The sequence below is a fragment of the Microbacterium sp. GXF7504 genome (assembly GCF_054798235.1).
In genome coordinates this window covers 337,614-452,169 of record NZ_JBSJZI010000002.1, presented here as the reverse complement: position 1 = coordinate 452,169, position 114,556 = coordinate 337,614, and the positions used below count along the sequence as shown (strand labels likewise).

At 71.3% G+C, this 114,556-nt stretch carries 103 protein-coding genes, 2 tRNA genes and 2 pseudogenes (2 of these 107 only partly in view); 28 read left to right on the top strand and 79 right to left on the bottom strand.

The annotated features are described in order from the left end of the window. The 3 genes in view from ACWAUO_RS06245 to ACWAUO_RS06235 are tightly spaced (at most 15 nt apart) and all read right to left on the bottom strand, a layout consistent with a single transcriptional unit that may run on beyond the window. A protein-coding gene (locus tag ACWAUO_RS06245) for an alkaline phosphatase family protein (protein WP_460773962.1) crosses the window boundary here: on the bottom strand, window positions 1-744 show its beginning. The gene continues 987 nt to the left of window position 1, outside the view; 744 of the gene's 1,731 nt are visible here — the first part of the coding sequence; the start codon lies at window positions 742-744; its stop codon lies beyond the left edge, outside the window. After that, a complete protein-coding gene (locus ACWAUO_RS06240; RefSeq protein ID WP_460773961.1) occupies window positions 741-1,334 on the bottom strand; it encodes a histidine phosphatase family protein in 594 nt (197 codons plus the stop codon). The genes ACWAUO_RS06245 and ACWAUO_RS06240 overlap by 4 nt, the downstream gene beginning before the upstream one ends. A gap of 15 nt (window positions 1,335-1,349) precedes the next feature. Then, a complete protein-coding gene (locus ACWAUO_RS06235) occupies window positions 1,350-2,201 on the bottom strand; it encodes a Sir2 family NAD-dependent protein deacetylase (RefSeq protein ID WP_460773959.1) in 852 nt (283 codons plus the stop codon). 86 nt (window positions 2,202-2,287) lie between these two features. On the opposite strand from ACWAUO_RS06235, the gene ACWAUO_RS06230 reads away from it, so the two are divergent. Further along, entirely contained in the window at window positions 2,288-3,094 is an 807-nt protein-coding gene (locus ACWAUO_RS06230) for a TrmH family RNA methyltransferase (protein ID WP_460773958.1), read from the top strand. 7 nt (window positions 3,095-3,101) lie between these two features. On the opposite strand, the gene ACWAUO_RS06225 is transcribed toward ACWAUO_RS06230, so the two are convergent. Further along, window positions 3,102-3,944: an SGNH/GDSL hydrolase family protein gene (locus ACWAUO_RS06225; RefSeq protein WP_460773956.1), complete on the bottom strand. Its 843-nt coding sequence runs from the start codon at window positions 3,942-3,944 to the stop codon at window positions 3,102-3,104. Window positions 3,945-4,091: 147 nt separating this feature from the next. On the opposite strand from ACWAUO_RS06225, the gene ACWAUO_RS06220 reads away from it, so the two are divergent. From ACWAUO_RS06220 to ACWAUO_RS06205, 4 genes are all read left to right on the top strand, one after another. Beyond that, complete coding sequence (locus ACWAUO_RS06220) at window positions 4,092-5,933, top strand: DEAD/DEAH box helicase (protein ID WP_460774368.1); 1,842 nt, start codon at window positions 4,092-4,094, stop codon at window positions 5,931-5,933. A 66-nt stretch (window positions 5,934-5,999) separates the two neighbouring features. Further along, on the top strand, window positions 6,000-7,097 hold the full coding sequence (locus tag ACWAUO_RS06215) for a VIT1/CCC1 transporter family protein (protein ID WP_460773954.1): 1,098 nt from the start codon (window positions 6,000-6,002) through the stop codon (window positions 7,095-7,097). Window positions 7,098-7,152: 55 nt separating this feature from the next. After that, complete coding sequence (locus tag ACWAUO_RS06210; protein WP_460773953.1) at window positions 7,153-7,680, top strand: hypothetical protein; 528 nt, start codon at window positions 7,153-7,155, stop codon at window positions 7,678-7,680. A gap of 125 nt (window positions 7,681-7,805) precedes the next feature. Continuing rightward, window positions 7,806-8,435, top strand: a complete 630-nt coding sequence (locus ACWAUO_RS06205; protein ID WP_460773951.1) for a hypothetical protein — start codon at window positions 7,806-7,808, stop codon at window positions 8,433-8,435. 187 nt (window positions 8,436-8,622) lie between these two features. Here ACWAUO_RS06205 and ACWAUO_RS06200 read toward each other — a convergent pair. Next, window positions 8,623-8,707: transfer RNA gene (locus tag ACWAUO_RS06200), tRNA-Leu, on the bottom strand. Between the two features lie 142 nt (window positions 8,708-8,849). On the opposite strand from ACWAUO_RS06200, the gene ACWAUO_RS06195 reads away from it, so the two are divergent. Continuing rightward, a complete protein-coding gene (locus ACWAUO_RS06195) occupies window positions 8,850-10,163 on the top strand; it encodes a M20/M25/M40 family metallo-hydrolase (RefSeq protein ID WP_460773949.1) in 1,314 nt (437 codons plus the stop codon). Window positions 10,164-10,211: 48 nt separating this feature from the next. Further along, complete coding sequence (locus tag ACWAUO_RS06190) at window positions 10,212-11,036, top strand: undecaprenyl-diphosphate phosphatase (protein ID WP_460773947.1); 825 nt, start codon at window positions 10,212-10,214, stop codon at window positions 11,034-11,036. A 13-nt stretch (window positions 11,037-11,049) separates the two neighbouring features. On the opposite strand, the gene ACWAUO_RS06185 is transcribed toward ACWAUO_RS06190, so the two are convergent. Continuing rightward, window positions 11,050-11,919: a PAC2 family protein gene (locus ACWAUO_RS06185; RefSeq protein WP_460773945.1), complete on the bottom strand. Its 870-nt coding sequence runs from the start codon at window positions 11,917-11,919 to the stop codon at window positions 11,050-11,052. A gap of 87 nt (window positions 11,920-12,006) precedes the next feature. Here ACWAUO_RS06185 and ACWAUO_RS06180 point away from each other — a divergent pair, with 87 nt between their 5' ends. The 9 genes from ACWAUO_RS06180 to lnt all read left to right on the top strand — a co-directional run bounded on the left by ACWAUO_RS06180 (window position 12,007) and on the right by lnt (window position 21,812). Then, window positions 12,007-12,696 (top strand): HAD family hydrolase, encoded by a 690-nt coding sequence (locus ACWAUO_RS06180; protein WP_460773943.1) that lies wholly within the window; start codon window positions 12,007-12,009, stop codon window positions 12,694-12,696. Next, entirely contained in the window at window positions 12,693-13,703 is a 1,011-nt protein-coding gene (locus ACWAUO_RS06175; RefSeq protein ID WP_460773942.1) for a tRNA (adenine-N1)-methyltransferase, read from the top strand. The genes ACWAUO_RS06180 and ACWAUO_RS06175 overlap by 4 nt, the downstream gene beginning before the upstream one ends. 9 nt (window positions 13,704-13,712) lie before the next feature. Further along, entirely contained in the window at window positions 13,713-14,633 is a 921-nt protein-coding gene (locus ACWAUO_RS06170) for an FKBP-type peptidyl-prolyl cis-trans isomerase (protein ID WP_460773940.1), read from the top strand. A gap of 84 nt (window positions 14,634-14,717) precedes the next feature. Further along, window positions 14,718-15,647, top strand: coding sequence for a helix-turn-helix transcriptional regulator (locus tag ACWAUO_RS06165; RefSeq protein ID WP_460774366.1), 930 nt, complete (start codon window positions 14,718-14,720; stop codon window positions 15,645-15,647). Beyond that, window positions 15,644-16,612 (top strand): helix-turn-helix transcriptional regulator, encoded by a 969-nt coding sequence (locus ACWAUO_RS06160; RefSeq protein WP_460773939.1) that lies wholly within the window; start codon window positions 15,644-15,646, stop codon window positions 16,610-16,612. The genes ACWAUO_RS06165 and ACWAUO_RS06160 overlap by 4 nt, the downstream gene beginning before the upstream one ends. Before the next feature lie 64 nt (window positions 16,613-16,676). Continuing rightward, window positions 16,677-16,931 carry a Sec-independent protein translocase subunit TatA gene (gene tatA, locus ACWAUO_RS06155; protein WP_460773938.1) on the top strand — a complete coding sequence of 85 codons (255 nt, stop codon included), beginning with the start codon at window positions 16,677-16,679 and terminating at the stop codon, window positions 16,929-16,931. A 65-nt stretch (window positions 16,932-16,996) separates the two neighbouring features. After that, complete coding sequence (gene tatC / locus ACWAUO_RS06150) at window positions 16,997-17,755, top strand: twin-arginine translocase subunit TatC (RefSeq protein ID WP_460774364.1); 759 nt, start codon at window positions 16,997-16,999, stop codon at window positions 17,753-17,755. Then, on the top strand, window positions 17,752-20,187 hold the full coding sequence (locus tag ACWAUO_RS06145) for a DEAD/DEAH box helicase (RefSeq protein ID WP_460773937.1): 2,436 nt from the start codon (window positions 17,752-17,754) through the stop codon (window positions 20,185-20,187). Before tatC ends, ACWAUO_RS06145 begins: the two co-directional genes overlap by 4 nt. A gap of 23 nt (window positions 20,188-20,210) precedes the next feature. Then, a complete protein-coding gene (gene lnt, locus ACWAUO_RS06140) occupies window positions 20,211-21,812 on the top strand; it encodes an apolipoprotein N-acyltransferase (RefSeq protein WP_460773935.1) in 1,602 nt (533 codons plus the stop codon). A 1-nt stretch (window position 21,813) separates the two neighbouring features. Here lnt and ACWAUO_RS06135 read toward each other — a convergent pair whose 3' ends face one another. Both ACWAUO_RS06135 and ACWAUO_RS06130 read right to left on the bottom strand, forming a co-directional pair. Next, window positions 21,814-22,185, bottom strand: a complete 372-nt coding sequence (locus ACWAUO_RS06135) for an RNA polymerase-binding protein RbpA (RefSeq protein ID WP_460773933.1) — start codon at window positions 22,183-22,185, stop codon at window positions 21,814-21,816. A gap of 95 nt (window positions 22,186-22,280) precedes the next feature. Further along, complete coding sequence (locus ACWAUO_RS06130) at window positions 22,281-23,060, bottom strand: glycerophosphodiester phosphodiesterase family protein (protein ID WP_460773931.1); 780 nt, start codon at window positions 23,058-23,060, stop codon at window positions 22,281-22,283. A 90-nt stretch (window positions 23,061-23,150) separates the two neighbouring features. Between ACWAUO_RS06130 and ACWAUO_RS06125 the strand changes: the two genes are divergently transcribed. Continuing rightward, window positions 23,151-23,924: an SDR family oxidoreductase gene (locus tag ACWAUO_RS06125; RefSeq protein WP_460773929.1), complete on the top strand. Its 774-nt coding sequence runs from the start codon at window positions 23,151-23,153 to the stop codon at window positions 23,922-23,924. A 64-nt stretch (window positions 23,925-23,988) separates the two neighbouring features. Here ACWAUO_RS06125 and ACWAUO_RS06120 read toward each other — a convergent pair whose 3' ends face one another. The 3 genes from ACWAUO_RS06120 to ACWAUO_RS06110 form a co-directional block, all read right to left on the bottom strand. Beyond that, a complete protein-coding gene (locus tag ACWAUO_RS06120) occupies window positions 23,989-24,540 on the bottom strand; it encodes an HdeD family acid-resistance protein (RefSeq protein WP_460773928.1) in 552 nt (183 codons plus the stop codon). 86 nt (window positions 24,541-24,626) lie between these two features. Next, complete coding sequence (locus tag ACWAUO_RS06115; RefSeq protein WP_460773926.1) at window positions 24,627-25,547, bottom strand: AEC family transporter; 921 nt, start codon at window positions 25,545-25,547, stop codon at window positions 24,627-24,629. 55 nt (window positions 25,548-25,602) lie between these two features. Continuing rightward, entirely contained in the window at window positions 25,603-26,160 is a 558-nt protein-coding gene (locus ACWAUO_RS06110) for a Dps family protein (protein ID WP_460773925.1), read from the bottom strand. A 144-nt stretch (window positions 26,161-26,304) separates the two neighbouring features. On the opposite strand from ACWAUO_RS06110, the pseudogene ACWAUO_RS06105 reads away from it, so the two are divergent. After that, window positions 26,305-28,672, top strand: a pseudogene (locus tag ACWAUO_RS06105) (ATP-binding cassette domain-containing protein). A gap of 20 nt (window positions 28,673-28,692) precedes the next feature. Here ACWAUO_RS06105 and ACWAUO_RS06100 read toward each other — a convergent pair. The 6 genes from ACWAUO_RS06100 to polA form a co-directional block, all read right to left on the bottom strand. After that, window positions 28,693-30,045, bottom strand: a complete 1,353-nt coding sequence (locus ACWAUO_RS06100; RefSeq protein ID WP_460773924.1) for an oxygenase MpaB family protein — start codon at window positions 30,043-30,045, stop codon at window positions 28,693-28,695. A 202-nt stretch (window positions 30,046-30,247) separates the two neighbouring features. After that, window positions 30,248-31,015 carry an SGNH/GDSL hydrolase family protein gene (locus ACWAUO_RS06095; RefSeq protein WP_460773922.1) on the bottom strand — a complete coding sequence of 256 codons (768 nt, stop codon included), beginning with the start codon at window positions 31,013-31,015 and terminating at the stop codon, window positions 30,248-30,250. A 9-nt stretch (window positions 31,016-31,024) separates the two neighbouring features. Continuing rightward, the gene (locus tag ACWAUO_RS06090) at window positions 31,025-32,065 is read right to left on the bottom strand and encodes an LLM class flavin-dependent oxidoreductase (RefSeq protein ID WP_460773921.1); all 1,041 of its coding nucleotides are present in this window, start codon (window positions 32,063-32,065) and stop codon (window positions 31,025-31,027) included. A gap of 63 nt (window positions 32,066-32,128) precedes the next feature. Then, entirely contained in the window at window positions 32,129-33,133 is a 1,005-nt protein-coding gene (gene corA, locus ACWAUO_RS06085; RefSeq protein WP_460773920.1) for a magnesium/cobalt transporter CorA, read from the bottom strand. Window positions 33,134-33,381: 248 nt separating this feature from the next. Next, entirely contained in the window at window positions 33,382-35,058 is a 1,677-nt protein-coding gene (locus ACWAUO_RS06080; RefSeq protein ID WP_460773918.1) for a DUF885 domain-containing protein, read from the bottom strand. 44 nt (window positions 35,059-35,102) lie between these two features. Continuing rightward, window positions 35,103-37,736: a DNA polymerase I gene (gene polA, locus ACWAUO_RS06075; RefSeq protein WP_460773916.1), complete on the bottom strand. Its 2,634-nt coding sequence runs from the start codon at window positions 37,734-37,736 to the stop codon at window positions 35,103-35,105. Between the two features lie 56 nt (window positions 37,737-37,792). Here polA and ACWAUO_RS06070 point away from each other — a divergent pair, with 56 nt between their 5' ends. After that, a complete protein-coding gene (locus tag ACWAUO_RS06070; protein WP_460773914.1) occupies window positions 37,793-38,227 on the top strand; it encodes a PaaI family thioesterase in 435 nt (144 codons plus the stop codon). A 69-nt stretch (window positions 38,228-38,296) separates the two neighbouring features. On the opposite strand, the gene ACWAUO_RS06065 is transcribed toward ACWAUO_RS06070, so the two are convergent. After that, window positions 38,297-38,914, bottom strand: a complete 618-nt coding sequence (locus tag ACWAUO_RS06065; protein ID WP_460773913.1) for an ANTAR domain-containing response regulator — start codon at window positions 38,912-38,914, stop codon at window positions 38,297-38,299. A gap of 61 nt (window positions 38,915-38,975) precedes the next feature. Beyond that, window positions 38,976-40,019 (bottom strand): NAD(P)H-dependent flavin oxidoreductase, encoded by a 1,044-nt coding sequence (locus ACWAUO_RS06060; RefSeq protein WP_460773911.1) that lies wholly within the window; start codon window positions 40,017-40,019, stop codon window positions 38,976-38,978. 329 nt (window positions 40,020-40,348) lie between these two features. Here ACWAUO_RS06060 and ACWAUO_RS06055 point away from each other — a divergent pair. Next, window positions 40,349-40,432, top strand: a tRNA-Leu gene (locus ACWAUO_RS06055). A 58-nt stretch (window positions 40,433-40,490) separates the two neighbouring features. On the opposite strand, the gene ACWAUO_RS06050 is transcribed toward ACWAUO_RS06055, so the two are convergent. The 6 genes from ACWAUO_RS06050 to ACWAUO_RS06025 form a co-directional block, all read right to left on the bottom strand. Beyond that, a complete protein-coding gene (locus ACWAUO_RS06050; protein ID WP_460773910.1) occupies window positions 40,491-40,643 on the bottom strand; it encodes a hypothetical protein in 153 nt (50 codons plus the stop codon). Window positions 40,644-40,800: 157 nt separating this feature from the next. Next, complete coding sequence (locus ACWAUO_RS06045) at window positions 40,801-42,372, bottom strand: hypothetical protein (protein WP_460773908.1); 1,572 nt, start codon at window positions 42,370-42,372, stop codon at window positions 40,801-40,803. A 17-nt stretch (window positions 42,373-42,389) separates the two neighbouring features. Next, window positions 42,390-44,285 (bottom strand): choice-of-anchor G family protein, encoded by a 1,896-nt coding sequence (locus ACWAUO_RS06040; RefSeq protein ID WP_460773907.1) that lies wholly within the window; start codon window positions 44,283-44,285, stop codon window positions 42,390-42,392. Continuing rightward, the gene (locus ACWAUO_RS06035; protein ID WP_460773906.1) at window positions 44,282-45,055 is read right to left on the bottom strand and encodes a hypothetical protein; all 774 of its coding nucleotides are present in this window, start codon (window positions 45,053-45,055) and stop codon (window positions 44,282-44,284) included. The genes ACWAUO_RS06040 and ACWAUO_RS06035 overlap by 4 nt, the downstream gene beginning before the upstream one ends. Beyond that, window positions 45,052-45,603 (bottom strand): signal peptidase I, encoded by a 552-nt coding sequence (locus tag ACWAUO_RS06030; protein WP_460773904.1) that lies wholly within the window; start codon window positions 45,601-45,603, stop codon window positions 45,052-45,054. Before ACWAUO_RS06030 ends, ACWAUO_RS06035 begins: the two co-directional genes overlap by 4 nt. 10 nt (window positions 45,604-45,613) lie before the next feature. Continuing rightward, a complete protein-coding gene (locus ACWAUO_RS06025) occupies window positions 45,614-46,336 on the bottom strand; it encodes a SipW-dependent-type signal peptide-containing protein (protein ID WP_460773903.1) in 723 nt (240 codons plus the stop codon). Window positions 46,337-46,589: 253 nt separating this feature from the next. Between ACWAUO_RS06025 and ACWAUO_RS06020 the strand changes: the two genes are divergently transcribed. Further along, window positions 46,590-47,294, top strand: coding sequence for an alpha/beta fold hydrolase (locus ACWAUO_RS06020; RefSeq protein WP_460773901.1), 705 nt, complete (start codon window positions 46,590-46,592; stop codon window positions 47,292-47,294). A gap of 173 nt (window positions 47,295-47,467) precedes the next feature. Here the strand turns inward: ACWAUO_RS06020 and pyk are convergent, their stop codons facing one another. From pyk to pyrR, 27 genes and pseudogenes are all read right to left on the bottom strand, one after another. After that, window positions 47,468-48,916: a pyruvate kinase gene (pyk, locus tag ACWAUO_RS06015; protein ID WP_460773899.1), complete on the bottom strand. Its 1,449-nt coding sequence runs from the start codon at window positions 48,914-48,916 to the stop codon at window positions 47,468-47,470. A 61-nt stretch (window positions 48,917-48,977) separates the two neighbouring features. Further along, window positions 48,978-50,444, bottom strand: a complete 1,467-nt coding sequence (locus tag ACWAUO_RS06010; RefSeq protein WP_460773897.1) for a glutamate synthase subunit beta — start codon at window positions 50,442-50,444, stop codon at window positions 48,978-48,980. Continuing rightward, window positions 50,437-55,020, bottom strand: coding sequence for a glutamate synthase large subunit (gene gltB / locus ACWAUO_RS06005; protein WP_460773895.1), 4,584 nt, complete (start codon window positions 55,018-55,020; stop codon window positions 50,437-50,439). The genes ACWAUO_RS06010 and gltB overlap by 8 nt, the downstream gene beginning before the upstream one ends. Window positions 55,021-55,084: 64 nt before the next feature. Continuing rightward, the gene (gene lgt, locus ACWAUO_RS06000; RefSeq protein ID WP_460773893.1) at window positions 55,085-56,062 is read right to left on the bottom strand and encodes a prolipoprotein diacylglyceryl transferase; all 978 of its coding nucleotides are present in this window, start codon (window positions 56,060-56,062) and stop codon (window positions 55,085-55,087) included. A gap of 42 nt (window positions 56,063-56,104) precedes the next feature. Beyond that, a complete protein-coding gene (gene trpA / locus ACWAUO_RS05995) occupies window positions 56,105-56,890 on the bottom strand; it encodes a tryptophan synthase subunit alpha (RefSeq protein ID WP_460773892.1) in 786 nt (261 codons plus the stop codon). After that, complete coding sequence (gene trpB / locus ACWAUO_RS05990) at window positions 56,887-58,158, bottom strand: tryptophan synthase subunit beta (RefSeq protein ID WP_460773890.1); 1,272 nt, start codon at window positions 58,156-58,158, stop codon at window positions 56,887-56,889. Before trpB ends, trpA begins: the two co-directional genes overlap by 4 nt. 2 nt (window positions 58,159-58,160) lie before the next feature. After that, window positions 58,161-58,931 (bottom strand): indole-3-glycerol phosphate synthase TrpC, encoded by a 771-nt coding sequence (trpC, locus tag ACWAUO_RS05985; RefSeq protein ID WP_460773889.1) that lies wholly within the window; start codon window positions 58,929-58,931, stop codon window positions 58,161-58,163. 2 nt (window positions 58,932-58,933) lie between these two features. After that, a complete protein-coding gene (locus ACWAUO_RS05980; RefSeq protein ID WP_460773887.1) occupies window positions 58,934-59,164 on the bottom strand; it encodes a DUF6704 family protein in 231 nt (76 codons plus the stop codon). A 47-nt stretch (window positions 59,165-59,211) separates the two neighbouring features. Then, complete coding sequence (locus tag ACWAUO_RS05975) at window positions 59,212-59,823, bottom strand: Trp biosynthesis-associated membrane protein (RefSeq protein ID WP_460773886.1); 612 nt, start codon at window positions 59,821-59,823, stop codon at window positions 59,212-59,214. After that, on the bottom strand, window positions 59,820-60,170 hold the full coding sequence (gene hisI, locus ACWAUO_RS05970) for a phosphoribosyl-AMP cyclohydrolase (protein ID WP_460773884.1): 351 nt from the start codon (window positions 60,168-60,170) through the stop codon (window positions 59,820-59,822). The genes ACWAUO_RS05975 and hisI overlap by 4 nt, the downstream gene beginning before the upstream one ends. Continuing rightward, window positions 60,167-60,931: an imidazole glycerol phosphate synthase subunit HisF gene (gene hisF / locus ACWAUO_RS05965; protein ID WP_460773883.1), complete on the bottom strand. Its 765-nt coding sequence runs from the start codon at window positions 60,929-60,931 to the stop codon at window positions 60,167-60,169. The genes hisI and hisF overlap by 4 nt, the downstream gene beginning before the upstream one ends. Before the next feature lies 1 nt (window position 60,932). Further along, window positions 60,933-61,775, bottom strand: a complete 843-nt coding sequence (gene hisG, locus ACWAUO_RS05960) for an ATP phosphoribosyltransferase (protein WP_460773881.1) — start codon at window positions 61,773-61,775, stop codon at window positions 60,933-60,935. Window positions 61,776-61,816: 41 nt separating this feature from the next. Beyond that, window positions 61,817-62,080: a phosphoribosyl-ATP diphosphatase gene (locus ACWAUO_RS05955; protein WP_460773880.1), complete on the bottom strand. Its 264-nt coding sequence runs from the start codon at window positions 62,078-62,080 to the stop codon at window positions 61,817-61,819. Between the two features lie 49 nt (window positions 62,081-62,129). Beyond that, the gene (gene rpe / locus ACWAUO_RS05950; protein WP_460773877.1) at window positions 62,130-62,798 is read right to left on the bottom strand and encodes a ribulose-phosphate 3-epimerase; all 669 of its coding nucleotides are present in this window, start codon (window positions 62,796-62,798) and stop codon (window positions 62,130-62,132) included. 115 nt (window positions 62,799-62,913) lie between these two features. After that, complete coding sequence (locus tag ACWAUO_RS05945; protein WP_460773876.1) at window positions 62,914-64,260, bottom strand: RsmB/NOP family class I SAM-dependent RNA methyltransferase; 1,347 nt, start codon at window positions 64,258-64,260, stop codon at window positions 62,914-62,916. After that, entirely contained in the window at window positions 64,257-65,174 is a 918-nt protein-coding gene (fmt, locus tag ACWAUO_RS05940; protein WP_460773875.1) for a methionyl-tRNA formyltransferase, read from the bottom strand. The genes ACWAUO_RS05945 and fmt overlap by 4 nt, the downstream gene beginning before the upstream one ends. A gap of 18 nt (window positions 65,175-65,192) precedes the next feature. Further along, complete coding sequence (locus ACWAUO_RS05935; RefSeq protein WP_460773873.1) at window positions 65,193-67,172, bottom strand: primosomal protein N' family DNA-binding protein; 1,980 nt, start codon at window positions 67,170-67,172, stop codon at window positions 65,193-65,195. Window positions 67,173-67,180: 8 nt separating this feature from the next. Next, on the bottom strand, window positions 67,181-68,374 hold the full coding sequence (gene metK, locus ACWAUO_RS05930; RefSeq protein ID WP_460773872.1) for a methionine adenosyltransferase: 1,194 nt from the start codon (window positions 68,372-68,374) through the stop codon (window positions 67,181-67,183). 88 nt (window positions 68,375-68,462) lie between these two features. Next, window positions 68,463-68,717, bottom strand: coding sequence for a DNA-directed RNA polymerase subunit omega (gene rpoZ / locus ACWAUO_RS05925; protein WP_460773870.1), 255 nt, complete (start codon window positions 68,715-68,717; stop codon window positions 68,463-68,465). Window positions 68,718-68,831: 114 nt separating this feature from the next. Continuing rightward, on the bottom strand, window positions 68,832-69,728 hold the full coding sequence (gmk, locus tag ACWAUO_RS05920; RefSeq protein ID WP_460773869.1) for a guanylate kinase: 897 nt from the start codon (window positions 69,726-69,728) through the stop codon (window positions 68,832-68,834). Beyond that, window positions 69,721-70,581, bottom strand: coding sequence for an orotidine-5'-phosphate decarboxylase (gene pyrF, locus ACWAUO_RS05915; RefSeq protein ID WP_460773867.1), 861 nt, complete (start codon window positions 70,579-70,581; stop codon window positions 69,721-69,723). Before pyrF ends, gmk begins: the two co-directional genes overlap by 8 nt. Beyond that, window positions 70,578-73,865 (bottom strand): carbamoyl-phosphate synthase large subunit, encoded by a 3,288-nt coding sequence (gene carB, locus ACWAUO_RS05910; protein WP_460773865.1) that lies wholly within the window; start codon window positions 73,863-73,865, stop codon window positions 70,578-70,580. Before carB ends, pyrF begins: the two co-directional genes overlap by 4 nt. Beyond that, window positions 73,865-75,019, bottom strand: a complete 1,155-nt coding sequence (gene carA, locus ACWAUO_RS05905) for a glutamine-hydrolyzing carbamoyl-phosphate synthase small subunit (RefSeq protein WP_460773863.1) — start codon at window positions 75,017-75,019, stop codon at window positions 73,865-73,867. Before carA ends, carB begins: the two co-directional genes overlap by 1 nt. Then, a complete protein-coding gene (locus ACWAUO_RS05900) occupies window positions 75,016-75,528 on the bottom strand; it encodes a PH-like domain-containing protein (protein ID WP_460773862.1) in 513 nt (170 codons plus the stop codon). The genes carA and ACWAUO_RS05900 overlap by 4 nt, the downstream gene beginning before the upstream one ends. Beyond that, window positions 75,525-76,835, bottom strand: coding sequence for a dihydroorotase (locus tag ACWAUO_RS05895; RefSeq protein ID WP_460774363.1), 1,311 nt, complete (start codon window positions 76,833-76,835; stop codon window positions 75,525-75,527). Before ACWAUO_RS05895 ends, ACWAUO_RS05900 begins: the two co-directional genes overlap by 4 nt. Then, a complete protein-coding gene (locus ACWAUO_RS05890; protein ID WP_460773860.1) occupies window positions 76,835-77,797 on the bottom strand; it encodes an aspartate carbamoyltransferase catalytic subunit in 963 nt (320 codons plus the stop codon). Before ACWAUO_RS05890 ends, ACWAUO_RS05895 begins: the two co-directional genes overlap by 1 nt. Window position 77,798: 1 nt before the next feature. Further along, window positions 77,799-78,335, bottom strand: a pseudogene (gene pyrR, locus ACWAUO_RS05885) (bifunctional pyr operon transcriptional regulator/uracil phosphoribosyltransferase PyrR); the annotation flags it as partial. Between the two features lie 233 nt (window positions 78,336-78,568). Between pyrR and ACWAUO_RS05880 the strand changes: the two are divergent. Beyond that, entirely contained in the window at window positions 78,569-79,252 is a 684-nt protein-coding gene (locus ACWAUO_RS05880; RefSeq protein ID WP_460773859.1) for a TMEM175 family protein, read from the top strand. An 83-nt stretch (window positions 79,253-79,335) separates the two neighbouring features. On the opposite strand, the gene ACWAUO_RS05875 is transcribed toward ACWAUO_RS05880, so the two are convergent. The 15 genes from ACWAUO_RS05875 to ACWAUO_RS05805 form a co-directional block, all read right to left on the bottom strand. Further along, on the bottom strand, window positions 79,336-80,910 hold the full coding sequence (locus ACWAUO_RS05875; RefSeq protein ID WP_460773857.1) for a Rieske 2Fe-2S domain-containing protein: 1,575 nt from the start codon (window positions 80,908-80,910) through the stop codon (window positions 79,336-79,338). Between the two features lie 81 nt (window positions 80,911-80,991). After that, window positions 80,992-83,943 carry a DEAD/DEAH box helicase gene (locus tag ACWAUO_RS05870; RefSeq protein ID WP_460773856.1) on the bottom strand — a complete coding sequence of 984 codons (2,952 nt, stop codon included), beginning with the start codon at window positions 83,941-83,943 and terminating at the stop codon, window positions 80,992-80,994. A gap of 5 nt (window positions 83,944-83,948) precedes the next feature. Further along, window positions 83,949-84,359 (bottom strand): transcription antitermination factor NusB, encoded by a 411-nt coding sequence (gene nusB, locus ACWAUO_RS05865; RefSeq protein WP_460773854.1) that lies wholly within the window; start codon window positions 84,357-84,359, stop codon window positions 83,949-83,951. Window positions 84,360-84,362: 3 nt separating this feature from the next. Beyond that, window positions 84,363-84,923 (bottom strand): elongation factor P, encoded by a 561-nt coding sequence (gene efp / locus ACWAUO_RS05860; protein WP_460773853.1) that lies wholly within the window; start codon window positions 84,921-84,923, stop codon window positions 84,363-84,365. Between the two features lie 72 nt (window positions 84,924-84,995). Next, on the bottom strand, window positions 84,996-85,448 hold the full coding sequence (locus tag ACWAUO_RS05855; RefSeq protein WP_460773851.1) for a type II 3-dehydroquinate dehydratase: 453 nt from the start codon (window positions 85,446-85,448) through the stop codon (window positions 84,996-84,998). After that, entirely contained in the window at window positions 85,445-86,524 is a 1,080-nt protein-coding gene (gene aroB, locus ACWAUO_RS05850; RefSeq protein WP_460773850.1) for a 3-dehydroquinate synthase, read from the bottom strand. The genes ACWAUO_RS05855 and aroB overlap by 4 nt, the downstream gene beginning before the upstream one ends. After that, the gene (locus ACWAUO_RS05845; protein ID WP_460773847.1) at window positions 86,521-87,045 is read right to left on the bottom strand and encodes a shikimate kinase; all 525 of its coding nucleotides are present in this window, start codon (window positions 87,043-87,045) and stop codon (window positions 86,521-86,523) included. Before ACWAUO_RS05845 ends, aroB begins: the two co-directional genes overlap by 4 nt. Beyond that, the gene (gene aroC / locus ACWAUO_RS05840; protein ID WP_460773846.1) at window positions 87,042-88,256 is read right to left on the bottom strand and encodes a chorismate synthase; all 1,215 of its coding nucleotides are present in this window, start codon (window positions 88,254-88,256) and stop codon (window positions 87,042-87,044) included. Before aroC ends, ACWAUO_RS05845 begins: the two co-directional genes overlap by 4 nt. Before the next feature lie 4 nt (window positions 88,257-88,260). Beyond that, window positions 88,261-89,121, bottom strand: a complete 861-nt coding sequence (locus tag ACWAUO_RS05835; protein ID WP_460773844.1) for a shikimate dehydrogenase family protein — start codon at window positions 89,119-89,121, stop codon at window positions 88,261-88,263. Then, window positions 89,115-90,353 carry an endolytic transglycosylase MltG gene (gene mltG, locus ACWAUO_RS05830; protein ID WP_460773843.1) on the bottom strand — a complete coding sequence of 413 codons (1,239 nt, stop codon included), beginning with the start codon at window positions 90,351-90,353 and terminating at the stop codon, window positions 89,115-89,117. Before mltG ends, ACWAUO_RS05835 begins: the two co-directional genes overlap by 7 nt. Beyond that, the gene (ruvX, locus tag ACWAUO_RS05825; RefSeq protein ID WP_460773842.1) at window positions 90,353-90,826 is read right to left on the bottom strand and encodes a Holliday junction resolvase RuvX; all 474 of its coding nucleotides are present in this window, start codon (window positions 90,824-90,826) and stop codon (window positions 90,353-90,355) included. The genes mltG and ruvX overlap by 1 nt, the downstream gene beginning before the upstream one ends. Continuing rightward, on the bottom strand, window positions 90,823-93,483 hold the full coding sequence (gene alaS, locus ACWAUO_RS05820) for an alanine--tRNA ligase (protein ID WP_460773840.1): 2,661 nt from the start codon (window positions 93,481-93,483) through the stop codon (window positions 90,823-90,825). Before alaS ends, ruvX begins: the two co-directional genes overlap by 4 nt. A 61-nt stretch (window positions 93,484-93,544) precedes the next feature. Then, a complete protein-coding gene (locus tag ACWAUO_RS05815; RefSeq protein ID WP_460773839.1) occupies window positions 93,545-93,772 on the bottom strand; it encodes an ATPase in 228 nt (75 codons plus the stop codon). Between the two features lie 136 nt (window positions 93,773-93,908). Then, a complete protein-coding gene (gene rpsD / locus ACWAUO_RS05810) occupies window positions 93,909-94,538 on the bottom strand; it encodes a 30S ribosomal protein S4 (RefSeq protein ID WP_460773838.1) in 630 nt (209 codons plus the stop codon). A 489-nt stretch (window positions 94,539-95,027) separates the two neighbouring features. Further along, window positions 95,028-96,368 carry a replication-associated recombination protein A gene (locus ACWAUO_RS05805; RefSeq protein WP_460773836.1) on the bottom strand — a complete coding sequence of 447 codons (1,341 nt, stop codon included), beginning with the start codon at window positions 96,366-96,368 and terminating at the stop codon, window positions 95,028-95,030. A gap of 109 nt (window positions 96,369-96,477) precedes the next feature. On the opposite strand from ACWAUO_RS05805, the gene ACWAUO_RS05800 reads away from it, so the two are divergent. From ACWAUO_RS05800 to ACWAUO_RS05790, 3 genes are all read left to right on the top strand, one after another. Further along, window positions 96,478-96,813 (top strand): dioxygenase, encoded by a 336-nt coding sequence (locus ACWAUO_RS05800; protein ID WP_460773835.1) that lies wholly within the window; start codon window positions 96,478-96,480, stop codon window positions 96,811-96,813. Between the two features lie 74 nt (window positions 96,814-96,887). Further along, a complete protein-coding gene (locus ACWAUO_RS05795) occupies window positions 96,888-98,147 on the top strand; it encodes a DUF349 domain-containing protein (RefSeq protein WP_460773833.1) in 1,260 nt (419 codons plus the stop codon). A gap of 91 nt (window positions 98,148-98,238) precedes the next feature. Continuing rightward, window positions 98,239-98,787 (top strand): hypothetical protein, encoded by a 549-nt coding sequence (locus ACWAUO_RS05790; RefSeq protein ID WP_460773831.1) that lies wholly within the window; start codon window positions 98,239-98,241, stop codon window positions 98,785-98,787. Here ACWAUO_RS05790 and ACWAUO_RS05785 read toward each other — a convergent pair. The 10 genes from ACWAUO_RS05785 to pdxS all read right to left on the bottom strand — a co-directional run bounded on the left by ACWAUO_RS05785 (window position 98,766) and on the right by pdxS (window position 108,960). Next, window positions 98,766-101,018, bottom strand: a complete 2,253-nt coding sequence (locus ACWAUO_RS05785) for a RelA/SpoT family protein (RefSeq protein ID WP_460773830.1) — start codon at window positions 101,016-101,018, stop codon at window positions 98,766-98,768. The genes ACWAUO_RS05790 and ACWAUO_RS05785 overlap by 22 nt on opposite strands. A gap of 71 nt (window positions 101,019-101,089) precedes the next feature. Then, entirely contained in the window at window positions 101,090-102,079 is a 990-nt protein-coding gene (secF, locus tag ACWAUO_RS05780) for a protein translocase subunit SecF (RefSeq protein WP_460773828.1), read from the bottom strand. Beyond that, on the bottom strand, window positions 102,079-103,788 hold the full coding sequence (gene secD, locus ACWAUO_RS05775; protein ID WP_460773827.1) for a protein translocase subunit SecD: 1,710 nt from the start codon (window positions 103,786-103,788) through the stop codon (window positions 102,079-102,081). Before secD ends, secF begins: the two co-directional genes overlap by 1 nt. A 36-nt stretch (window positions 103,789-103,824) precedes the next feature. Then, window positions 103,825-104,274 (bottom strand): preprotein translocase subunit YajC, encoded by a 450-nt coding sequence (locus tag ACWAUO_RS05770; RefSeq protein ID WP_460773825.1) that lies wholly within the window; start codon window positions 104,272-104,274, stop codon window positions 103,825-103,827. Between the two features lie 78 nt (window positions 104,275-104,352). Further along, the gene (gene ruvB, locus ACWAUO_RS05765) at window positions 104,353-105,372 is read right to left on the bottom strand and encodes a Holliday junction branch migration DNA helicase RuvB (protein WP_460773823.1); all 1,020 of its coding nucleotides are present in this window, start codon (window positions 105,370-105,372) and stop codon (window positions 104,353-104,355) included. Next, window positions 105,365-105,985, bottom strand: a complete 621-nt coding sequence (ruvA, locus tag ACWAUO_RS05760) for a Holliday junction branch migration protein RuvA (RefSeq protein WP_460773822.1) — start codon at window positions 105,983-105,985, stop codon at window positions 105,365-105,367. The genes ruvB and ruvA overlap by 8 nt, the downstream gene beginning before the upstream one ends. A 44-nt stretch (window positions 105,986-106,029) precedes the next feature. Then, the gene (gene ruvC, locus ACWAUO_RS05755; protein ID WP_460773820.1) at window positions 106,030-106,596 is read right to left on the bottom strand and encodes a crossover junction endodeoxyribonuclease RuvC; all 567 of its coding nucleotides are present in this window, start codon (window positions 106,594-106,596) and stop codon (window positions 106,030-106,032) included. Between the two features lie 55 nt (window positions 106,597-106,651). Beyond that, a complete protein-coding gene (locus ACWAUO_RS05750; RefSeq protein ID WP_460773818.1) occupies window positions 106,652-107,410 on the bottom strand; it encodes a YebC/PmpR family DNA-binding transcriptional regulator in 759 nt (252 codons plus the stop codon). Window positions 107,411-107,495: 85 nt separating this feature from the next. Further along, complete coding sequence (pdxT, locus tag ACWAUO_RS05745; protein ID WP_460773817.1) at window positions 107,496-108,086, bottom strand: pyridoxal 5'-phosphate synthase glutaminase subunit PdxT; 591 nt, start codon at window positions 108,084-108,086, stop codon at window positions 107,496-107,498. Beyond that, entirely contained in the window at window positions 108,076-108,960 is an 885-nt protein-coding gene (gene pdxS / locus ACWAUO_RS05740; protein ID WP_460773816.1) for a pyridoxal 5'-phosphate synthase lyase subunit PdxS, read from the bottom strand. Before pdxS ends, pdxT begins: the two co-directional genes overlap by 11 nt. Before the next feature lie 96 nt (window positions 108,961-109,056). On the opposite strand from pdxS, the gene ACWAUO_RS05735 reads away from it, so the two are divergent. After that, complete coding sequence (locus ACWAUO_RS05735; RefSeq protein WP_460773814.1) at window positions 109,057-110,400, top strand: aminotransferase class I/II-fold pyridoxal phosphate-dependent enzyme; 1,344 nt, start codon at window positions 109,057-109,059, stop codon at window positions 110,398-110,400. Between the two features lie 30 nt (window positions 110,401-110,430). Beyond that, entirely contained in the window at window positions 110,431-111,282 is an 852-nt protein-coding gene (gene pdxY, locus ACWAUO_RS05730) for a pyridoxal kinase PdxY (protein ID WP_460773813.1), read from the top strand. 155 nt (window positions 111,283-111,437) lie between these two features. On the opposite strand, the gene ACWAUO_RS05725 is transcribed toward pdxY, so the two are convergent. Together ACWAUO_RS05725 and thrS are read right to left on the bottom strand one after the other, a co-directional pair. Then, the gene (locus ACWAUO_RS05725) at window positions 111,438-112,007 is read right to left on the bottom strand and encodes an HIT family protein (RefSeq protein ID WP_460773811.1); all 570 of its coding nucleotides are present in this window, start codon (window positions 112,005-112,007) and stop codon (window positions 111,438-111,440) included. Further along, window positions 112,004-114,007, bottom strand: a complete 2,004-nt coding sequence (gene thrS / locus ACWAUO_RS05720) for a threonine--tRNA ligase (RefSeq protein ID WP_460773809.1) — start codon at window positions 114,005-114,007, stop codon at window positions 112,004-112,006. The genes ACWAUO_RS05725 and thrS overlap by 4 nt, the downstream gene beginning before the upstream one ends. A gap of 79 nt (window positions 114,008-114,086) precedes the next feature. Between thrS and ACWAUO_RS05715 the strand changes: the two genes are divergently transcribed. Continuing rightward, window positions 114,087-114,556, top strand: partial view of an SLC13 family permease gene (locus ACWAUO_RS05715; RefSeq protein WP_460773808.1) — the beginning only. The gene runs 679 nt beyond the window's last position; 470 of the gene's 1,149 nt are visible here — the first part of the coding sequence; it begins with the start codon at window positions 114,087-114,089; the stop codon falls past the right edge of the window.

Below are 114,556 nucleotides of genomic sequence, written 5' to 3'. Positions count from 1 at the left end.
GTCGCCGCCGTTCGTGACGAACCCGTGCGAGGTGGAGGCGTTGAAGAACGATCGGTTGCAGTAGGTCTGGCTCGGCACCGCCGCGTACCAGTGGTCGAAGACAGCGAACTGGGTGGCGAGCGTCGAGAGCACCGGCAGCATCCCGGGGGAGAAGCCGCCCATGATGACCGCGAGCTCCTCGGGGGTCGGCTCCGCGCCGCGCTTCACGATCCGGTGGTTGACGAGATAGTCCTGCACGAAGCCGGCCATGGTGGGCTTCGCGCCCGGCGCCGGGGTGTTGTACGGCGGCTTGATCCCGTGCTTCCAGGCGTGCGCGTTCTCGGGCGGGTCGACCGTGCCGAACAGCTGCGTGTTCACATGCGGGTACGTCTCACCGGGATCGGGGTCGGGCGAGCACATGATGCGATCGGTCGGACCGCGGTAGACGTGCGCGGGGATGACCGTGCCGTCGGGCGCGGTGTTCGCGTAGTCGCCGAACGCGAGTCCGTCGAACGACTGCCCCGACGGCAGCCTGTCCGGGGTGTAGAGGTGCCCGAGCATGTTGTCGAAGGAGCGGTTCTCGCCCATGAGCACCACGATGTGCTCGAAGCCGGGCTCCCGCTCCGGGGTGCGCTCGGCCCGCAACGCGGCGGCCGTGGCCACCGCGCCGCCGCCGACGGCGAGGCCGCCCAGCGTGAGCCCGCCGACGCGGAGGAAGTCCCGGCGGCTCGTGCGGCCGGACTCGGCGGGGCGGCGGTCGTTCATACGGTCGCGTGGGACCGGAGCAGGAGGTCGTCGTCGGTGACCAGCAGCTCGTGCACGGACGCGTTGGGGATGCGCTTCCCAGGCTCCGGCACGGTGCCGCCGCTCGCGTGGCCGAGCACCTCCCGGATGAGACCGCCGTGCGCGACGGCGATGAGCGTGGTGTCCTCGTCGGCGCGCCGCACCGTCTCGGCGGCGGCGTCGCGCAGCGCGCGCACGGCGCGGTCGCGGACCGCGCTCCGGTCCTCGGCGCCGGTCGGCTCCGCCTCGCCGAACGCGCCGAAGCGGGCGTGGAACTCCTCGAACACCATGCCTTCGGCGTCGCCGTAGCTCCGCTCGCGCAGCATCGGGGTGGTCCAGGGCTCCGGCAGTGCGAGGCTCGCCGCGATGATGCGGGCGGTCTCGAGCGCGCGCTGCAGGTCGCTCGAGACGATGAGGGCCGGCTCGCCGGCGAGCATGTCCGCGACGGTGGCCGCCGCATCCCGTGCCTGCGCGCGGCCGGTGTCGTTGAGCGGGATGTCGGTCACGCCCTGGACGCGTCGGGCGCGGTTCCAGTCGGTCTCGCCGTGGCGGATGAGGAGCAGTCGGGTCACAGGGGTCCGGTCGGGTCAGCGGGCGGCGGGGAGCATCTGCGCGAACGCGCGGAGCACCTCGGTCGTGCCGGCGTCGATCTTGACGGTCGCGCGGGCATCGGCCCGGGTCTCGCCGCGGTTCACGATGATGACCGGAAGCCTACGGCGACGGGCCCGTTCCACCAACCGGATGCCGGAGTTGACCACGAGCGACGATCCGGCGACGAGCAGCGCGTCGCTGCCGCGGAGGAGCTGCTCGGCCTCGCGAAACTTCTCCGCCGGGATGAACTCGCCGAAGAACACCACGTCGGGTTTCAGCACACCGCCGCAGACCGAGCAGTCCGGGATCGTCATGTCCGCCACCGACTCGGGCGCCACGTCGCCGTCGGGACCGAGCGGGAGGTCCTCGCCGCCGCCGAGCCAGGGGTTGTCGGCCTCGACGCGCGCCGCGAGGTCGCGCCGGTCGAACACCTGGCCGCACCGCAGGCACGCGACGCGGCGCATCGTGCCGTGCAGCTCGACCACCCGGTGACTGCCGGCGCGGAGGTGGAGGCCGTCCACGTTCTGCGTGATGACGCCGGTGGTGCAGCCGGTGCGCTCCAGATCCGCCAGCGCGCGGTGCCCGTCGTTGGGCTCCGCCGCCGCGAAGCGCCGCCAGCCAAGGTGGCTGCCGGCCCAGTAGCGTTTGCGCGCGAGGTCGCTGGAGAGGAACTGCTGCACGGTCATCGGGGTCCGCACGGGTGCGCCCTTGCCGCGGTAGTCCGGGATGCCCGAGTCGGTCGAGACGCCCGCGCCGGTGAGCACCGCGACCTTCCGACCGGCGAGCGCGTCGACGGCACGGCCGAGCTGCGCCGTCGCGGGCGCATCGAACTGGGTCGTCGTGGGCACGGTACCTCCTGCCCCGAGCCTACGCCCGGCGGTTTACCGTCATGTTTCGGGACGGCCGCCGCCGCGTCGCGTGGTTGCATGGAGGGATGCGGATCGAACGGATCGACGACGCGGACGACCCGCGGCTGGCCGACTATCGCGACCTCACGGATGTGGCGCTGCGGCGCGTGAGCGAGCCGGCGGGCGGCCTGTACATCGCGGAATCGGCGAAGGTGATCGAGCGGGCGGTCCGGGCCGGGCACCGCCCCCGCTCGCTGCTCGTGCAGGAGAAGTGGCTGCCGGATGCGGAGCGGCTCGCCGGCTCGGCGCCGGTGTACCTCGTGGACGCGGCCCTCGCCGAACGCGTGACCGGGTACGCCGTGCACCGCGGGGCGCTCGCCTCCATGCACCGGCCCGCGCTGCCGCCGCTCGACGCGGTGCTCGCCGAGGCCCGCACGGTCGTGGTGCTCGAAGACCTCGTCGATCACACGAACGTCGGCGCGATCTTCCGTGCGGCGGCGGGACTCGGCGCCGACGCGGTGCTGGTGGGGGAGCGGTGCGCCGACCCGCTCTACCGTCGGAGCGTCCGGGTGAGCATGGGCACCGTGTTCCAGGTGCCGTGGACACGGCTGCCCGCCTGGCCCGACGCCGGACCGGCCCTCCGGGACGCCGGATTCCATCTCGCGGCGCTCGCCCTCGCCGACGACGCGGTCACCCTCGACGCGTTCGCGGCGACCCGGCCCGAGCGCGTGGCGTTCGCGCTCGGCGCGGAAGGGGACGGACTGAGCCGTGCGGCACTGGCCGCGGCCGACACCGTCGTCACGATCCCGATGGCGGGCGGGGTCGACTCGCTGAACGTCGCCGCGGCCGCATCCGTCGCCCTGTGGGCGCTGCGGCATCCGCCCACGGCCTGAGGCGCGGTCAGTCCGCGTCGTGCGGCGGTGCTGGGCGCAGCGGCGCCGGCTCGGGGCGCTTCGGGAGCACGTGGTCGCCCGACGACTGGTGACGCAGGCGCCGCAGCACCCACGGCACGAGGTGCGTCCTCGCCCAGACGAGGTCGTTCGCCCGCGCCGCGCGCCAGTTCAGCTGCGGCACCGGCTCGGGTTGCATCGGGGTGAGCTCGTTCGGCACGTTCAGCGCGCGCAGCACGGCACGGGCCACCTCGTGGTGTCCGAGCGCGTTCAGATGCAGTCGGTCGTCGGCGAAGAACCGTGCGTCCTGGATCTCCTTCAGCGCCCACTGGTCGACGACGATGCAGTCGTACCGCTCCGCGACCGCCCGGATGTTCTCGTTGTAGATCGCGATCTTGCCGCGGAACGGGCGGAACACCGGCGAGAACCCGACGTCGATGCCGGTGAAGACGACGACGGTCGCGCCGTCCGAGCCCAACCGGATCACGGCGTCCTCGAACTGCTCCGCGATCTCGTCCGGATCGGTACCGGGACGGATCACGTCGTTGCCGCCGGCGCAGAACGTCACGAGGTCGGGCTTCAGCGCCAGCGCCGGCTCGACCTGTTCGGCCACGATCTGCCCGATGAGTTTGCCGCGCACCGCGAGGTTCGCGTACGCGAAGTCGTCGACCTGATCGGCGAGTACCTCCGCGACACGGTCCGCCCAGCCGCGGTTGCCCCCGGGCGTGTCGGGCGACGGGTCGCCGATGCCCTCGGTGAACGAGTCGCCGACGGACACCAGACGACGCCACGGATGCGGGCCGGTGTTGCCGACGAACGGGGTGCGGGACTGCTCGTGCGGGTGCTGCGACATGAGGCCTCCTGACCGGACAGCGTAGTCGGCCGATGTCCGTGCGGTGGCTTATCGTTGATGCTCGCGCCCCGCTCCGAACGGGGCGATGCAGTGAACAGGAGGTGACGCGTGGACGAGGTTCCGTCCGCAGTCGCCGGTACCTCCCCGGTGCCCGTCGATCCGCGTGAGATCCCCGCGCACATCGGCAGCTTCGCGGCCGAGCACCTCTCGCCGTCGTTCCCGCAGCGTGCCCCGTGGGGCACCGCGCAGCGGCTGCGTGCGTGGCAGGCGGAGGCGCTCGACCTCTACTTCGCGCTCGACGGTCCCGACGGCGAGGGCAAGGGCCCGCGCGACTTCCTCGCAGCCGCGACCCCGGGCGCCGGAAAGACGACCTTCGCGCTCCGGCTCGCCAGCGAGCTGCTGCGCCGCAAGGTCGTCGACCGCGTGGTCGTGGTGGCGCCGACCGAGCACCTGAAGACGCAGTGGGCGGATGCGGCGGCGCGCGTCGGCATCCGGCTCGACCCGGCCTTCAGCAACCGCCACACGCTCCCGTCCCGCCAGTACCACGGGGTGGCCGTCACGTACGCCCAGGTCGCGGTCAAGCCGAGCGTGCACCAGAACCTCATCCTCAGCGCACGCGTGCTGGTGATCCTCGACGAGGTGCACCACGGCGGCGACGCGCTCAGCTGGGGCGACGCGCTGCGCGAGGCCTACGGCCGGGCGACCCGGCGACTGCTGCTGTCGGGGACGCCGTTCCGCTCCGACACCGCGCCCATCCCGTTCGTCGAGTACCACCCCGACGCGAAGGGCATCCGGGTCTCCCGCACCGACTACGCGTACGGCTACCAGCGTGCGCTCGAGGACGGCGTCGTCCGCCCCGTGCTGTTCATGGTCTACGCGGGGCACATGCGCTGGCGGACGAAGACCGGCGACGAGATGGAGGCGCATCTCGGGCAGGACAACACCAAGGACATCACCTCGCAGGCCTGGCGCACCGCGCTCGATCCGAACGGCGAGTGGATCCCCGCGGTGCTTCGTTCCGCCGACCGGCGCCTCACCGAGGTGCGCCAGACGGTGCCGGATGCGGGCGGCCTCGTGATCGCGACGGACCAGACCGCCGCGCGCGCGTACGCCGAGATCCTGAAGCAGATCACCGGGCAGGCACCCACCGTCGTGCTCTCGGACGAGGCGGAGGCGTCCTCGCGCATCGAGGAGTTCTCGAAGAACGAGGACCGGTGGATGGTCGCGGTGCGCATGGTGTCCGAGGGTGTCGACGTGCCCCGTCTCGCCGTCGGCGTGTACGCCACCAGCGCCTCCACGCCGCTGTTCTTCGCCCAGGCGATCGGCCGCTTCGTGCGTGCCCGCCGGCGCGGTGAGACCGCGACCGTGTTCCTCCCGAACGTGCCGCAGCTGCTCGCCCTCGCGAACACGATGGAGCAGCAGCGCGACCACGCCCTCGACCGCGAGAGCGACGCCGAGGACATGTGGGACGCCGAAGAGGACGCCATGAACGCGGCCGAGCGCGAGGACAAGGCCTCCGACGCGCTCACCGAGGAGTTCACATACCAGGCGCTCGGCTCGCACGCGCACTTCGACCGTGTGCTCTTCGACGGCAAGGAGTTCGGCCAGCTCGCGACGCCGGGGACGCCCGAGGAGGAGGAGTTCCTCGGCATCCCGGGCCTGCTCGAGCCCGAGTCCGTGCACGAGCTGCTGATGGCCCGTCAGGCGCGCCAGGGGCGGCACCGCAGCATCCGCGAGGCGCGGGAGCAGGAGTCGGGGGAGCAGGTGCCCGACGAGGCCGCGCTGCCCGCGCCGCTCCACCGCACGCTCAAAGAACAGCGGCAGCTCCTCAACAGCCTCGTCGGCCTGTACGCCCGTCAGACGGGCGAGCCGCACGGCCTCGTCCACGCGGAGCTGCGGCGCCAGTGCGGCGGTCCCGCCGTGTCGCACGCGACCGTGGCCCAGCTGCAGGCGCGCATCGACCTCATCCGCCGCCGGGTGCGGGCCTGAGTTCGGTCGACCGAACAGCGGCGACGGGCGGATCGGGCTAGCGTCGGAAGCGACCCCGGAGGAACCGTGACCGACCCAACCCGCCCAGCGCCGACGAACCGCGACCGACGTCGCTGGGCGCAGTACCTCGCGGACGAGCGAGCCGAAGCCCGGGTCTACCGCCAGCTCGCGGCGCGACGGGAGGGCGAGGAACGCGACATCCTGCTCGCCCTCGCGGACGCGGAGGGCCGCCACGAGCGGCACTGGCTCGAGCTGCTCGGCGGGGAACCCGCATCCCTGCCCCGCGCCTCGACCCGCACCCGGATGCTGGCGTGGATGGCGAAGCGGTTCGGCACGATCTTCGTGCTCGCACTCGCGCAGAACGCGGAGGGACGCTCGCCGTACGACGAGGACCCGAACGCGACGCCGGCGATGCGCGCGGACGAGAAGGTCCACCACGAGGTCGTGCGCACGCTCGCCGCCCGCGGACGCCGGCGGCTCTCGGGCACGTTCCGGGCGGCCGTGTTCGGTGCGAACGACGGACTCGTCTCGAACCTCGCGCTCGTGCTCGGGATCGGTGCGACCGGCGTCGCATCCCAGTTCGTGCTGTTCAGCGGCATCGCGGGCCTCCTCGCCGGCGCTCTGTCCATGGCGGCGGGGGAGTTCGTCTCGGTGCGGTCGCAGCGGGAACTGCTGTCGGCGACGGAGCCCAGCAACTACGCCGACGCCGCACTGCCCGACCTCGACCTCGACGCGAACGAGGTGGCGCTCGTGTACCGGGCGCGGGGGATGGACGCGGGAGAGGCCGAGGCGCGTGCGCGGCGCGTCGTCGAGGCCGCCCACGCCGCCGACCGCAGTCGTCCGTACCGGCGCCCGGCGCAGGGCTCGGGCGACGGGCACGAGGTTGTCGGCGGGGCGTTCCAGGCCGCCGCGTCGAGCTTCCTCTTCTTCGCCTCCGGCGCCCTCATCCCGGTGCTGCCGTGGATCTTCGGGCTTTCCGGCGCGGTCGCCATCCTGGTCGCGCTCGCCCTCGTCGGGGTGGCGCTGCTCGCCACGGGCGCGATGGTGGGGCTCCTCTCCGGCGGGCCGCCGCTGCGCCGCGCCCTGCGCCAACTCGCGATCGGGTTCGGCGCCGCCGCCGTCACCTACGTGCTCGGCCTGCTGTTCGGGGTCACCGTCGGCTGAGCGCCGTTGTGGATAACCGCGGTGCGGCCCGGGTGCGCGTGCGTACCGTGAGCGCATGGTTCGGGTGACGGTTCGATGCGCGGCGGTCGTGCTGCTGTGCCTGGGGCTGACCGGATGCGGCACGAGTCCATCGCCGGAGCCTTCACCGACCGCATCCGGATTCGCGGACGAGGCCGAGGCCTTCGCCGCCGCGGAGGAGACCTACCGCGCGTACGTCGACGCGCTGAACCGCGTGGACCTCAGCGACCCCGAGACCTTCGAGGACGTCTACGCCTGGACGACCGGTGAACTCAATGCAAGCGACCGAAAGAGCTTTAGTGCGTGGCACGCCGAGGGATACAGCCTCCGAGGAGAGGCGATAGTGCAACAGATCGAGCCGCTGAAGTATGAGTTCCCAGAGGTGCTTCTCCACGCCTGCTATGACGTGAGCGGAATCGATGTGGTTGATGCTGGCGGGGAGTCACTGGTCTCGCCCGACCGTCCGGGAGTCCAGTCGCTTCTCGTCTCCCTTGAGCAGAGTCCAGAAAGCAGTAACGAGCTGCTCGTGTCAGCGATCAACCCTTCAGAGGACGCATCGTGCTGAGTCGATTCGCACTGATTGCCGCTCTGCTCGTCGCAGCGCCAGTTGCGCCAACTGCGTCTGCGTGCGACACGGCGTCCACCCTGATCGACCATTGCAGAGTAGCCAATACGGGCAGCGAGGTGCAGGTGGGTGCCAGCCGCGGCGACGACGGCAGCGGGCGTGGCGGCGGGACCCAGTCGCCGCGCGGCGCGCAGGAGGCGGCTCCGCGCACGCCTCCGTGTGTACCGTCGGCGGAGGACCTGTGCCGCGGCAACTACGAGGTCGCCGGGTTGCCCGACGTCACGATGGAGGACCTCGCGTCGTTCCGACCGGCGGCGCCGTCGGCCGCGTCGGAGCCGGCGAACGTCGGGATCGTCGGCATGCCCGTGAACCTGGTGGCCGCGGCATCCACCCACACGGCGACGGGGGAGCTGTTCGGCTACGCGGTGACGGTCCGGTTCACGCCGGTCGGGTACGCGTTCGACCACGGCGACGGGACCGTCGCACGCACGACGACACCGGGCACCTCGTGGGCGGCGCTCGGGCAGGCGCAGTTCACGCCGACCGCGACGAGCCACGCGTACGCGGCGCGCGGGGACTACAGCGTGGCGGTGGCCACCACCTACGTCGCGCATGTGGACTTCGGCGGCGGCTGGCGCGACGTCCCCGGCACGCTCACGCTCTCCTCCGACGGCTACCCGCTGCGGATCGTGGAGGCGCGCACGGCACTCGTCGAGCACACGTGCCTCGAGACACCGTCCGCAGTCGGCTGCTGACGCGCTGCGCTCAGCGGCTCCGAGCCGCGCCCCCATCGCCGGCGCACCCGACCATCACCTCACCCGTCGCAAATGCCGCATCCTGCGCCCGCGCACCCGCCATTTGCGACGGATGAACCCCGCATCCGCTACGCGACACCCGGGGGAACAGCGAAGGCCCCCTCCGAAGAGGGGGCCTTGCAATCTGTGCGCGAGGGGGGACTTGAACCCCCACGCCCTATACGGGCACTAGCACCTCAAGCTAGCGCGTCTACCTATTCCGCCACCCGCGCATTGGGTGTGTTTCCGTCGAGCTTTCCGGTCGAAACCGTCCTGCGCAACGATGAATGAGCCTAGCACGGTCCGGCCGCCACCATGAACGCGGCCGCGCCGCCCGGGCGTGCCGCGTCGGCCGCACCGGGTAGCCTGATGCGCATGACCGGACCCGAACGCGAGACGGACGCCGACCTTCCCGAGGTCGCACGCATCGCGCGGGACCTCATCCGCATCGACACGACGAACTTCGGCGGCGGCCGGGCGAAGGGCGAGCGCGAGGCGGCCGAGTACGTCGGCGCCTACCTCGGGTCGCTGGGGCTGAAGCCCGAGTACTACGAGCCGGTCGAACGGCGCACGAACGTGTGCGTCCGCGTGCCGGGTCGCGACCGCGACCGGCCGGCGCTCGTGCTCCACGGGCACCTGGACGTCGTCCCCGCGGTCTCCGACGACTGGAGCGTCGACCCGTTCGCCGGGGTGGTCCGCGACGGGATGCTGTGGGGTCGCGGCGCCGTGGACATGAAGGACATGGACGCCATGATCCTCACCTCCGTCGCCGAGCTGCTGCGGAACGGCGAGCAGCCGGCGCGCGACGTCGTCGTCACGTTCTTCGCCGACGAGGAGAACGGCGGCGTCGAGGGCTCGACCCTCGTCGTGCGCGACCGTCCCGAGTGGTTCGCAGGCGCGAGCGAGGCGATCAGCGAGGTCGGCGGGTTCTCCGTCGACGTCGGTGACCGCCGCGCGTACCTGCTGCAGGTGGGGGAGAAGGCGCTCCTGTGGCTGCGGCTCGTGGCCCGCGGCGCCGCGGGCCACGGCTCGCGGGTGCACCCCGACAACGCGGTGACCCGGCTCGCACAGGCGGTCGCGGCGATCGGCGCGACCGAGTGGCCGATCCGTCTCACCGACACCACGACGCAGTTCCTGGACGTGCTCGCGGAGCTCTCGGGCACCGACCGTGACGACCCGGATGCGGTCGCCTCGAGCGTGGGGCCGGCCGCGGCGTTCCTGAAGGCCACGCTGCGCACGACGGCGAACCCGACCGCGCTCACCGCCGGGTACAAGCACAACGTGATCCCGGACCGCGCCGAGGCGCTCATCGACGTGCGCGTCCTGCCCGGTACGGAGGACGAGGCCCTCGCCGACCTGCGGCGGATCGTGGGTCCTGACATCGAGATCGAGACCGTCATGCGCGACGTGGGCCTCGAGACGCCGTTCGCGGGCGACCTCGTCGACACCATGGTCGCGGCCCTCGGCCGGCACGACCCGGGCGTGCCCGTCATCCCGTACCTGATGGGCGCCGGCACCGACAACAAGGCGCTGTCGCGCCTCGGGATCGCCGGGTACGGCTTCGCCCCGCTGCGGCTGCCCGCGGGACTCGACTTCACCGGCATGTTCCACGGCGTCGACGAGCGCGTCCCCATCGACTCGCTCGTCTTCGGACAGCGCGTGCTCACCGACCTGCTCCGCTCCCTCTGACCGACCCCCTTCCCGACCCCTCCCGCACCGCACACACGAAAGGCGCGCATGCAGCTCCTCGAGGCGTTGTTCCTCGGCCTGATCCAGGGCCTCACCGAGTTCCTCCCCGTCTCCTCCAGCGCGCACCTGCGCATCGTGGGCGCGTTCCTGCCCAACGCGGAGGACCCGGGCGCCGCGTTCACCGCCATCACGCAGATCGGCACCGAGGCGGCGGTCGTGATCTTCTTCTGGCGCGACATCGTGCGCATCATCGGCAACTGGTGCAAGGCGCTCGTCGGCCGCATCCCGCGCAACGACCCCGACGCCCGCATGGGCTGGCTGATCATCATCGGCTCGGTGCCGATCGTCGTGCTCGGGCTGCTGTTCCAGGACCAGATCGAGACGGTCTTCCGGTCGATGTGGCTCGTGGCCGGGATGCTGATCTTCTTCGGCGTGCTCCTGGGCATCGCGGATGCGGTGGGGGCGCGCAAGCGCAAGCTCGCCGAGTTGAACGTGGGGCAGGGCGTCGTGTTCGGGTTCGCGCAGTCGCTGGCGCTCATCCCGGGCGTGTCCCGCTCGGGCGGCACGATCACCGCGGGGCTCTTCATGGGCTTCGAGCGCGCTGCCGCGGCCCGCTACGCGTTCCTGCTGGCGATCCCCGCGGTGTTCGGCAGCGGCTTCTACCAGCTCGCGAAGAGCTGGGACGAGCCGGGCGTGTACTCGCTCGGGGAGACGTTCGCCGCGACCGCCGTCGCATTCGTCGTCGCGCTCGTGGTGATCAAGTACTTCATGGCGTGGATCTCGAAGCACAGCTTCCTGCCGTTCGTGATCTACCGCGTCGCGCTCGGCGCGCTGATCCTCGTCCTGCTCTCGCTCGGCGTCATCCCCGCCTGAGCGGCAGGCGCGCTCAGCGGCGCGGGTCGTCGCGGCCGGGCTTGCCCGGGCCGTCGCCGCGGCGGCGCAGATACTGCTCGAACTCCCGGGCGATCGCGTCGCCGGACGCCTCGGGGGAGTCCCAGGCGTCGCGGGTGCGCTCGAGGCCGCGGATGTACTCGGTCATCTCCTCGTCGTCCGCGGCGGCGGCGTCGATGGACGCCTCCCAGGCCGCGGACTCCGCCGGAAGCCCGCCGCGCGGGACCTTCGCGCCGGTGAGCTCCTCGAGCCGGTCGAGGAGGGCGAGGGTCGCCTTGGGCGACGGGGTGTGCCCGGCGACGTAGTGCGGCACGCTCGCCCACAGCGCCGCGCTCGGGATGCCCGCCTCCTCGGCGGTCTGCCCGATGACCGACAGGATGCCGACGGGCCCCTCGTAGGTGGAACGCTCCAGGTCGAGCTCCCCGCGGAGGCGCTCGTTGTCGCTTCCGGCGAAGACGGAGATGGGGCGGGTGTGGGGGACGTCGGACATCATCGACCCCAGTGCGACGAAGCCGGTGACGTCCTCGCGGAGTGCGACGTCGACGAGTTCCGCCGCGAACGCCTGCCAGGCGCGGGCGGGTTCGACCCCGGTGAGCAGCCAGACCTCCGGCGCATCGGCGTCGCCAGGAACGGCAGGTCGGAGGATCGTCGCCTCCGGCCAGGTCAGCAGGCGACGGCCCTCGCCGTCGAACGAGACCTGGGGGCGCGTGTACTGGTAATCGAAGTACAGTTCCGGGTCCACCGAGTACACCGACTCGTACGCGCCCTCCGCCTTGAGCAGGGACACGGCGGCGGACGCGGCCTCGCCGGCGTCGTTCCACCCGTCGAATGCCGCGACGAGAATGCGGCGACCGAGTGCGTCCACGCGTTTCCTCCCTCGGCCCGGACGGCCTTCGTTCCAGGATAGGCCGTCGCGCACGGGCGGGCCGCGGGCGCTGCGTACGATGGACGGATGACCTCCGTGCCTCCCGCCGCCGTGCTCTGGGACATGGACGGCACGCTCGTCGACACCGAGCCGTACTGGATGGCCGCCGAGACGCCGCTGGTCGAGAGCTTCGGCGGCACGTGGACACACGAGCAGGCGCTGCGCCTGGTCGGCCTCGGCCTCGAGGACTCCGCACGCATCCTGCAGGACGCGGGCGTCCGGCTGCCGGTGCACGAGATCGTCGACACGCTCACCGAGCGCGTCATGGCGCAGCTGCGCGAACGGGGACTGCCGTTCCGCCCCGGCGCCCGGGAGCTCCTCGCCGACCTCCGCGCGGCGGGCATCCGCACCGCACTCGTGACGATGTCGATGCGGCGGATGGCCCAGACCGTCGTCGACCTCCTCGGCTTCGAGGGGTTCGACCTCATCGTGGCCGGCGACGACGCCACCCGCCCGAAGCCCTTCCCCGACGCGTACCTGCAGGCGTGCACGGTCCTCGGGGTGGACCCGGCGGCGTGCGTCGCGATCGAGGACTCGCCCGGCGGGGTCCGGGCCGCGGTCGCCGCCGGCACCGTCACCCTCGGCGTCCCGCTCATGGTCTCGCTCGAAGGCGCCGGCGCCCACGAACTCTGGGAGAGCCTCGACGGCCGCACCGCCCAGGACATCGCCCATCTGTACACGGCGCACACCCGGCGCCGCCGAGAGGATGCCTCATGACCTCGCCCACCACCCCGCCCCGCGGCCCGTTCCGCTCCGGCGAGCGGGTGCAGCTGACCGACCCCAAGGGACGGATGCACACCACGACGCTCCGAGAGGGCGGTGAGCTGCACACGCACCACGGCGTGCTGCGGCACGACGAGCTCATCGGCCTGCCCGACGGATCGGTCGTCGCCAACAGCGCGGGGCACGAGTACCTCGCGCTGCGCCCGCTCCTGCGCGACTTCGTCATGTCGATGCCCCGCGGTGCCGCGATCGTCTACCCGAAGGATGCGGCCCAGATCGTCACCCAGGCCGACATCTTCCCGGGCGCCGTCGTGGTCGAGGCGGGCGTCGGCTCGGGCGCCCTCGCCCTGCACCTGCTCCGCGCGATCGGTCCCGCGGGCCGTCTCGTCTCGTTCGAGCGCCGCCCGGAGTTCGCCGAGGTCGCCACCGCCAACGTCGAGACCTTCCTCGGCGAGGCGCCGGCGAACTGGGACCTCGTCCTCGGCGACCTGGCGGAGGAGCTCCCGCAGGCGGTGGCCCCCGCATCCGTCGATCGGATCGTGCTCGACATGCTCGCGCCGTGGGAGTGCATCGACGCCGCGGCGGACGCGCTCATCGCCGGCGGTGTCGTGATCTGCTACGTCGCGACCGCCACGCAGCTGAGCCGCGTCGCGGAGTACATCCGCAACACCGAGGCGTTCACCGAGCCGGAGGCGAGCGAGACGCTCGTGCGCGGCTGGCACGTCGAGGGGCTCGCGGTGCGTCCCGACCACCGCATGGTGGCGCACACCGGCTTCCTGCTCACCGCACGCCGGCTCGCGCCCGGCGCGATCCCGCCCGAGCGCAAGCGTCGCGCGTCGAAGGCCTCCGGCACGGATGCGGACGTCGAGGCGTGGACCCCCGGCGCGGTCGGGGACCGCGAGATCACGGACAAGAACCTCCGCAAGCGCGCCCGCGAGGCGCAGAAGGCGGCCGAAGGCGCCAAGCGGGCACGTTCGGAGGGCGAGAACCCGACGGCCTAGACTGTCACGGTGCGTAAACTGCCCGCCGTCCTCACTGCCGCCGGCCTCGTGGCCGTGACCCTCACCGGCTGCTCGGCCGGGTCGCCCACGTGCGACCGCGACGTGTCCGACGACCGCCTCGGGGACATCGTCGACGTCTCCGGCGCAGTTGGGGAGCTGCCCGAGCTGTCGGTGCCCACGCCCTTCCACGCCTCCGGCGTCGAGATCACCGATCTCGCGGTCGGCGACGGCACCGCCATCGTCTCGGACTGGCAGGATGTCGTGCTCGGCATCAGCGTCGTCGACGGCGACACCGGCGAGGTGCTCATCCAGCAGGGGTACCAGGGCCTCGACTCGGTGACCAGCGTGTCGACCTGGACCGGTGCGATCCCCGGTCTCGAGGACGCCCTGATGTGCGCGACCTCCGGCACGCGGATGCTGGTGGGACTCGACGCGGAGGAGCTCGGTCAGGCTGGGCAGGCGCTCGGTGTCTCCGACGGCGCGTCGGCGCTCATCGCCATCGACGTGCGGAAGGTCTACCTGTCCGCCGCGGACGGAGCCGACCAGTTCAACTCCGGCTTCGGTCTGCCGGCCGTGGTGCGGGCGCCGGGCGGCCAGCCCGGTGTCGTCATCCCGGACGCCCCCGCACCGACCGAACCGGTCGTGCAGGTCCTGAAGAAGGGTGACGGCCAGGTCACCGCCGCCGAGGACAGCATCCGCATCAACTACACGAGCGTCGCGTGGGAGACGCGCGAGGTCGGCGGCACCTCGTGGGGCGCCGAGCCGTACGTGTACGACCTCTCCGGCTACACCGACCCGCTCACGACGGCGCTCATCGGGCAGCCTGTCGGCTCGCAGCTGATGGTGGTGCTGCCCCCGGCCGAGGGCGCCTCGGGCGACACGCAGGTGTTCGTCGTGGACATCCTCGGGATCGACGGCCAGGCGGACTGACCCGGGCCCGCGCCGTCCTAGGATGGCCGGGTGCCCACCCACCCCGCTCCCGAGGAACGCCTCGTCAACCTCGTCGTGGCGCTCATGGCCACGCAGCAGGGGCTGACGAAGGACGCGATCCTCGCCTCCGTCTCCGGGTACCGCGAGCAGGTCGACGCCGGCGCGTCCAAGGACGCGCTGGAGAAGATGTTCGAGCGCGACAAGGAGAGCCTGCGACAGCTCGGCGTGCCGATCGAGACGATCGGCGACCACGCCGACCCCGACGACCTCCGCGAGGCCCGCTACCGCATCCCGACGAGTGAGTACGCCCTCCCCGAGGACATCGCCTTCACCCCGGCGGAGATCGCGCTGCTGCACCTCGCCGGCGGCGTGTGGGAGTCGAGCTCCATGTCGGCGGAGGCCCGCAGCGGCCTCCGCAAGATCCGCGCGCTCGGTGACACCGTCGATGAGCAGATCATCGGCTACGCACCGCGCCTGAACGTGCACGACGCCGCCTTCGCGCCGTTGCAGCGCGCGATCGAGCAGACCCGCGTCGTCGTCTTCCACTACCTCAAGCCCGGGGAGCAGGCGCCGAAGCGTCGTCGGGTCCGGCCGCTCGCGCTCGTCGACTACGAGGCCCGCTGGCACGTGCTCGCTGACGACCTCGACGCGGGCGCCGAGCGCACCTTCCTCCTCTCCCGCATCACCGGACCGGTCGAGACCACTCGCGAGCGGTTCGACCCGTCGCTCCGGGAGGGCGCCGGCGACCGTGCCCTCGCCGGCCTCGCCGCCGTCGCGGCACGCCAGGTGGCGCACCTCGAGGTGCACCCGGGCACCGAAGCGGCCCTGCGCCTGCGGCGCCGCGCACGCCCGGCGGAGCAGGGACTGGACGTCCCGTACGTCGACGCGCACGTCTTCGCGGACGAGCTCGCGTCGTACGGGCCGGAGGTGCGGGTCGTCGCGCCCCAGGACCTCCGCGACCTCGTCGTCGCGCGACTGCGCGGTGCGCGGGTCCGGAACGGAGGCGTCGCATGAGCGCGGAACGCAAGCTCCCCGCCGCCGACCGCGCCGCCCTGATGCTGCAGCTCGTGCCGTACCTCGTCGAGCGCGGCGAGGTCTCGGTCGCCGAGGCCGCCGCGGACTTCGACGTCACCCCGGCGCAGATGCGACGGATGGTGGAGACGCTCACCGTCATCGGCCGTCCCGGAGAGGGCGGGTTCTGGCAGATGCCGCACGACCTCTTCGACATCGACTGGGATCTGCTGGACGCCCAGGACCGCATCTCGCTCACCCACACGGTGGGCCTCGAGCGTGCACCGCGCCTGACCGCCCGCGAGGCGGCAGCGCTCCTCGCCGGACTCCAGCTCGCCGGCTCCCTGCCGGGGCTGTCCGACTCGGCCGTGCTGACCGGGCTCCTCGCCAAGCTCGCACGCGGCGCCTCCGCGGCCCCGCCGGAGGTCATCGTCGCCCCCGCGCCCGTCGACGAGGTGCGCGAACGCGTGGGGGAGGCTCTCCGCCACGGCGTCGCACTGTCCTTCACCTATCGCACCCCCGACGGCGAGCCGATGACCCGCACCGTCGACCCGGTCAAGGTCCACATCGCCGACGGCCAGTGGTACCTCCAGGGATGGTGCCATCTGCGTGAGGCGGTCCGCACGTTCCACCTCGACCGGGTCTCCGATCCGATCGTCACCGACATCCCCGTCTCGCATGGGGATGCGGAGGCCCCGGCGCTGTTCGACGCCGATCGCGGTGAGGTCATCGCCCGCATCCGGTTCCCCGCGGCGCTCGCGCCGCTCCTTCAGGCGCATCTCTCCGGTGCGGAGACGACCGAGGACGGCGACGGGTGCACGGCGACCATGCGGCTCGCCGACGAGCGGAGCCTGCGCCGGCTCGCCACCCGGTTCGGCGGCGACATCGAGGTGCTGTCGCCGGACGCCGTCCGGCGGGCCGTCGACGACTGGGCACGCGCCGGACTCGAACAGTACGGCCTCGGCTGAGCGCTACGAGGCCCGCGACGGGAACCGGGGTAGACTGGGTCGACCCACGGTGGAAGGACACCTCATGCTTCAAGGACTCACCGGCTGGCACTTCCTGATCATCCTCCTGGTGATCCTGCTCCTGTTCGGTGCCGCAAAGCTGCCGGCCCTCGCCAAGAGCCTCGGCCAGTCCGCCCGCGTCTTCAAGGGTGAGATGAAGGAGATGAAGAAGGACGACGCGGCCGAGGCCACCTCGACCGAGACGCCCTCCGACCCGGGCACCACGATCTCGAGCGACGCGACGCGCCGCCCGAACGGATCCGGCGACTCCGTCTCCTGAGCCCGGTGGTCACCACCGGTCCCGCACGCGTGGAGGACGCGAACGCCCCCCGGCGCGACAAACGCATGTCGCTCGGGCAGCACCTGGTCGAGCTGCGGAAGCGTCTGATGATCGCCGCCGTCGCGCTCGTCTTCGGCATGGTCGCGGCGTTCTTCCTCACCGACCCGATCATCCACCTCATCACCGAGCCGATCCGCACCGTCGCGGCGACGCGGGGCGAGGCGGGTAAGGTCGAGCTGATGTTCAGCACGGTCAGCAGCGCCTTCGACCTGCGACTGCGGATGTCGTTCGCGATCGGCCTGCTGCTGTCCGCGCCCATCTGGCTCTGGCAGGTCTGGGCGTTCATCATGCCCGGACTCACCCGTAAGGAGATCCGGTACACCGTCGGCTTCATGGCGGCCGCCATCCCGCTGTTCTTCGCCGGATGCTTCGTGGGGCTGCTGATCATGCCGCATGTGGTCGAGCTCATGTCGTCGTTCGTGCCGGAGTCCGGCGCCTCGTTCTACGACGCGTCGTACTACTACGACTTCGTCTTCAAACTGCTCATCGTCGTCGGCATCGCCTTCGTGCTGCCGGTGTTCCTCGTGGCGCTGAACCTCGCTGGTGTCATGTCTGGCAAGGCCATCCTGAAGGGCTGGCGGGTCGCGATCCTCATCGCGGTCGTCTTCTCCGCGCTCGCCACCCCCGCCGCGGACGTCACCTCGATGCTGCTGCTGGCGGGCATCATGACCGTGCTGTACTTCGCCGCAGCGCTCCTGTCGCTGGTCTTCGACCGGCGTCGGCGCAAGCGTGAACAGGATCTCCTGGGCGGCGCCGCCGGATGACCGAGCCGACCCCCGCCGAACGGTACGCGCAGGCACAGGAACGCAGCCGGCATCCGTTGACGCGGGCGTTCGCGGCCGCGCAGCGCTTCGAGCTCGACCCGTTCCAGTGGGAGGGGTGCGCCGCGCTCGAGGACGGCCACGGCGTGCTCGTGGCCGCACCGACGGGAGCGGGAAAGACGATCGTGGGGGAGTTCGCGATCCACCTCGCGATGCTCGAGCCGCGGGCGAAGGCCTTCTACACGACGCCCATGAAGGCGCTGTCGAACCAGAAGTTCCGCGAACTCGTCGACGTGTACGGGCCGGACGAGGTCGGCCTGCTCACCGGCGACACGAACATCAACGGTTCGGCCCGCATCCTGGTGATGACCACCGAGGTGCTCCGGAACATGCTCTACGCGGACTCGCCCGCGCTGCGCGATCTGCGCTTCGTCGTCATGGACGAGGTGCACTACCTCGCCGACCGTTTCCGCGGCGCGGTCTGGGAGGAGGTCATCATCCACCTCCCGCGCCGCGTGCGTGTCGTGGCGCTGTCGGCGACGGTGTCGAACGCGGAGGAGTTCGGCGACTGGCTCGACACGGTCCGCGGCGACACGGACGTCGTGGTCTCGGAGATCCGGCCGGTGCCGCTCGAACAGCACATGCTCGTGCGCGGCGACCTGCTGCCCCTCTTCGACGATCGGGCGGGCGCCGCGGTCGCCCAGGTCAACCGGGAACTGCTGCGACTGCGCTCAGGAGGCCCCGTCGGCTACGACGCACCGCGCCGGGGCCGGGGACGCGGCCCCGGCGGACGCGCCGGCGGTGGCGCCCCGCCCCGCCGCGCGGAGCGCATCGACCGCCCGCAGGTGGTCGAGCTCCTGGGGCGGGCGAACCTCCTGCCCGCGATCTTCTTCATCTTCTCCCGCGCCGGCTGCGACGGGGCGGTCGCCCAGACACGCCGGGCCCGCCTCCGGCTCACCACCCCGGAGGAGCGCCGTGAGATCCGCGCGGTCGTCGAGGAGCGCACCCGGATGCTGCCGGAGGAGGACCTCGCGGTGCTCGGGTTCTGGGAGTGGCGCGACGACCTGGAGCGCGGTGTCGCCGCGCACCACGCGGGGCTGCTGCCGGCGTTCAAGGAGATCGTGGAGGAGCTCTTCCAGCGCAAGCTCGTGAAGGTGGTCTTCGCGACCGAGACCCTCGCGCTCGGCATCAACATGCCCGCGCGCACCGTCGTGCTGGAGCAGCTGGAGAAGTTCAACGGCGAGGCGCGGGTGGCGATCACCTCGGGGGAGTACACCCAGCTCACCGGCCGCGCCGGCCGACGCGGCATCGACGTGGAGGGGCATGCGGTCATCCAGTGGACCCCGGCCGTCGACCCGCAGGCCGTCGCGGCGCTGGCGTCGCGTCGGACGTACCCGCTGAACTCGAGTTTCCGGCCCACGTACAACATGGCCGTGAACCTCATCGACCAGTTCGGTCGGGCCCGCGCACGGGAGATCCTCGAATCGTCCTTCGCCCAGTTCCAGGCCGACCGCTCGGTCGTCGGGCTCGCCCGTGAGGTGAAGGAGGGGGAGTCCTCGCTCGAGGGCTACGCGAACGCGATGACGTGCGATCGCGGCGACTTCGCCGAGTACTCGGGCATCCGCCGTGAGCTGAGCGACCTCGAGAAGCTGAACCGTCGTGACGTGACCGCAGGCCGCGCCACCCGGGATGCGCGCCAGCGGCAGATCCAGACGCTGCGCAAGCGGATGCAGCGGCATCCGTGTCACTCGTGCCCCGACCGCGAGCAGCACGCCCGGTGGGCGGAGCGGTACTGGAAGCTGAAGCGGCAGATCGACAAGAAGCGGCGGCAGATCCAGACCCGCACCGGCACCGTGGCTCGCGTCTTCGACCGGGTCGTCGACGTGCTCACCGAACTCGAGTACGTGGCGGAGGCCGCGGACGGGGTCGCCCTGACGGCGGCGGGGCGCACGATGCGTCGGATCTACGGGGAGCGTGACCTGCTGGTGGCCGAGTCGCTGCGTCGCGGCATCTGGTCGAAGCTGGATGCACCGTCGCTCGCCGCGCTGGTCTGCGCGCTCGTCTACGAACCCCGCCGCGACGACGGCGGCGCCGCCGACCGCGGACTGCCGCGCGGACCGTTCCGGGAGGCGATGGCCGAGACCGAAGCGCTGTGGGCCCGGCTGGACGACCTCGAGCAGGCGCATCACCTCCCGGGGTCGCAGCCGCCCGCGCTCGGCCTCTCCGCAGCCATGTACCAGTGGGCCCGCGGCGCGGTGCTCGACCGGGTGCTCCTCGAAGCCGACATGGCGGCAGGGGACTTCGTGCGCTGGGCGAAGCAGACCATCGACCTGCTGGATCAGCTCTCGCTGGTCGCGGACGGCCCGGTCGGTGCGACGGCCCGTGCGGCGCTCGACGCCGTCCGACGCGGCATCGTCGCCTACAGCTCGGTCTGAGCGGCGCGCCGTAGGCTCGAACGGTGCCTGGAGACCGCCCCGCCGAATCGACGCCGCGACCGGCGCCGCCCCTCCGTCTGGCGTTCGCGCTGCCGGCCGCCGTCGCCGCCGGCGTCGTGCTCTCGACGGCGTACCCCGCACTCGGGTGGTGGCCCGCCGTGTTCGTCGGGGTGCCGCTCGCGCTGCTCACGCTGATCGGTCGCCGCGTCGGCGGCGCACTGCTGGTCGGGTTCGTGTTCGGCGCGGCGTTCTACAGCGTGAACGTCGCGTTCACGGCCCGCTACCTCGGGCCGGTGCCGTGGCTCGCGCTCTCCCTCTTCGAGGCGCTCCTGACCGGTGTGGCCGCGATCGCCGTCACGCTCGCGTACCGCTGGTTCCCCCGCGTGCTCCCCGGGCGCTGGGCCCGTCTCGTGGGACTCCCCGCGCTCGTCGCAGGGCTGTGGACCATGCGGGAGCAGTTCCTCGGCAGCTGGCCGTACGGCGGGTTCCCCTGGGGGCGCGTCGGCGTGGCGTTCGCGTCGAGTCCGCTGGCCGAGACCGCCTCGTGGGTGGGGATCTCCGGGTTGGGCTTCCTCGTGGTGTTCGCGTGCGCGGCCGCGATCGAGGTCGGTCGTCTCGGCCTGCTGCGCCGGCCGCTCGCGTTCCTCCCGACCGTCGTCACCGTGCTGGTGCTGGTGCTCGTCCCCGCGTTCCCGACGACGGATGCCGGCGGCATCCGCATCGGGGCGGTGCAGGGCAACGGACCCACCGGCTACTTCGACCAGCGCGACCGGGGCGAGGTGTTCGACGCGCAGCTGGCGGCCACGCAGCCGGTGCTCGGGGAGGACCTCGACCTGCTCGTCTGGCCCGAGGGCGGGGTGGACTCCGACCCGCTCAGCACGCCCGTGACCCGGGCGCGGCTCAACCGGCTCGCAGCCGAGGCGGACGCCCCGCTGCTCGTCAACGCCGCCACCGCGCGCGGCACCGAGTACTTCAACACGTCGATCCTCTGGGAGCCGGGGGAGGGGCCGACCGCCCTGTACGACAAGCGGCATCCGGTGCCGTTCGGCGAGTACGTCCCGGACCGCTGGCTCTACGAACCGCTCGCGCCCGACCTCATCGGTCTGCTGCAGCTGGACTACACGCCCGGCGTCGAACCGCCGGTCATGACGGTCGGGGACACCCGCGTCGGGCTCGCGATCTGCTTCGACGTCATCTACGACGACGTGGTGTGGGACGCGGCCGCGGGCGGCGCCGAGGTGTTCGTGTTCCAGACGAACAACGCCGACTTCCGCGGCACCGACGAGAACCTGCAGCAGCTCGCGTTCGCCCGGATGCGCGCCGTCGAGACCGGACGCGCGGTCGTGAACCTGTCGACCGTCGGCACGAGCCAGGTGATCGCGCCGGACGGCTCCGTCATCGACGGGCTCGAGGTCGACGTCGCCGGCGCCATGGTGACGGACGTGCCGCTGCGGACCGGTCTCACCCCGGCGGTCGTCCTGGGGCCGTGGCTGACGGTGCTCTTCGGCTGGGGATCGCTGGTCGCGCTGGTCGCCCTCGGCGTCGCCGCCGGCGTCCGCACGCGGCGCAGCCGCACGCACACGACGACGCCGGCCCCCGAGGGGACCGGCGTCGTCGAGAGGTGAGTTACGCGGACTTCTTCGAGGAGGCCGCGCCGCGCCGTGCGCGGATGTAGTTGAGGCGCTCCTCGAGCAGTTCCTCGAGCTCGGGGATCGTGCGCCGCTCGAGCAGCATGTCCCAGTGCGTGCGAGGCGCCTTGTCGTCGCTGTGGTCGACCGTGACGGTCTTGTCGCCCACGCGCAGGACCGCCTCGGCGCCGCAGGCGCGGCACTCCCAAGTGTCCGGTGCCTCGGCATCGGCGGCGAACGTCAGCGTGGTGTCGTGCGAACACACCGTGCAGACGTACGTGCGCTGTGTGCGCTCATGAAGAACGACGCCCTCTTCGCTCTGTAAGCTCTGGGCGCCGAGTCGAATGCCGCGGAGACTGCGGTCAGCCATTGTGTGGTCCTCTCGTCGCGTACCTCCGGTATAACGCGGCGACCTGGGCGGATCATCCGAAGGACGGCGATCGGTGGATAACTCACAGAGGATGTTCAGTCACCGGGCGCGAGGCGTGCGATGGCCGCGTCCGCCCGGTCCGTCACGACGCCGTCGACCCCCATCGCGACGAGGCTCGCCATCTCGTCCGGGTCGTTGACGGTCCACACGTGCACCTCCGCGCCGGCGGCGTGCACGACGTCGATCAGCCGCCGGGTGAGCACCCGCACGGGGCCCTGGCGCCTGGGGATCTGGACGGCGTCGACGTCGCGCAGGAGCCGTGCCGCCGCCCGGGGCGCGTACACGGCGCCGAGGAGTCTGGCGACCGTGGTGCTGCCGGGGGATGTGGCGGGCCGGAGTCCGGGACGGACCGCCACCGCCGCGTCGAGGGCCGCGCGTCGACGGCGGTCGGAGAAGCTGGTGAGCAGCACGCGCTCCGCGTGCGGGGCGACGATGCGGCCGGCCGGCTCCGCCGCCGCATCCGACTTCACGTCGATGTTGAACCTCGTCGACGGGAACGACAGGAGCGCCTGCTCGAGGGTCACCGCGCCGCCGCGCGATGACATGATCTGCTCGAGCTCGCGATGGTCGACGTCCGCGACCGCGCGCGGATCGCCGGTGACGCGGCGGAGGTCCTCGTCGTGGAACAGCACGACGACGCCGTCGCGGGTCAGATGGCAGTCGGATTCGATGTACTCCGCACCTGCGGCGTGCGCGGCGGCGAGGGCCGCGAACGAGTTCTCGGCGACACCGGTCGCATGCGCGGCGGGGAGGACGAGCCCCCGGTGGGCGAGGATGCGGGGGGATGCCGTGTGCTGCAGGTACGGATGCGTCACGGCGAGAACCTAACACGGCGTGCGGCGGCGGATTGGTAGGGTCAGGGGGGTCGCGAACGCCGTGACCGCCATGTACGACCAGGAGACCGCGTGTCCGACACCCTGACCCCTCTCACCCCCGGCTCACTCGCCGGCAAGACGGCCCTCGTCACCGGATCGTCCCGCGGCATCGGCGCCGACACCGCCCGGTACCTCGCCCAGGCCGGCGCCGACGTCGTCATCAACTACCGCAACAAGGCCCCGCGTGCGGAGAAGCTCGCGACCGAGCTGCGCGCACTCGGCGTGCGTGTGCTCGTCGTGGGTGCCGACCTCACCGACGCCGCGTCCGTGAACGCCATGTTCGACGCGGTGAAGGAGGAGTTCGGCGGGCTCGACGTGCTCGTGCTCAACGCGTCCGGCGGCATGGAGAGCGGCATGGCGGAGGACTACGCGCTGCAGCTCAACCGCGACGCGCAGGTGCGCGTCCTGGAGACCGCGACCCCGCTCCTGCGTGACGGCGCCCGTGTCGTGTTCGTCACCAGCCACCAGGCGCACTTCATCCGCACCACCCCGACCATGCCCGAGTACGAGCCGGTCGCGCTGTCCAAGCGCGCCGGTGAGGATGCGCTGCGCGAGCGGATCCCGGGCCTCGCCGACGCGGGTGTCGGCTTCGTCGTCGTCTCCGGCGACATGATCGAGGGCACCATCACCGCGACCCTGCTGGAGCGCGCGAACCCCGGCGCGATCAGCAGCCGCCGCGAGTCCGCCGGCCGCCTCTACAACGTGTCCGAGTTCGCCGCCGAGGTCGCACGTGCCGCCGTCGACCCGGTGCCGGCGGACAACACCCGCCTGGTGGGGGACATCAGCTCGTTCACCGCGGAGTGAGATCGCCCCCGCTGACGAGGAAGGGCCCCGGGGATCCCCGGGGCCCTTCCTCGTGTGCGATGGGTCAGCCGCGACCGATGGTGAACGCGCGGACGATCTGGACGACGCCGAGGATCACCAGCGACCATGCGACGAACAGCCAGAGGAACGCGGCGGCGAACACCGGGGCGATGAACAGCATGATGCCCGCGATGATGCTGACGATCGCGAAGAAGATCGTCCAGCCCTTGCCGCCCGAGGGAAGGGTGGTCAGCGACACGATGCCGTCCACGACCCAGCTGATGCCGATGAACACGGCGACGAACACGGCGAGCAGCAGCGTCGTCTCGGTGAGGTTGAAGAACGCGACGATGCCGGCGATCACGAACAGCACGCCGAGCACGGCGTGGCCGACGCGCGACCATCCGCTGAGCGACTTGGAGAAGATCGCCATCCCGATGTAGACGATGCCGGTGATGATCGCGTAGACCGCGATCATCGCGGTGACCACGACGGCCGTCTTCAGCGGCCAGACGAGGATCAGGATCCCGACGATGAGGGCGACGAGACCGCCGATGCCGAGAAGCAGACGCAAGGTCTTCGTAGCGCCGGAGGGGCCGGCGACGGTTGCGGACATGTGTCCTCCTGTGAAAATGCTGGGAACGGGTCAGGCCTGAGCATACTGTGACAAGGCCTTCGGGTGGGGGAGTGACCCGAGGCGCGTCAGTGCAGCAGCGCGAAGGCGCCCAGCAGCACCGGCACGCATCCGACCGTGGTGAGGAGGATCACGTCGCGGGCGACGACCTCGCCGACCCCGTAGTGCTGTGCCAGATTGAACACGTTCTGTGCGGAGGGCAGCGCCGCGAGCACCACCACGACGAGCACCTCCTGGGGCGTCATGCCGAAGAGGAACGTGCCGGTGGCCCAGGCGATGAGCGGCATCGCGACGAGTTTCAGCGCGCTGGCGACGACGACCTCGGCGCGGTGGCCGGCGGCGCCGAGCACGCGCTGGCCGTACAGGGACATGCCGTAGCCGATGAGGAGCACCGGGACGCAGGCGTTCGCGATGAGCTCCGCGGGCGCGAGGACCACTTCGGGCAGTTCCCACCCGGCGAAGGAGACGGCGGCGCCGGCGAGCGATGCGAGCACGGCCGGGTTGCGCGCGGTGCGGCCTGCGATGCGCGCGAACGACCGGTGCTCGGAGGTGACGGCATCCAGGATCGCCAGGCTCACCGGCGTGAAGACCACCAGCTGCATGAGGATCACCGGCGCGGGGTATGCGGCGCTCCCGAGGAGGTAGAGCGAGAGCGGGATGCCGATGTTGTTGGAGTTGACCTGACCCGCCGTGAGGCCGGACACGAGGGCCTCACCGACGGGACGGCGCCAGACGAACCGGGAGAGCAGCCACTGCGCGGCGATCACGACGACCGCGGCGATCGCCGAGACCGGCAGCAGCGAGGAGAAGAGGGTCTGCACGTCGGCCTGCGACAGCACGACGAACAGCAGGAAGGGGGAGAGGACGAAGAACGTCAGACGGCTGAGGACGAAGCGTCCGTGCTCACCGAGGAGCCCCGTGCGCCCGATGACGTATCCGACGAGGATCGCGACCCCCACGACCACGAAACCGGTGAGGGCGTTCAGCACGGTGCAAGCCTAGACGCCGCGGCAGGCCCGCCCGGACCGGCCGCGGCGTCCGTGGTCAGCGGGTACGCGGTGTGCGGTTCTCGGCGCTCACCATCCAGGACAGCTGCTCCACGCGTTCGAGCACGGCGTGCAGGATGTCGGCGCTCGTCGGATCCTCGTCGTCGACGTCGTCGTGCACCTCGCGGCACGTCGCGGCGACGGCGTCCAGACGCTCGGTCATGAGGTCGATGACCTCGGTCGTCAGCACCTCGCCCTGCGGGAACTCCGGGAGGGTCGTCGTCTCGGCGACGATGTCGCTCCGGCCGTCGGGCAGCGCGTGCAGCGACCGCATCCGTTCGGCGATCGTGTCGGCGAACTCGCGGGCTGCGTCGATGATCTCGTCGAGCTGGAGGTGGGTGTCGCGGAAGTTCGTGCCGACGACGTTCCAGTGCGCCTGCTTGCCCTGCAGCGACAGCTCGATGAGGTCGACGAGCACCTTCTGCATGTTCTCGCTGAGCTGCTGGGAGGCGGTGAACCCGTGCTCGGCGTTCTGCTCCTTCGTCAGCTCCGCGCCCGAGCGGGCGGGTCGGCGGCGGTTCTTGGTCGTGCTGCCCTTGGCGGTCTGCGTTGCCATGTCGTCTCCTTCGGTGATCGGACACCTCAACGGTAGGAAGCCGCGGCGGCGGACGGATGCGGCTTGCCGACCGCGTTCGCCGGATGCTAGGCCGCGCGGCGGGGGTGCTTGACGGCGGCCGCGGCACGGTGGTCTGGTGATGCCATGGCCCCGGATGCAGCCCTCCATCCCGCAGACCGGCACGATGTGATCCGCGTGCGCGGCGCCCGCGAGCACAACCTCCGCGACATCGACGTGGAGCTGCCCAAACGTCGCCTGACCGTCTTCACCGGCGTCTCCGGCTCCGGCAAGAGCTCGCTCGTGTTCGGCACGATCGCCGCCGAATCCCAGCGGATGATCAACGAGACCTACAGCGCCTTCGTCCAGGGGTTCATGCCGTCGCTCGGGCGGCCCGACGTCGACGTGTTGGAAGGGCTCACCACCGCGATCATCGTCGACCAGGAACGGATGGGCGCGAACGCCCGGTCGACCGTCGGCACCGCCACCGACGCGAACGCGATGCTCCGCATCCTGTTCAGCCGCATCGGCGAACCGCGCATCGGCGGCCCGCAGGCGTTCTCGTTCAACGTCGCCTCGGCGCGGGGGAGCGGCACGCTCACCGTCGAGAAGGGCGGCTCGAGCACACCGGTGACGGCCGGATTCGAGGTGCTCGGCGGGATGTGCCCGCGGTGCGAGGGGATGGGCTCGGTCACCGATCTCGACCTCACCCAGCTCTACGACGCGTCGAAATCGCTGAACGGCGGCGCCTTGACCGTCCCGGGCTACACCGCCGACGGCTGGATGGTGCGGATCTTCTCCGAGTCGGGGTTCTTCGACCCGGACAAGCCCATCGGTGAGTACTCCGCGGCCGAACTGCACGACCTGCTGCACCACGAGCCGACGAAACGGAAGATCGCCGGGATCAACATGACCTACGAGGGGCTCATCCCGAAGCTCCAGAAGTCGATCCTCAGCAAGGACCGCGAGGCCATGCAGCCGCACATCCGGGCGTTCGTCGACCGCGCTGTCACCTACACGCCGTGCCCCGAATGCGGCGGGACGCGCTTGAACGACACCGCGGTCGTCCCGCATCCGGGGCCGGAACATCGCGGACCTCTGCGCCATGCAGATCAGCGATCTCGCCGGTTGGGTCCGCACGCTCGACGAGCCCCGGATCGGGCCGCTGCGCGCCCGACTCGCCCGGATCCTCGACTCCTTCGTGGAGATCGGACTCGGGTACCTCAGCCTCGACCGGCCCGCCGGCACCCTGTCCGGGGGAGAGGCGCAGCGCACGAAGATGATCCGGCATCTCGGCTCGGCCCTCACCGACGTCACCTACGTCTTCGACGAGCCGACCGCGGGGCTCCACCCGCACGACATCGAACGCATGAACGTGCTGCTGCAGCGCCTGCGCGACAACGGCAACACCGTGCTGGTCGTCGAACACAAGCCGGAGACCATGGCGATCGCCGACCACATCGTCGACCTCGGACCCGGTGCAGGGACGGCCGGCGGCACGGTCTGCTTCACCGGGACGATCGACGAACTGCGGGGGAGCGGCACCCTGACGGGACGGCATCTGCAGGACCGGACCCCCCTGAAGCCGGCCGTCCGCGCACGCACCGGCGTCATCGCGATCCGGGGCGCCACCAGGAACAACCTGCAGTCGGTCGACGTCGATATCCCGCTCGGTGTGCTCACGGTCGTCACCGGCGTCGCGGGCTCCGGGAAGAGCTCGCTCGTCCACGGCTCGATCCCGGCGGATGCCGGCGTGGTGACGGTCGACCAGACGCCCATCCGGGGGTCGCGCCGGAGCAACCCGGCGACCTACACCGGCCTGCTGGAACCGATCCGGAAGGCCTTCGCGAAGGCGAACGGCGTGAAACCGGCGCTCTTCAGCGCGAACTCGGAGGGCGCGTGCCCTGCGTGCAACGGCGCCGGCGTCGTCTACAGCGATCTCGGCATCATGAGCACCGTCGCCACGACGTGCGAGGTCTGCGAAGGCCGCCGGTTCGCGGCATCCGTGCTCGAGTACCGGTTCGGGGGGAAGGACATCAGCGAGGTGCTCGGGATGTCGGTGGCGGACGCGCACGCCTTCCTCGCGGCGGGGGAGGGGCGGCTGCCCGCGGCGGCGACGATCCTCGGCCGGCTCGAGGACGTCGGCCTCGGCTATCTCTCCATCGGCCAGCAGCTCACGACCCTCTCCGGAGGGGAGCGTCAGCGACTCAAACTCGCGACCCACATGGGTTCACCCGGCGGCGTCTACGTGCTCGACGAGCCGACCACCGGTCTGCACCTGGCCGATGTGGCGCATCTGCTGGGGTTGCTCGACCGCCTCGTCGACGACGGCCGCACGGTGATCGTCATCGAGCACCATCAGGCCGTCATGGCCCACGCGGACTGGATCATCGACGTGGGACCGGGCGCCGGGCACGACGGCGGCAGGATCGTCTTCGAGGGGACGCCCGCCGAGCTCGTCGCCGCACGCAGCACGCTCACCGGCGAGCACCTCGCCCGCTACGTCTCCGGCTGACGACCGGCAGGGGAGCGGTGCTACCCCGGGCTTTCCGCGAGCGCCCGGTCGTGGCCTGCGAAGGTCGGACCGCGCCCGCCGTCCTGCTCGGCGGCGAGCTTCGTGAAGGCCCGGTGGATGACGGCCCAGTACGTGTCGCCGTCGCGCCGACGACGGTCCGCGCGGCGCGCGTAACCGGGGAGGCGGGCGTCCAGGTTCGCCGTGCGCGCGAGCATCCTGATCAGTCCGGGTGCGAGACGTCCGGCCGGCGTCGCATGGTCCGTGCCGGTGATCCGGCCGCCCAGGAAGTCGCCGCCGATGAAGAAGTACAGCCCGTGCAGGGCGTGTTCCAGCGTCCGCTTCACCTGCCGGTCGAACACCGGGACCCGGAACGTGTCGAGGAGTGTCCGCACGAGCAGATCGGAGACGCCGTTCAGCGCTTCCGCGTACTCGGAGGGCGGCTCCATGACGCTGTACGTGTAGTCGAGCACCTCGAGGCCTTCGGTGATGTTGCGGGGGATGATCGCTTCGCGGATGCCGAGGAGGTGCCCGATGTACGACCAGAAGACGTTGAGGTCCTCCATGTCGCGGTACCGGTAGTGGCGGCCGAAGTTGATGTCGTACATGAGGTTGGCGATCCCGAAGGACGGGATGCCGCCCGCCAGCTCGGCGTTGGCGATCGGCACGCCGTGCGTCGCCACCCATTCCTCACCCCACTTGCGGCGCAGCATCGCCCGGACCTGGGCGTGCATGAGCCGTACCCTGACGGCGTTCTTGTACGCGATGCCGAACCGGTCGAGCGCCCCGGGTGCAGGCAGGTGGACCCAGAACTCCGCGGACTCCAGCGAGCGGTTGATCATGTCGCGCTGCATCCGGCCCATCGTGCCGACGGCGCTGCCGACCGAGCCGCCCTGCACCGTCGCGATCGTGTTGAGGAAGATCAGGGACGCCTTGCCGGCCGGCGTCACCGCGTTCGCGACGATCGCCCCGCGGTCGACGCGGTCCATGGTGATCCACGGGGGCGGGTTGTCCAGGTGTTCGAACAGCGCGACGAGCGCGGCGGGCGGATCCGGGACGCTGTCCAGCCCGTTGGACAGCGCCTGTTCGAACATCGCGCGGCCGTGCGTGGCGGGCAATTCGCGGAACGACGCGACGAGCGCGTCCATCTCCGGGTCGCCGACCCACAGATGGTCCTGCATCCGTGCCACGATCCCGTCGGTGTCGGGCATGCGGTCCTGCACGTCGATCCAGCCGTCGAGCAGCCGGTGGCGGACGGGCGTCCAGCGCGGATTGAACCGAGGACGTTCAGCGGGTGCCGGACGCAGCGGCCGTCGCAGCACGGGGTCGATGGGCGCACCGGGTGCAGCCGCTGGTGCGAGCGGGTCGAGCATCATCGCTCCCGTCGTCGGTGACGTGGTCCTCGACGTCATCGTGCGCGGATCACGTCGCGTCAACGCTTTCGAGCGAATCGGTGGACTGCGCGCTGATCTGGGATTTGCTGCGGCAGTTATTGCCGATAATGCACATTATGTCATTACAAGTTCACCGACGTTCACATACGCGCCCGCCCAGGACGCGTTGCTGCTCCCCGCTCGGTCAGGACGCGGGCTGCGGCGCGAGTTCGACCCACTCGCCGAACTTCGCGACCCGTCCGTCGCCGGACGAGCGTCCGGTCAGCCGCCGCTTCACCCACGGACCGACGTGCGTGCGGTAATACGCGAGCCCTCCGAGATGCGCGTTCGTGGTGTCCGCCGGCAGCGACCACCACTCGGCGGGCGGCTCGAGCCCGAGCGCGGTCAGCACCCGCGCGGCGACGCGGTGATGGCCGCGCGCGTTCATGTGCAAGCGGTCCGCCGCCCAGTAGCCCGGCGTCGCCAGTTCGCGGTCGGGCCAGTTCAACGCCCGCACGACATCTGGCCGGTCCCCCAGCCGCGCCACCACCGCATCCGACAGCTCGTCACCGCGCCGTTGGATGAGCCGCGACAACGGCAGCTGGCCGGCCGGGTTCGCCCCGGAGAGCAGGATCAACGTCACGCCCTCCTCGTCGCAGCGGCGCAGCACGTGCGAGAACGCGTCGACGACGTGCTCGATCGTCGTCCGCGGCCGCAGGATGTCGTTGCCGCCCCCGTTGAACGACAGGTGCGTCGGCTTCATCGCGAGCGCCGGCTCCAGCTGCTCCTCGACGATGGGCCAGACGAGCTTGCCGCGGATGGCGAGGTTCGCGTAGGCGACCGGCTCCCCCGAGGCATCCGCCCATCCCTGCGCGGTGATGTCGGCCCAGCCCCGGGCCGTCCCGTCGGCGAGCTCGTCGCCGACCCCTTCGGTGAACGAGTCGCCGATGGCGACGTAGCGGACGGATGCCATGCGTCGAGCCTAGGCGGCTTCGGCGAGCAGCTCGCGCACACGTGGCACCACGGCCGTCGCGTACAGCTCGATCGAGCGCAGCATCCGCTCGTGCGAGAGCGGCCCGTTCGAGAACTTCAGGTCGAACCGGTCGAGGCCCAGCATCCGCACCGTGTCGGCGATCTTGCGGGCAACGGTCTCCGGCGACCCGGCGTACACCGCACCCTGCGGGCCGACGTCGCGCTGGAACTGCAGCCGGCTGTACGGCGGCCATCCCCGCTCGGCGCCGATCGCGTTCCGGTTCACCTCGATGGCCGGATACAGCTCTTCCCAGGCCTGCTGGTCGGTCTCGGCGATGTGCCCCGGCGAGTGGACGCCGACCGGCAGCCGGCCGTGGCCGAACTCCCCCGACGCGCGGTGGAAGAGGTCGACGAACGGCTTGAACCCCGCCGCCGGTCCCCCGATGATCGCCAGCAGCAGGCCGTAGCCGTACCGCGCCGTCCGCACCACGGACTCCGGTGACCCGCCGACCCCGATCCAGGTGCGGATGCCGTGCTCGGTCTTCGGGAACACGTCCGCTCGTTCGAGCGACGCCCGGGTCCGGCCCTGCCAGGTGACCGGCTGCTCCTCGAGCAACCGACTGAACAGCTCGAGCTTCTCCTCGAAGAGCACCTCGTAGTCGGACAGGTCGTAGCCGAACAGCGGGAACGACTCGATGAACGAGCCACGGCCGAGGATCACCTCCGCCCGCCCGCGCGAGATCGCGTCGAGCGTCGCGAACCGCTCGTACAGCCGCACCGGATCATCCGAGGACAGCACGGTCACCGCGGTCCCGAGGTGGATGTGCTCGGTACGAGCGGCGGCGGCCGCGAGCACGATCTCGGGGCTCGAGACCGCGAACTCCCGACGGTGGTGCTCCCCCACGCCGAAGAAGTCGAGCCCCAACTCATCGGCCAGCTCCGCCTGCTCGACGATGTCGCGGATCGTCTGGGCGTCGCTCTTGGGCGCGCCGTCCTCCCCCACCGTCACGTCACCGAACGTGTCCAGCCCGAACTCCACCGCCTGTGCCATGGCAGCCACCTTTCATTCAGAAGAATGGAACGGCGCGGCGGCGCCACGCATTCCCGCGATCGCTCAGAGCCAGCGCTTCTTCCGGAAGATCACGAACAGCGTGCCCGCGAACCCGAGCATCAGCGCGACCGCGAGCGGATAGGCGAACGGCCATTCCAATTCCGGCATGTACTCGAAGTTCATCCCGTACACCGTGCCGATGAGCGTCGGCGCGAAGATGATCGCCGCCCACGACGAGATCTTCTTGATCTCGTCGTTCTGCGCGAGCGCGGCCTCGGTCTGCCGACGGGCGACGAGCGCCGAGTGCACGGTCAGCGCGTTCTCCAGGATCTCCCGGAACGACGCGATGCGCTCGGCGATGCGGATGACGTGGTCCTCCACGTCGCGGAGGGCCCGCTGCAACTCGACGTCGACCCGGTAGCGCGTCGACCCCTTCTGCAGGAACTCGAGGATGCGTGTGAGCGGCTTCACCGCCCGCTGGAAGTCGATCACCTCGCGCGACAGCTCGTAGATGCGCCGGGACAGTGCGTCGTCGTCGGACTGTCCGAACAACTGGTCCTCGATCTCGTCGATGTCGTTCTCGAGGCCCGCCACGACCGGCGCGTATTCGTCCACGACCTTGTCGAGCACGGCGTAGAGGACCGCCTCCGGCCCCATCGCGAGCAGCTCCGGGCTCCCCTCCATCCGTCGCCGCACCGCCGCGAGGTCGGGCGCCTCCGCGTGGCGGATCGTGACGACGAACCCGGGGCCGACGAAGACGTGGAGCTCACCGAATTCGACCGTCTCCTCCGCATCCCGGTACCGGGCCGGGCGGAGCACGACGAAGAGGGTCTCTCCGTACCGTTCCACCTTCGAGCGCTGGTGTCCGGAGAGGGCGTCCTCGACCGCGAGCGGATGCAGCCCGAACTCCGCCGCGACGGATGCGACCTCCGCGGGGTCGGGGCGGTAGAGCCCGATCCATGCCATGCCGCCCACGGCATGGAGCGTTCGGTAGGTCTCGTCGAGGGTCGTCGGCGTCGCCACGCGTCGCCCGTCCACGTACACGCCGTTGTCGATCAGAGGTGCCATCTCACAGGTCCGTTCTCGCTGCGCGCGACGAGGTCGCGCGATCCGCATTGGGTCGCAGCACGCCGCCCGGACGCCGTCGCCGTCGACGTGCGATGCTCAGCGGGAGCGGTGCACGGAAGGTCGCGGCGTCCGGGCGGCGTCGATACTCTCACCGGCCATCGCCAGCACCTCCTCCCGTGTCGAACGGACCGTACGTCCCGGTCCAGCGGACAGCGTACCGCGCCGTCCCTCTCGGGGCGCTGGACGGATCAGGGGGTGAGGGCCTGACGCAGGGTGTCGAGACCGACCCCGCCGAGGTCGAGCGCGCGCTTGTGGAACGCCTTCATGCTGAAGGCCTCCCCCTGCGCCACCCGTACGTCGTCGCGGATCTGCTCCCAGATCCGCTGCCCCACCTTGTACGCCGGCGCCTGGCCCGGCCAGCCGAGGTACCGGTTCACCTCGAAGCGGATGAACTCGTCCGACATATTCACGTTCCGGCGCATGAACGCGAGCGCGTAGTCGGCGTCCCATTCCCCCTCGCCGTCCGGACGCGGCTTGCCGAGGTGCACGCCGATGTCGAGCACGACGCGGGCCGCCCGCATCCGTTGGCCGTCGAGCATGCCGAGGCGGTCGGCCGGGCGGTCGAGGTAGCCGAGCTGCTCCATCAGTCGCTCCGCGTACAGCGCCCACCCCTCGGCGTGTCCGGAGGTGCCGGCGAGGAGTCGGCGCCACGAGTTGAGTTCCGCCCGGTTGTACACGGCCTGCCCGATCTGGAGGTGATGCCCGGGAACACCCTCGTGGTAGACGGTCGTGAGCTCCCGCCAGGTGTCGAACTCGGTGACGCCCTCGGGGACCGACCACCACATCCGGCCGGGACGCGAGAAGTCGTCGGTCGGGCCGGTGTAGTAGATGCCGCCCTCGGTCGTCGGCGCGATCATGCACTCGAGCCGACGCACCGGCTCCGGGATGTCGAAGTGGGTGCGGCCGAGTTCGGCGACCGCACGGTCGCTCGTCTCCTGCATCCACCGCTGCAGCGCCTCGGTGCCGTGGAGCTTCATCGACGGGTCGGCCTCGAGGTGCGCGACCGCCTCCTCGACGCTCGCGCCGGGGAGGATCGCGTCGGCGATCTGCTCCTGTTCGGCCACCATGCGTGCGAGTTCCTCGATGCCCCACTCGTAGGTCTCGTCGAGGTCGATCGTGGCGCCGAGGAAGTTGCGCGAGTGCAGGGCGTAGAGGTCGCGTCCTACACCGTCGCGGTCGGTCGCCGCCGGTGAGAGCTCTTCCCGGAGGAATCCCGCGAGGCGGTCGTACGCCACGCGGGCGGCCCCCGCGTGGTCGGTGAGGTCTCGGGCGAGGGATGCGGGAAGCGCCCCTTCGGCGGGCGCGGCCTCACCGGCGAACCGCGCGAAGAACCCGTCGACGGCGGTGTACCGCTCGATCTGACCGACGACCTCGGTGACCTGGCGGCGGGCCGGGACGACCCCGCGGTCGATGCCGGCGCGGAGCGTCTCGACGTACCCGGCGATCGCGTCGGGCAGCGCGGCGAGCCGGGTGCTGATGACCGACCAGTCGTCGGCGGTGTCGGTCGGCATGAGGTCGAAGACCGAGCGGATGTCCTGGGCGGGCGAGGCGATGACGTTGAGGTCGCGCAGGTGGTTGCCGGCCTCGTGCAGCTCGAGCTGCAGCCGGAGCTCGCGGGCGAGGTCGGTCTGGGTGACGACGTCGACGTCGTCCACGGGGGTAGCCGCTTCGAGGTCGCGCAGGATGCCGCGCACCGCGTCAGCCGTCGCCTGCACGCCGTCCGGCGAGTAGTCGGCGAACCTGCCGTTGTGCTCGCTGCGGCCGATGTAGGTCGCGAGCGTCGGCTGCAGCTCGCTGATCGTGTCGACGTAGGTCTCGGCGATCGCGTCGATGGCGGTCGGGGTGCGTCCGTTCGCGTCGGTCATCCTTCGAGCCTACGCGGCGGCGTGGCGGCGTCCAGCGTGCGGCGTCAGTGCGCCGCTTCGTCCCAGTTCAGCCCGCGGCCGATCTGCACGTCGAGCGGCACGGAGAGCTGCGCCGCATCCGCCATCCGCGCTCGGACGACGGCCTCCACCGCATCCCACTCCCCCGGTGCCACCTCGACCACGAGCTCGTCGTGGATCTGCAGCAGCACCCGGGAGGCGAGGCCCGCGGAGGTGAGCTCGTCGTGGATGTGCACCAGTGCGAGCTTCATGATGTCGGCGGCGCTGCCCTGGATCGGGGCGTTCAGCGCCGCGCGCTCCGCGTTCTCGCGCAGCACCCGGTTGGGGCTGGTGAGGTCGGGGAAGGGACGCCGACGGCCGAAGATCGTCTCGGTGTAGCCGTCGATCCGGGCCTGCTCGACCGAGGAGCGCAGGTAGTCGCGCACCGCGCCGAACCGCGCGAAGTACTCGAGCATGAGCTGCTTGGCCTCGGACTGCTCGATGCGCAGCTGCTTGGACAGCCCGAACGCCGACAGCCCGTAGACGAGGCCGTAGGACATGGCCTTGACCTTCGTGCGCATGGCCGGGGTCACGTCGGCGGGCTCGACGCCGAAGACGCGGGCGCCGACGAACCGGTGGAGGTCTTCGCCGGCGTTGAACGCCTCGATGAGCCCCGGGTCCTCGGACAGGTGCGCCATGATGCGCATCTCGATCTGCGAGTAATCGGCGGTGAGCAGCGTCTCGTACCCCTCGCCCACCTCGAACGCGGCGCGGATGCGGCGGCTCTCGGCCGTGCGGACCGGGATGTTCTGCAGGTTCGGATCGGTGCTGGACAGGCGGCCGGTCTGCGACCCGGTCTGCAGGTAGGTCGTATGGATGCGGCCGTCGGCACCGATGGCCGCATCGAGCGACTCGATGATCTGCCGGAGCTTCGTCGCCTCGCGGTGCTGCAGCAGCAGGTCGAGGAACGGATGCGGCGCCTTCTCCTGCAGCTCGGCGAGCACGGCGGCGTCCGTCGAATACCCCGTCTTCGTCTTCCGGGTCTTCGGGAGTTGCAGGTCTTCGAACAGCACCTCCTGCAGCTGCTTGGGCGAGCCGAGGTTCACCTCGCGGCCGATCGCGGCGTACGCCTCCTGGGCGATGCCGTCGGCGCGCGCGGCGAGCTCCGCGGAGAATCCGGACAGCTTCTCGTGCGACACCGCGACGCCGGCCAGTTCCATGTCGCCGAGCGCGAGGACGCTCGGCAGTTCGATGTCGGCGAGCACCGACGGCACGCGGCCGGGCAGCGACTCGGCGACCGCCGCGCCGACGCGGAGGGTGAACCAGGCGAGCTGGCCGGGGGTCGCGCCCTCGTCCACCGGGACCAGCTGGTTCGGGTCGGCTTCGGGCAGCTTCTCCCCCAGGTACCGCTCGACGAGATTCGCGAGCGTCTTGTCCGGGAAGCTCGGCCGCACCAGCCAGCCGGCGAGGAGCGTGTCCATCGAGAGGCCGTCGAGCGCGATCCCGGCGCGACGCAGCGCCTTCACCTGCGGCTTCGCGTCGTGCAGCACCTTGGGTGCGTCCGACGAGAGCCAGTCGCGGAGCGCGTCGGCGACCGCATCCGTCCAGTCCGCCTCGATCGCGGCGTCGGCCTGCGCGAGCCCGATCCGCGACGGCACCCCGCCCTGGATGACGATCGTGACGCCGATCTCGCCGGTCGCCGCGTCGAGCCACGCCGCGAGCGTGGGCCCGTCCGCCTCGGTCGCGGCGGGCGCCTGGGCGGCGGGGACCTCCGGCTCGGAGGTGTCGACGGCGCCGGTCGCCTCGAACACCCGCGGGAGCAGGGTGCGGAACTCGAGGCGGGCGAAGATGTCGCGGACGGCCTGCGCGTCGAGCGGCGCCCGTTCCAGATCGCCGGGGCCGACCGGCAGCTCGACGTCGGTGAGCAGGCGGTTCAGCGCACGGTTGCGGCGGACGTCGTCGAGGTGCTCGCGGAGGTTGTTGCCCACGACGCCCTTGATCTCGTCGGCCCGGGCGAGCACCTCGTCGAGCGAACCGAACTGGGTCAGCCACTTCACCGCGGTCTTCTCGCCGACCTTCGGCACGCCGGGGAGGTTGTCGCTCGTCTCGCCGACGAGCGCGGCGATCTCGGGGTACTGCGCGGGTGCCACCCCGTAGCGCTCCCGGACGGTGTCGGGGTCGTAGCGCTTCAACTGCGACACGCCCTGCACGTTCGGGTAGAGCAGGGTCACCTCGTCGTTCACCAGCTGGATGGTGTCGCGGTCGCCCGAGCACACCAGCACACGGAACCCCTGCTCGGCGCCCTGCGTCGCGAGGGTGGCGAGGATGTCGTCGGCCTCGATGTCCTCCTTCTGCAGCACCGTCACGCCCATGGCGCGCAGGCACTCCTGCAGGAGAGGGATCTGCCCGGAGAACTCCGGCGGGGTCTCGCTGCGGTTGGCCTTGTACTCGGCGTACTCGCGTGTGCGGAACGACTGCCGCGAGGTGTCGAACGCGACGGCAACGTGGCTCGGCTTCTCGGCCTTGAGCAGGTTGACGAACATCGACAGGAAGCCGTACACGCCGTTCGTGTGCTGGCCGTCCTTGGTGGAGAAGTTGTCCACCGGGAGGGCGTAGAAGGCACGGAACGCGAGCGAATGGCCGTCGACGACCAGAAGGGTAGGCTTCGAGGAGTCGGTCACCAGTCAAGCCTAGACGTGGCCGCCGACACCCCGATCAGCATCCGTGGAGGAGGACCATGCCCGCTGCCGAGTCGTTCACCGACGGGTTGACCTGGATCCGGGAGCGCGGGGTCGGGGCGTTGGCGGAGCGGATGGGCTTCGAGTGGCTCGAGTTCACCCCGGAGATCGCGATCGCGCGGATGCCCGTCGCGGGCAACACGCAGCCGGTCGGCCTCGTCCACGGCGGTGCCTACGTCGTGCTCGCCGAGAGCCTCGGATCGATGCACGCGAACTACCACGCGCAGCACCGATCGGGCGACGAGCGGCTCCTCGCGGTCGGTGTCGACATCAACGCGACCCACACGCGCTCGGCGCGGTCCGGATGGGTCACCGGCACGTGCACCCCGATCCACCTGGGCCGGTCGATGACCGTGCATGAGATCGTGTGCCGCGACGACGACGGCAACCGGCTGTCGACCGTGCGCATCACGAACATGATCCGCACGGTCTGAAAACGACGGTGAGCCTGCACCCCGGAGGGCGCAGGCTCACGATGTCGAAGACCGCGGGAGCGGCGAGGCTCAGGCCTTCTTGGGCGCGAGCTGTTCGATGATCGCCTTGGCGACGTCCTGCATGGTGAGGCGGCGGTCCATCGACGCCTTCTGGATCCAGCGGAACGCCTCGGGCTCGGTGAGGCCCATCTTCTCGTTCAGCAGGCCCTTGGCCCGGTCGACGAGCTTGCGGGTCTCGAAGCGCTCGACCATGTCGGCGACCTCGGCCTCGAGCGTGATGATCTGCTCGTACCGGGCGAGGGCGATCTCGATCGCCGGGAGCAGGTCGTTGGGGGTGAACGGCTTCACCACGTAGGCGAGGGCGCCGGCCTCGCTCGCGCGCTCGACGAGTTCCTTCTGGCTGAACGCGGTGAGGAGCACGACCGGGGCGATGTGCGCCTTGCTGAGCTTCTCGGCCGCCGAGATGCCGTCGAGCTGGGGCATCTTCACGTCCATGATGACGAGGTCGGGACGAAGCTCCGTGGCCAGTGCCACCGCCGTCTCACCGTCGCCGGCCTCACCGACGACGTCGAAGCCGTTGTCGCGCAGGATCTCGACGATGTCCATGCGGATCAGCGACTCGTCCTCGGCCACGACGACCCGACGGGGGGCAGGTGCGGATTTCGCGGTTTCCTCTTGCTCAGTCACCTTAGAATCCTACGCCAACCGCGGGGATGCCCGTGGGAGCGCTCCGCCCGGAATGCGGGTGTCAGTCCGGGACCCCGGCGAGCAGCTCGGCGAAGACCTCGTCCGCGTCCTCCCGCGTCGCGAGCGGCGCCGGCTGGCCGAGCCACAACGACTGCAGGTCCCCGAGGCCTGCACGGCCTGCGGCGGCACGGAATCCGCCGGTGAGCCAGTTCTGCACCGGGAACGCTGCGATCGCGCCGGCCTCCTCGATCGTGCGCATCGCGCGGTTGCGTGCGCCACGGGCGAGCCGGCCGCTCATCGCCCGGGTGAGCACGGCGTCCTCCGCGGCGGTCGACGCGATCGTGCGGCGGTGCGCGTCGGATGCCGCCGACTGCCGGGTGCGCAGGAACGCCGTGCCGACCTGCACCCCGGACGCGCCGAGCGCGAACGCGGCGCGCACACCGCGATGGTCCGCGATCCCGCCCGCCGCGACGACCGGGATGCCGACCGCGTCCGCGACCTGCGGGACGAGCGCGAACGTGCCGACGAGCGACGCCTCCGCATCCCGGAGGAACGACACCCGGTGTCCCGCCGCCTCGAAGCCCGTCGCCACGACGGCGTCGACGCCGGCGGCCTCGAGGGCGACCGCCTCGGCCACCGTCGTCGCGGTGCCGATCACCGTGATGCCCGCCGCGTGCGCGGCGTCGAGCTGCGCGGTCGACGGGATGCCGTAGACGCAGCTGATCGCAGCCGGACGGGCCGTCACCGCCGCTTCCCACTGCACGTCGACCGGCGGCAGGAAGGTCTCGGGCGGCGCGGTCGGCGGTTCGACGCCGACCTCGGCGAACAGGTCGCGGACGGCGGCGACGGCCGCGTCGAAGGGCGCGCCGTGCTCGGCCCGGCCGAGCGGCAGCCAGAGGTTGAGGGCGAACGGCCGATCCGTCGCGGCGCGGATCGCGGCGGCCGTCTCGGTGACCCGGTCGCCGTCGTAGCCGTAGAGCCCGTACGAGCCGAGACCGCCGCTCGCGCTCACCGCGGCGACGAGCTCGACCGAGCTGAGGCCGCCGAACGGGCCGAGGAGGATCGGATGCCGGATGCCGAGGAGGTCGGTCAGGTCGGTGTGCATTCGGGTTCTTCCGTTCGACGCGTGCCGCACCGATCACAGACCTCGCCCCCGACGACCGCGCCGCACTCGGTGCACACGATCGAGAGCCAGCAGGCGGGGTCCCCTCCCCCGGTGCCGTGGTCGTGCTCGTGCTCCCGCATCCCGCCATTGTCCCCGCGTCGTCCGCGCGCGCCAAGCGCCCCGAGCGCCGCGGGCGGGTGGCGGGTGTGGACCGCGAGACTGCATCTGCGCCACGAGACTGCATCCATTGTCAGCAGTCTCGGCGCGGAGATGCAGTCTCGGCGCCCGTGCCGCACGCGGTATCGTCGTTGGGTGCGCATCGCGCACATGCCGGCGTGGCGGAATGGCAGACGCGACCGACTCAAACTCGGTTACCGAAAGGTGTGTGGGTTCGACTCCCACCGCCGGCACCAGCACAGACGGAACGGGGCGCCCAGCGGATCGCTGGACGCCCCGTTCCGGTTTCCGGGGTCAGTCCTCCTGCGGGACTTCCTCAGGGCGCGCCCGTCGGATGGCGGCGATCACGCCGCCCACCGCCAGCAGCGCGAGGCCGATCGGCAGCGCGGGGGCGAGCCCCGCACCGGTCGCTGCGAGCAGCGGCTGCGGCGTGGCCGTCTCCGTCACGGGCGCGTCCGGCGCCTCGGGCCCGGCAGGACCAACAGGCTCAACCGGCTCTTCGGACTCCGTCGGGTCGATCGGCTCCGTCGGGTCTACCGGCTCCTCGGGGTCTGTCGGGTCTACCGGCTCCTCGGAGTCTGTCGGGTCTACCGGCTCTTCCGGGTCACGCGGGTCTTCCGGGTCCGTCGGGTCTACCGGCTCCTCGGGCTCCGTGGGGTCGGTTGGCTCTTCGGGTTCGGTCGGCTCCTCGGGGTCCGTCGGGTTCGGTCGGCTCTTCGGGTTCGGTCGGCTCCTCGGGGTCCGTCGGGTCGGTCGGCGCTTCGGGGTTCGTCGGGTCCGTGGGCTCCGCGGGGTCAGCAGGCTCTACCGGCTCCTCCGGGTCTACCGGCTCCTCCGGGTCCGTCGGGTCTACCGGCTCTTCCGGCTCTTCCGGGTCACTCGGGTCTACCGGCTCCTCGGGTTCCGTGGGGTCAGTCGGCTCCTCGGGTTCCGTGGGGTCGGTCGGCTCCTCGGGTTCCGTGGGGTCGGTCGGCTCCTCGGGTTCCGTCGGGTCCGTGGGGTCTTCGGGGTCCGTCGGGTCCGTAGGCTCGTGCGGGTCGGTGCCGGTGAAGTTCGCGCCTGCGGTCGCGGTCACCGTCTGGCGTTCGCTCGAGTGGAACGTCGCGAACACCTGGCAGTCGACATCGCCCGGGATGCCGGGGCTCTGGTTCCAGCCGATGTTCGTCCGGGACGCCGGCGTTGCGGTAGCGGACAGGAACACGGAACCGGCGGCGTCCGCGGTGAAGCCCAGGCGGACGGTGGTCGTGGTCGCCGGGTCGGTGCCGGTGACGGTGAGCTCGCCTGCTGCAGCGTCGTAGACGGCGTCCCCGTCGACGACCTGGAACGTCCCGGTGGTGCCGTCGACATCCAGCGTGATGGGCTGACCATACAGGTTGGTGGTCAGTTCGAACTCGGCGCCCTCTCCCACCTCGAACGTCGCACCAGACTCCGCGAACGCCATCGTGATCTCCGGGTCGTCCGGGATCTGTGCCAGCAGCCGCGCTTGCTCGGTCGCGGACATGTTCTGCTCGCACGTCGCTGCCAGCTCCGGCTCATACGCCGGGTCTACCGGGTCGCTGATGCACCAGACGAGCACCTGCAGGGACGCACGCTGCGCCGACGTGGTGTCCTGTGCGGCCCACCGGGCGCCAAAATGCCAGTAGCCGACTCCGTTGTACGAGTGGCCGTTCTGGATGAGCCAGGCGATGAGCTTCTCCTGGTCCGCGCTCAGCTTCGGGTTCCCCGGCTTCCGATCGTACCCGGGAACGGGCATGCCCTCGTTGGCGAGGATGTCACCTTCCGGGGACGTGCCGGCGCACACCTTCGACCAGATGTCCGTGCAGAACATCCACTCGGACACCGCTCCGACACCTTCGACGTACCGGGTGCCGCACACGGCAGGGAACGCGTCGTCGGTCTGGTTCGCACCGTACGCGTCGAAGAGCGGGACGACCTTCCCCGCGTTGAACTCCGCCAGGCGCTGCCCATGCATGAGGGTCAGGTCTTCCACACCCCCGACCTGCTTGGTCGGGTCGTCATCGGTGTTCCCCGCACACAGGGGCGCGTAGAACTCGTCCCACGGGAGCGGGTCCGCCGCGGCGTACGCGGGTGCCGCTAGCAGGGTGCTCCCGATTCCGAGAGCGGCTGCAGTCACAGCGCCCGCGAGCCGCCGCCGGCTCGTGGCATGGTGGTTCATGTCGCTCGTACTTCCATTCAGTGGCTGTTGGGGCCGACGCTGGATGTCGCCAGCCAGAGGTTGAGCAGGGACCCAGCGCCCGGGTCGGGCCCGTCGAGCACTCCGACTCGGAGGGCGCTGACGAAGAACTCCCCGCCGGCCGGTTCCCCGAGCCGCCCGGGCACGCCAGGGTTCGGGTCCTGGTCCGGTTGAGCGTTGACGTCGATGGTTGCCACCTGGGTGAGCAGGTCGAGCACGTCGCTGAGTTCGGTGACCAGGGCCGTGACCACACCGGTCAGCCCGCTGAGCACACCGCCGACGAGACCGCCGTCCTCACCGGTCCCGAGCACCTCATCGAGCAGCGCTGCCAACGCCCCCTTCACGGCAACGTTTACGAGACCTTCCAGGCTGCCGGTGACTGCACCCAAAGCGACGTTCACGACGTCGATGAGCGCGTTCAAAACGGCTGTGATCCCCAACCACGCTGGCAGGTCGATGAGCCCCAGGAGCGTGGCTTCCTTGACTGGGTCAAGTGAGACGTCGAGCGTGACCGCCTGCTCGTCGTACCCGGCTTCGCCGAGGATCGCGCCGATGTCCCCGGTCAACGTGACGTGCACCGCCCCCGCGTCGACGTTCACGAGCGGGATGATGCCGAGGAGCGTCACGGTTGCGGTGATGGGGATGGCGACGTCGACTGTGAGCTTCACCTGCAAGATCGCCTGTCTCACCACGTTGCGGATGTCCAGGTACAGCTCGTCGATGACCGCGTCCACACGGCTGAGGATCTCTGCGAGAACCGGGGCGGTGAGCACGCTCGTGTTCGGTGTGAGCCCGTTGAGCGAGCCGTCGGGGCTTCCGTACACCTTCCCGGCGATCGTTGCGAGGTCGACCTGCACGGTTCCGCTCTGCAGGTCGATGAGAACCCCGTTCCCGCCGACGGGTGTGCGCAGCAGCGCGGTAAGCCCGCTGAGGTCCACGCCCTCGCCGATATCGACGGTGACAGCCGTGCCACCTGCAACCCCAAGTCCGACAGCGCGAAGGATTGCTGTTGGATCATCCAGCAGGTCACTAATCCCGCCGGTCAGCCCGATCAGTGTCGAGTTGATCCCCGTCTCGAGCACCTCGATGGTGCCGTCCAGTGCGGTTGCGAGGGCGCCGACGGTGTCGCTTTCCAACGTCAGGTCAAGACCTGCGATCCCGTAGTCGCGCTTGGCTGTGTCCGCGGTCATTCCGACCCACGCAGCTTCGCAGCCGTCAAGCTCAGCTTTCGAGGCGACGGCGCCGACGTTGAGGTTGAGGTCGGTGACGGTCGCTGCAAGCGGGCTCCCCAGGAGCACGAGGTCGCGCAGGTTGATGGTCGCGATGTCCGGGGTGCTCGGGTCACGGGCCATGTCAAGGTCGACCGCGCCCTGGTCACCCACAACCCCCGCCGCCCCGATCGACCGGCCATCGGGGCGGGCCTGCCCGTACTGGCCGTAAACCCCGGCACCGAGTTCGAGCGGGAGACCAAGTCCTGCGTTCACGCTGATGAGGTCAGAGAGCAGCCCAAGGTTCAGGTTCCGGGTGTACGTGTTCGGGTCCTCATCGAACCCGTCAGCGGTCCCAGGTGTCGGGATGGCGGTGCCGCCGTCGTTCTCCACGTGCAGGCCGCCGAGCGCTGCGAGCGGGTCGATCGGGACGCCGAGGAGTGCCGCGTCGAGAACGCGGCCCGTGGCCTGAGATGCGAGACCGTCCGCGACGGTGCAGTCGAGGGTGCCGACGGCGGCGTGGTCCCACTCGCTGTCGTTCCAGGACGCCTGGGAGGCGTCGACCGCGACGATGGTGGAGACGGTCAGTCCGAGGATGGCGGCGCTCGCGGCCAGTCCGTGTCGGACCTTCCGGCGCCGCGCGGCGGCGAGGCCACGGCGCAGGTCCTTGCGTCGGGTCGGGGTCATGCCTGTTCCTGCTTCATCCTGCGGGAGACGATGAGGTGTGCCGCGCCGAGACCGGTGAGACCGAGTGCGAGCAGCAGCGGCCCGAGGGGATCGAATCCTGTGACCGCGAGGACGCTCGGGAGCCGCTGCGCCCCGGCATCGTCACCGTCGACCGGGGACGCCACGCCGCCGGTGTCGCCGGGCGTCTCACCGGCGGGGTCGGCGCCCTGCGCCGTGAAACCGAACCCGATGGAGGCGGTACGGCGCTCGGTCGCGTTCGGCGTGCCGGCCGGGCTGGACAGGGTGGCGAGGATGTACTGCGGCGCGTCCACCGTCACGGGCGGCAGGTCCCACCGCGCGCCGGAGGTCGATGAGGCGACCTCTGCGACACGCGTGGTGGAGAGGATGGTCTCTGCGCCGTCGGCGCAGGTGGGGGAACCGTCGAGATTCGTGAATGGGATGTCGCAACGCCGGAGTGCGATGCGGAGTCCGTCGTCGTCCGTCACCAGGGCGCCTTCGGCGCGGAGCGTCAGATCGAGTGTCTCTGCGTCAGCATCTGAGACGCTTGCCCGGATCTGCCAATGGTGGGTCTCCCCCGGCCCGATGTCGTCGATCTGCTGCGGGGTGTCGCCCCAGGCGAGCTGGAGCAGACCGGCGCGACCCGTCTCCGTGATGGCAGTGAACGCCTGCGCGGTCTGGATCCCCGAGACGACGAGGCCGGAGGCGACCAGCAGGACGCCCGCGATGCGGAGTGCTCCCGGCAGGGTTCGCCGCGGGGTGGTGCGCGTCATTCGGCTTCCTGGGTCTTTCGTTGCGTGGAGGTGGGCCAGAGGCCCCAGGTGATGAGGGCGGCGAGGCCGACGGTCAGCACACCGAACGCGGCCGGGGTCTGCATCACGGTGAGGGCGGTGCCCGCGCCGGGGAGGCCGAACAGCACGCGCTTGACCTCACCGACCGTGTAGGGCTCGCGGTCCGGCCAGTCGTTGTCGTCGCCCTGCATCGTGATCGTCCGCTGCGAGGGATCCTCGGCAGCGCGGATGTCGACGATGCGGTGCGTGATCGGCAGCTGCCCCTCGCGCTCGACCGTGACGACGTCGCCCACCTCGAGGTCGGCCGCATCCGTCGGGATGCTGACGGCAGCCGCCCCCTGCGGGTAGGTGGGGGTCATCGATCCGGTGCGGAACGTGATCACCGTCAGCCCGAACAGCTGGGAGACGAGGAACCAGGTCAGGGCCAGCAGCCCGAGCGTGCCGATGATCCAGAGGCCGATGTCCTTGGACCGTTCGGCCGCCGACGTGGGGGCGGCGGCCGAACGGGGTTCCATGGCGGTCAGGTCCATGTCTGCCGGGTCAGTTGGAGGTGGAGAAGAATTCCCAGGCGGGCGCAGCGGTCAGCCCCTGGAGCGTCTGTGTCTCCTCGGTGTTCGGAAGCGAGATCTCGAAGCAGTAGTAGTGGATGGACTTGCCGTTCTCAGCGATCTCGGTCTCCGCCCCCCTCGTCCCGAGCAGCGCAGGGCCGTCAGCCCCCACGACCACAGGGATGTCAGCACCGAAAGCCTCGGCGTTGCAAGCAACCGGGACATCGCGGGAGTCGAGAGTTTGCACAGAGACACGAACCCCCAGGTAGTTCCAGAGCTCGGTCTCGGTGTGGGGACCATTGGCCGAGACGGCGCCCTTCAACAGAACCGAACCCGCAACCGAGCCATCGTCCGTCTTCAGCGCCACCGGCGCGTAGAACTTCTGCCCAGGTGTGAGAGCGGCGAGACTGCCGCCCTGGCCCGTCAGAGGGCTGAAGACCAGCCGCCCACCGTTCTTAGCCGGCTCTTCCGTCCAAGCATCATCCCAATCGAGCCCCGCCACATCCGGGTCAGTGTTCTGCAGCACCTTGAATGTGCTCGTCCCGATGCCGGGGTTGTCGGAACCGTCCGCCGCGCCACCCCACACCCACTCGCTGTCGGTCCAGCTCGCGAGGGTCATGGTGCCGCCCACGGCGAGGGCGAGGCCGCCGGCCATCACGGCCAGCATCCGCCGGCGACGGGTACGCGGATCGGTAGTCTTGTTGGTGGCTCCCACTGGTGCACTCCCTTTGTGTTCCGAGGCACGACTGCAGGGGGCTCGACCGAGTGGATTCCCGGTCCGGGAAGGCACTCCCCGCGGTGCCGCAGATCCGAAGGTAGGGACCGCCGGACCGCCGGGAACCGGAATTAATCCGCTTCAGGTAGTTCACGGTCGGGAATCGCGTAGTGCGCCCGGTGCGATTGCGTAATCCGCGGCTGACACTGCGTGACTTCTGTGCGCGCGTGCCGACGCCGGATACGCTCGCGGCGTGGTCACACAGCACACCGTTCGGACGGATGCCGGGACCCTTATCGCGTACGACTCCGGCGGCGACGGGCCCGCGGCCATGTGGTTCCACGGGTCACCGCAGACCGGACGCCTCATCGCGCCGGTGCTCGATGCGGCCACGGCCCACGGCATCCGGATGCTGTCGTACGCGAGGCCCGCATACGGCGGGTCGACGCCGCGGCCGGGCAGGCGGGTCGCCGCGGCGGCCGCCGACGCCGCCGTCGCGGACGCAGCGGGGGTCTCCCGGTACGTCACGATCGGCGCGTCCGGTGGTGCGCCGCACGCGCTCGCGTGCGCGGCCATGCAGGGCGCACGGGTGCCCGCCGCCGTCTGCCTCGCCGGGCTCGCACCCTTCGAAGATGCACCCTGGTGGTGGGACGGGATGGCGGCGCCCGGGGCGCTCCGCGCGGCTCAGGAGGGGCGGGCAGCCCGTGCCGCGTTCGCACTCACCGACGAGTTCGATCCCGACAGCTTCAACGACGACGACCGGATGCTGCTTGCAGGTCCGTGGGCCGCGCTCGGGGCGGATGTGGCGGCATCCGCCGAGTGGGGCGACGACGGACTCGTCGACGACGACGCGGCGTTCGTGCAACCGTGGGGGTTCGCCCCGGCGGACGTGCGCTCCCCCGTCCTCCTCGTGCACGGCACGGACGACCGTGTCGTGCCCCTCGCGCACGCCGACTGACTCTTCGCGGCGCTGCCGGACGTCGAGCGCTGGGTCGTCGCCGGCGCCGGGCACATCTCGGTGCTCGGCGCCCTCCCGGCGGTCATGGCCTGGGTGCGTGACCGGCTCGACGACTGAGCCCTGCAACGACGAAGGGGCCCCGTCTCCGGGACCCCTTCTCGCATCTGCGACCGTTACATGCCGGCCTTGTAGATGGGCGCGCGGCCGTTGACGGCGTCGCCGATCTTGTGGATGCGGATGTCGTTGGTGGAACCGATGATCCCGGGAGGGGACCCGGAGATCACGACGACCGTGTCGCCCTCGGCGGCCAGGCCGTTGCCGAGGAAGAAGTTGTCGACCTGCAGGTACATGAGGTCGGTGTGCGCGACGTGCTCGACCAGGGTCGACTGGATGCCCCAGGTGACCGCCATGCGGCGACGGATCGCCGGGTCGGGCGCGAACGCCACCATCGGGAACCGGGGACGCAGGCGCGACATGCGGCGCGCGGTGTCACCGGACTCGGTGAAGATGCAGACGAACTTCGCGTCGACGAAGTCGGCGACCTCCATCGCGGCGAGGGTGATCGCGCCGCCCTGGGTGCGCGGCTTCGTGTTGAGCGGCTGGATGCGCTCGAGACCGTGGTCCTCGGTCGACTCGATGATGCGCGCCATCGTCTCGACGACGCCCACGGGGTACTTGCCGACGCTGGTCTCGCCCGAGAGCATGACCGCGTCCGCACCGTCGAGCACCGCGTTCGCGACGTCGCTGGTCTCGGCGCGGGTCGGCACCGGGTTCTCGATCATCGACTCGAGCATCTGCGTGGCGACGATGACGGGCTTCGCCATGCGGCGGCAGAGCTCGACCGCGCGCTTCTGCACGATCGGCACGGCCTCGAGCGGCAGCTCGACGCCGAGATCGCCACGGGCGACCATGATGCCGTCGAAGGCGTCGATGATCTCCTCGAGGTTGTCGACCGCCTGCGGCTTCTCGATCTTGGCGATGACGGGGATCTTGCGACCCTCCTCGGCCATGATCTCGTGCACGCGCTCGACGTCGGCGGCGTTCCGCACGAACGACAGCGCGATGATGTCGGCACCGGTGCGCAGGCCCCAGCGGAGGTCCGCCTCATCCTTCTCCGACAGCGCGGGCACGTTGACCGCGACGCCGGGCAGGTTGATGCCCTTGTTGTTCGAGACCGGGCCGCCGACGATGACCTTGGTGGTCACGACGGTGCCGTCGGTCTCGACGACCTCGACCCGCACCTTGCCGTCGTCGATCAGCAGGAAGTCGCCCGGCTTGACGTCCTGGGGCAGGCCCTTGAACGTCGTGGAGACGAGCTCCTTCGTGCCGGGGACGTCCTCGACCGTGATCTTGAAGATGTCGCCGGGTGCGAGCTCGTGGGGGCCGTCGGTGAACCGCCCGAGGCGGATCTTCGGGCCCTGCAGGTCGACGAGCACCGCGACCGCCCGGTTGGCGTCGTCGGCGGCTCGCCGCACGTTCGCGAAGTTCGCGTCGTGCACGGAGTAATCGCCGTGACTGAGATTGAGGCGGGCAACGTCCACCCCTGCGTCGATGATCGCGCGGACCATCTCGTAGGAGGATGTTGCCGGGCCGAGGGTGGCGACGATCTTCGCGCGTCTCATCCGTTTATCGTGCTCCGGTAAATTGTTCGGTTTTTTCAGAGGTTGGGGGGTTCCCTCTACCCTACGCGTGTGTAAGGCCGATCGCGACATCCGTGGGAGCGACGGGGGACGGCAGGGCCGTGCGGCCCATGAGGTACGTGTCCACGGCGGCGGCAGCGGCACGACCCTCGGCGATCGCCCACACGATGAGCGACTGACCGCGACCCGCGTCGCCGGCCACGAACACGCCGGGCTCGTCGGTCTGGTACTGCGCGTCGCGCTGGAGGTTGCCGCGGTCGGTGAACTGCGCGGAGGTCTGCTCCCCCAGCGTGTCGCGCTCGGGGCCGGTGAAGCCCATCGCGATGAGCACGAGGTCGGCCGGGATCTCCCGTTCGGTGCCGCTCTTGGGCACGCGACGACCGTCGACGAACTCGGTCTCGGCGACGCGGAGTGCCCGGACCTCCCCCGCCTCGTTCCCGAGGAACTCGACGGTGGACGCGAGGAAGTGGCGTTCGCCGCCCTCCTCGTGCGCGGACTGCACCTCGAAGAGCGTCGGCATCATGGGCCACGGCTGCGCGTCGGTCCGTGCCGCCGGCGGCTGCTTGCCGATGGCGAGGTTGGTGACGCTGAGCGCGCCCTGGCGGTGGGCCGTGCCGATGCAGTCGGCGCCGGTGTCGCCGCCGCCGATGACGACGACGTGCTTGCCCTCGGCGGAGATCTGGTTCGGGACCTGGTCGCCCGCGTTGGCCTTGTTCGCCTCCACGAGGTATTCCATCGCGAAGTGGACGCCTTCGAGGTCGCGGCCGGGGATCGCCAGGTCACGCGGCACCGTGGACCCCGTGGCCACCACGACCGCGTCGTAGCGGCGACGGAGCTCGGACCAGGTGATGTCCTTGCCGATCTCGACGCCGGCACGGAACCGGGTGCCCTCGTCCTGCATCTGCCGGAGGCGACGCTCGACGTGACGCTTCTCCATCTTGAAGTCGGGAATGCCGTAGCGCAGGAGGCCACCGATGCGGTCGTCGCGCTCGAACACCGCGACGGTGTGACCGGCACGGGTGAGCTGCTGCGCGGCGGCCAGGCCCGCGGGGCCGGATCCGACGACCGCGACCGTCTTGCCGGTGAGGCGCTCGGGCGGCTCCGGTTCGACCCACTGGTGGGAGAACGCCTCGTCGACGATCGAGACCTCGATCTGCTTGATCGTCACCGCGGGCTGGTTGATTCCCAGCACGCACGAGCTCTCACACGGCGCCGGGCACAGTCGGCCCGTGAACTCCGGGAAGTTGTTCGTGGCGTGGAGCCGCTCGCTCGCCGCGCGGCCCTCGCCCCGCCAGGTCAGGTCGTTCCACTCCGGGATGAGGTTCCCGAGCGGGCAGCCCTTGTGGCAGAACGGGATGCCGCAGTCCATGCAGCGGCTCGCCTGTCGGCGGAGCACCGCCGAGTCGCCCGGCTCGTAGACCTCTTTCCAGTCCATGATGCGGACCGGCACCGGCCGCCGCGGCGGGAGCTCCCGCTCGGTGACCTTCAGAAAACCTTTGGGATCAGCCACCCGTCACCTCCAGGATCCGGTTCCAGACGACGTCGCCGTCGGGATCCAGGCCTTCGGCCAGTGCCTCTTCACGGGTCTGCAGCACGGCCGCGTAGTCGCGCGGGAGCACCCGCACGAAGTTCTTGACTTCCTCCTCGAACTCCTCGAGAAGGGATGCGGCGAGTTCGGAGCCCGTCTCCGCGACGTGCCGCGTGAGCAGGTCGCGGAGCATCTCCGCATCGCCGGAGCCGAGCTCCCCCAGCTCCAGTTCGCCGGAGGCCAGCGCCTCGCGGTTCACCTGAGCGGTGTCGAGCCGGTAGATGTACGCCATGCCACCGGACATGCCGGCGCCGAGGTTCCGGCCGGTCTTGCCGAGGATGACGGCGAGGCCGCCGGTCATGTACTCGAGCGCGTGGTCGCCGACGCCTTCGACGACCGCGGTCGCACCGGAGTTGCGGACGAGGAACCGCTCGCCGACGGTGCCGCTCAGGAACATGGTCCCCTGCGTGGCGCCGTAGCCGATGACGTTGCCGGCGATGACGTTCTCCGCGGCGGCGAACCGCGAGGCGCGGGGCGGGCGAACCACGATCTGGCCGCCGGAGAGCCCCTTGCCGACGTAGTCGTTCGAGTCGCCCTCGAGCCGCAGGGTGATGCCCGCGGGCATGAACGCGCCGAACGACTGTCCGGCCGAACCGGTGAGGTTCACCTCGATCGAACCCGTCGGCAGCCCGTTCTCGCCGTGCGCCTTGGTCACGTGGTGGCCGAGGAGCGTCCCCACCGCGCGCGCGGTGTTGCGCACCGGCACGTCGATCGTGACGTGCCCGCCGTTCGCGATGACGTCCTGCGCGCGCTCGATGAGCTGCACGTCGAAGTGCTGGTCGAGCTCGTGGTCCTGGTCGACCAGGTGCCGACGAGGCACGTCCTCGGCGAACGCCGGGCCCTCGAGCACCGGGGTCAGGTCGAGGCCGCTCGCCTTCCAGTGCTCGATCGCACCGTCGACGTCGAGCAGTTCGGCGTGACCGATCGCCTCGTCGAGGCTGCGGAAGCCGAGCTCGGAGAGGTACTCGCGCACCTCCTCGGCGATGAACTCCATGAAGTTCACGACGAACTCGGGCTTGCCCGTGAAGCGCGAGCGCAGCAGCGGGTTCTGCGTGGCGACACCCACCGGGCAGGTGTCGAGGTGGCAGACGCGCATCATGATGCAGCCGGACACGACCAGCGGCGCGGTCGCGAAGCCGAACTCCTCGGCACCGAGCAGTGCGCCGATGACCACGTCGCGGCCGGTCTTCAGCTGACCGTCGACCTGCACGACGACGCGGTCCCGCATCCCGTTCAGCATGAGGGTCTGCTGGGTCTCGGCCAGGCCGAGCTCCCATGGGGTGCCCGCGTGCTTGAGCGAGTTCATCGGGCTCGCGCCCGTGCCGCCGTCGTGGCCGGAGACCAGGATGACGTCGGCCAGGGCCTTCGCGGTGCCTGCGGCGACCGCGCCGATGCCGGACTGGCTCACGAGCTTGACGTGCACGCGCGCCTCGGGGTTCGCGCGCTTGACGTCGAAGATGAGCTGCTTGAGGTCCTCGATGGAGTAGATGTCGTGGTGCGGGGGCGGCGAGATGAGCCCGACGCCGGGGGTGCCGCCACGCGTGCGGGCGACCCACGGGTACACCTTCTGCGGCGGCAGCTGACCGCCCTCGCCGGGCTTGGCGCCCTGTGCGAGCTTGATCTGGATGTCGTCCGCCTCGGTGAGGTAGAGGCTCGTCACACCGAAACGTCCCGACGCGACCTGCTTGATCGCGCTGCGGCGTTCCGGGTCGAGCAGGCGCTCGACGTCCTCGCCGCCCTCACCGGTGTTCGACTTGCCGCCGATCCGGTTCATGGCGATCGCGAGCGTCTCGTGCGCCTCCTTGGAGATGGAGCCGTAGCTCATCGCACCGGTGGAGAACCGCTTCACGATCGACGACACCGGCTCGACCTCGTCGAGCGGGACCCGGGGACGCTGACCGGTGCGCAGCTTGAAGAGCCCGCGCAGCGTCTTCAGCTCGGCGGCCTGGTCGTCGACGAGCTTCGTGTACTCGCGGAAGATGTCGTAGCGGCGAGTCCGGGTGGAGTGCTGCAGCCGGAAGACCGTGTCGGGGTTGAAGAGGTGCGGTGCACCGTCGCGACGCCACTGGTACTCGCCGCCGGTCCACAGCCGCTCGTGCGCACGCGCAGCCTCGTCCTCGGGGTAGGCGAAGTCGTGGCGGGCCTGGTTCTCGGCCGCGATCTGCTCGATGCCGATGCCGCCGAGCTTCGTCTCGGTGCCGGTGAAGTACTTGGCGACGAACTCCTCGGAGAGCCCCACCGCCTCGAACACCTGTGCGCCGGCGTAGGACGACACCGTGGAGATGCCCATCTTGGACATGATCTTCAGCACGCCCTTGCCGAGCGCGTAGATCAGGTTCTTGACGGCCTTCTCGGGGGTGATGCCGGTGATGAACCCGGCGCGCACGAGGTACTCGACGGTCTCCATCGCGAGGTAGGGGTTCACGGCGGACGCGCCGTACCCGAGCAGGGTCGCCACGTGGTGGACCTCACGCACGTCACCGGCCTCGACGACCAGACCGACCTTCATGCGGTTCTGCCGGCGGATGAGGTGGTGGTGCACCGAGGACACCAGCAGCAGCGACGGGATCGGGACGAGGTCCTTGTTCGAGTCGCGGTCGCTAAGGATGATGAACTCCGCGCCGTCCGCGATCGCCGCGTCGACCTCGGCGGCGATCTCGTCGAGGCGGGCCTCCATCGCACCGGGGCCCTGGTCGAAGTGGTAGAGCCCCCGGATGGTCACCGAGCGCCGGCCCGGCAGGGCCTTGTCGATGTTCTGGAGCTTGGCCAGCTCGTCGTTGTCGATGACCGGGAAGTCCAGCGTGATGACGCGGGTGTGGTCGGGTCCCCAGTCCAGCAGGTTCCGCTCCGGACCGAGCCCCAGCGCGAGCGAGGTCACGACCTCCTCGCGGATCGAGTCGAGCGGCGGGTTGGTCACCTGGGCGAACTGCTGCACGAAGTAGTCGAACAGCAGGCGCGGACGCTCGCTGAGCACGGCGACCGGGGTGTCGCTGCCCATCGCACCGAGCGGCTCGGCGCCGTTCTGGCCCATCGGGGTCAGGAGGAGGCGGACCTCCTCCTCGGTGTAGCCGAACGTGCGCTGACGGCGGGTGATCGAGGCGATCGGGTGCACGATGTGCTCGCGCTCGGGGAGGTCGGCCAGCCGCACGCGGCCGGCATCCAGCCACTCCTGCCACGGCTCGAGTTCGGCGAGCTCGGACTTGATCTCGCGGTCCTCGATGATGCGCCGCTGGGCGGTGTCGACCACGAACATGCGCCCGGGCTGGAGGCGGCCGCGACGCTTGATGCGCTCGGGCTCGAAGTCCAGCACGCCGGTCTCGGAGCCGATGACCACGAGGCCGTCGGTCGTCTCGGTCCAGCGGCCCGGCCGCAGGCCGTTCCGGTCGAGGGTGGCGCCGACGACGGTGCCGTCGGTGAAGATGAGGGCGGCGGGGCCGTCCCAGGGCTCCATCTGCATCGAGTGGTACTCGTAGAACGCGCGGAGCTTCGGGTCGACGTCGGGCTGCTTCTCGTACGCCTCGGGCACCATCATCATGACGGCGTGGGGCAGGCTGCGACCGGTGAGGGTCAGCAGCTCCAGCACCTCGTCGAAGCTCGCCGAGTCGCTCGCGCCCTCCGTGCAGATCGGCAGCAGCGGGTCGATGTCGCCGAGCAGCTCCGACTCCAGCTGCGACTGCCGCGCCCGCATCCAGTTGCGGTTGCCGTTGACGGTGTTGATCTCGCCGTTGTGCGCCAGCATCCGGAGCGGCTGCGCGAGCGGCCACGACGGGAAGGTGTTCGTGGAGTACCGGGAGTGCACCACGGCGAGTTCGGTCGCGAACCGCTCGTCCTGCAGGTCGGGGTAGAACGGCTCGAGCTGCAGCGTGGTGACCATGCCCTTGTAGCCGAGCGTGCGGCTGGAGAGCGTCACGAAGTAGGCGTTCGCCTCGCGCTGCGCGCGCTTACGCAGGCGGTAGACGCGACGGTCGAGCGCGATGCCCGACAGCGCGGGCGCGTCGCCGACGGCCGGGCGCGAGACGAAGAGCTGCTCGAAGGAGGGACGGGCGTCGTGTGCGAGCTTGCCGAGGTGCTCCTCGGCCGTCGGCACCTCGCGCCATCCGAGGACGACGAGGTTCTCGCTCTCGGCGATCCGAGCGATCTCCGCCTTCAGCGCGGCACGCTCGTCGGCGTCGCGCGGCAGGAACGCGAGTCCGGCGGCGTACTCCCCCACCGGGGGCAGGTCGAAGTCGACCACCGCGCGCAGGAACTCGTCCGGCATCTGGGTGAGGATGCCGGCGCCGTCGCCGGTGCCGGCGTCGGAACCGATGGCACCGCGGTGCTCGAGGTTGCGCAGCGCCGTGAGCGCGAGGTCGACGATGTCGTGCCCGGGCTCGCCGCGCAGGGTGGCGACCATGGCCAGACCACAGGCGTCCTTCTCGAATGCCGGGTTGTACATCCCCTGCTTCGCGGGGAACGACCCGGTACCGGCGGTGGAACTGTGACGGGGGCGCGATGCCATACCTACCGTCCTCACATGTGTGCTTGATGCTGGGACGACGTCGGCCCGAGACTTTCGAGGGGGCTCAGCTTGTGGCGGTGCCCGATGCGGATCCGGACGTGGGGGGTGCGCTCACGTCGACGAACTCATCGCTGTTCTGCGATTGTACAGTCGGGAGCAGCGAATCCGGGACACGCTCCGGCATGTAGGGCGAAGGCTCCAGTCCGGGGTGACGGCGCTTCTGCACGAGCATGATCGCCAGGCCCAGCACGACGCCGATGATCGCGGCCCACACGTTCGTGCGCAGCCCCAGGATGATCTCGGACGGATCGATGCGGATCGACTCCCACACGATGCGGCCGGCGGAGTACCAGACGAGGTAGAGCCCGAACAGCCGACCCCACTGGAGGGTGAACGTCCGACCGGCCCACAGGAGCACGGCGGCGCCGAGGAGGTTCCAGGCCACCTCGTAGAGGAAGGTCGGCTGGAACAGCGTGTCCGCGGGCAGACCCACCGGGATCGCCGGGTTGCCGGGGTCGATCTCCAGCCCCCACCAGGCGTCGGTCGGAAGGCCGAAGAGCTCCTGGTTGAACCAGTTGCCGAACCTGCCGAGCGCCTGCGCGATGATGAGCCCGGGCGCGATGGCGTCGGCGACCGTCCAGAACCGCAGTCCGGTCCAGCGGCAACCGAGCAGCACGCCGATCGCGCCGCCGATGAGCGCACCGTAGATCGCGATGCCGCCCTCCCAGATCGCCCACACCGAGCCGGGCTCGAACGGGTTCCAGGTGTTCTTGCCCTCCCCCACGTAGAACCCGAGGTGGGTGAGCACGTGGTAGATCCGGGCGCAGATGATCGCGAGCGGAACCGCGAAGAGCGCGACGTCGATGACCACCCACGGCTCGGCGCCGCGCTTCGTCAGCCGGTGGTTCGTCAGCAGCACCGCGACGACGATGCCGACGATGATGCAGATCGCGTAGAAGTGGATGCGCAGTGGCCCGAGGTCGATGTAGCTGATCGAGGGGCTCGGGATGCTGGCGAACACGGGCACTGCCGAAAAAGTCACGACCGCGAGTCTATCGGCCTCCGCCGGGACGCAACGCCCCGGTCAGCGGCGGGTGGCCGCCGCGAGGGCCTTCGCCGTCTCGCGGAGTCCTTCGACGCCGCCGTCGCGAAGCGCGCGCACCAGCGCGGAGCCGACGATCGCGCCGTCCGCGTACCCCACCGTCGTCGCCACGTGCTCGGGCGTGGAGATGCCGATGCCGACGCACGGGTGCACGTCGCCGTGCGCACGCAGACGGCCGACGAGGGTGCGGGCGGCGGCGTCGAGGTCGGCACGCTCCCCCGTGATCCCCATGGTCGACACGGTGTACACGAAGCCCGTGGTGTTCTGCGTCACGAGGTCGAGCCGCTCGTCGCTCGAGGTGGGTGCGGCGAGGAAGATCCGGTCGAGACCGGTGCGCTCGCTCGCGGCGATCCAGTCCGCCGCCGCCTCCGGGGTGATGTCGGGCGTGATGAGCCCGGCGCCGCCCGCGGCGGCCAGGTCGTCCGCGTAGCGGTCGACGCCGTACTGGAACACCGGGTTCCAGTACGTCATGACGACCACCGGCACGTCGGTGCGGGACGTGATCTCCGCGACCGCTGGGAAGAGGTCGCGCAGGCGGAAGCCGGCCTCCAGCGCCGCGTTGGTGGCCTCCTGGATGAGCGGGCCGTCCATGACCGGGTCCGAGTAGGGCGGGCCGAGCTCGATGACGTCCGCGCCGCTCTCGGCGAGGGCGACGGCGGCTTCGATGCTCGTGCGCAGGTCGGGGTACCCCAGCGGGAGGTAGCCGATGAAGGCGCCGCGGCCTTCTGCGTTGGCCGCCTCGACGGCGGCGGCGACACGGGAGCTCACAGTTCCACTCCTTCGCCGGAGGCGGCGTCGTCGGGTTCGGGCACGGCGACGGGCTCACCGTCGCCCGCGGCCTCGCGGTCGTACAGGTCGAAGTACCGCGCGGCGGTGTCCATGTCCTTGTCGCCGCGACCGGACAGGCACACGACGAGCAGCGCGTCGGGTCCGAGTTCCTTGCCGACGCGCAGCGCGCCGGCCAGGGCGTGTGCGGATTCGACGGCCGGGATGATGCCCTCGGTGCGGCTGAGCAGCCGGAGCGCCTGCATGGCCTCGTCATCGGTGGCGGGGATGTAGTCGGCGCGGCCGATCGAGGCGAGCCAGGCGTGCTCCGGGCCCACGCCCGGGTAGTCGAGGCCCGCGGAGATCGAGTGGGATTCGACGGTCTGGCCGTCCTCGTCCTGCAGCACGAAGGTCTTCGCGCCGTGCAGCACACCGGGGCGGCCCCGTTCGATGGACGCCGCGTGCTTGGGCGTGTCGACGCCGTCGCCGGCGGCCTCCACGCCGTAGAGCTTCACGTCCGCGTCGTCGAGGAACGCGTCGAACATGCCGATCGCGTTGGAGCCGCCGCCGACGCAGGCGAACACGGCGTCGGGAAGCCGTCCCGCCTGCTCGAGCAGCTGCGCGCGGGCCTCCTCGCCGATGATCTTCTGGAAGTCGCGCACCATCGCCGGGAACGGATGCGGACCGGCGGCGGTGCCGAAGATGTAGTTGGTCGTCTCGACGCTCGCGACCCAGTCGCGGTACGCCTCGTTGATGGCGTCCTTCAGGGTGCGCGAACCCGTCGTCACGGGCACGACCTCGGCACCCAGGAGCCGCATCCGGGCGACGTTGAGCGCCTGTCGCTCGGTGTCGACCTCCCCCATGTAGATCACGCAGTCCAGGCCGAACAGGGCGGCCGCGGTCGCCGTGGCGACGCCGTGCTGGCCGGCGCCGGTCTCGGCGATGACCCGCGTCTTGCCGAGCCGCTTGGTGAGCAGCGCCTGGCCCAGGACGTTGTTGATCTTGTGGGAGCCCGTGTGGTTCAGGTCCTCGCGCTTGAGGAAGACCCGGGCGCCGCCGGCGTGCTCGGCGAACCGCGGCACCTCGGTGAGCACCGACGGCCGGCCGGCGTACGAGTGCAGCAGCTCGGTCAGCTCCGCGTGGAACGCGGGATCGGCCATCGCCTCCTCGTGGACGGCGGTCAGCTCGTCGATCGCAGCGATGAGCGACTCGGGCATGTAGCGCCCGCCGAACTCGCCGAAGAAGGGTCCCTTCGCATCGCGAAGACTCATGTTCATGCTCCCAGGAAGGCGCGGAGGGTGACGACGGGGTCGCTGGTCACGAGGGCCTCGCCCACGAGCACCGCGTCGGCGCCCGCGGAACGGTAGTGCGCGACGTCGGCGGGGGTGAGCACGGCCGACTCAGCGACCTTGATCGCATCGGAGGGGAACGAGCCGGACAGGCGGCCGAAGAGGTCGCGGTCGAGCTCGAAGGTGGTGAGGTCGCGGGCGTTGACGCCGATGAGCTTCGCGCCGAGCTCTGCCGCGCGCGAGAGCTCCTGCGCGGAGTGGGTCTCCACGAGCGGGGTCATGCCCAGCTGCAGGACGAGCTCGTGCAGTTCGGCCAGCACAGGCTGTTCGAGCGCCGCCACGATGAGCAGTACGAGGTCGGCGCCGGCCGCGCGGGCCTCCATCACCTGGTACGGCGTCGCGATGAAGTCCTTGCGCAGCACCGGTACGTCGACGGCCGCGCGCACCGCGCGCAGGTCGTCGAGGCTCCCCTTGAAGCGGCGCTCCTCGGTGAGGACGGAGATCGCGCTCGCTCCCCCGACCTCGTACTTGCGTGCCTGGGCCGCCGGGTCGGGGATGGCCGCGAGGTCGCCGCGGGACGGGCTCGCGCGCTTGACCTCGGCGATGATCTTCACCCGGTCCGCGGGCGCCAGCGCCGCGAGCGCGTCGCGTGCCGCGGGCTGGGCCAGGGCGCGTCGTTCGACCTCTGCGAGCGGGACCGTCTGCGCACGCGTGTCCGCATCCGCGACGGAGCCGGCCGTGAGGTCGGCCAGCATGCTCAATGCTCTTTCGGCGTGTACTTCGGCCCGTTGGCGCCGTAGCCGGCCTTCGCCATGATCCAGCCGACGATGAGACCGACCACGAGCAGCGCGGCGCTCGCCCAGACCAGGACCGGCAGGTCGAACCAGAAGAAGAGGGTGCCGAGGGTGAACGCCACGAGCATGATGATCACGGCGGTCCAAGCCGCCGGCGAGTGGCCGTGTCCAGGGTCACCGATGGGGTTGCTCATGTGTCTCCTTCGCATGCGGGCGCACCGATCCGCGCCCCGGGGTCAGTCTAGCGGGCGGGACCGTCGGTCGTCGGATCGTCGCCGCGACTGAGGTCGTCCCACGAGTCGATCGCGTCCAGCGGACGGCTCGGATCCGTGTGGACGGCGTGATCGCGCGCCGTCGCCTCGTACTTGCGGCCCCCTCGCACCCACCGGCGCGCCGTGACCAGCACGAACAGGCCCGCGGTGACGAGCACCAGCGCGGCGACGGCGGTGACGACGGGCCAGGCGGTCAGCCAGCGCGTCGCGACGAGCTCGGCGACGGCGGTGTCGCCGGTGATCCCGGTGGCGTCGGTGACGGCACCGGCGTACGCACCGACCGGCGGACCGGTGACGACCGGCACCACGAGCGCGAGGATGCCGACGCCGGCGGCCACACTGAGCGCGCCGAAGACGTACCGCAGGACGGTGCCGACGATCGACAGGGCCAGCCCGAGCGCCAGCACGGCGAGGCTGAGCGGCGCGAGGACGGTGACCGCGTCGGCGCCCGCCACGGTCAGGTCGGATGCGGACGCGCTGCGCAGCGCCACGTGGATCCAGGTCTGCGTGGAGCCGATGAGCATGAGTGCCCCCGGCGCGAGCACGCCGAGGACCGAGAGCAGGCGTGCTCGGCGGATCACGCCTGCACCGGATCGAGGTCGTCGGCGTCGAAGCAGGTGCGTGTGCCGGTGTGGCACGCGACCCCGACCTGCTCCACGCTCACGAGGACGGCGTCGCCGTCGCAGTCGAGCCGGGCGCCCTTCACGAGCTGAATGTGCCCGGAGGTGTCGCCCTTGCGCCAGTACTCCTGACGGGAGCGGGACCAGAACGTGACGCGGCCGGAGGTGAGCGTGCGGCCCAGGGCCTCCGCATCCATCCAGCCCAGCATGAGGACCTCTTTCGTGTCCCACTGCTGGATGATGGCGGCGACCAGGCCGTGGTCGTTGAACCGGACGCGCTCGATGCGTGCCGCCACGGACTCGCTCATCGGCGCACCGCGATCCCTTCCGCGGCCATCGCCGCCTTCACGTCCCCGACGGTGAGCTGGCCGGAGTGGAACACGGATGCGGCGAGCACCGCGTCCGCGCCCGCGTCGATCGCCGGGGCGAAGTGCTCCGCAGCGCCGGCGCCCCCGGACGCGATCACCGGCACCGAGGAGATCTCGCGCATGCGCGAGACGAGTTCGAGGTCGAAGCCGTCCTTCGTGCCGTCGGCGTCGATCGAGTTCACCAGCAACTCGCCGGCGCCGCGCTCGATGGCCTCCTTCGCCCACGCCAGCGCGTCCAGGTCGGTGAGCGTGCGACCGCCGTGGGTCGTCACGGCGAATCCGGAGGGCGTGTGGTCGGCGCGCTTGATGTCGAGCGAGAGCACGAGCACCTGGGCGCCGAACCGGTCGGCGATCTCGCCGATGAGGTCGGGCCGCGCGATGGCGGCGGAGTTCACGCCGATCTTGTCGGCGCCGACGGCCTGCAGGCGCGCCACGTCGTCGACGGTGCGGATGCCGCCGCCGACCGTGAGCGGGATGAAGACCTCCTCGGCGGTGCGGCGGACGACGTCGTACGTCGTCGCACGCTCGTCGACCGTCGCCGTGACGTCGAGGAAGGTGATCTCGTCGGCGCCCTGCTCGTAGTAGAACCGGGCGAGTTCGACCGGGTCGCCCATGTCGCGGAGGTTCTCGAAGTTGACGCCCTTCACGACCCGGCCCGCCGCGACGTCGAGGCACGGGATCACGCGGCACACCAGGCTCATGTCAGAGCCTCGCGTTGTGGATGGCCGAGACCAGGATCGCCCGCGCGCCGATCGCGTACAGGTCGTCCATCACCCGGTTCACGCCGGTGCGCGGCGTCATGACGCGCACGGCCACCCACTTCGGGTCGCGCAGCGGCGAGATCGTCGGCGACTCGATGCCGGGCGCGATCGCCACCGCCTGCTCGACGAGGTCGGCGGGCAGGTCGTAGTCGACCAGCACGTAGCGTCGCGCGACGAGCACACCGCGCAGGCGACGCAGCAGGGTGTCGAGGCCCTCGGGCTCCTCCGGGCCGGTGATGAGCACGGCCTCGGACTCCAGCAGCTTCGGGCCGAAGATCTCGAGTCCCGCCTGGCGCAGCGTGGTGCCGGTCGAGACGACGTCGGCGACCGCGTCCGCCACGCCGAGCTGCACCGCGGACTCCACGGCGCCGTCCAGCGGCACGAGGTCGACGGCGACGCCCTGCTCGTCGAGGAAGCGGTCGACCAGGCCCGGGTAGGCGGTCGCCACCCGCATCCCCTCGAGGTCGGTCACCTCGGTGAAGCGGCCGGGCGTGGCGGCGAAGCGGAAGGTGGACCCGCCGAAGCCGAGCGCCTCGATCTCACGGGCGCCCGGCATCCGGGCGTCCAGGAGCAGGTCACGGCCGGTGATCCCGACGTCGAGGGCGCCGGAGCCCACGTACGTGGCGATGTCCTTCGGGCGGAGGTAGAAGAACTCGACGTCGTTGACCGGGTCGGACACGTAGAGGTCCTTGGGGTCACGGCGTCCGATGTAGCCCGCCTCGGCGAGCATCTCGGCGGCTGTCTCGGAGAGAGAGCCCTTGTTCGGCACGGCGATACGCAGCATGGTGCAAAGCTTTCGGGTCTTGAGCGGTCGGGGGACGGCGCTCAGAGATGTCGGTAGACGTCCTCCAGGCTCAGGCCCTTCGCGAGCATGAGCACCTGGAGGTGGTAGAGGAGCTGCGAGATCTCCTCGGCGGCGGCGTCCAGCGGCTCGTACTCCGCGGCCATCCACACCTCGGCGGCCTCTTCGACGATCTTCTTGCCGATCGTGTGCACGCCGGCGTCGAGTTCTGCCACGGTGCCGGATCCGGCGGGTCGGGTCGCCGCCTTCTCACTCAGTTCCGCGAACAGCGTCTCGAACGTCTTCACCATCCCAGGGTACCGAACGCGGGAGGCCCCGCGGTGCACGGGCGGCCGGTCAGTGCCGGTGGTGGGCCGCCGCACCGCTCCGGAGCGCGGCGATGGCGGCCCCCGGGTCGTCGGCGCCGAACACGGCGGAGCCCGCGACGAACGTGTCGGCGCCGGCCTCGGCCGCCTGCGCGATCGTCGACTCGGAGATGCCGCCGTCGACCTGCAGCCACACCGACGACCCGCGGCGGCGGGCCTCGTCGGCGAGTCGGCGGAGCTTGGGCATCGTCTCGGGCATGAACGACTGGCCGCCGAAGCCGGGCTCGACGGTCATGACGAGGATCTGGTCGAAGTCGTCGAGCAGGTCGAAGAGGCTGTCGACGGGCGTCGCGGGCTTCACCGCGACGCCGGCGCGCGAACCGATGTCGCGCAGGCGCTTCGCGAGCGCGACCGGCTCGCTCGCGGCCTCGAGGTGGAACGTGACGGATGCCGCGCCGAGCTCCGCGTAGCCGGGCGCCCAGCGGTCGGGGTCGGTGATCATCAGGTGCACGTCGAGCGGGATCGGGCTCGTGGCCTGGATGCGCTCGACCATCTGCGGGCCGAACGTGAGGTTGGGCACGAAGTGGTTGTCCATGACGTCGACGTGCACGAAGTCGGCCGCGGCGATGCGGGCGAGCTCGGACTGCATGTTCACGAAGTCGGCGGCGAGGATGGACGGGTTGATGCGGATGCCGGTCACCCGCCCATTATCCCGACTGCACCGCCCCGTTCCCGCGCCGCTGCTGTGGACGGTTCATCCGTCGCAGATGCAGGGTCACCGGCGCTGACATGCAGCATTCGCGACGGTGAACGGGTCAGCGGCGGCGTAGGAGCGAGATGAACATCGCGTCGGTACCGTGCCGGTGCGGCCACAGCTGCGCGCGACCGGAGCCGTCCGCGGGCTCGGGGAGGTCGAGCGGCTCGCGCGAGAGCTCCTGCAGGACGGCGCGGGCGTCGAGCTCCTCGACCTCGTCGCCCCAGGCCCGCCGGATCTCCCCGAGCACCCCGGCCGTCTCGGCGAGATGCGGCGAGCAGGTCACGTAGGCGAGCACTCCGCCGGGCTTCAGCGCCGACAGCCCGGCGTCGACGAGTCCCGTCTGCAGCGTCGTGAGTTCCGGGACGTCCGCGGGGCGCTTGCGCCAGCGCGCCTCGGGCCGCCGCCGCAGCGCCCCCAGCCCGGTGCAGGGCGCGTCGACGAGGATGCGGTCGTACGTGCCGCGGCGCGCGCGGTCGCGGCCGTCCTCCTCGCTCACCTCGACCTCGAGCGGCACCCCTGCGACGGCCTTCCGCACGAGTCCGGCGCGCGCCGGCACGACCTCGTTCGCCTCGAGCGTCGCGCCCCCCGCGAGCGCCTCGGCCGCGAGGAGCGCGGTCTTGCCGCCCGGACCGGCGCACAGGTCGAGCCAGCGCTCCCCCGCCCGGACCGGCTCGACGCGGCTGAGCGCGAGCGCGGCGAGCTGTGAGCCCTCGTCCTGCACCCGGATGCGGCCGTCGGCGACGACGGACTGCGGGTCGCCGCCGCGCGAGCGGGCGCCGACCGGCGAGTACGGCGTGGCCGCGAGGCCCTCCGGCCGCTCCGCGAGCCCGGGAAGCACCGCGAGCGTGACACGGGGCGAGGCGTTGTCGGCCTCCAGCAGCGCCTCCAACTCGTCGGCGCGGCCTTCGGCGGCGAGGGCGCGCCGGAACGCGCGGATGACCCACACCGGATGCGAGGTGCGGATGCCGATGCGCTCGTCGTCCGATCGCGCGTCGCGTTCGACGCGCTCGAGCCACTGCCCGGGTGTGTCACGGGCGATGCGGCGGAGCACCGCGTTCGCGAACCCGGTCGCGCCGCGGCCCGCAGCGCGCCGCACGAGCTCGACGGTCTCGTGCACCGCCGCGTGCGAGGCGATCCGGGTCGCGAGCAGCTGATGGACGCCCAGCCGCAACGCATCGAGCACGGCGGGGTCGATGGCGTCGACGTCCCGGTCGGCCGCCGCGGCGATGATGGCGTCGTACGTGCCCTGGCGGCGGAGCGTGCCGTAGGTGAGCTCCGTGGCGAGCGCGGCGTCCTTCTCCCCCAGTCCGGCGCGGACGATCGCCGTGGGCAGCAGCAGGTTCGCGTACGCATCCGACTCGCCGACGGCGCGCAGCACCTCGTAGGCGACGCTCCGGGCGCTCACGAGCCGGCCACCGGATCGGTCGCGCGGAGCCCTCGCGCCCAGTCGGCGGCCGCCATCGCCTGCTTGCCGGCCGGCTGCACGCGCTCGAGCACGAGCGGAGCGGACGCGGTGCCGACGAGCACGTCGCGCCCGACGAGCCGGATCGTTCCGGGCGACAGCGGTTCGGCATCGTCCGCCGCTCGCACGGAGAGGAGCTTCACGCGCACGCCGTCGACGGTCGTGAACGCCCCCGGCTCCGGCGTGGTGCCGAGGATGCGGCTGAGCACCGCGTCCTGCGGCTCGTCCCAGCGCACCCGCCCGTCCTCAGCCGTGAGCTTCGGCGCGTACGTGGGCTCGCCCTCCTGCGGGACGGCGACCGCGGCCCCTTCGGCGATCCCGTCCACCACACGTCCGAGCAGCTCCGCACCCGTGTCTGCGAGCGTCTCGAGCAGCTCCCCCGCGGTGGCCACGGGCATCGGCATCCGCAGCTGTTCGTACACGTCGCCTGCGTCGAGCTCGGGCACGAGCCGGAACACGGCGGCGCCGATCTCGGCGTCGCCGGCGATGCGCGCGTGCTGCACCGGCGCGGCGCCGCGCCACCGCGGCAGGAGCGAGAAGTGCAGGTTGATCCAGCCGTGCGCGGGCGCCGACAGGAGCGGTTCGCGGACGAGCCCGCCGTAGGCGACGATCACCCCGAGCTCGGGCTCGAGCGCCGTGATCGCGGCGGTGGCGTCGGCGTCGAGCCGGTCGGTCCGCAGGACGGGCAGGCCCAGCTCCTCCGCGGCCTGCGCGACCGGTGACGGCGTGAGCACGCGTTTGCGGCCGAGCGGCGCGTCGTTGCGCGTCACCACGGTCGCGATCTCGTGACCGGATGCGGCGAGGCGCCGCAACGAGGGGACGGCGGCCGCGGGGGTACCCGCGAAGACGAGGCGCATGGGGCTCCTGGGTGGGGATCAGAGGTCGGGATCGGGCACGTCGACCCGCACTCTGAGTGTATTCCGGGCCGGTCCGCCGCGGCGGGGACGCCGCCCGCGCACCGCGTCGGCGACCAGGCTCGCGCGCAGCGACCGCGTCACGGCCGTGCCGGCGCCGTAGTCGAACCGGACGAGCGCCCGTTCGGTCACCGTATCCGCGCCCTCGAGCCGGACCGGGCCGAGCACCGCATCCGGGGCGAGTCCGGGCACGTCCACGCGGAGGTTCGACAGGGCCTGGGCGACGGATGCGGGCGGCCCCTCGAGTGCGGCCACCCGGACGGTCGGCGGCATCTTCAGCGGCGCGCGCTCCACGAGTTCCGAGCGGGCGTAGGCGGGATGCGTCCAGGTCGCGAGGGCCCGGGCGGCAGGGCCGGTCACCCCGACGAGGTGCACGGGTGCACCCGGGGTCGCGAGGGCTGCCGCGTTCGACCACCAGCGCAGGCAGAACTCGCCGATCCGCAGGTCGTCGGCCAACAGCATCCGTTCGCCGTCCAGGAGCAGCACGGCACGGTACCCGCCGTCGGCCGGGGGTTCCGCACCCCGGGTCGCGACCACGAGCGCGGGCTTCGCCTCCACCTGGAGCACCGGATGTTCCGCGTCGGCGATGATCACCCGCGTGTTCGGGAAGGCGCGGCCGAGTTCGTCCGCAGTGCGTTCGCTGCCCGCGGACGCCAGCCGCAGCCCCGTGCCCTCGCAGTGGCTGCAGCGCCACCCGATCGACGCCCGTCCGCACCATGCGCAGTCGGGCCGCGTCCGGGCGTTCCGGGCGCGCAGCGGTCCCGTGCAGTGCGCGCACCGGGCGGGTCGGCGGCAGTCCGCGCACACGACCACCGGCGAGTAGCCGGGCCGGGCGACCTGCACGAGCACCGGGCCCTCGCTGAGCGCGTCCCTGACGGCGGCGTACGCCGAGGAGGGGATGCGGCCGGCGACGGGGCCGTCCGCCGGCGGGCTGAGGATCACCCGCGGCCGGGGACGCCGGGCCGCGGAGAGCTCCCGCACCCAGCCGATCCCGACGAGCCGCTCGACCTCGCTCGAGCGGGTGTGGCCGGCGAAGACCAGCGCGCCGCCCTCGAGCTCGTGGCGCACCAGCGCTGCGTCGCGCGCGTGCACGCCGGGACTCAGCGGCTCCGCGAGGAGCGGGTCCCCGTCGTCCCAGATCGCCACGAGCCCGGTCCGCGCTGCCGGTGCGTAGACGGCGGAGCGGTTGCCGATCACGACGCAGGGCGCGTCGGCCAGGATGCGGAGGTAGGCGCCGTACCGCGCCGGTGCGGGACGCCGGGCATCGTCGCGGACCACGACGTCGCCGGGCAGATGCGCGGCGAGGGCCGCGGCGAGTTGGTCCTGGTCGCGGTGGTCGGGCACGACGAGCACGGCGCTGCGCCCCGTCGCGAGCGTGGCGACGGCAGCGGCCGTGAAGAGCACGGCCCACGCGCCCACGACGGTGCCGTCCGGCAGCGTCACGGTGCGCGGAGGCGCGTCGACGGCGCACCGCGCTTCCTCCTGGAGCGCGCCGGCGAGGGTCGGGTAGGCGGCCAGCACCTCCTGCGCCCAGCGCGTCTGCGCCTCGGAGATCACGGGCGGTTCGGGGTCCGGCGCCGCGAGCCTGGTCCTCTCCGCGCGCACCATGCGTCGCGGGATCGCCAGCCGCAGCACGTCGCCGGCGGAACCCGCAGCGCGGTCCGAGACACGGCGGGCGAGCCGGTACAGCCGTTCGGGCAGCACGGGGATCGGCGAGACGACCTGGTCGAGTGCCGACAGCGGCCGGTCCGCATCCGCCGCCTCCCCGACCTCGACGAGGTAGCCCTCGATCACGCGACCGGCGGACCGGAGCGGCACCTTTACGCGCACGCCCGGCACCGCCGTCTCGGCGAGCTCCGGCGGGATCTCGTAGTCGAAGAGCCGGTCGAGCTGGGGCAGCGGTGAGTCCACGAGCACGCGCGCCACGCGTCGGGTGCCCATGGCGCGGTTCAGAGGCCGGCGGCGACGCGGAGGTCGTCGACGCGGTCGAGGCGCTCCCAGGTGAAGTCGGGCAGTTCGCGGCCGAAGTGCCCGTAGGCGGCGGTCTGGGCGTAGATCGGACGGAGGAGCTCCAGGCTCTCCACGATCGCCGCCGGGCGGAGGTCGAACACGTCGAGGATGGCACGCGTGATCGTCTCGTCGGAGACGTGCCCGGTACCGAACGTCTCGACGTAGAGCCCGACCGGCTTGGCCTTGCCGATCGCGTACGCGACCTGCACCTCGAGGCGGTCCGCGAGGCCTGCCGCGACCGCGTTCTTCGCGACCCAGCGCATCGCGTACGCGGCCGAGCGGTCGACCTTGGACGGGTCCTTCCCGCTGAACGCACCGCCGCCGTGGCGCGCGGCACCGCCGTAGGTGTCGATGATGATCTTGCGGCCGGTCAGCCCGGCGTCGCCCTTCGGACCGCCCGTCACGAACGGGCCCGCCGGGTTGATGAAGTACTCGACGGCCGACAGGTCGAGGCCGGTCTGGGCGAGGACGGGTTCGATGACCTCGGCCTGGACCGCGGCGCGGAGCGCGGTCTGCGAGATGTCGGGGTGGTGCTGGGTGGAGAGCACGACGGTCTCGACGGTGCGGGGCACCGAGCCCTCGTACCCGAGTGTGACCTGCGTCTTGCCGTCGGGGCGAAGGAACGGCAGCGCGCCGGAGCGCCGCGCGTCGGTGAGCCGCTCCGCGATGCGGTGCGCGGTCCAGATCGCCATGGGCATGAGCTGGGGCGTCTCGGTGGTCGCGTAGCCGAACATGATGCCCTGGTCGCCGGCGCCCTGCGCGTCGCGCGGGTCGGACGAGCCGTCCTCGCGGTGCTCGAGCGCGGTGTCGACGCCGTGCGCGATGTCGGTCGACTGCTCACCGATCGAGACGCTGACCCCGCACGAGTCGCCGTCGAACCCGGTGTCGCTCGAGGTGTACCCGATCCGGTTCACGACCTGCCGGACGATCGTCGGGATGTCGGCGTAGCCCTCGGTGCGCACCTCGCCGGCGACGTGTACGAGGCCGGTGGTAACCAGGGTCTCGACGGCGACGCGGCTGGACGGGTCGACGGCGAGCAGTGCGTCGAGGATCGAGTCGGAGATCTGGTCGCAGATCTTGTCGGGGTGGCCCTCGGTGACGGACTCGGACGTGAAGAGGCGCTTCTCGCTCATAGGTGCTCCAGGGTCGGCGGGAACAGCCGCCAGTATGCCCGCAGCCCCGGACACCAGGTGCCGGGGCCGCGGAACGACGGACGTGGGATCACTCGGCCTGACGCAGGCGGAGCTTGTCCTCGTTGATCTCGTGGAGCGCGATCGTCAGCGGCTTGTCCTCGATGGTCGAGTCGACGAGGGGGCCGACGTTGTCGAACAGGTTCCCCTCGTGCAGGTCGGAGTAGTAGTCGTTGATCTGGCGCGCCCGCTTGGATGCGTAGATGACCAGCTGGTACTTCGAGTCGACCTTCTCGAGGAGGCTGTCGATGGGGGGCTCGATGATGCCCTGGTTGTTCCCTGCCATGGCGGAACCTCCTGGTTCGGGATGTCGGTGGAAGACGTCGGCCGCGCGCGCCGGGCTCGGCGCGCGCAGGTCAGACGTCGATTCTATCAGTGTGCGGGGCCCGAGCCCCCGAGGTCAGTGCGCGAGTGCCGCGATCCGACGCGCCGCCTCGGCGACCTCGTCGTTCACGACCCGGTAGTCGAACTCGTTCTGCGCCGCGAGTTCGCGACGCGCGGTCTTGAGCCGGCGCGCCCGCTCCTCCGCATCCTCGGTGCCGCGGCCGACCAGGCGCTGCACGAGTTCGTCCCAGCTCGGCGGCAGGAGGAACACGAGGGTCGCGTCGTCGGCGGCACGGCGCACCTGACGGGCGCCCTGCAGGTCGATCTCCAGGAGCACGGTGCGGCCCTCGCGGAGCGCCCGCTCGATCGGCGCCCGAGGCGTGCCGTAACGGTGCGCGTTGTGCACCGTGGCGTACTCCAGCAGCTCGCCGCGCTCGATCATCGCGTCGAAGGCCGCGTCGTCCACGAAGTAGTAGTGCTCGCCCTCGACCTCGCCGGGTCGCGGCGCCCGCGTGGTGGCGGACACCGAGAGCAGGATCTCGGGGTGGTGCTCCTTGATGTAGGACGCGACCGTGCCCTTCCCGACCGCGGTCGGACCGGCGAGGACGAGCAGACGGCTCCGCGCCGGGCGCGGGGTCGGCTCGGGCGAGCGCTCGTCGAGCCACTCGAGCAGTGCCGCGCGCTGACGCACGCCGAGGCCGCCGAGCCGCTTCACCGGCGAGATGCCGAGCTGGGCGAGGATCCGGTCCCGCTTGCTCTCGCCGATGGCGGGCAGCGCCGTGAGGAAGTCGGGGACGCGCAGCGTCCCGGCCGGTGACGCGGGGTCGGCGACGGCACGTCGGACGACCTCCTGACCGGTCACGACGCGGGTGGTGAGATCGCGCTTGAGGCTCGCGCGGGCACGTCGGGCCTCGACGGCCTTGCGGGAGGCCGCCGCGCGGTCGACCTCCGGGGGGTGCTGTGCGTCAACCATGCTGTGCCTCCGAGTACAGCGAACGTCGTTCCGCGATCCGGGCGGCAAGAGCCTCGGGTGCCGGACCGGCGGAGAGGATGCTGCGGCTCTCGCTCGCGACGACGCCGGGGGCGTCGGGACCGAAGAGCCGGATGAGGTCGCGCGGTTCGGCGCCCTGGGCTCCGAACCCCGGGGCGAGGATCGGTGCGGCGGGCACGAGCCGCTCCGGCAGGCCCAGCGCCGTGCGCTCGACGGTCGCGCCGATCACGAAACCGATCGAGCCGAGCTCGGCGTCGGGCTCGTGCACGCGGGTCCAGTCGGACACGGCGGCGACGACCTCGCCGGCCACGCTCACGGCGTGCCCCTCCCCCGCGTGCGGGACGGCGCGCTGGAGCACGCGGCCCTCCGGGTTGCTCGTCGCGGCGAGGACGAAGACGCCCTTGCCGTGGCGGTGCGCGAGCGTGAACGTCGCCTCCAGCGCGCCCGCGCCGAGGTACGGGCTCACGGTGACGGCGTCGGCCTCGAGCGGGGCGCCCGGGGCGAGCCACGCCGCGGCGTACCCGTCCATCGTCGTGCCGATGTCACCGCGCTTCGCGTCCGCGATGACGAGGAGGCCGGCGGCGCGTGCGGCCGCCATGACCTCCTCGAGCGCTGCGAACCCGGCGGAACCGAAGCGTTCGAAGAACGCGACCTGCGGTTTCACGACACCGACCCGGCCCGCGGCCGCCTCGACGACCCGCAGGCCGAACGCGCGTACGCCCTCGGCGTCCACCGGCAGCCCCCAGGCCGTCAGCAGATGCTCGTGCGGGTCGATCCCGACGCAGAGCGGACCGTACGCGGCGCGTGCGGCGAGGAGGGCGGAGCCGAAGCTCACGCCGTCCCCGCCCGGTCCGCGGCGTACTCCTGGAGGCTGCGCACGGCGAAGCCCTCGCGGAGCACCGGCAGCGCGCTCACGGCGGCACCGAGCACGGCCATCGTGGTGAACAGCGCCTTGTCGCCGGCGACGGCGGCGGCGCGGATCTCGTAGCCGTCGGCGCGCGCCGACCCGCCCGAGGGGGTGTTCACGACGATGTCGATCTCGCCCGCGTTGATGAGGTCGACGATGTTGCGGTCCCCCGATTCCTGCGTGGCGGAGTACTTCTCGACGACGTCGACGCGGATGCCGTTGCGCGCGAGGATCTCCGCGGTGCCGGAGGTCGCGACCAGTCGGAACCCGAGCTCGGCGAGCCGGTGCGCGGGCAGGATGACCGCTCGCTTGTCGGTGTCGGCGACGGACAGGAAGACGGTGCCGGAGGTCGGCAGGCCACCGTACGCCGCCGCCTGGCTCTTCGCGAACGCGGTCGGGAAGTCGCGGTCGATGCCCATGACCTCACCGGTGGAGCGCATCTCCGGGCCGAGGACGGAGTCCACGGTGGCGCCGTCGGCGGTGCGGAACCGCTTGAAGGGCAGCACGGCCTCCTTGACGGCGACGGGCGCGTCGAGCGGCACCCGGGAGCCGTCCTGCTCGGGCAGCATCCCCTCCGCCTTCAGCTCGGCGATGCTCGCGCCGGCCATGATGCGCGATGCGGCCTTGGCCATCGGGATCCCGAGCGCCTTCGACACGAAGGGCACGGTGCGGCTCGCGCGCGGGTTCGCCTCGATGACGTAGAGGACGCCCGCGCTCACGGCGAACTGCACGTTGAGCAGGCCACGGACGCCGACCCCCTTCGCGATGGCGTGGGTGGCCTCGCGGACGCGGTCGATCTCGGTGCGGCCGAGCGACATGGGCGGCAGGGTGCAGCTCGAGTCGCCGGAGTGGATGCCGGCCTCCTCGAGGTGCTCCATCACGCCGCCGATGTACAGCTCGGTGCCGTCGTACAGCGCGTCGACGTCGATCTCCACGGCGTCGTCGAGGAACCGGTCGACGAGGAGCGGCTTGCCCTCACCGATGATGGCCTGGTCGGCGATGCGGACGAAGTAGTCGCGCAGCGCCTCGGTCGAGTAGACGATCTCCATGCCGCGGCCGCCGAGCACGAAGCTCGGGCGCACGAGCACGGGGTAGCCGATCTCCTCGGCGACCGCGACGGCGCCCTCGACGTCGATCGCGGTGCCGTTGCGGGGCGCGACGAGTCCGGCGTCGTCGAGCAGGCGCGAGAACAGCTCGCGCTCCTCGGCGAGGTCGATCGCGGCAGGGCTCGTGCCGAGGATGCGGTAGCCCGCCGCCTCGATGCCCTTCGCGAGGCCGAGCGGGGTCTGACCGCCGAGCTGGCAGACGACGCCGAGGATCTCGCCGGACTTCGACTCCGCGTGCAGCACCTCGAGGACGTCCTCGAGGGTCAGCGGCTCGAAGTAGAGCCGGTCGCTGGTGTCGTAGTCGGTGGAGACGGTCTCCGGGTTGCAGTTGACCATGACGGTCTCGTAGCCCGCGTCGGACAGTGCGAACGACGCGTGCACGCACGAGTAGTCGAACTCCACGCCCTGGCCGATGCGGTTCGGGCCGGAGCCGATGATGACGACCTTCGTGCGCTCGGAGGGGGCGACCTCGGTCTCGGCGTCGTACGACGAGTAGTGGTACGGCGTGAGGGCCGGGAACTCGCCGGCGCAGGTGTCGACGGTCTTGTAGACCGGGCGCACGTCGAGCGCATGACGCAGGCCACGGATCTCGGCCTCGACGTCGCCGCGGAGCTCGGCGATCTGCGCGTCGCTGAAACCGTGCTCCTTCGCGATGCGGAGGGTGGCGGCATCCAGCTCGGGCGCGGTGCGCACGAACTCGGCGACCTCGTTGATGAGCTGGATCTGGTCGAGGAACCACGGGTCGATCTTCGTCGCCTCGAACGCCTGCTCGACCGTTGCGCCCTTGCGCATCGCCTGCTGGAGCACGACGATCCGGCCGTCCGTCGGGACCTTCGAGATCTCGAGCAGCTCCTCGACCGAGCGGGACTCCTCGCCCCAGTGGAAGCTGGAACCGCGCTTCTCGAGCGAGCGCAGCGCCTTCTGCAGCGCGGTCGCGTAGTTGCGGCCGATCGCCATGGCCTCGCCGACCGACTTCATGGTGGTGGTGAGGGTCGCGTCGGCGGCCGGGAACTTCTCGAAGTTGAACCGCGGCACCTTCACGACGATGTAGTCGAGCGTCGGCTCGAAGCTCGCCGGCGTCACCTTCGTGATGTCGTTCGGGATCTCGTCGAGGCGGTAGCCGATGGCGAGCTTCGCGGCGATCTTCGCGATCGGGAAGCCGGTGGCCTTCGACGCGAGCGCCGACGAGCGCGACACGCGCGGGTTCATCTCGATGACGATGATGCGCCCGGTGGCGGGGTCGACCGCGAACTGGATGTTGCAGCCGCCGGTGTCGACGCCCACCGCGCGGATGATGTCGATGCCGATGTCGCGGAGCTTCTGGTACTCGCGGTCGGTGAGGGTGAGAGCGGGTGCCACGGTGATCGAGTCGCCGGTGTGCACGCCGACGGGGTCGACGTTCTCGATGGAGCAGACGACCACCGTGTTGTCGGCGGTGTCGCGCATGAGCTCGAGCTCGTACTCCTTCCAGCCGAGGATGGACTCCTCCAGGAGCACCTCGTTGGTCGGTGAGTCGTGCAGGCCCGCGCCGGCGATGCGGCGCAGGTCCGCCTCGTCGTACGCGAACCCGGAACCGAGGCCGCCCATCGTGAACGAGGGGCGCACCACGAGCGGGTAGCCGAGCTCCTCGGCGGCCGCGAGGCACTCGTCCATCGTGTGCGCGATGCGGGACTTCGCGACGTCGGCGCCCGCGTCCAGCACGAGCTGCTTGAAGATCTGCCGGTCCTCGCCCTTCTGGATGGCGTCGACCTTCGCGCCGATGAGCTCGACGCCGTACTTCTCCAGGATGCCCTGCTCGTGCAGCGCCATGGCGGCGTTCAGCGCGGTCTGCCCGCCGAGGGTCGGCAGGATCGCGTCGGGCTTCTCCTTGGCGATGATCGTCTCGATGACCGCGGGGGTGATCGGCTCGATGTAGGTCGCGTCGGCGAAGTCGGGGTCGGTCATGATCGTGGCCGGGTTGGAGTTGACCAGGATCACGCGCACACCCTCGGCGCGCAGCACGCGGCACGCCTGGGTGCCGGAGTAGTCGAACTCGCAGGCCTGCCCGATGACGATCGGGCCCGACCCGATCACCAGGACGGAGTTGATGTCTTCGCGCTTCGGCATTACTTCGAGTCCTTCTTGCTGGTGTGGGCCACGACGAGGTCGCGGAAGCGGTCGAACAGGTAGTTGGCGTCGTGTGGTCCGGCCGCGGCCTCGGGGTGGTACTGCACCGAGAAGGCGGGGATGTCGAGGGCGCGCAGGCCCTCGACGACGTTGTCGTTGAGCCCGACGTGGCTCACCTCGACCTTGCCGTAGCCGTGGGGGCTGTCGAAGCTGCCCTCGACCGGGGCGTCGACCGCGAATCCGTGGTTGTGGGCGGTGATCTCCACCCGGCCGGTCTGCTTGTCCATCACGGGCTGGTTGATGCCGCGGTGGCCGAAGCTGAGCTTGTACGTGCCGAGGCCGAGGGCCCGGCCGAACAGCTGGTTGCCGAAGCAGATGCCGAAGTAGGGCAGGCCGGCGTCGAGCACCTCGCGGAGCACCTCCACCTGACGGTCGGATGCGGCGGGGTCGCCGGGACCGTTGGAGTAGAACACCGCGACCGGGTCGACCGCGCGGATCTCCTCGAACGTGGCGGACTGGGGCAGCACGTGCACCTCGAAGCCGCGGGCGGCGAGGTTGTCGATCGTGGTCTGCTTCACGCCGAGGTCGAGCACGGCGAGGTTGCCGATGCGCTCGCCCCGCGCGGGGGTCACCTCGGCGACCGAGACGGACACCTCGGCCGACAGGTTCTGCCCGGCCATCCGCGGCGCCTCACGGACGATCCGCAGCTGCTCCTCGGCATCCAGGTCCGCGGCCTCGCCGGAGAACACGCCGCCGCGCATGGAGCCGGCGGAGCGGATGTGGCGGGTGATCGCACGGGTGTCGATGCCGCTGATGCCGACGATGCCGTCGGCGGCGAGCGACTCGTCGAGCGACTGCTCCGAGCGCCAGTTCGAGACGACGCGGGAGGGGTCGCGGACGATGTAGCCGGCGACCCAGATGCGGCGGGACTCGGTGTCCTCGCCGTTCATGCCCGTGTTGCCGATGTGCGGCGCGGTCTGCAGCACGATCTGCCCGGCGTACGACGGGTCGGTCAGGGTCTCCTGGTAGCCGGTCATGCCGGTGGCGAAGACGACCTCGCCGAGGGTGGTGCCGCGGGCGCCGTAGGCGCGCCCGGTGTACCGGGTGCCGTCCTCGAGGACGAGCACTGCGGGGTCTGTGGTGAAGAGGGTCATGCGTTGGTTCCTGTCGGGGATGCGGTGGACACCAGCGGCTCGATCGCGGCGGCGAGAGCCCGCGCGGAGGCGTCCTGAGGTCGGAAGAAGGAGTCGACGACCGTGTCGTCGGCGATGCGCCAGCTGAGACGGGTGAGCCCGTCCCGCTCGACGACCCGGTCGATGGCGACGGTCGCCTGGTCGACGCCGGTGAGGCGGTCGGCGGGCACGAACACCCGCTCCTCGCCCTGCAGGTCGAGGGCGACGCCGGCGTCGGTGACCGTGACGGTGACGCGCGAGCGGAACCCGAGGCCCTTGACCGCGAGCCGCTCGAGCGCGACGTCGTGGACGGTCGTGGCGACGTACAGGCCGGGGAAGGCGGCGAGCACCTTCGCACCGGCGGGGATGTCGCCGACCGGGGCGGTCAGTCCCGCGTCGCGCCGGGATCGTCGCCACCAGCCCCACGCCATGAGGCCGACGAGCGCGACGGCCAGGACGAGCATGAGGACGAGAGCGCCTTCGCGCGTCATCGTGCCACCTCTTCCGTGGGGGCGAGGACGCCGTCGCGGAGCGTGGCGGTGCCGGCGTGGAAGGTCCACGCGACGCGGCCGGGGAGCTCGCGCCCGAGGTAGGGCGAGTTCACGCTCTTGCCCCGGAGGTCGTCCGTGGTGAACACGGCGCCCTGGGCGGGGTCGTGCAGGGTCAGGTGCGCGGGCTCCCCCGCGGCGATCGGGCGCCCGTGGCCGTCGAGCCGGCCGATCCGGGCGGGCGTGCTGCTCATCACGCGGGCGACGTCGGCCCAGTCGAACAGACCGGTCTCGACCATCGCCTGCTGCACGACGCGCAGGGCGCTCTCCAGGCCCACCATGCCGTTGGCGGCGGCGGCCCACTCGCACGCCTTCGCCTCGGCGGGATGCGGGGCGTGGTCGGTCGCGACGATGTCGATCGTGCCGTCGGCGAGCCCCTCGCGCACGGCGAGCACGTCCTCCTCGCGGCGCAGCGGCGGGTTCACCTTGAACCGGGCGTCGTAGCCGCGTGCCAGCTCCTCGGTGAGGAGCAGGTGGTGCGGGGTGACCTCGGCGGTCACGGCGATCCCGCGCTTCTTCGCCCACCGGATGATGTCGACCGAACCGGCGGTGGAGAGGTGGCAGACGTGCAGGCGTGAGCCGACGTGTTCGGCCAGGAGCACGTCGCGCGCGATGATCGACTCCTCGGCGACCGCCGGCCACCCGGTGAGACCGAGTTCGGCCGAGACCGTGCCCTCGTTCATCTGGGCGCCCTCGGTGAGCCGGGGGTCCTGCGCGTGCTGCGCGACGACACCGTCGAACGCCTTCACGTACTCGAGCGCGCGGCGCATGATCAGCGGGTCCCAGACGCAGAAGCCGTCGTCGCTGAAGACGCGGACCTTGGCTCGCGAATGCGCCATGGCGCCCAGCTCGGCGAGCCGCTCGCCCTTCTGTCCGACGGTGACGGCGCCGATCGGCTGGACCGTCACGTAGCCGGCGGCCTCGCCGAGGGCGAGCTCCTGCTCGACCACACCGGCGGTGTCTGCCACGGGCGAGGTGTTCGGCATCGCGAACAGCGCCGTGTAGCCGCCCGCGGCGCCCGCGCGGGAGCCGGAGAGCACGGTCTCGCTGGCCTCGTAGCCGGGCTCGCGCAGGTGCGTGTGCAGGTCCACGAGGCCGGGCAGGGCGATGAGCCCGTCGGCGTCGACGACCGTCGCGCCCGCGGCGCTCAGCCCGGTGCCGACCTCGGCGATGACGCCGTCCTGCAGCAGGATGTCGACCGCATCCCGCCCTTCCGGCCGCGCTCCGCGGATGAGGAAGGTCTCGCCCATCATGCGTCCTCCTTCTCGTCGCCGCGTCCGCCGGCCAGGAGCAGGTACAAGACCGCCATCCGAACCGAGACGCCGTTTGTCACCTGCTCAAGCACCGTCGACCGGGGCGAATCCGCCGCATCGGCCGAGATCTCCAGTCCCCTGTTCATGGGTCCGGGGTGCATGACAATGCTATCGGCAGGGAGGGCCCGCAGCCGCGCGGCGTCGAGGCCCCACGCCCGTGCGTACTCGCGCTCGGTCGGGAAGTACGCCGCGTTCATGCGCTCGAGCTGGATGCGGAGCATCATCAGCGCGTCGGGACCGGCCGCGATCGCGGCGTCGAGGTCGTATTCGATCTCGGCCGGCCACGCCGAGACGTCCTGCGGGATGAGCGTCGGCGGACCGACGAGCGTCACGTGCGCACCGAGGGTGTGCAGCAGCCACACGTTCGAGCGCGCGACCCGCGAGTGCAGGATGTCGCCGACGATCGCGACGCGCAGGCCCGCGAGGTCGCGCCCGCGGCTGTCGGCGCCGAAGAAGCGCTTGCGGATCGTGAACGCGTCGAGCAGCGCCTGGGTGGGGTGGGCGTGCATGCCGTCACCGGCGTTCACCACCCCGGCAGTGATCCAGCCGCTCGTGGCGAGCGTGCGCGGTGCGCCGGAGGCCTGGTGGCGGATGACGACCGCATCCGCGCCCATCGCCTGCAGCGTCTGCGCGGTGTCCTGCAGGGACTCCCCCTTGGAGACGGAGGAGCCCTTCGCGGAGAAGTTGATGACGTCGGCGGAGAGGCGCTTTGCGGCGGCCTCGAACGAGATGCGGGTGCGCGTGGAGTCCTCGAAGAAGAGGTTCACCACGGTCTTGCCGCGCAGGGTCGGGAGCTTCTTGACCTCGCGCTGCTGCGTGTCGGCCATGTCCTCGGCGACGTCGAGGATGCGGACGGCCTCGTCGCGGGTGAGGTCCTTCGTGTCGAGCAGGTGGCGCATGTCAGTGCCCCTCGATCGTCACGGACTCTTCGCCGTCGATCTCGGCGAGGTGCACGTTCACCCGTTCGTCGCGGGCGCTCGGGAGGTTCTTGCCGACGAAGTCCGGGCGGATCGGGAGCTCGCGGTGGCCGCGGTCGACGAGGGTCGCGAGCCGCACGACGGCCGGGCGCCCGATGTCGCCGAGGGCGTCGAGTGCGGCCCGGATGCTGCGGCCGCTGAAGAGCACGTCGTCGACGAGCACGACGGTCCTGCCGTCGATGCCGCCGGCGGGGATCTCGGTCGGCTGCGGGGTGCGCGTCGGGTGCTGGGCCAGGTCGTCACGGTACATCGTGACGTCGAGGGCGCCGACCGGGACGGTCTCGCCGCCGAACTCGGCGAGGAGTGCGCCGATCCGCTTCGCGAGGGTCACGCCGCGGGTGGGGATCCCGAGGAGGACCAGGTCCTGGGGGCCCTTGTTGGACTCGAGGATCTCGTGGGCGATCCGAGTCAGGGCACGTGCGATGTCGGCCTCATGCAGCACGGTACGCGTGCTCATCCGCCGCTCCCTTCTCCGCCTCTCCGGACGGGGTTAAAGGTTGCTGTGGTGTTCCCCCGATCCTACCGCCCCCGGCGCCCCTCCCCCGCATCCGCGCCGTCATGGACCGCGAGACTGCACCTGCGCGACGAGACTGCGTCCATTGTCCGCAGTCTCGTCGCGCAGAAGCGGTCTCGCCGTTCGCCGGGTGGAGACGGATGCTGGCGGCGCATGCCGCGGGCTGGCACCCTGGTGCCATGTCGGATGGGGGCGCGGGGCCCGACGGGGCCGGCGGGGCCGAGCGGAAACGGTGGACGGAGACGGACGAGACGGGGTCGGACGAGTACGGCCGCGGTGTCTCGTTCTTCGACGCCGTCTACGGGTTCGCGGTCACCCTGCTGGTGGCGAACGTCGACCCGCCGTCGGCCGAGGAGTGGGCGAGCCTGCAGACGCTGTCGCAGTCGGCCCTCGGCAGCCAGCTCTTCGGCCTCGCGCTGAGCTTCACGGTGATCGCCGTGTTCTGGCGCGTGAACGTCCGGATGATGCGGTCCCTGCGCGGCATGGACGGCCCGACCGTCGCGGCGAACCTCGTCGCGGTCGGGCTCATCCTCCTCATCCCGTTCACGACGCAGGGCCTCAGCGACCCGGACTCGAGCCTGCTCCCCCTGCCGACGGCGTTCTACGCGCTGAACATCGCGGTCGCGTCACTCGCGCAGACCGCGGTCGTGCAGGTCGGTCGCGCGCGCGGCCTGCAGCGCGTGCGCACGACGCGGCGGGCGAACCTCCGGGAGCTGCTGCAGGCACTGCCGACGCCGGCGGTGTTCCTCGCATCCGTCCCGGTGGCGCTGCTCGCGGGTGCCGAGGCCGCGAAGTGGACCTGGGCCGCCGTGCTGATCGTGGCCCCCGTCTGGAGCGTCCTCGTCACCCGCATCCTGCGCTGACCCGGAACGCAGAGCCGCGAGACTGCGGGTGACCCCGCAGTCTCGGCGCGCAGATGCAGTCTCGCGGTCCGAGGAAGGGAGCGTCAGGACGCGGATGCGGCCGCCGCCGCGGACGGCGTCTCGATGATCCGCGAGGAGCGGATGGGGTGGCCCTGCGTCGTGAGGCAGCGACCGGACTCGAGGTCCCACTTCCAGTCGTGCAGCGAGCAGGTGAGCACGCCGTCCTCGATCTTGCCGGTCTTGGTCAGGTCGGCCCGGAGGTGCGGGCAGCGGCGCTGCACGACCCAGTCGCCGAGCTCGGCGTCCTCGGTCTGGTCCGACTGCTCCGCGTACCAGTTCTCCACGTACTCGATCCGGTCGCGCGAGAGGCACTTGAGGAACGTGGTGAGGAACTCGTTGAACTTGCCGCTGCGGCCCACCTCGAACTGCATCGACAGGAAGATCGAGTTCGACCAGTCGATCTCGTGGTCGACGATGTTCGTGGAGACGAGGTCGGCGGGGATCGTGTACCAGTACACGCACTCCTCGCCCGCGTACTCGCGCACCTTGGCCTTCTGGAAGTCCACGACCATGTCGAGCTCGCCGATGCGGAAGCGGACGTTGCCGCCGACGCCGTTGCGGATGGTGCGGGCGCGGCGCAGCAGCGGCTCCCACCATTCCTTGATCGCGGCGAGCATCTCGGCCGGCGGGATGACCTCGGCGCGGGTGGCCTCCTCGGCGCGGACCTCGTCCTGCCGCGACGCCCGCTGCTCCTCGAGGTACGCCCACTTGTCGGAGAAGATGCGCTCGATCTCCTCCTCGGTGTAGAGCGTCTGCGTGATCTCGAGCTCGCCGTGGTGCAGGTCGACCTGCGTGCCGGGCACGAACAGGTAGCCCTTCTGCTCGGGCGACTGCTCCTTCATGTGCGCGAGGAACTGCGCCTGGTCGGTGAAGATCGAATCGTCCTCGAGCCCCCACCCGTTGAAACGGAACAGCTTGTCGCGCAGGAACATCGGCGGCCCCGCCATCGGGAACACGTGCTCGGCGCCCACCTTGTCGATGTAGTACATCGCGCGCTTGTTCTGCGCGTCACGCTTGAGCTTGGCGAAGTTCTGCTTGGCGTCCTGCGGCAGGTCGTACACCATGGGCCACCAGATCGCGCCGGACACCTGCGTGAAGTACGCGTCGGGGGTGCCGAAGGAGAGCAGCTTCTCGAGGTCGAGCGGGTGCGAGTCGTTCTGGTTCAGCAGGGAGGCGGTGCCGTCGTCGACCGAGAGCGAGGAGTCGCCGATGGGTCCGTCGCTCGGCGCGCGCAGCGGCGTGACCATGATCTTCACGCCGTCGTACTCGAGCGGGACGCCCGCCTGCGTGTAGACGATGTTCTCGAAGCCGAGGGCCCGCAGGTCCTGTTCGAGGTCGTCCGTCGGGTAGTCCGGCAGCAGCACCGGGATGTCCTTGCGGACGTACCGCTGCAGCAGCGCGGGGTCGAAGTGGTCGCGGTGGCGGTGCGAGACGTAGAGGAAGTCGGCGGCGCCGAACCGTTCCCAGTCGAGCCCCCGGTTGTCGGGGAAGGGGAACCACGATCCGAAGAACGAGGGTCCGATGACGGGGTCGCAGAGGATGCTGCCGCCCGCCGTCTCGATGAACATGCCGGCGTGCCCGAGGCCCGTGATCCGCATGCGACTCCTTCCGTTTCGAACAACGCTCGAGTCTACGCGTGGCTGTCTGGACGCGTCCGCAGGTAGCGCCGTGACAAAGCGTCAGCCCAGGAGCGAGCGGATGTCGTCGGCCGAGAGGCCCTGCGCGAACAGGGCGTCGTCGTCCACGACCGCCTGGAACAGTCGGGCCTTGCGCCGCTGCAGCGCCACGACCTTCTCCTCGATCGTGTCGGCTGCGATGAGCCGGTAGACCATGACGGATGCGGTCTGGCCGATGCGGTGCGCACGGTCGACCGCCTGCGCCTCCGCCGCGGGGTTCCACCACGGATCCAGCACGAAGACGTAGTCGGCCTCGGTGAGGGTGAGTCCGAACCCGCCGGCCTTCAGGCTGATGAGGAACGCCGGGGCATCGCCGCTGCGGAACCGCTCGACGACCTCACCGCGCCGCACCGTGGCGCCGTCGAGGTATTCGTGGGCGATGCCGGCCGCATCCAGCCGTGCGGCGGCGAGCCGGAGGAAGGAGGTGAACTGGCTGAACACGAGCGCGCGGTGCCCTTCCGCTGCGACCTCGGCGAGCCGGTCCAGGAGCGCGTCGAGCTTCGCGGCCGGGATGCCCCGGTGCGCGTCGTCCACGAGCGCCGGCGAGAGGCTCATGAGCCGCAGCAGGGTGAGCGAGCGGAAGACGATGAACCGGTTGCGGTCGAGGTCGTCCAGGAGCCCCAGCACCTTCTGGCGCTCCCGCTGCAGCACGGTGTCGTACAGGGCGCGGTGCTCGGGGTCGAGACTCACCCGGAGTTCGAGCTCCTGCCGCGGCGGGAGCTCTGCGGCGACGAGCTCCTTGGTCCGTCGCAGCATGAGCGGGCGGATGCGGCGGCGGAGCCGGGCGAGCCGGGCGGCGCGGAACGACCCGGCCTCGGCGTGCTCGGGCACCTTCCCGTGTTCGATCGGCACCACGTACTCGTCGCGGAACCGGCGCGCCGAGGGGAAGAGCCCGGGTGCGGTGAGCGCGAACAGGGCCCAGAGGTCCTGGAGGCTGTTCTCGAGGGGCGTGCCGGTGGCGGCGAAGACGGCGTCGGCGTGCAGCTCGGCGGCGGTGCGGTGCAAGCGCGTGCGCGGGTTCTTCACGAACTGCGCCTCGTCGAGGACGACCGCCCGGTACCGCCCCCGCGTGTACTCGGCGGCGTCGAGCCGGAGCAGCGCGTAGGAGGTCAGGACGACGTCGACGCCGTCGGGGACTGCCGGCGTGCCGGTCGCCTGCGCCGTGCCGGCGACGACGTGCACCCGCAGTCCGGGGACGAAGCGCGCCGCCTGCTCCGCCCAGGCGGGGACCACCGAGGTGGGCGCGACCACGAGGACCGGCGCGCCAGGGCCCTGCTCGCCGATGTGCGCGATGAGGGCGAGGAGCTGCACGGTCTTCCCGAGTCCCATGTCGTCGGCGAGGACGCCGCCGAGCCGGTGCCGCCAGAGGAACGCCAGCCGGTCGAACCCGGCGCGCTGGTAGTCCCGCAGGCTCCCCCGGAACCCGGTGGGCACGGGCGTGCGCGGCACGTGGTCCTGGTCGCGGAGGCCCTGGACGAGTTCCCGCCATTCCACGGCTGCATCCGCCTCGTCGGCGAGGTCCTCGAACTCCTCCCACAGCGGCGCCTGGTGGCGGCTCAGCCGTGGGGTGTCGGTCTCCCACTCCGCCAGCTCCCCCGCCTCCGCGAGGAGGTCGCGCAGGCGCTGCAGCGCGGGGTGCGCGAGCGAGAAGTACGCGCCGTCCGCGAGCAGGAGCTTGCGGCGCCCACGGACGAGCGCCGCGATCAGGGTGCCGAACGGGACGGGCCTGCCCTCGACGGACACGACGATGCCGAGGTCGAACCAGTCCGGCCGCGGCGAGGCGACGGCGGTGATCCGGATGCGGGGGTCCCCGGTGAGCTCCGTGTACGCGCGGGGCGGGGAGTCCCCCTCGACCCGCACGCCGGGAAGGTCCGCCCAGGCCGGGAGCACCTTCGCCGCGAACTCGGCCGCCTGCACGTCGCGGAGGACCCCGTCGCCGGCGAAGGGGGCGTCGGTGTGCGTCACCCAGATGCGGCCCATGCTCCGCCTCGTGACGCCCTCCGCCTGCGGATCGTCGTCTGCCCGCGGCGGGTCGTCGAACCCGCGTCTGCGCGCCCCGGCGTACGACCACTCGAGCCGGTACGACACCTCGTCGCCGCGGAACGTCGTGGTCACCACCGCGACCGGCTCCGGCGGGGGCGGTAGCACGATGCCGCCCGCGGCCCGCACCCGGACGCGGCGCTGGAGGACGGGGAGCCCCTCGGCGAGGAACGCGGCGCGCTCGTCGGGTGCCACCCGCATCCGGCCGCCGTCGGCGAGGAGCGCCTGCACGGGGTCGGCGAGCTCGGCCGGCGCGAGCACGACCGGCACCGGGTCACGGTCGAGTGCCGCGGCGTAGACGCCGAGCCGGCCGAGCGGACGGACGAGGTGGTGCGTCAGCGGCTCGTGGTCGAGGACCACCCGCGCCTCGAGCGCCAGGCTCTCGCCGTCCGGCACGACGAACAGCTCGGCCGCCGCCTCGCGGCCGAGTGCGACCGTCTGCGCGGCGGAGGCCGCCACGACGGGCACGCCGAGGTCGGCGCCCTCGCGCAGGTGCGCCCAGAAGAGCGTCGGGACGAGGTCGTCGAGCGTGAGCCACTCCCCCGGGTCGCCCCAGCCGGACCCGGGCCTCGTGCCGAGGAGCATCGCCGCGAGCTCCCGGAACCAGTGGACGTGGGCGGCGCGGAACGGCGGTGCCGGGCGGCGGAGGGCGTCCCACGAGGCGCCGGTCTTCACCCACGCGTCCGAGCGGGCACTGCGTGCGAGCGGGCGGACACCGAGGCTGAAGTCGCCGTCCAACCGGGCCAGGGTGCGGGCGTCGACCGGCTCGGTGCGGCGCGGCGACCAGTCGTCGGGCCGGTAGGGCTCACGCCTGCGGAGGGCGACGCCGAGTGCGAGCGGCGGCGCCTCGTCGGGCGTGACGGCGCCGACCAGGGAGCGCCAGTCGCGCGGCGCCCCCTGCGTCGGTCCGCTCACGCCGGTCAGCGGGTGCGGGCGATCCGGGCCAGCACGCCGTGCACGAACGAGCCGGAGTCGTCGGTGGAGAACTCCTTGGCGAGCTCGACGGCCTCGTCGATGGCGACCGCGTCGGGCACCTCGTCGTTGAAGACGATCTCCCAGACGCCGATGCGGAGCACCGCGCGGTCGACCGCCGGCATCCGCTCGAGCTTCCAGTCACGGGCGTTCGTGACGATCTGCTCGTCGATCTCGTCGCGGTTGTCGATGACGCCGTCGACGATCTCGCGGGCGTAGAGCCACGACGCCTGACGTGCGGGTTCGCTCGCGGCGCGCTTCGCCTCGGCGGCGAGCATCACCCCGAGGTCCTCACCGCGGACGTCGGCCTGGAACAGGATGTCGAGGGCGCGCTTGCGCGCCTTGCTGCGGGCGCTCACGCGTCAGTTGACACGGCCGAGGTAGTCACCCGTGCGGGTGTCGACCTTGACCTTGGTGCCGGTCTCGAGGAACAGCGGCACCTGGATCTCGTAGCCGGTCTCGACGGTGGCGGGCTTGGTGCCGGCCGAGGAGCGGTCGCCCTGCAGACCCGGCTCGGTGTAGGTGATCTCCAGCACCACGGATGCGGGCATGTCGACGTACAGCGGGGTGCCGTTGTTCAGTGCGATGGTGACCTGCTGGTTCTCGAGCAGGAAGTTCGCGGCGTCGCCGACGGTGGCGGCCGGGACGTTGATCTGGTCGTAGTCGGTCATGTCCATGAACACGAAGCTGTCGCCGTCGTTGTACAGGTAGCTGAAGTCGCGGCGGTCGACGTTCTCGATCTCGATCTTCGTGCCCGCGTTGTACGTCTTGTCGACGACCTTGCCCGTCAGGACGTTCTTGAGCTTGGTGCGCACGAAGGCGCCACCCTTGCCCGGCTTCACGTGCTGGAACTCGACCACGCTCCAGAGCTGCCCGTCGATCTTGATGACGACGCCGTTCTTGATGTCTGCAGTGGTTGCCATGGCTGTTGAGTTTCCGTTCGTCTGCGAGGGGACCCGGTCGGCCCGACCACCCAGTCTAAACCGGGAACGGCTTCAGTCGGTGCCGAGGATCCGCGGGACGAGGAGGTCGACGGCGTGGGCGTAGCCGGCGACGCCCTCCCCGACGACGTGGACGACCGCGACGTCGCGCACGTAGGAGTGGTGCCGGAACGCCTCGCGGGCGTACACGTCGGAGATGTGCACCTCCGCGACCGGCAGGGCCACGCCGGACAGCGCGTCGCGCAGCACCACGGAGGTGTGCGTGAGGCCGCCGGGGTTGATCACGATGCCGTCGCAGTCCTCGCGGGCGGCGTGGATGGCGTCGATGAGCACCCCCTCGTGGTTGCTCTGCACGGCACGCACGTCGAAGCCGTGGGCCCGCGCCGCGACCGCGGTGAGCCGTTCGACGTCCGCCAGCGTCTCGTGGCCGTACACGTCGGGCTCACGCACGCCCAGCAGGTTGAGGTTCGGCCCGTTGACGAGCAGCAGGCGGCCGTGGGCGGTCATTCCGCGATCTCCTGGTACGCGGCGAACAGCAGCGACTCGTCGGGGGCCTGCAGCACGGTCGGCTTCGCGATGTCGTCCAGCACGATGAAGCGCAGCATCCCGCCGCGGGACTTCTTGTCGCGCTGCATGGTCGCGAGCAGTTGCGGCCATGCACCGCCGCGGTACGAGACCGGCAGGCCCAGCGACGTGAGCACGTCGCGGTGCCGCTGCGCGGCGGCGTCGGAGAGGCGACCGGCGAGCCGCGAGAGCTCGGCGGCGTACATCATGCCGACCGAGACGGCGGCGCCGTGGCGCCAGCGGTAGCGTTCCGCGTGCTCGATCGCGTGGCCGAGGGTGTGGCCGTAGTTGAGGATCTCGCGCAGGCCGCCTTCGCGGAAGTCCTCCCCCACGACCCGCGCCTTCATCTCGATCGCGAGTTCCATGCACCGGCGGAAGGATGCGGAGGCGGGGTCGACGATGGCGTCCGGCTCCGCCTCGATGCGGTCGAGGATCTCGGGCGACCAGATGAAGCCGGCCTTGACCACCTCGGCGAATCCGGCGGTGGCCTCGTTCTGCCCGAGCGTGTCGAGGAACGCGAGGTCGCAGACGACGGCACGCGGTGCCCAGAACGCGCCGACGAGGTTCTTGCCCTCGGCGGTGTTGATGCCGGTCTTGCCGCCGACCGCGGCGTCGACCATCGCGAGCACCGTGGTGGGCACGAGCACGACCTGCACGCCCCGGAGCCAGGTGGCGGCGACGAACCCCGCGAGGTCCGTGACCGCACCGCCGCCGAACCCGACGACCGCGTCCGTGCGGGTGAAGTCGGCCTGGCCCATGACCTGCCAGCAGAACGCCGCGACCTCGACGCGCTTGCCCTGCTCCGCATCCGGGATCTCGGCCAGGAGCACCTCGCGCGTGCCGTCCTGCAGGCGTTCGCGGAGGGACTCGGCCTGGGCGCCCAGGGTCGGCGGGTGGATCACGAGCACCTTGCGGACCGACGGGGCGAGGGCCTCGCCCACCCGGTCCAGGATGCCGCGTCCGATGGCGACGTCGTAGGGGGCGTCGCCGGGGACGGTGATGACGGTGGGCTCGCTCATGCGTTGACTGCTCCTTCGGCGCGGGTCTGCACCCACGAGACGATGGCGGTGACGACGTCGGACAGGGGCCCGCGCGACGTGTCGAACTCGATGTCGGCGACCGCGTCGTAGAGCGGTTTGCGCTCCTCGAGGATGCGCACCCAGCGGGTCACCGGGTCCTCGCCGTCCAGCAGCGGCCGAGAGCCGCCGGCGATCCGGTGGGCGACGACCTGCGGGCTGACCGTGAGAAGGGCGACCGGGACGGCCGCGAGGTCGTCACGGGTGCGGGCGTCCAGGACCGCGCCGCCGCCGAGCGAGACCACGCCGGGGCCCGCCAGCGCTTCGACGACGATCTCGCGTTCGATCTCGCGGAACCGGGGTTCGCCGTGCTCGCGGAAGATCTCCGGGATCGGGCCGTGCGCACGCACGATGCGGGCGTCGGTGTCGACGAACGGTTCACCGAGCGCCTTCGCGACGCGTCGGCCGATGCTGGTCTTCCCCGCGCCCATCGGCCCGACGAGCACCAGCGCGGGCGCGCTCATACCGGCAGACCGGGGTCGCTCACCGCCGCGGTGCGCAGCGTCTCGGGGATGGCGGCGAGGTAGGCGTCGATGTTCCGGCGCGTCTCCGCGACGCTGTCGCCGCCGAACTTCTCCAGCACCGATTCGGCGAGCACGATCGCGACCATCGCCTCGGCGACCACGCCCGCCGCGGGCACGGCGCACACGTCGGAGCGCTGGTGATGGGCGGATGCGGTGTCGCCGGTGGCGACGTCGACCGTGCGCAGCGCGTGGGGCACGGTCGCGATCGGCTTCATGCCGGCGCGCACGCGCAGCACGGTGCCCGTCGACATCCCGCCCTCGGTGCCGCCCGCGCGGTCGCTGCCGCGGGTGACGCCGTCGTCGGTGACGAACAGCTCGTCGTGCGCGGCCGAGCCGCGACGCCGGGTCGTCTCGAAGCCGTCGCCGACCTCGACGCCCTTGATGGCCTGGATGCTCATCAGCGCCTGCGCGAGCTTCGCGTCGAGGCGGCGGTCCCACTGCACGTGGGAACCGAGCCCGGGCGGCAGGCCGTAGGCGAGCACCTCGACGATGCCGCCGAGCGTGTCGCCGTCCTTCTTGGCCGCGTCGACCTCGGCGACCATGCGCGCGGAGGTCTCGGCGTCGAAGCACCGCAGCGGGTCGGCGTCGAGCACGTCGACGTCGCCCGGGAGCGGGAGCGGCGCGCCGTCCGGGACGCGGACGGGGCCGATCGACAGCGTGTGGCTGACCAGCCCGATGCCGAGCTCGCCGAGGAACGCGCGTGCGACGGCGCCGAGGGCGACACGGGCCGCCGTCTCGCGGGCGCTCGCACGCTCGAGGATCGGACGGGCCTCGTCGAAGCCGTACTTCTGCATGCCGACGAGGTCGGCGTGGCCCGGCCGGGGGCGCGTCAGGGGCGCACCGCGGCCGCGGGACTTCTCGGTGAGCTCAACCGGCTCGGCGCTCATGACCTCGGTCCACTTGGGCCACTCGGTGTTGCCGATCCGCAATGCGATCGGGCTGCCGAGGCTCGAGCCGTGCCGGACGCCGGCGGAGATCGTGAGCTCGTCCTCCTCGAACTTCATGCGGGAGCCGCGGCCGTAGCCGAGCTTCCGACGCGCGAGATCCGCCTGGATGGCCGCCCGCGAGACGGGGACACCGGCGGGAAGGCCTTCCATGATGGCGACGAGTTCGGGGCCGTGCGATTCGCCGGCAGTGAGCACGCGGAGCATTGCTCTAGTCTCCCATGTCCGCGTCGTCACCCGTGCCGCGGCCGATCGCGGCGCGCATGGCGGCCAGCACCGCGGGCTCCTGCGGAAGGACGCCGTCGGGGTCGCCGCCGACGAAGACGCGCACCTGCAGCACGGCCTGGTGCAGCAGCATCCCGAGTCCGTCGCTGGCCGGCAGCCCGGCGTCCAGGAAGGCGGTGCCGAGGGTGCTCGGCCAGTGCCCGTACACGACGTCGGTGAGGGCGCCGCCGGCGGACGCGAGGCGGTCGGCCGTCTCGGCGGGGAGATCGGCGCCGCCCGGGAGGGCCGCGACGGTCAGCGGCACCTCGTCGAACGCGTCGGCGTCGAGCGGCACCGCGCGGACGGCCACGCCCAGCTCCGTGCCGAGGGTCGTCATCGGCACCACCGCCTCGGGCCGGCGGGCGGCGACCTCGACGGTCCGCGCGCCGAGCTCGGCCAGCGCGACGAGTGCGGAGGTCGCGGTCGCGCCCGCACCGACGATGCGCGCCCGCTCGATGGCGTCGAACCCGCGTGAACGCAGGTCGTCGGCGAGTCCGCCGACGTCGGTGTTGAACCCCGCGGGACCGTGCGGCCCGAGGAGGTAGGTGTTCACCGCGCCGGTGAGCTGCGCCCGGCGGTCACGGCGCACGGCGCGCCGGAACGCGACGCCCTTCAGCGGCATCGTGAGCGAGAGCCCCCGCCAGGCGGGGCCGAGCGCGTCCACCTCGGCGACGAACGACGCCTCGTCGACACGGGCGCGCCCGTACTCCCAGTCCAGGCCGAGCACGCGGTACGCGGCGGCGTGCAGGTCCGGGGAGCGACTGTGGTCAATCGGGTCGCCCCACACCGCCAGTCGCGTCGTCAGCATCCCGAGTCCGGGTGGTCCCGGCACCAGGCGCGCCACTGCGCGACGGCCTGCTCGTGCTCGCCGTAGCTGTTCGTGAACACGGTCTCGCCCGTGTCGAGGTTGACGGTGACGAAGTACAGCCATTCGCCGTCAGCCGGGTGCATCGCGGCGTCGATGGCGGTGTCGCCGGGGTTCGCGATCGGCCCCGCCGGCAGGCCGTCCACCACGTACGTGTTCCACGGGTTGGCGTCCTCGAGGGCTTCGGCCGACGACGAGACGGTGCCGTCGTGGAGCTCCTGGTACCCGTACTGCGCGGTCGAGTCCATCTGCAGCCGCATGCCCTGGTCGAGGCGGTTCTGGATGACGCGCGACACCTTGTAGAAATCGTCGGCCGAGCGCGCCTCGCGTTCGATGATCGACGCGATCGTCAGGATGCGCTGGCGTTCCTCGACCGGCACGCCGGCCGCGTCCAGCGACTGCACCGCCCGGTCGACGAACGCCTGCACCGCCTCGGTCGCGGTCACCCCGGGGCCGAACGTGTAGGTGGCCGGGAAGAGCCAGCCCTCCAGCGAGTCCGCGGCCACCCCGTAGGCCGACGGGTCGGCGACGGCGGCCTGGAGCTCCTCGAGCGGCAGGGCGAGGGCGTCGGCGGTGCGCTGCAGCGTCTGCTCCAGGGTGAGGCCCTCGCGCAGCTGCACGGTGTTCTCGAGTCGGTTGGCCGGGTCGAGGAGCGCCTCCAGCGCGGCCTCGGCGGTCATCTTGAACTGCAACCGGAACACACCCGGCTGGAAGTCGGGGTTCTGCCCGGTCTCGATGAGGTGGTCGTAGAAGACCTTGTCGGTCTTGGTGACCCCGGCGTTGAACAGGGTCGTGGAGATCGACCGCCCGGTGTCGCCCGACACGATCGTCACCGAGGTCTCCCCCTCGGCGATGCCGGCCTCGTAGTCCTGGGGCTCCTGCCACCCCATGAACGCGCGGATGCGGTCCTCGTACGTGTTCCACGCCCAGAGGCCGCCCGCGGCCACGCCGCCGACGAGTGCCACCACGACGACGAGCGCGATGATCCAGCCCTTCCGGCGCCGGCCGCGATCGGGCGGCGGGGGCGGGGCACCGATCGACTCGGTGGTCGCGCGACCCGTGAACAGGTCGTCGAGCACCTCGGCGGAGGCGTCGCGGTCAGCGGCGGGCGCCTGGCCGGCGGCCTGCTGCGCGGCTCGCGCGGCGCGGCGGGAGGTGGGCGGGGTGTCGGACATCAGTCGTTCTCCTCGGCCGGGGGTACGGGTGTTCCGGCCGTGCGCCCCGTCTGCTTCTCCACGTCGAGTGCGTTCTGCAGCAGGATGACGGCGGCGACTTGGTCGACAATGCTACGAGACTTCTTCTGCGATCGCCCCGACTGCCGCAGGGCGGCATGCGCGGAGACCGTGCTCAGCCGTTCGTCGACCATCCGCACCGGCAGGTCGGTCCGCCCCGCGAGGTCCGCGGCGAACGTGCGCGCGTCCGCGGTGGATGGGGTGTCCTGTCCGCTCAGCGAGGTCGGCAGCCCGACGTACAGCGCGATCGCGTCGTACTCGACCGCGAGCTCGAGGATGCGGCCGATCGAGCCGTCACCGCGCGGGACCGTCTCCAGCGGCGTCGCGAGCATGCCGTCCGGGTCGCAGCGTGCGACCCCGACGCGGGCCTTGCCCACGTCGACGCCGAGCCGCACGCCGCGCCGGAATCCGCTCACGCGCCCTCGACCAGCCGGCGGATCTCGGCGAACGCGTCGTCGAGCCGGCCCGCATCCGTGCCGCCGCCCTGGGCGACGTCGTCGCGACCGCCACCGCCGCCGCCGAGCACGGCCGCGGCCGCCTTCGCGAGCTGACCCGCCTTCACCCCTTCGGCGCGTGCGCCGTCGTTCGTGGCGACGACGACCGTGGGACGGCCGTTCACGACGCCCGCGATCGCCACGACCGCGGCGCGGTCCGCGAGCCGGTCGCGCACCTGCAGCGCGAGCGTGCGCACGTCGTCGGCGGATGCGGCGTCGCCGATGCCCGCGGCGACGAGCGCCACGCGACCGGCCTGCACGGCCTGCTGCGCGAGCGCGGGGGCCCGCTCCGCGAGGGCACGTGCCTCGAACTGCGCGATCTTCTTCTCCGCCGCCTTCAGGTTGGCGGTCAGCTCAGCGATGCGCGTCGCGATCTGGTCCTTCGGCGCCTTCAGCACGGTCGACAGCTGCGACACGATGGCGCGCTCTGCCGCGAGTTCGCGGAACGCGTCCATGCCGACGAGCGCCTCCACGCGACGGTTGGACGCACCGACCGACGACTCGCCGACCAGGCTCACCAGCCCGATCTCGCTGCTTCGTGCCACGTGCGTGCCACCGCAGAGCTCACGCGACCAGGGGCCGCCGATGTCGACCATGCGCACGGTGTCGCCGTACTTCTCGCCGAACAGCGCCATCGCGCCGAGGCTCTTCGCCTCGTCGAGCGCCAGCACCCGCGTCTCCACCTCGAGGTTGTCGCGGATCGCGTTGTTGGCGATCTCCTCGACCTCGCTGCGGGTCGCCTCGGAGAGCGCCTGCCCCCAGGTGAAGTCGAAGCGGAGGTATCCGGCGCGGTTCAGCGAGCCGGCCTGCGTCGCACCCGAACCGAGCGTGTCGCGGAGCGCGGCATGCACGAGGTGGGTCGCCGAATGGGCCTGCTGGGCGGCGCGGCGGTTGGCCGCATCCACGATCGTGGTGGCGGCCTCTCCGACGCCGACCTCGCCGACCTTCACCTCGACGGTGTGACCGATGAGGCCGGGAACGGGGCGCTGCACGTCGAGCACGTCGAGCTCGTAGCCCGGGCCCACGATGACGCCCTTGTCGGCGACCTGACCGCCGGACTCGGCGTACAGGCTCGTCTCCCCCAGGATGACCTCGGCGATCTGGCCCTCGCGGGCGACGTCGGCGGGGACCCCGTCGATGAGGATGCCGAGCACGGTCGAGCCGCTCTCGAGGTCCGAGTAGCCGGTGAAGACCGTCTCGCCCTTCGCGCGCAGGTCGCGGTAGACGGAGTGGTCGGCCAGCGCACGGCGGCGGGCCTTGGCATCCGCCTTCGCGCGCGTCCGCTGCTCCAGCATGAGCGAGTCGAAGGCGTCGCGGTCGACCTTGAGACCGGCTTCGGCGGCGACCTCCAGCGTGAGGTCGATCGGGAAGCCGTAGGTGTCGTGGAGCAGGAACGCCTCGGAGCCGGAGATCGTGTCGCCGCCGCCCTTGCGGGTGTCCTCGACCGCGAGGTCGAGGATCGTCGAGCCCGCCGCAAGGGTGCGCAGGAAGGTCTCCTCCTCGGCGAAGGCGTACTGCGAGATCCGGTTCCAGTCGCTCACGACCTCCGGGTACGCCGTCGCCATGGCGTCCCGCGACGCCGTGAACAGCTCCGGGAAGGTCGGGCCGTCGACGCCGAGCAGGCGCATGGCACGCACGGAGCGGCGCATGAGGCGACGCAGGATATAGCCGCGTCCCTCGTTGGAGGGGGTGACGCCGTCCGAGAGCAGCATGAGCGAGGAGCGCACGTGGTCGGCGATGACGCGGTAGCGCACGTCGTCCTCGTGCTCGCGGCCGTAGGGACGGCCGGACAGCTCCACGGCGCGGTCGAGCACCGGCCGCACCTGGTCGGTCTCGTACATGTTCTCGACGCCCTGCTTGATGAACGCGACGCGCTCGAGGCCCATGCCGGTGTCGATGTTCTTGTTCGGCAGTTCGCCGGCGATGTCGAAGTCGATCTTGGAGCGCACGTTCGTGATCGCGTACTGCATGAACACGAGGTTCCAGATCTCGGTGAAGCGGCTGTCGTCGACCGCGGGGCCGCCGTCCTTGCCGTACTTCGGACCGCGGTCGAAGTAGATCTCCGAGCAGGGGCCGGCAGGACCGGGCTGGCCGGTCGACCAGTAGTTGTCCTCACGGCCCATGCGCTGGATGCGGTGCTCCGGGAGGCCTGCGATCCGGCGCCACAGCTCCGCGGCCTCGTCGTCGGTCTCGTAGACGGTGACCCAGAGGTCCTTCTCGTCGAACCCGAGGCCGCCGTCGCGCTCGGCGGAGGTCAGCAGCTCCCAGGCGTAGGAGATGGCGCCTTCCTTGAAGTAGTCGCCGAACGACCAGTTGCCGAGCATCTGGAAGAAGGTGCCGTGCCGCGCGGTGTGGCCGACCTCCTCGATGTCGTTGGTGCGGATGCACTTCTGCACGTCGGCCGCGCGCGGGTACGGCGCAGGCACCGTGCCGTTGAGGTACGGCACGAACGGGACCATGCCGGCGACGGTGAACAGGAGCGTCGGGTCGTCGCTGACGAGGGACGCCGACGGGACGATGACGTGGTCGTTCTTCTCGAAGTAGTCGAGGTAGCGCTGCGCGATCTCAGCGGTCTTCATTGGTGTGTTCCCTCGGGTGTGAGCGCGCACCGCGCGCCGGCGGGCGTGGGTGCGTCGCGGATCAGTCGGCGAGCGTGGCGGCTTCGGCCGCCGCATCCGTGCCCTCGGTCACGAGGTCGCCCAGCCGGTTCTGCTGGTCGCGGTAGGCGTCGCCGATGCGATCGGTGAACTCGCCGATGCGGGCGTCGATCTCCGCGAGCAGCTCATGGCCGCGGGGATCCTTGTTCACCATGTGGGCGAGGACGAATCCAGCACCCGTGCCCAGCACGAACCACACGAGATTCTTCACGTCACCACTTCCTCGATCCGCCGCGCCTGCGGCACCAACCCATCGTAGGGGACGCCGCACCCCCGCCGCCCCGCCGCATCCGGGAACGACGAAGGGCGCCGGGGAAAACCCCGACGCCCTTCGTGCAGCGCGTGGATCAGCGGGCGGCGTAGTACTCGACGACCAGCTGGACCTCACAGGTCACGGGGACCTCGGCGCGCTTCGGGCGACGCAGGAGCTTCGCCTGGAGCTTGTCGAGCTCGACCTCGAGGTACCCGGGAACCGGGGGCAGCACCTCGGCGTGACCACCGGCGGCGGCGACCTGGAAGGGCTCGGTGCCCTCGGAGCGCGCCTTGACGTGGATGGTCTGGCCGGGCTTCACGCGGAACGACGGGCGGTCCACGATCTGGCCGTCGACCAGGATGTGGCGGTGCACGACGAACTGACGGGCCTGGGCGGTGGTGCGGGCGAAGCCGGCACGCAGCACCAGGGCGTCCAGACGCATCTCGAGCAGCTCGACCAGGTTCTCACCGGTCAGGCCCTCGGTACGACGCGCCTCGTTGAACGCGATGCGCAGCTGCTTCTCGCGGATGCCGTACTGCTCGCGCAGACGCTGCTTCTCGCGCAGACGGACGGCGTAGTCGCTGTCGGCCTTGCGCTTGGTGCGGCCGTGCTCACCCGGAGCGTAGGGACGCTTCTCGAGGTAGCGGGCGGCCTTCGGGGTCAGCGGGATGCCGAGGGCCCGGGAGAGACGGACCTTGCGGCGGTCCTGGGACTTCGTGGTCACGAAGTGTTCCTTTCGATGACGTGGTCGTGCCTTTCACGACGCACGGACGTATCACCTGCTTCCCCGGTCCGCGCGCACGCCGGGGCGCATCGGAGCAGTTGAATGGAATCAGGAGATGCCCGAAAACTCGGTTTCGAGCCACTCAATGCTACCAGACCCGGCGAATTCCGCCCTGACCTGCCCGGTCGTCGGTCTCACCACGCTCGCGTGGCAGCTGCTGCCGCATCCGGGGCTTCGAGCCCGCAGAACCCGCCACCCGAACGCGCGTCCCGTGAGGCGTGCGCCCTCGTGGCGCGGATGCGGGCACCTCGTGGCTCGGGTGTCAGTTCTCGCTGCGTCATCCACCGCAACTCCACCACACCTGCCACCCGAACGATCACGAGTCCCCGCACCGCGACACTCGCGTGGCAGGTGTTACCGCATCCGGGGCTTCGACCCCGCAGAAGCCGCCGCCCGAACGCGCAGGCCGCCACGAAGCGGATGCCGGACTCAGGCGTCGCCGTCGAGGATGCGGCGGAGCTTCTCCAGGCGCGCCTGCACCTCGCGCTCCTGCCCGTGCGAGGTCGGCACGTAATAGCGCGTCCCCCGGAGCGGGTCCGGGAGGTACTGCTGCGCCACGACGCCGATGTCCGAGTCGTGCGGGTACTTGTAGCCCTTGCCGTGCCCGAGCCGCTTCGCTCCGGCATAGTGCGCGTCGCGCAGGTGCTTCGGCACCCGCCCGCTCTTGCCCGCCCGCACATCGGCGATCGCCTGGTTGATCGCCGTGTACGCCGCGTTCGACTTCGCCGTGGTCGCGAGGTACACGGTCGCCTCCGCGAGCGGGATGCGGCCCTCCGGCATGCCGATGAACGCCACCGCGTCGGCCGCCGCGACCGCGATCTGCAGCGCCTGCGGGTCGGCGAGGCCGATGTCCTCGGACGCTGAGATCACGAGCCTGCGGGCGATGAACCGCGGGTCCTCCCCCGCCTCGATCATGCGGGCGAGGTAGTGGATGGCCGCATCCGGGTCGGAGCCGCGGATGGACTTGATGAAGGCGCTGATGACGTCGTAGTGCTCGTCGCCCTGGCGGTCGTACCGCAGCAGCGCCCGGTCGACGGCCTGCGAGACCGTCTCGGCGGTCACCGTGACGGGGCCCTCGTGCGCGTCTCCGGCGGCGTCGACGGCGATGGATGCGGCGGCCTCGAGCGCCGTGAGCGCGCGGCGCGCGTCGCCCGAGGCGAGCTGCACGAGCGCGGACCGCGCCTCCGGTTCGAGCTCGACCGCGCCGTCGAGACCTCGCGCATCGGTGACCGCGCGGTCGACGAGCACGGCGAGGTCGTCGTCGGAGAGGGCCTCGAGCGTCAACAGGAGCGACCGCGACAGGAGCGGCGAGATCACGGAGAACGACGGGTTCTCGGTCGTCGCCGCGATGAGCACGACCCAGCCGTTCTCGACGCCGGGGAGCAGGGCGTCCTGCTGGGCCTTCGTGAACCGGTGGATCTCGTCGAGGAAGAGGATCGTCGACATGCCGTACATGTCGCGCTGGTTCAGCGCCTCCTGCATCACCTCACGGACGTCCTTCACCCCGGCGGTGATGGCCGACAGCTCCACGAACCGACGTTGTGACGAGCGCGCGATCGCCTGCGCGAGGGTGGTCTTGCCGGTCCCCGGCGGACCCCAGAGGATGACCGAGACCGCGCCGGTGGAGGGCTTGTCCGCGTCGGCGAGCTTCACGAGCGGCGAACCGGGCCGCAGCAGGTGACGCTGCCCGGCGACCTCGTCGAGGGAGGTCGGCCGCATCCGTACGGCGAGCGGGGTGCTGCCCTGGAACAGCGCGGCGGACGGACTCACCGTCCCAGGCTAACGGGCCGCACCGACACCGGGCCGCGCCGCCGCGCTTTGCCGCCGCCCGCACGCGACGCTTAGAGTTTCGACGGATCCGACGGCGACAGGAGACGACATGGCCCCGGGGTCGAAGGCACGGACGCAGGCCGAGCGCGAGCGCGCGCGGCGGTACCAGGCCCGGCTGGAGTACCAGTCCGGGCTGCAGCGCCGACGGCGCCGAGACGACCTCGTCGCGGGCATCGGGGGCGGGCTCCTCGTCCTCGCCCTCATCGCCGGGCAGGTCGTCTACTACACCGCGGGGCCCGGAGCGCCCGAGGCCGAGCCGACCCCCGCGCCGTCCTCGTCCGAAGGACCGCTGGAGGAGCCGACCGAAGCCCCGGCCGAGGATCCCGCCGAGACCCCCGCGGGCGACGTCGAGACCCCCGACGCGCCCGAGGTCCCGACCGAGTAGTCCACGATCCGCGACCCGGGGGCTAGGCTGAATCCGATCGCCTGCCCGCCGACGTGAGCCGCCCGAGGTACCCCGTGACTGCGAACGAGTCCACCCCCGACATTTCCGAAGCCGCCCCCTGGGGCCGCGTCGACGACGACGGCACCGTCTCCGTCCGCGACGGCGACCAGTGGCGCGTGGTCGGTCAGTACCCCGACGGCACGCCCGAGGAGGCGCTCGCCTACTACGAGCGCAAGTACACCGACCTCGCATCCGAGGTGACGCTGCTCGAAGTCCGGCACCGCCGGGGCGGCGCCTCCGCCTCCGACCTCCGCCAGGCCGCGGCCGCCGTGGCCGAGAAGGTCTCCGGCGCGGCCGCGGTCGGCGATCTGGCGAGCCTGCAGGCCCGGCTCGAGGCGCTGAACGGCGCACTCGCAGAGGCGTCCGCGACCGAGGCCGCCGCGGCCCGTGAGGCCGTCGACGCCGCCATCGCCGAGCGCACCGTGCTCGTCGAGCGCGCCGAGGCCCTCGCCGCCCGAGACCCCCGCACCGTGCAGTGGAAGCAGGCGTCCGCGGAGCTGAACGAGCTGTTCGAGCAGTGGCAGCGCCACCAGCAGACCGGCCCCCGCCTGCCGAAGTCCACCGCGCAGCAGCTGTGGACGCGCTTCCGCGACGCCCGCTCCACCGTCGAGCGTCACCGCCGCGCGTTCTACGCCGAGCTGGACGAGACCCACAAGAAGGCCCGCGACGCGAAGACCCGCCTGGCGGAGCGCGCCGAGGCACTCGCGCCGCAGGGTGAGGACGGCATCCCCGCCTACCGTGCGCTGCTCGACGAGTGGAAGGCCGCCGGCCGCGCCGGCAAGAAGGTCGACGACGCGCTCTGGGCGCGTTTCAAGGCCGCCGGCGACGCGCTGTACGCCGCCCGTGGTGAGCGCGAGGCCGTGCAGGCCGAGGAGTCCAAGGAGCGCATCGCCGCGAAGCAGGCGCTGCTCGAGCAGGCGAAGACGATCCCGGACGAGAAGGATCTCGCCACCGCGCGCCAGCGCCTCACCGCCGTCCAGCGGGAGTGGGACGAGATCGGCCGGGTCTTCCCGCGTGACGTGGAGCGGGGCCTGGACGACGACCTCCGCAAGATCGAGCAGTCCGTACGCACCCGTGAGGAGGCGGACTGGAAGCGCAACAACCCGGAGACGAAGGCGCGCGCCAACGACATGACGCGCCAGCTCACCGAGGCGATCGAGAAGCTGCAGACCGAGCTGGATGCGGCGAACGCGTCCGGCGACAAGCGCGCGATCGCGAAGGCGACCGAGGCGCTCGAGGCACGGCAGGCCTGGCTCCGCGCCATCGGCGGCTGACCGGTCCTCCCCCGTCGTCACGCACCCCGCGCTCTCCACAGCGCGGGGTGCGTCCGTTCGTGCGGGACGACCGGGTGCCACACTGTGGCGTGTGCGTTCCCCGTTCGTCTACTTCGCCGGCGAGCTCCTCTCCGAGACGGAGCTGATGGCGGCGAGCCTCGACGGACACCTGGTCCGCCTCGGCGAGGGGTACGTCCCCGCCGACACGGTCGAGACGGCTGCCCTCCGGGCCGCGTCGATCGCTCCGTTCCTCGGCGACGACGCGGCGGCGACCCACGGCAGCGCCGCGTGGATCCTCGGCGGCTGCGACGACCCGCCCGTCAGGCACAGCGTGCAGCGGAGCGTCGCGCGGCGCACCCGCCATCGCCTGGACTCGCGGTACGTGTACCGCGACCCCAGGATCGACCCCGACGATCTGGTGACCCTCGGCGGGCTCGCCGTGACGACGCCCGTACGGACGGTGGCCGATCTCGCGCGGGACGTCGGGCCGGGCGCACGCGACCTGGTCCTGGGCCTCGCCCGCATCCACGACGACGTCGTGGCGCAGGCGATCGCGTGGTTCGCCGCCCGGGGCAAGCTCCCCGGCAAACGTCCCGCCCTCGCGTTCCTCGCGGACTGTCAGGAGGACGTGACGCGGTAGACGTCGTACACGGCGTCGATCCGGCGTACCGCGTTCAGCACCCGGTCCAGGTGCACGGTGTCACCCATCTCGAACACGTACCGGCTGATCGCGAGGCGGTCGTTCGAGGTCGACACGGTCGCGGACAGGATGTTCACGTGGTGCTCGCTCAGCACGCGGGTGATGTCGCTGAGCAGCCCCGACCGGTCGAGCGCCTCCACCTGGATCTGCACCAGGAACACGCTCTTCGACGTGGGTGCCCACTCGACCTCGATGAGACGGTCGGGATCCGCCATGAGCGACTTCACGTTCGTGCAGTCGCCGCGGTGCACCGAGACGCCGCTGCCGCGGGTCACGAACCCGACGATCTCGTCACCGGGGACGGGGGTGCAGCACTTGGCGAGCTTGACCAGGATGTCGGGGGCGCCGCGCACCAGGATGCCGGAGTCCCCGCCGCGCGGGGCACGGCCGCGGCCGATGTGCGGGAGGTCGATCGGCCCGGTGGAGGTGTCGTCGGCCGCGACGAGCGCGGTGACCTTCTCCAGCACCGACTGCGTGGAGACGTGCCCCTCGCCGACGGCGGCGTACAGCGCGGAGACGTCTTCGTACTTCAGCTGCTGCGCGACCGCGGTGAACGTGTCCTGGCTCATCAGGCGCTGCAGCGGCAGGTTCTGCCGGCGCATCGCCCGGGCGATGGACTCCTTGCCCTGCTCGATGGCCTCCTCGCGGCGCTCCTTCGTGAACCAGCCGCGGATCTTGTTGCGGGCGCGGGTGCTGGCGACGAACCCGAGCCAGTCCTGACTGGGACCCGCATCCGGGTTCTTCGAGGTGAACACCTCGACGACGTCGCCGGAGTGGAGCTGCGATTCGAGGGGCACCAGCCGGCCGTTGACCTTGGCGCCCATCGTGCGGTGCCCGATCTCGGTGTGCACGGCGTACGCGAAGTCGACCGGGGTGGCGCCTGCGGGCAGACCGATGACGCGACCCTTCGGCGTGAAGACGTAGACCTCCTTCGCGCCGATCTCGAACCGCAGGGCGTCGAGGAACTCGCCCGGGTCGGCGGTCTCCGCCTGCCAGTCGGAGATGTGCGCGAGCCAGACCATGTCGGCGTCGACGGCCTTGCCGTCCGACTTGCCGCCGGTCATCCGCTCCTTGTACTTCCAGTGCGCCGCGACGCCGTACTCGGCCTGCTGGTGCATCTCGTTGGTGCGGATCTGGATCTCGACCGTGCGCCCGTTCGGGCCGATCACGGTCGTGTGCAGCGACTGGTACAGGTTGAACTTCGGCGTGGCGATGTAGTCCTTGAACCGGCCCGGGAGCGGCGTCCACCGCGCATGGATCGAACCGAGTACGGCGTAGCAGTCACGCACCGTGCCGACGATGACCCGGATGCCGATGAGGTCGTAGATGTCGTCGAACTCGCGGCCGCGCACGACCATCTTCTGGTACACCGAGTACAGCTGCTTCGGCCGGCCGACCACGCGACCGCGGATGCGCAGCTCGCGCAGATCCGCGTCGACGGCGTCGATGACCTTCTGCACGTACTCCTCGCGCTGCGGCGTGCGCTGCTTCACGAGACTCTCGATCTCGGCGTACAGCTTCGGATGCAGCACGGCGAACGAGAGGTCCTCGAGCTCGGACTTGATCGCCTGGATGCCCAGTCGGTGCGCGAGCGGCGCGTAGATCTCGAGGGTCTCGGTCGCCTTCTTCGCGGCCTTCTCCGGCGGCACGAAGCCCCAGGTGCGGGCGTTGTGCAGACGGTCGGCGAGCTTGATGACGAGCACCCGGATGTCGCGCGACATCGCCACGATCATCTTGCGGACGGTCTCCGCCTGCGCCGCGTCGCCGTACTTGACCTTGTCGAGCTTGGTGACGCCGTCGACGAGCATCGCGACCTCGTCGCCGAACGCGTCGCTCAGCTCGGCCAGCTGGTACCCGGTGTCCTCGACGGTGTCGTGGAGCAGCGCGGCGGCGATCGCCTTCGGGCCGAGCCCGAGGTCGGCGAGGATCTGTGCGACCGCGAGCGGGTGCGTGATGTACGGCTCGCCGCTGCGGCGCTTCTGGCCGCGGTGCGCCTTCTCGGCGACCGCGTACGCGCGCTCGATGATCGAGAGGTCGCCCCGCGGGTGGTGCGTGCGCACCGTGCGGATGAGCTGGTCCAGGTCGTCACGGCGCACCGCGCGCGTGAAGATGCGCGGCACGAGGCGGCGCAGGCTCGAGGACTGCGCGCCTGCGGGAGCGGTCTCCGTCATGCCCAGCTCACCACCCTCCCGAGGATCGCTTCATCCTATTCCCCGCCCGAGGCGCCGGATCGCCTGTTCGCTCAGGCCGGAACGCCGGCCTTCTCACGGGCCTCCAGCACGCGCTCGTCACGGGTGCGGATGGGCTTCTCGTTCTCGCGGAACAGCGAGTACAGGGGTGCGGCCACGAACAGCGTCGAGTACGCCGCGACGATCGTGCCGACGAAGATCGACAGCGAGATGTCGGTGAGCGTCTGCGCGCCGAGCGCGAACGCGCCGATGAACAGGATCGCGCCGGTCGGCAGCACGGCGACGACCGTCGTGTTGATCGATCGGATGAGGGTCTGGTTCACCGCCAGGTTCACGGACTCGCCGAACGTGCGGCCGGATATCTCGCCGTCCTCCCGGGTGTTCTCGCGGATCTTGTCGAACACGACGGTGGTGTCGTAGAGCGAGTAGGCGAGGATCGTGAGGAAGCCGATGACGGCCGCGGGCGAGATGGGGAACCCGCACAGCGCGTAGATGCCGACCGTGATGATCAGCACGTCCACGACGCCGATCATGGCGGCGGCGGACATCTTCCAGGTGCGGAAGTACAGCGCCAGGATGAGGAAGGTCAGCGCGAGGAAGATCGCGAGGCCCCACAGCGACTGCCGCGTCACGTCGGCGCCCCAGACCGGGCCGATGAACGAGGTCGTGACCTCCTGCGTCGCGACGCCGTAGGCCTCGGCGAGCTCGGCGCGAACGGTCTGCGTCTCGTCGTTGGTCATCTGGTCGGTCTCGACCCGCAGGCCGTCGGTGCCGACCGTGGCGACCTTCACGGTCGCGCCCGGCACGACCGACTGCACCGCATCCGTCGCGAGCTGCTGGTCGGTCGTCGCGATCCCCGAGACGGTGAACTGCGACCCACCGGTGAACTCGATGGAGAACTGCACCGGCTTCACGAACGGCACGAGCACCGAGAGGAGCACGAGGACCGCGGCCAGGATGAACCACAGCCGCCGCCGGCCGACGAACGGGAACGAGGTCTTCCCGGTGTACAGGTCGTTTCCGAACTGATTCATCGAACGCATCAGTCGCCGACCTCCTTCGTGTCGCGCTTCCCGGATTCGGATGCGGCGACCTCGGCCAGCTTGCGCTCGGCGATCGTCTGCCGCTTGGCGGCCTCACCGCGCGAGCGCGCGGCCCGGCCGCTACGCACCACCGGCCCACGGAACTGCGCGCGCCCACGATAGACCGCGCCGAGCGCGTCGGGGTCGAGGCCGGACAGCTTGTGCCCCGAGCCGAAGAACCGCGTGCGGGCGAGCAGCTGCATCACCGGGTGGGTGAAGAGGATGAAGATGAGCACGTCGATCGCGGTGGTGAGCCCGAGCGTGAACGCGAAGCCCTTCACGGTCGAGTCCGCGAGGATGTAGAGCACCACCGCGGCGAGCACGTTGATCGACTTCGAGATGTAGATGGTCCGCTTCGCACGGTCCCAGCCGTCCTCGACCGCGCTCGTGATCGACTTGCCGTCGCGCAGCTCGTCGCGGATGCGCTCGAAGTACACGATGAACGAGTCGGCCGTGAACCCGATCGTCACGATGAGGCCCGCCACGCCGGCGAGGGACAGCCGGAAGCCCATGCGCCACGCGAGGATGCACAGCATCAGGTAGGTGAGCACCGCCATGACGCCGAGCGAGGCGATGATCACGAAGCCGAGCGCACGGTAGACGCTGAGCGAGTACACGGCGACGAGGGCGAGACCGATGAGCCCGGCGATGAGCCCGATCTGCAGCTGCTGGGAGCCGAGCGTGGCCGAGATCGTGTCGGAGCTCTGCACCGAGAAGCTCAGCGGCAGCGCACCGTACTTGAGCTGGTCGGCGAGCGTCTTCGACGACTCCTGGGTGAACGAACCGGTGATCTGCGGCTTGCCGTCGGTGATGATCGCGTTCATGGACGGCGCGGAGAGCACCTGACCGTCGAGCACGAAGGCGAACTGGTTCTGGGGCGAGGTGAGGCCGTAGAGGCGCTGGCTGATCTCGCTGAACGTCTCGGTGCCCGCGCCGTCGAAGACGATGTTCACGGCCCACTGGTTGTTCTGGGTGTTCAGACCGTTCGTCGCGTCCGAGATCGCCGAACCGTCGAGCTCGACCGGGCCGAGGATGTACTTCGCCGTGCCGTCGACCTCGCAGGTGATGAGGGGTTCCTCGGCCGGCTCCGACGCGGGGTCGTTCTCCGGGTCGGCGCAGTTGTAGGCCTGGAACTCGGCGTACAGCGCGTCGGTGATCCATGCCGGATCGCTGCCGCTGGTGGGTTCGGCCGTCGGCGTGCTGTTGAGCGTGGGGTCGGGGGTCGGATACGGCGTGGCCGTGCCGTCCTCGCCGATGAACGAGCCGGTGACGTCGCCGGAGGCGAAGATGACCGCGCGCAGCTGCAGCTGTGCGGAAGCCTCGATGCGCTGGCGCGTCTCCTCGTCGGCCTCGCCGGGGATCTGGACGACGATGTTGCGTCCGCCCTCGGTGCTGACCGCGGCCTCGCCGACGCCGGTGGCGTCGATGCGCTGGCGGATGATCGTCACGGCCTGGTTCATCTGCTCCTGCGTCGGAGCGGCCCCGTCGGGGGTCTCCGCGGCGAGGATGATCTGCGTCCCGCCCTGCAGGTCGAGGGCGAGCTCAGGGACCCAGGAGCTCTTCTGGAAGCCGTACACGCCCAGCGCGTTCACGCCGAACAGCACGGCGACGATCGCCAGCAGACCGATCAGTGCCCGCCGGGCATGGCGGACGGGGGTCGATGTCGCCACGGACACTCAGCTTTCTGGAGGTGGGACGGGGTGGCCTCAGGCGCCGGGCTTGGCGGGGTCCTCGGGCTCGTCCTTCGCGTGGGAGGCGCGCTGGTCGTCGCTGATCGAGGAGATGTCGCCGTCGGCGACGCCCGCGACGTACTCCGCCTCGGACGCCTCGGCCTCGATGAACTCGTCCTCCGTCACGACGCCCTCGGCGGGGTTCACGATGCGGAGGATGGCCTGGCTGTGCACCTCGATGTCGACGCCGGGCGCGATCTCGACGACGGCGGGCTGGTCGAGGTTCTCGGCGTCGAACGACACGATGGTGCCGTAGAGGCCGCCCTGCAGCAGCACCTTGGCGCCGGGCACGGTCTCACGGGCCTTCTGCTCCTGCTCGGCCTTCGCACGCTGGGTGCGGCGGCGGGAGCTCCAGAACATGAAGACCAGCAGCAGCACCAGCAGGATGATCAGGCCGTAGTTGGCGAAGAAGTCGGCGAATTCCATGAGGTGCGATCGAGCCTTTCGGGTTCGGCGCGTCAGCACGCAGCCGGTGAGGTGGGGTTCGGCGAAAGCCTCCGCCGATTATAGGTCATCGAACCGGAGCGCCCCGTCCGGATGCGGGACGCCCAGGTGGGCGTAGGCCTCGGGGGTCGCGACGCGTCCGCGGGGGGTGCGTCCGAGGAAGCCGATGCGCACGAGATAGGGCTCGACGACCGATTCGATCGTGTCCGCCTCCTCCCCGACCGCCACGGCGAGCGTGCCGAGTCCGACCGGGCCGCCGCGGAAGCGCCGGATGACCGTCTCCAGCACTGCGCGGTCGAGCCGGTCGAGCCCGATGCGGTCGACGTCGTAGAGCTCCAGCGCCGCGTCGACGGCGTCGACGTCGCCGTCACGACCGTGCACGAGCAGGTAGTCGCGGACGCGACGGAGCAGCCGGTTCGCGATGCGGGGCGTGCCGCGCGAGCGCCGCGCGATCTCCGACTGCGCCGCCGGCGGCAGGTCGACGCCGAGCATGAGCGCCGAACGCGCGATGACCTGCTGGAGTTCCTCCGGCTCGTAGTACTCGAGATGGGCGGTGAAGCCGAACCGGTCACGCAGCGGGTTCGGTAGGAGGCCGGACCGGGTCGTCGCGCCGACGAGGGTGAAGGGCGCCAGGTCGAGCGGGATGCTGGTCGCACCGGCCCCCTTGCCGACCATGATGTCGATCCGGAAGTCCTCCATCGCGAGGTACAGCATCTCCTCGGCGGAGCGCGCCATCCGGTGCACCTCGTCGACGAAGAGCACTTCGCCCGGCGTGAGGCTGGACAGGAGCGCCGCGAGGTCGCCCGCGTGCTGGATCGCGGGGCCGCTCGACATGCGCAACGGCCTGCCGCTCTCGTGGGCGACGATCATCGCGAGGGTCGTCTTCCCCAGTCCCGGCGGGCCCGAGAGCAGGATGTGGTCGGGCGAGCGCTGCTGCATCCGCGCCGCGTCGAGCAGGAGCTGCAGCTGTCCGCGCACCTTCTGCTGCCCGACGAACTCGGACAGGGATCCCGGGCGCAGCGCACCCTCGATCGCGAGCTCCGACTCGTCGATGGGGGTGCCGTCCCGCAGCTCATCCACGGGCGGCCTCCGCTCGCGCCGGGCCGAGCTGGGCGAGCGCACGCCGGAGCAGGCCCGACACGGTCCGCTCCGCGTCCGCGGCGTCGGCGGCGACCGCCGTGACCGCCTCCGTGGCCGTCCGCTCCGGCCAGCCGAGGCCGACGAGCGCCTGCACGACCTGCGCCTCGAGGGCCACGGGTGCGGATGCGGGCGCCGCCGCTCCCCCGCCGATGCCCGCGCTGAGCTTGCCCGCGAGCTGCACCACGATGAGCTTCGCGGTCTTCGGGCCGATGCCGGAGACCCGGCGGAACGGCGCGTCGTCCTCGGCGGCGACGGCGTCGGCGATCTGGTCGACGCTCAGCGCGGCGAGCACGCCCAGCGCGGACTTGGGCCCGACGCCGGACACCGCGACGAGCGCGGCGAACACGCTCAGTTCCTCCCGCGTCGGGAACCCGACGAGGGAGAGCGCGTCCTCGCGCACGATGAGGTTCGTGTGCAGGTGGAGCTCGTCGCCGAGGTGGGCGCCGCGCGCCACGTCGGGTGTGACGGCGACGAGATAGCCGACGCCCCCGACCTCGAGCACGACGGAGTCGGGGCCGGTGTGCGCGACGGTTCCGCGCAGTGAAGCGATCATGGGTCGAGCCTATCCGGGTTCGGAGATATGTTCGATCGACACGCTCAGCGTCTGACGGATCGCTCCGCATCGCGCCAGGCACGCTGCGCAGGGGTGAGCGCGCCCGCATCCGCGCCGGGTCGCGCAGGACCGCTGCGCCACGCGTGGCACAGCGCGAGCGCGAGCGCATCGGCGGCGTCGGCCGGCTGGGGCAGCGACGGGAGACGGAGGACGCGGGCGACCATCGTCTGCACCTGGAGCTTCTCGGCCGACCCGTACCCGGTGATGGCGGCCTTCACCTCGCTCGGGGTGTGCGTCTCGGCGGTCAGGCCGTGCTCGGCGGCGACGAGGAGTGCGACGCCGCTCGCCTGCGCGGTGCCCATCACGGTGCTGCGGTTGTGCTGCGCGAAGACCCGCTCGACCGCCATGACGTGCGGTCCGTGCTCGCGGATCGCGGCGCGGATGCCGTCGGCGACGATGCGGAGCCGCTCGGCGATCGGGGCATCGGGCGACGCGCGCACCACGCCGACGTGCACGAGGGTCGCGGAACGGTTCGGCGCGACGTCCACGATGCCGACGCCGCACCGCGTCAGGCCCGGGTCGATGCCGATCACGCGCAGCGGGGAGGTCACTCCCCCACGCTATGCCGACGGGACGCGCGCGCCCGGCAGGCGCGCGCAGCCCGGGTCACTCGTCGTTCTCGAGCTCCGCCTGCACCTCGGGCGTGAGGTCGATGTTGCTGTAGACGTTCTGCACGTCGTCGCTGTCCTCGAGCGCGTCGATGAGGCGGAACACCTTGCGGGCCGTCTCGGCGTCGGCCTCGATCTTCAGGTTCGGCACGAACTCGACGTCGGCGGAGTCGTACTCGATCCCGGCCTCGGTGAGGGCGGTGCGGACCGCGACCAGCTCGGACGCCTCGGTGATGACCGCGAAGCCGTCGCCGTGGGGCTCGACCTCCTCGGCGCCCGCCTCGAGGGCCGCCATCATGACGTCGTCCTCGGTGGTGCCCTCACCCGACACGACCACGACACCCTTGCGACTGAAGTTGTACGCGACCGAACCCGGGTCGGCGAGCGTGCCGCCGTTCCGGCTGAGCGCGGTGCGCACCTCGGCGGCGGCGCGGTTCTTGTTGTCGGTCAGACACTCGATCATCAGCGCGACGCCGTTCGGGCCGTAGCCCTCGTACATGATCGAGAGGTACTCGACGCTCTGGCCGCCGATGCCGGCACCGCGCTTGATGGCGCGGTCGATGTTGTCCTTCGGGACGGACGTCTTCTTGGCCTTGAGGACCGCGTCGAACAGGGTCGGGTTGCCCTGCAGGTCGGGGCCGCCGAGCTTCGCGGCGACCTCGATGTTCTTGATCAGCTTGGCCCACGACTTGGCACGGCGCGCGTCGATGACGGCCTTCTTGTGCTTGGTGGTGGCCCACTTGGAATGACCTGACATCGGCACTGCCTCCTCGATAGCTCGCCGACCAGTTTATGGGAGTCGACGACCACGCGTTCCCCCGCGGCCCGTCCGGGCGCGCCGGTCACCGCGCGACGGCGTCGAGGAACAGCCGGTGGAAGCGGTGCTCGCCGGAGACCTCGGGGTGGAACGAGGTGCCGATCACGTCGCCCTGGCGGACCGCGACGACGCGCCCGTCCGGCAGTGCCGCCAGCGCCTGCGCGGCAGGCCCGACCTCCTCCACCACGGGTGCGCGGATGAACACCGCGTGCACCGGCGGCTCGCCGAGGGCGGGCACCGCGAGGTCGGTCTCGAACGACTCCACCTGGCCGCCGAACGCGTTGCGGCGGACGGTCACGTCCAGTCCGCCGAAGCTCTCCTGCCCGGCGATGGCGTCGGTCACCCGGTCGGCGAGCAGGATGAGGCCGGCACAGGTGCCGTAGACCGGCATGCCGTCCGCGATCGCGTCGCGGATCGGTCGCTGCATCCCGAACGCCCGCGAGAGCTTGTCGATGACGCTCGACTCACCGCCCGGGAGCACGAGCCCGTCGACGCGGGCGAGCTCCTCGGGCCGGCGCACGAGGACGACCTCGGCGCCGAGCCCGGCGAGCACCTGTGCGTGTTCGCGCACGTCGCCCTGGAGGGCCAGCACCCCGACCCGCGGGTTACCAGCCACGTTCGGCGAGGCGGTGCGGCGCGGGGAGGTCGGCGACGTTGATGCCGACCATCGCCTCGCCGAGGCCGCGGGAGACGTCGGCGATCACCTTCGGGTCGTCGTAGAACGTCGTCGCCTTCACGATCGCGGCGGCGCGTTCGGCGGGGTTGCCGCTCTTGAAGATGCCCGAGCCGACGAACACGCCGTCAGCCCCCATCTGCATCATCATGGCCGCATCCGCCGGCGTGGCGACACCGCCCGCGACGAAGAGGACCACCGGGAGCTTGCCGGTCTCGGCCACCTCCGCGACGAGGTCGTACGGCGCCTGGAGCTCCTTGGCCGCCACGTAGAGCTCGTCCTTGCTCATCGACCGGAGCGCGTTGATCTCGCCGGTGATCTTGCGGATGTGCTTCGTGGCCTCGGAGACGTCGCCGGTGCCGGCCTCGCCCTTCGAGCGGATCATCGCCGCGCCCTCGTTGATGCGGCGGAGCGCCTCGCCGAGGTTCGTCGCGCCGCAGACGAAGGGCACCGTGAAGCCCCACTTGTCGATGTGGTTCACGTAGTCGGCGGGCGAGAGCACCTCGGACTCGTCGATGTAGTCGACGCCGAGCTCCTGCAGCACCTGCGCCTCGACGAAGTGCCCGATGCGGGCCTTGGCCATGACCGGGATCGAGACGGCCTCGATGATGCCGTCGATCATGTCGGGGTCGCTCATGCGCGACACCCCGCCCTGGGCGCGGATGTCGGCGGGCACCCGCTCGAGCGCCATGACGGCGACCGCACCGGCGTCCTCGGCGATCTTCGCCTGCTCCGGCGTGACGACGTCCATGATGACGCCGCCCTTCAGCATCTCCGCGAGACCGCGCTTGACGCGGCCCGTCCCCGTGGCGGACATGAGGCTCCTTCCCGACGCCGTGGCGTCGTCCCGGTCCCGGCGCCGAGCGCGCCGAACATTGACCTATGCCAGAAGTTAGCATGGCCTGGTTGTAATGTGGACGATGTGACGGTCACCGACGCGGGCGAGGCCATCTCGGGCGCTTCCGCCGCCGAGATCGCCGACAGCGTGCGCGCACTCGTCGACGAAGGGCGCCTCTCGCCCGGCGACCCTCTGCCCCCGGTGCGTGTGCTCGCCGACCGGCTCGGCGTGAACCGCAACACGGTCGTCGCCGCGTACCGGGTGCTCGGCCAGGCCGGCACGGTCGTGACGCTCGGCCGCGGCGGCACCCGCATCGCGACGCCCACGCCCCTGCCCGCGGAGGGGTTCGCGCAGGACTCCGTGCTCCGCGACGTCGGCGACGGCAACCCCGACCCCGCCCGCATCCCGGACCTCTCCGCGGCGCTGTCGACCCTGGCCGGTCGCCCCGTGCTCTACGGCGAGCCGGTGATCGACCCCGACCTGGAGCGCTGGGCGCGCGAGTGGATGCGGCCCGACGTGCCGGATCCCGGCACCGCCCGGCTCACGATCACCGGCGGCGCGGTGGACGCGATCGAGCGCCTCCTCGCGCAGGCCCTCGTCCGCGACGACGCGGTGGCCCTCGAGGACCCGGTGTTCCTCTCCGCCATCAGGACCGTTCGCCTCGGCGGGTACCGCCCCGTCGCGGTGCCGGTCGACGGCGAGGGCATGACGGTCGACGGGCTCCGGGCGGCGCTCGCGCAGGGGGTGCGCGCCGTCATCTGCACGCCCCGCGCCCACAACCCCACCGGCGCGAGCCTCAGCGAGGATCGTGCCGCGGCGCTGCGCGACGTGCTCGCCGACCACCCGACCGTGCTCGTCATCGTCGACGACCACTACTCGCTGCTCACCCGCCGGCCCTACCACCCGATCATCGGGCCGGGTCACCGGCGGTGGGCGCTCATCCGGTCGGTCTCGAAGTTCCTGGGGCCCGACATGTGCCTCGCCGTGACCGCGACCGATGCCGAGACCGCCGACCGGCTCGCGCTCCACTTCAGCCCGGGCAGCTCCTGGGTGAGCCATCTGCTGCAGCGCCTCACCGTCGCGCTCGTGCGCGACCCGGAGGTCATGGCGGCGGTCGACCGCGCCGGCGACCACTACCTCGCCCGCAACACCGCGTTCGCGGCCCTCCTGGGGCGCCACGGGGTGCCGTGCACCGCCGGCGACGGGCTGAGCGTCTGGGTCGACGTGGGCGCGCCCGCCCGGGCCGTCGCCGGGCAGCTCATGCGCCGGGGCTGGCTCGCCCGCACCGGCGACGAGTTCGTGCTGGCCGACCCGGCCGCATCCCGCCATCTGCGGCTCACCGTCCACACCCTGTCCGACGCGGACGCCGAGCGGCTCGCCGCCGACGTCGCCGCATCCGTCCGCGCCACCGCTTCCTGACGAAGTCCCGTTGAAAGAAGGTCACCGCCCGTGAAGATCCTGTCGATCCAGTCCGCCGTCGCCTACGGTCACGTCGGCAACTCCGCCGCGGTGTTCCCGCTGCAGCGCATCGGCGTCGAGGTGCTGCCGGTCTACACCGTCAACTTCTCGAACCACACCGGCTACGGCTCCTGGCGCGGCCCGCTCATCGCGCCCGACGACGTGCGCGACGTGATCACCGGCATCGAGGAGCGCGGGGTCTTCGGCGAGATCGACGTCATCCTCTCCGGGTACCAGGGTGGCGAGGGCATCGGCGACGTCATCCTCGACGCCGTCGCCCGGGTGAAGGCGGCGAACCCGTCCGCGGTCTACTCGTGCGACCCGGTGATGGGCAACGCGAAGTCCGGCTGCTTCGTGGCACCGGCGATCCCGATCCTCCTGCGCGAACGGGTCGTGCCGGCGGCGGACATCATCACGCCGAACCAGTTCGAGCTGGGTTTCCTCACCGAGACCGAGCCGAGCGATCTCGAGTCCACGCTCGCGTCGGCCGACCTCGCGCGTGGGATGGGGCCGCGCACGGTGCTCGTCACCTCGGTCGAGCGGCCGGACCGCCCCGAGGGCACGATCGAGATGCTCGCGGTGAACGACGAGGGCGCGTGGATCGTGCAGACCCCGCACATCCCGATGAAGGCGAACGGCTCGGGCGACGTGACGGCGGCCCTGTTCACCGCGCACTACCGGGCGACCGGGGATGCCGCGGCGGCACTGTCGAAGACCACCTCGAGCGTGTGGGACCTCCTCGACCGCACGCACCGGTCGGGGCAGCGCGAGCTGCAGCTCATCGAGGCGCAGGAGGCCTACGCCCACCCACGCGAGCAGTTCACCGTCACCCGCGTGCGCTGACCGCATCCGGGATCCCCTGGCGCGCGGCGCCTCGCGGCGCCAGCATCCCCCGGCCGCACGAGTACAGGAGATATCCCGAAATCAGGCCGATCCAGCGGAAATCATCCTGTCCCGGTGCGTTCTCCTGATCCCGTGCGCCGACCGCGGCGCGACCGTCAGGCCTTCGGCCAGCCCGCGGCGACCGCCGCGCGGACCTCGCCGAGCAGCTGCGGCAGCGCCTTCGTGCGCGCGATGATCGGGAAGAAGTTCGCGTCGGTCGCCCACCGGGGCACGATGTGCTGGTGCAGGTGCGCGGCGACGCCGGCACCGGCGACCTCGCCCTGGTTCATGCCGATGTTGAAGCCGTCGCACCGCGACACCGTACGGAGCACCCGCATCGCCGTCTGCGTCAGCTCGGCGATCTCGGCCGTCTCCTCCGCGCTCGCCTCGTCGTACAGTCCGATGTGCCGGTAGGGGCAGACGAGCAGGTGCCCGGAGTTGTACGGGAACAGGTTCAGCAGCACGAACGCGGTGCGACCGCGGTGGACGATGAGGCCGTCCTCGTCGGACTTGTGCGGCGCGGCGCAGAACGGGCAGTCGTGCTTGAGCGGCTCCGGACCGGCGTTGATGTACGCCATCCGGTGCGGCGTCCACAGACGCTGGAACGCGTCCGGCACGCCCGGGAGCTCGGCGGCCGACACGAGCCCGTCGACGTGCTCCGGACCCGTGCCTGCCGCCTCGGTCACGCCAGGTCCTCCGCGGTGTTCACCAGCAGCATCCCCGAGACGGCGCCCAGGATGCGGTCGACGGCCTCGTCCACCGGGATGCCGTTCGTCTGCGAGCCGTCTCGGAACCGGAACGACACCGTGCCCTGGGAGCGGTCCTGCTCCCCCGCGATGAGCTGGATCGGCACCTTCTGGGTGGTGTGGGTGCGGATCTTCTTCTGCATCCGGTCGGCGGAGTGGTCGACCTCGGCGCGGATGCCCTCCGCACGCAGGCGGTCGACGATGCCGTCGAGGTAGTCGGCGAACTCCTCGGCGACCGGGATGCCGACCACCTGCACCGGCGAGAGCCACACCGGGAACGCCCCGGCGTAGTGCTCGAGCAGGATCGCGAAGAACCGCTCCGCGGAACCGAACAGCGCACGGTGGATCATGACCGGGCGGTGCTTCTCGCCGTCGGGGCCGGTGTACTCCAGCCCGAAGCGCTCGGGCAGGTTGAAGTCGATCTGCACGGTCGACAGCTGCCAGGTGCGGCCGAGGGCGTCCTTGGTCTTGAGGTCGATCTTCGGGCCGTAGAACGCGGCCTCGCCCTCGACCTCGGTGAGCTTCAGGCCCGAGGCCTGCGCGACGCGGCGGAGCGCATCCGTCGCCATCGCCCAGTGCTCCTCGTCACCGATCCACTTCGACTTCTCGTCGTCGCGCATCGACAGCTCGAGCTCGAACTCGGTCAGGCCGAAGTCGCGGAGCATCGTCAGCACGAACTCCAGCACGCGCCCGGCCTCGTCCTCGAGCTGGTCGGGGGTCACGAACAGGTGCGAGTCGTCCTGCGTGAACCCGCGCACGCGGGTGAGGCCGTGCAGCGCACCGGAGAGCTCGTACCGGTAGACCGTGCCGTTCTCGTACAGCCGCATCGGCAGGTCGCGGTAGCTGCGACCGCGCTCCTTGTAGATGAGGATGTGCATCGGGCAGTTCATCGGCTTCAGGTAGTAGTCGACGCCCTGCTTGGTGATCTCACCGTTCTCGTCGCGCTCCTCGTCGAGGTGGATGGGCGGGAACATGCCCTCCTTGTAGGTGACGAGGTGGTTCGACTGGATGAACAGGTCGCGCTTGGTGATGTGCGGCGTGTACACGTAGGTGTAGCCGCCCTCGCGGTGGCGCTTCAGCGCGTGCTGCTCCATCTCCTGCCGGATGATGCCGCCCTTGGGGTGCCAGACGCTGAGGCCCGAGCCGACCTCGTCCGGGAACGAGAACAGGTCGAGCTCCTTGCCGAGCTTGCGGTGGTCGCGCTTGGCGGCCTCCTCCAGCCGGGCCTGGTACGCGCGCAGCTCGTCCTTCGACGGCCACGCCGTGCCGTAGATGCGCTGCAGCTGGGGGTTCTTCTCGCTGCCGCGCCAGTAGGCGCCGGCGATGCGCTGGATGTCCCAGCCGTTGCCGATGACGCGCGTGTTCGGCACGTGCGGGCCGCGGCAGAGGTCCTTCCAGACCGTCTCGCCGTCGCGGTTCACGTTGTCGTAGATCGTGAGCTCGCCGGCGCCGACCTCGACCGAGGCGCCCTCGGTCTTGTCCGCGCCGCCCTTGAGCCCGATGAGCTCGAGCTTGAAGGGCTCGTCGGCGAGTTCGGCACGGGCCTCGTCGTCCGTGACGACGCGTCGCACGAACCGCTGGTTCTCGCGGACGATCCGTTCCATCTCCTTCTTGATGGCCTTCACGTCCTCGGGGGTGAACGGGGCGTCCGTCCCGAAGTCGTAGTAGAAGCCGTCCGTGATGGGCGGGCCGATGCCGAGGTTCGTCTGCGGCTTGATGCGCTGCACCGCCTGCGCCATCACGTGCGCGGCGGAGTGGCGGAGGATGCTGAGGCCGTCGGGCGAGTCGATCGTGACCGCCTCGACCGCATCCGTGCTCGTGACCGCGGTCGCGAGATCCTTCAGCTCGCCGTTGACGCGGAGCGCGACGACGGAGCGGTCGGGGAAGAGGGCGAAGCCGTCGGTCGGATACTCGACGTCGGCAGGGGTCACATCGGTCACGGGAACTCTCCAGAGGGTGGCTCCTCTCAAGGCTACCGTTCCGCACGCACCCGCTCCGGCCGCGCGCCATGATTGAGGGGTGAAGCTGGGCCTCATCGGTGCCGCGCTGCTGCTGGTGGGAGCAGTGGCGGCGCTGTCCGGCGTCCTCCCGGTCGAGGATGCCGTCCTGATCGGCGAGCGGGTCTGGCCGATCCTCCTGTTCGTCGTGGCGATCACGATCGTCGCCGAACTCGCCGCCACCGCGGGGGTGTTCGACCTCGCCGGGGCGCTGCTCGCCCGGCTCGCACGCGGCCGCACCTGGGTGCTGTGGCTGCTGGTGGTCGCGCTGGCGGTCGTGGCGACGGCGTTCCTCTCCCTCGACACGACCGCGGTGCTGCTCACCCCGGTGGTGATCTCGGTGGCGCGGGCGAACCGGCTGCCGCCCCTCGTGTTCGCCTTCACCACGGTGTGGCTCGCGAACACGGCATCGCTGCTGCTGCCGGTGTCGAACCTCACGAACCTCCTCGCGGCGCACCGGCTCGATGACGGCTCCCCCGCTGCGTTCGTCGC

What these genes read in the sequence shown, in the direction of transcription:
- ACWAUO_RS06230 (WP_460773958.1), top strand. Translation starts at nt 2,288, where the DNA reads ATGCGGATCGAACGGATCGACGACGCGGACGACCCGCGGCTGGCCGAC.
- ACWAUO_RS06225 (WP_460773956.1), bottom strand. Translation starts at nt 3,944, where the DNA reads ATGTCGCAGCACCCGCACGAGCAGTCCCGCACCCCGTTCGTCGGCAAC.
- ACWAUO_RS06210 (WP_460773953.1), top strand. Translation starts at nt 7,153, where the DNA reads ATGGTTCGGGTGACGGTTCGATGCGCGGCGGTCGTGCTGCTGTGCCTG.
- ACWAUO_RS06195 (WP_460773949.1), top strand. Translation starts at nt 8,850, where the DNA reads ATGACCGGACCCGAACGCGAGACGGACGCCGACCTTCCCGAGGTCGCA.
- ACWAUO_RS06190 (WP_460773947.1), top strand. Translation starts at nt 10,212, where the DNA reads ATGCAGCTCCTCGAGGCGTTGTTCCTCGGCCTGATCCAGGGCCTCACC.
- ACWAUO_RS06180 (WP_460773943.1), top strand. Translation starts at nt 12,007, where the DNA reads ATGACCTCCGTGCCTCCCGCCGCCGTGCTCTGGGACATGGACGGCACG.
- ACWAUO_RS06175 (WP_460773942.1), top strand. Translation starts at nt 12,693, where the DNA reads ATGACCTCGCCCACCACCCCGCCCCGCGGCCCGTTCCGCTCCGGCGAG.
- ACWAUO_RS06165 (WP_460774366.1), top strand. Translation starts at nt 14,718, where the DNA reads ATGGCCACGCAGCAGGGGCTGACGAAGGACGCGATCCTCGCCTCCGTC.
- ACWAUO_RS06160 (WP_460773939.1), top strand. Translation starts at nt 15,644, where the DNA reads ATGAGCGCGGAACGCAAGCTCCCCGCCGCCGACCGCGCCGCCCTGATG.
- tatA (WP_460773938.1), top strand. Translation starts at nt 16,677, where the DNA reads ATGCTTCAAGGACTCACCGGCTGGCACTTCCTGATCATCCTCCTGGTG.
- tatC (WP_460774364.1), top strand. Translation starts at nt 16,997, where the DNA reads ATGTCGCTCGGGCAGCACCTGGTCGAGCTGCGGAAGCGTCTGATGATC.
- ACWAUO_RS06145 (WP_460773937.1), top strand. Translation starts at nt 17,752, where the DNA reads ATGACCGAGCCGACCCCCGCCGAACGGTACGCGCAGGCACAGGAACGC.
- ACWAUO_RS06135 (WP_460773933.1), bottom strand. Translation starts at nt 22,185, where the DNA reads ATGGCTGACCGCAGTCTCCGCGGCATTCGACTCGGCGCCCAGAGCTTA.
- ACWAUO_RS06120 (WP_460773928.1), bottom strand. Translation starts at nt 24,540, where the DNA reads ATGTCCGCAACCGTCGCCGGCCCCTCCGGCGCTACGAAGACCTTGCGT.
- ACWAUO_RS06110 (WP_460773925.1), bottom strand. Translation starts at nt 26,160, where the DNA reads ATGGCAACGCAGACCGCCAAGGGCAGCACGACCAAGAACCGCCGCCGA.
- ACWAUO_RS06100 (WP_460773924.1), bottom strand. Translation starts at nt 30,045, where the DNA reads ATGATGCTCGACCCGCTCGCACCAGCGGCTGCACCCGGTGCGCCCATC.
- ACWAUO_RS06095 (WP_460773922.1), bottom strand. Translation starts at nt 31,015, where the DNA reads ATGGCATCCGTCCGCTACGTCGCCATCGGCGACTCGTTCACCGAAGGG.
- ACWAUO_RS06090 (WP_460773921.1), bottom strand. Translation starts at nt 32,065, where the DNA reads ATGGCACAGGCGGTGGAGTTCGGGCTGGACACGTTCGGTGACGTGACG.
- corA (WP_460773920.1), bottom strand. Translation starts at nt 33,133, where the DNA reads ATGGCACCTCTGATCGACAACGGCGTGTACGTGGACGGGCGACGCGTG.
- ACWAUO_RS06080 (WP_460773918.1), bottom strand. Translation starts at nt 35,058, where the DNA reads ATGACCGACGCGAACGGACGCACCCCGACCGCCATCGACGCGATCGCC.
- ACWAUO_RS06070 (WP_460773914.1), top strand. Translation starts at nt 37,793, where the DNA reads ATGCCCGCTGCCGAGTCGTTCACCGACGGGTTGACCTGGATCCGGGAG.
- ACWAUO_RS06060 (WP_460773911.1), bottom strand. Translation starts at nt 40,019, where the DNA reads ATGCACACCGACCTGACCGACCTCCTCGGCATCCGGCATCCGATCCTC.
- ACWAUO_RS06045 (WP_460773908.1), bottom strand. Translation starts at nt 42,372, where the DNA reads ATGAACCACCATGCCACGAGCCGGCGGCGGCTCGCGGGCGCTGTGACT.
- ACWAUO_RS06040 (WP_460773907.1), bottom strand. Translation starts at nt 44,285, where the DNA reads ATGACCCCGACCCGACGCAAGGACCTGCGCCGTGGCCTCGCCGCCGCG.
- ACWAUO_RS06035 (WP_460773906.1), bottom strand. Translation starts at nt 45,055, where the DNA reads ATGACGCGCACCACCCCGCGGCGAACCCTGCCGGGAGCACTCCGCATC.
- ACWAUO_RS06030 (WP_460773904.1), bottom strand. Translation starts at nt 45,603, where the DNA reads ATGGACCTGACCGCCATGGAACCCCGTTCGGCCGCCGCCCCCACGTCG.
- pyk (WP_460773899.1), bottom strand. Translation starts at nt 48,916, where the DNA reads ATGAGACGCGCGAAGATCGTCGCCACCCTCGGCCCGGCAACATCCTCC.
- gltB (WP_460773895.1), bottom strand. Translation starts at nt 55,020, where the DNA reads ATGGCATCGCGCCCCCGTCACAGTTCCACCGCCGGTACCGGGTCGTTC.
- trpB (WP_460773890.1), bottom strand. Translation starts at nt 58,158, where the DNA reads ATGAGTCTTCGCGATGCGAAGGGACCCTTCTTCGGCGAGTTCGGCGGG.
- trpC (WP_460773889.1), bottom strand. Translation starts at nt 58,931, where the DNA reads ATGCTGGCCGACCTCACGGCCGGCTCCGTCGCGGATGCGGACACGCGT.
- ACWAUO_RS05980 (WP_460773887.1), bottom strand. Translation starts at nt 59,164, where the DNA reads ATGAGCAACCCCATCGGTGACCCTGGACACGGCCACTCGCCGGCGGCT.
- hisI (WP_460773884.1), bottom strand. Translation starts at nt 60,170, where the DNA reads ATGAGCGAGTCCGTGGCGGCACGCATCGAGCGCGTCCGGTTCAACGAC.
- hisF (WP_460773883.1), bottom strand. Translation starts at nt 60,931, where the DNA reads ATGAGCCTGGTGTGCCGCGTGATCCCGTGCCTCGACGTCGCGGCGGGC.
- hisG (WP_460773881.1), bottom strand. Translation starts at nt 61,775, where the DNA reads ATGCTGCGTATCGCCGTGCCGAACAAGGGCTCTCTCTCCGAGACAGCC.
- fmt (WP_460773875.1), bottom strand. Translation starts at nt 65,174, where the DNA reads ATGCGCCTCGTCTTCGCGGGTACCCCCGCGGCCGCCGTCCCCTCGTTG.
- ACWAUO_RS05935 (WP_460773873.1), bottom strand. Translation starts at nt 67,172, where the DNA reads ATGGGCACCCGACGCGTGGCGCGCGTGCTCGTGGACTCACCGCTGCCC.
- metK (WP_460773872.1), bottom strand. Translation starts at nt 68,374, where the DNA reads ATGAGCGAGAAGCGCCTCTTCACGTCCGAGTCCGTCACCGAGGGCCAC.
- rpoZ (WP_460773870.1), bottom strand. Translation starts at nt 68,717, where the DNA reads ATGGCAGGGAACAACCAGGGCATCATCGAGCCCCCCATCGACAGCCTC.
- gmk (WP_460773869.1), bottom strand. Translation starts at nt 69,728, where the DNA reads ATGGTTGACGCACAGCACCCCCCGGAGGTCGACCGCGCGGCGGCCTCC.
- carB (WP_460773865.1), bottom strand. Translation starts at nt 73,865, where the DNA reads ATGCCGAAGCGCGAAGACATCAACTCCGTCCTGGTGATCGGGTCGGGC.
- carA (WP_460773863.1), bottom strand. Translation starts at nt 75,019, where the DNA reads ATGACCCTCTTCACCACAGACCCCGCAGTGCTCGTCCTCGAGGACGGC.
- ACWAUO_RS05900 (WP_460773862.1), bottom strand. Translation starts at nt 75,528, where the DNA reads ATGACGCGCGAAGGCGCTCTCGTCCTCATGCTCGTCCTGGCCGTCGCG.
- ACWAUO_RS05895 (WP_460774363.1), bottom strand. Translation starts at nt 76,835, where the DNA reads ATGGGCGAGACCTTCCTCATCCGCGGAGCGCGGCCGGAAGGGCGGGAT.
- ACWAUO_RS05890 (WP_460773860.1), bottom strand. Translation starts at nt 77,797, where the DNA reads ATGCGCCACCTGCTCGACACGAAGGACCTCACCCGCGACGAGGCCGTC.
- ACWAUO_RS05880 (WP_460773859.1), top strand. Translation starts at nt 78,569, where the DNA reads ATGTCGGATGGGGGCGCGGGGCCCGACGGGGCCGGCGGGGCCGAGCGG.
- ACWAUO_RS05875 (WP_460773857.1), bottom strand. Translation starts at nt 80,910, where the DNA reads ATGCGGATCACGGGCCTCGGGCACGCCGGCATGTTCATCGAGACGGCG.
- efp (WP_460773853.1), bottom strand. Translation starts at nt 84,923, where the DNA reads ATGGCAACCACTGCAGACATCAAGAACGGCGTCGTCATCAAGATCGAC.
- ACWAUO_RS05855 (WP_460773851.1), bottom strand. Translation starts at nt 85,448, where the DNA reads ATGACCGCCCACGGCCGCCTGCTGCTCGTCAACGGGCCGAACCTCAAC.
- aroB (WP_460773850.1), bottom strand. Translation starts at nt 86,524, where the DNA reads ATGAGCGAGCCCACCGTCATCACCGTCCCCGGCGACGCCCCCTACGAC.
- ACWAUO_RS05845 (WP_460773847.1), bottom strand. Translation starts at nt 87,045, where the DNA reads ATGAGCGCGCCCGCGCTGGTGCTCGTCGGGCCGATGGGCGCGGGGAAG.
- aroC (WP_460773846.1), bottom strand. Translation starts at nt 88,256, where the DNA reads ATGCTCCGCGTGCTCACTGCCGGCGAATCGCACGGCCCCGAACTCGTC.
- ACWAUO_RS05835 (WP_460773844.1), bottom strand. Translation starts at nt 89,121, where the DNA reads ATGCTGACGACGCGACTGGCGGTGTGGGGCGACCCGATTGACCACAGT.
- mltG (WP_460773843.1), bottom strand. Translation starts at nt 90,353, where the DNA reads ATGTCCGACACCCCGCCCACCTCCCGCCGCGCCGCGCGAGCCGCGCAG.
- alaS (WP_460773840.1), bottom strand. Translation starts at nt 93,483, where the DNA reads ATGAAGACCGCTGAGATCGCGCAGCGCTACCTCGACTACTTCGAGAAG.
- ACWAUO_RS05800 (WP_460773835.1), top strand. Translation starts at nt 96,478, where the DNA reads ATGGCCCCGGGGTCGAAGGCACGGACGCAGGCCGAGCGCGAGCGCGCG.
- ACWAUO_RS05785 (WP_460773830.1), bottom strand. Translation starts at nt 101,018, where the DNA reads ATGACGGAGACCGCTCCCGCAGGCGCGCAGTCCTCGAGCCTGCGCCGC.
- secF (WP_460773828.1), bottom strand. Translation starts at nt 102,079, where the DNA reads ATGCGTTCGATGAATCAGTTCGGAAACGACCTGTACACCGGGAAGACC.
- ACWAUO_RS05770 (WP_460773825.1), bottom strand. Translation starts at nt 104,274, where the DNA reads ATGGAATTCGCCGACTTCTTCGCCAACTACGGCCTGATCATCCTGCTG.
- ruvA (WP_460773822.1), bottom strand. Translation starts at nt 105,985, where the DNA reads ATGATCGCTTCACTGCGCGGAACCGTCGCGCACACCGGCCCCGACTCC.
- ACWAUO_RS05750 (WP_460773818.1), bottom strand. Translation starts at nt 107,410, where the DNA reads ATGTCAGGTCATTCCAAGTGGGCCACCACCAAGCACAAGAAGGCCGTC.
- pdxS (WP_460773816.1), bottom strand. Translation starts at nt 108,960, where the DNA reads ATGTCCGCCACGGGGACGGGCCGCGTCAAGCGCGGTCTCGCGGAGATG.